The sequence below is a fragment of the Desulfobaculum senezii genome (genome assembly GCF_054657395.1).
Genome location: NZ_BAAHYU010000005.1, coordinates 115,343 through 226,908 on the forward strand (window position 1 = coordinate 115,343; position 111,566 = coordinate 226,908).

General features: G+C 59.6%; 115 protein-coding genes, 1 tRNA gene and 1 pseudogene (1 of these 117 cut by a window edge). 83 read left to right on the forward strand and 34 right to left on the reverse strand.

What is annotated here, in order from left to right; translation table 11 throughout:
- Window positions 1-82 precede the first annotated feature (82 nt).
- Window positions 83-1,225, forward strand: a complete 1,143-nt coding sequence (gene icd, locus ACYQ2T_RS17045; RefSeq protein ID WP_459902055.1) for an NADP-dependent isocitrate dehydrogenase — start codon at window positions 83-85, stop codon at window positions 1,223-1,225.
- Between the two features lie 99 nt (window positions 1,226-1,324).
- On the opposite strand, the gene ACYQ2T_RS17050 is transcribed toward icd, so the two are convergent.
- The 3 genes from ACYQ2T_RS17050 to ACYQ2T_RS17060 form a co-directional block, all read right to left on the reverse strand.
- Entirely contained in the window at window positions 1,325-1,834 is a 510-nt protein-coding gene (locus tag ACYQ2T_RS17050; protein ID WP_459902056.1) for an ankyrin repeat domain-containing protein, read from the reverse strand.
- Window positions 1,835-1,985: 151 nt separating this feature from the next.
- A complete protein-coding gene (locus tag ACYQ2T_RS17055) occupies window positions 1,986-3,572 on the reverse strand; it encodes a hydantoinase B/oxoprolinase family protein (RefSeq protein ID WP_459902170.1) in 1,587 nt (528 codons plus the stop codon).
- A 71-nt stretch (window positions 3,573-3,643) separates the two neighbouring features.
- Entirely contained in the window at window positions 3,644-5,632 is a 1,989-nt protein-coding gene (locus ACYQ2T_RS17060) for a hydantoinase/oxoprolinase family protein (RefSeq protein ID WP_459902057.1), read from the reverse strand.
- Window positions 5,633-6,105: 473 nt separating this feature from the next.
- Between ACYQ2T_RS17060 and ACYQ2T_RS17065 the strand changes: the two genes are divergently transcribed.
- Genes ACYQ2T_RS17065 through ACYQ2T_RS17075 form a run of 3 tightly spaced genes read left to right on the forward strand, consistent with a single transcriptional unit; the run spans window position 6,106 to window position 8,895 of the window.
- Window positions 6,106-7,077 (forward strand): TRAP transporter substrate-binding protein, encoded by a 972-nt coding sequence (locus tag ACYQ2T_RS17065; protein ID WP_459902058.1) that lies wholly within the window; start codon window positions 6,106-6,108, stop codon window positions 7,075-7,077.
- 10 nt (window positions 7,078-7,087) lie between these two features.
- Window positions 7,088-7,567: a TRAP transporter small permease subunit gene (locus ACYQ2T_RS17070; protein ID WP_404845305.1), complete on the forward strand. Its 480-nt coding sequence runs from the start codon at window positions 7,088-7,090 to the stop codon at window positions 7,565-7,567.
- Window positions 7,564-8,895, forward strand: coding sequence for a TRAP transporter large permease (locus ACYQ2T_RS17075; protein ID WP_459902171.1), 1,332 nt, complete (start codon window positions 7,564-7,566; stop codon window positions 8,893-8,895). The genes ACYQ2T_RS17070 and ACYQ2T_RS17075 overlap by 4 nt, the downstream gene beginning before the upstream one ends.
- Before the next feature lie 81 nt (window positions 8,896-8,976).
- Here the strand turns inward: ACYQ2T_RS17075 and ACYQ2T_RS17080 are convergent, their stop codons facing one another.
- Both ACYQ2T_RS17080 and ACYQ2T_RS17085 read right to left on the reverse strand, forming a co-directional pair.
- A complete protein-coding gene (locus tag ACYQ2T_RS17080; RefSeq protein WP_459902059.1) occupies window positions 8,977-10,473 on the reverse strand; it encodes a sensor domain-containing diguanylate cyclase in 1,497 nt (498 codons plus the stop codon).
- Window positions 10,474-10,709: 236 nt separating this feature from the next.
- Window positions 10,710-11,399 (reverse strand): DUF554 domain-containing protein, encoded by a 690-nt coding sequence (locus ACYQ2T_RS17085; protein ID WP_404845306.1) that lies wholly within the window; start codon window positions 11,397-11,399, stop codon window positions 10,710-10,712.
- 340 nt (window positions 11,400-11,739) lie between these two features.
- Here ACYQ2T_RS17085 and ACYQ2T_RS17090 point away from each other — a divergent pair, with 340 nt between their 5' ends.
- A complete protein-coding gene (locus tag ACYQ2T_RS17090; RefSeq protein ID WP_459902060.1) occupies window positions 11,740-12,126 on the forward strand; it encodes a MarR family winged helix-turn-helix transcriptional regulator in 387 nt (128 codons plus the stop codon).
- 100 nt (window positions 12,127-12,226) lie between these two features.
- Window positions 12,227-12,313: transfer RNA gene (locus ACYQ2T_RS17095), tRNA-Leu, on the forward strand.
- 400 nt (window positions 12,314-12,713) lie between these two features.
- Here ACYQ2T_RS17095 and ACYQ2T_RS17100 read toward each other — a convergent pair.
- The 3 genes from ACYQ2T_RS17100 to ACYQ2T_RS17110 form a co-directional block, all read right to left on the reverse strand.
- The gene (locus ACYQ2T_RS17100) at window positions 12,714-13,895 is read right to left on the reverse strand and encodes a tyrosine-type recombinase/integrase (RefSeq protein ID WP_459902061.1); all 1,182 of its coding nucleotides are present in this window, start codon (window positions 13,893-13,895) and stop codon (window positions 12,714-12,716) included.
- Window positions 13,896-14,087: 192 nt separating this feature from the next.
- A complete protein-coding gene (locus tag ACYQ2T_RS17105; RefSeq protein WP_459902062.1) occupies window positions 14,088-14,270 on the reverse strand; it encodes a hypothetical protein in 183 nt (60 codons plus the stop codon).
- Window positions 14,267-14,407, reverse strand: a complete 141-nt coding sequence (locus ACYQ2T_RS17110; RefSeq protein ID WP_459902063.1) for a hypothetical protein — start codon at window positions 14,405-14,407, stop codon at window positions 14,267-14,269. Before ACYQ2T_RS17110 ends, ACYQ2T_RS17105 begins: the two co-directional genes overlap by 4 nt.
- Window positions 14,408-14,649: 242 nt before the next feature.
- Here ACYQ2T_RS17110 and ACYQ2T_RS17115 point away from each other — a divergent pair, with 242 nt between their 5' ends.
- Window positions 14,650-14,853: a hypothetical protein gene (locus tag ACYQ2T_RS17115; RefSeq protein ID WP_459902064.1), complete on the forward strand. Its 204-nt coding sequence runs from the start codon at window positions 14,650-14,652 to the stop codon at window positions 14,851-14,853.
- A 217-nt stretch (window positions 14,854-15,070) separates the two neighbouring features.
- On the opposite strand, the gene ACYQ2T_RS17120 is transcribed toward ACYQ2T_RS17115, so the two are convergent.
- Window positions 15,071-15,355: a hypothetical protein gene (locus ACYQ2T_RS17120; protein WP_459902065.1), complete on the reverse strand. Its 285-nt coding sequence runs from the start codon at window positions 15,353-15,355 to the stop codon at window positions 15,071-15,073.
- Window positions 15,356-15,745: 390 nt separating this feature from the next.
- Between ACYQ2T_RS17120 and ACYQ2T_RS17125 the strand changes: the two genes are divergently transcribed.
- The 33 genes from ACYQ2T_RS17125 (at window position 15,746) to ACYQ2T_RS17285 (ending at window position 50,342) form a co-directional block, all read left to right on the forward strand.
- Complete coding sequence (locus tag ACYQ2T_RS17125; RefSeq protein WP_459902066.1) at window positions 15,746-16,225, forward strand: phage regulatory CII family protein; 480 nt, start codon at window positions 15,746-15,748, stop codon at window positions 16,223-16,225.
- Window positions 16,226-16,274: 49 nt separating this feature from the next.
- Window positions 16,275-16,466, forward strand: a complete 192-nt coding sequence (locus ACYQ2T_RS17130; RefSeq protein WP_459902067.1) for a hypothetical protein — start codon at window positions 16,275-16,277, stop codon at window positions 16,464-16,466.
- Window positions 16,467-16,470: 4 nt separating this feature from the next.
- Window positions 16,471-16,692 (forward strand): DUF4258 domain-containing protein, encoded by a 222-nt coding sequence (locus ACYQ2T_RS17135; RefSeq protein WP_459902068.1) that lies wholly within the window; start codon window positions 16,471-16,473, stop codon window positions 16,690-16,692.
- Complete coding sequence (locus tag ACYQ2T_RS17140) at window positions 16,689-17,267, forward strand: hypothetical protein (protein ID WP_459902069.1); 579 nt, start codon at window positions 16,689-16,691, stop codon at window positions 17,265-17,267. The genes ACYQ2T_RS17135 and ACYQ2T_RS17140 overlap by 4 nt, the downstream gene beginning before the upstream one ends.
- A complete protein-coding gene (locus tag ACYQ2T_RS17145; protein WP_459902070.1) occupies window positions 17,254-17,676 on the forward strand; it encodes a hypothetical protein in 423 nt (140 codons plus the stop codon). Before ACYQ2T_RS17140 ends, ACYQ2T_RS17145 begins: the two co-directional genes overlap by 14 nt.
- A complete protein-coding gene (locus ACYQ2T_RS17150) occupies window positions 17,673-19,013 on the forward strand; it encodes a replicative DNA helicase (protein WP_459902071.1) in 1,341 nt (446 codons plus the stop codon). Before ACYQ2T_RS17145 ends, ACYQ2T_RS17150 begins: the two co-directional genes overlap by 4 nt.
- 41 nt (window positions 19,014-19,054) lie before the next feature.
- Complete coding sequence (locus ACYQ2T_RS17155) at window positions 19,055-19,276, forward strand: hypothetical protein (protein ID WP_459902072.1); 222 nt, start codon at window positions 19,055-19,057, stop codon at window positions 19,274-19,276.
- A gap of 28 nt (window positions 19,277-19,304) precedes the next feature.
- Window positions 19,305-20,441 carry a hypothetical protein gene (locus tag ACYQ2T_RS17160; RefSeq protein ID WP_459902073.1) on the forward strand — a complete coding sequence of 379 codons (1,137 nt, stop codon included), beginning with the start codon at window positions 19,305-19,307 and terminating at the stop codon, window positions 20,439-20,441.
- 8 nt (window positions 20,442-20,449) lie between these two features.
- Entirely contained in the window at window positions 20,450-21,124 is a 675-nt protein-coding gene (locus tag ACYQ2T_RS17165; protein ID WP_459902074.1) for a hypothetical protein, read from the forward strand.
- A 596-nt stretch (window positions 21,125-21,720) separates the two neighbouring features.
- A complete protein-coding gene (locus ACYQ2T_RS17170; RefSeq protein ID WP_459902075.1) occupies window positions 21,721-23,307 on the forward strand; it encodes a phage terminase large subunit family protein in 1,587 nt (528 codons plus the stop codon).
- 33 nt (window positions 23,308-23,340) lie between these two features.
- Window positions 23,341-23,964, forward strand: coding sequence for a hypothetical protein (locus ACYQ2T_RS17175; protein WP_459902076.1), 624 nt, complete (start codon window positions 23,341-23,343; stop codon window positions 23,962-23,964).
- On the forward strand, window positions 23,964-24,179 hold the full coding sequence (locus ACYQ2T_RS17180; protein WP_459902077.1) for a hypothetical protein: 216 nt from the start codon (window positions 23,964-23,966) through the stop codon (window positions 24,177-24,179). The genes ACYQ2T_RS17175 and ACYQ2T_RS17180 overlap by 1 nt, the downstream gene beginning before the upstream one ends.
- A gap of 70 nt (window positions 24,180-24,249) precedes the next feature.
- On the forward strand, window positions 24,250-25,371 hold the full coding sequence (locus ACYQ2T_RS17185; RefSeq protein WP_459902078.1) for a Fic family protein: 1,122 nt from the start codon (window positions 24,250-24,252) through the stop codon (window positions 25,369-25,371).
- A 95-nt stretch (window positions 25,372-25,466) separates the two neighbouring features.
- Window positions 25,467-25,697, forward strand: coding sequence for a type II toxin-antitoxin system Phd/YefM family antitoxin (locus tag ACYQ2T_RS17190; RefSeq protein WP_459902079.1), 231 nt, complete (start codon window positions 25,467-25,469; stop codon window positions 25,695-25,697).
- Between the two features lie 277 nt (window positions 25,698-25,974).
- Window positions 25,975-26,508 (forward strand): hypothetical protein, encoded by a 534-nt coding sequence (locus tag ACYQ2T_RS17195; protein ID WP_459902080.1) that lies wholly within the window; start codon window positions 25,975-25,977, stop codon window positions 26,506-26,508.
- 14 nt (window positions 26,509-26,522) lie between these two features.
- Window positions 26,523-27,143, forward strand: coding sequence for a hypothetical protein (locus ACYQ2T_RS17200; RefSeq protein ID WP_459902081.1), 621 nt, complete (start codon window positions 26,523-26,525; stop codon window positions 27,141-27,143).
- A gap of 3 nt (window positions 27,144-27,146) precedes the next feature.
- Window positions 27,147-27,554: a hypothetical protein gene (locus tag ACYQ2T_RS17205; RefSeq protein ID WP_459902082.1), complete on the forward strand. Its 408-nt coding sequence runs from the start codon at window positions 27,147-27,149 to the stop codon at window positions 27,552-27,554.
- On the forward strand, window positions 27,544-29,586 hold the full coding sequence (locus tag ACYQ2T_RS17210) for a hypothetical protein (protein WP_459902083.1): 2,043 nt from the start codon (window positions 27,544-27,546) through the stop codon (window positions 29,584-29,586). Before ACYQ2T_RS17205 ends, ACYQ2T_RS17210 begins: the two co-directional genes overlap by 11 nt.
- Window positions 29,583-29,813, forward strand: coding sequence for a hypothetical protein (locus tag ACYQ2T_RS17215; RefSeq protein ID WP_459902084.1), 231 nt, complete (start codon window positions 29,583-29,585; stop codon window positions 29,811-29,813). Before ACYQ2T_RS17210 ends, ACYQ2T_RS17215 begins: the two co-directional genes overlap by 4 nt.
- Before the next feature lie 176 nt (window positions 29,814-29,989).
- The gene (locus tag ACYQ2T_RS17220) at window positions 29,990-31,267 is read left to right on the forward strand and encodes an ICP22 family protein (protein WP_459902085.1); all 1,278 of its coding nucleotides are present in this window, start codon (window positions 29,990-29,992) and stop codon (window positions 31,265-31,267) included.
- A gap of 18 nt (window positions 31,268-31,285) precedes the next feature.
- On the forward strand, window positions 31,286-32,320 hold the full coding sequence (locus tag ACYQ2T_RS17225; protein ID WP_459902086.1) for a N4-gp56 family major capsid protein: 1,035 nt from the start codon (window positions 31,286-31,288) through the stop codon (window positions 32,318-32,320).
- Between the two features lie 51 nt (window positions 32,321-32,371).
- Entirely contained in the window at window positions 32,372-32,929 is a 558-nt protein-coding gene (locus tag ACYQ2T_RS17230; protein WP_459902087.1) for a hypothetical protein, read from the forward strand.
- Window positions 32,930-32,931: 2 nt separating this feature from the next.
- Window positions 32,932-33,732: a phage adaptor protein gene (locus tag ACYQ2T_RS17235; RefSeq protein ID WP_459902088.1), complete on the forward strand. Its 801-nt coding sequence runs from the start codon at window positions 32,932-32,934 to the stop codon at window positions 33,730-33,732.
- Window positions 33,733-33,735: 3 nt separating this feature from the next.
- Window positions 33,736-34,314 (forward strand): hypothetical protein, encoded by a 579-nt coding sequence (locus tag ACYQ2T_RS17240; RefSeq protein WP_459902089.1) that lies wholly within the window; start codon window positions 33,736-33,738, stop codon window positions 34,312-34,314.
- An 8-nt stretch (window positions 34,315-34,322) separates the two neighbouring features.
- Window positions 34,323-36,335, forward strand: coding sequence for a hypothetical protein (locus tag ACYQ2T_RS17245; RefSeq protein WP_459902090.1), 2,013 nt, complete (start codon window positions 34,323-34,325; stop codon window positions 36,333-36,335).
- Window positions 36,336-36,344: 9 nt separating this feature from the next.
- Entirely contained in the window at window positions 36,345-36,653 is a 309-nt protein-coding gene (locus ACYQ2T_RS17250; protein WP_459902091.1) for a hypothetical protein, read from the forward strand.
- A complete protein-coding gene (locus tag ACYQ2T_RS17255; RefSeq protein ID WP_459902092.1) occupies window positions 36,653-38,311 on the forward strand; it encodes a hypothetical protein in 1,659 nt (552 codons plus the stop codon). Before ACYQ2T_RS17250 ends, ACYQ2T_RS17255 begins: the two co-directional genes overlap by 1 nt.
- Window positions 38,301-40,445, forward strand: coding sequence for a phage tail protein (locus ACYQ2T_RS17260; protein WP_459902093.1), 2,145 nt, complete (start codon window positions 38,301-38,303; stop codon window positions 40,443-40,445). Before ACYQ2T_RS17255 ends, ACYQ2T_RS17260 begins: the two co-directional genes overlap by 11 nt.
- Window positions 40,446-40,447: 2 nt before the next feature.
- The gene (locus ACYQ2T_RS17265; protein ID WP_459902094.1) at window positions 40,448-40,894 is read left to right on the forward strand and encodes a hypothetical protein; all 447 of its coding nucleotides are present in this window, start codon (window positions 40,448-40,450) and stop codon (window positions 40,892-40,894) included.
- Window positions 40,891-41,751 (forward strand): hypothetical protein, encoded by an 861-nt coding sequence (locus ACYQ2T_RS17270; protein ID WP_459902095.1) that lies wholly within the window; start codon window positions 40,891-40,893, stop codon window positions 41,749-41,751. The genes ACYQ2T_RS17265 and ACYQ2T_RS17270 overlap by 4 nt, the downstream gene beginning before the upstream one ends.
- Before the next feature lie 11 nt (window positions 41,752-41,762).
- Window positions 41,763-43,070, forward strand: a complete 1,308-nt coding sequence (locus ACYQ2T_RS17275; protein ID WP_459902096.1) for a hypothetical protein — start codon at window positions 41,763-41,765, stop codon at window positions 43,068-43,070.
- A complete protein-coding gene (locus tag ACYQ2T_RS17280; protein WP_459902097.1) occupies window positions 43,067-50,176 on the forward strand; it encodes an LPD38 domain-containing protein in 7,110 nt (2,369 codons plus the stop codon). The genes ACYQ2T_RS17275 and ACYQ2T_RS17280 overlap by 4 nt, the downstream gene beginning before the upstream one ends.
- Complete coding sequence (locus ACYQ2T_RS17285; RefSeq protein ID WP_459902098.1) at window positions 50,103-50,342, forward strand: XRE family transcriptional regulator; 240 nt, start codon at window positions 50,103-50,105, stop codon at window positions 50,340-50,342. The genes ACYQ2T_RS17280 and ACYQ2T_RS17285 overlap by 74 nt, the downstream gene beginning before the upstream one ends.
- A 105-nt stretch (window positions 50,343-50,447) precedes the next feature.
- On the opposite strand, the gene ACYQ2T_RS17290 is transcribed toward ACYQ2T_RS17285, so the two are convergent.
- A complete protein-coding gene (locus ACYQ2T_RS17290) occupies window positions 50,448-51,332 on the reverse strand; it encodes an ankyrin repeat domain-containing protein (RefSeq protein WP_459902099.1) in 885 nt (294 codons plus the stop codon).
- A gap of 346 nt (window positions 51,333-51,678) precedes the next feature.
- Between ACYQ2T_RS17290 and ACYQ2T_RS17295 the strand changes: the two genes are divergently transcribed.
- The 7 genes from ACYQ2T_RS17295 (at window position 51,679) to ACYQ2T_RS17325 (ending at window position 62,621) form a co-directional block, all read left to right on the forward strand.
- A complete protein-coding gene (locus ACYQ2T_RS17295) occupies window positions 51,679-53,511 on the forward strand; it encodes a class I SAM-dependent DNA methyltransferase (protein ID WP_459902100.1) in 1,833 nt (610 codons plus the stop codon).
- A 58-nt stretch (window positions 53,512-53,569) separates the two neighbouring features.
- Window positions 53,570-54,799: a restriction endonuclease subunit S gene (locus ACYQ2T_RS17300; protein WP_459902101.1), complete on the forward strand. Its 1,230-nt coding sequence runs from the start codon at window positions 53,570-53,572 to the stop codon at window positions 54,797-54,799.
- A gap of 154 nt (window positions 54,800-54,953) precedes the next feature.
- Entirely contained in the window at window positions 54,954-58,094 is a 3,141-nt protein-coding gene (locus ACYQ2T_RS17305) for a type I restriction endonuclease subunit R (protein ID WP_459902102.1), read from the forward strand.
- 312 nt (window positions 58,095-58,406) lie between these two features.
- Entirely contained in the window at window positions 58,407-59,366 is a 960-nt protein-coding gene (locus ACYQ2T_RS17310) for a helix-turn-helix transcriptional regulator (RefSeq protein WP_459902103.1), read from the forward strand.
- Window positions 59,359-60,897, forward strand: coding sequence for a hypothetical protein (locus ACYQ2T_RS17315; protein ID WP_459902104.1), 1,539 nt, complete (start codon window positions 59,359-59,361; stop codon window positions 60,895-60,897). Before ACYQ2T_RS17310 ends, ACYQ2T_RS17315 begins: the two co-directional genes overlap by 8 nt.
- A gap of 24 nt (window positions 60,898-60,921) precedes the next feature.
- Window positions 60,922-61,614, forward strand: a complete 693-nt coding sequence (locus ACYQ2T_RS17320) for a hypothetical protein (protein ID WP_459902105.1) — start codon at window positions 60,922-60,924, stop codon at window positions 61,612-61,614.
- Between the two features lie 11 nt (window positions 61,615-61,625).
- Window positions 61,626-62,621, forward strand: coding sequence for a hypothetical protein (locus ACYQ2T_RS17325; protein ID WP_459902106.1), 996 nt, complete (start codon window positions 61,626-61,628; stop codon window positions 62,619-62,621).
- A gap of 703 nt (window positions 62,622-63,324) precedes the next feature.
- Here ACYQ2T_RS17325 and ACYQ2T_RS17330 read toward each other — a convergent pair.
- Window positions 63,325-64,305, reverse strand: coding sequence for a calcium/sodium antiporter (locus ACYQ2T_RS17330; protein ID WP_459902107.1), 981 nt, complete (start codon window positions 64,303-64,305; stop codon window positions 63,325-63,327).
- 403 nt (window positions 64,306-64,708) lie between these two features.
- On the opposite strand from ACYQ2T_RS17330, the gene ACYQ2T_RS17335 reads away from it, so the two are divergent.
- A complete protein-coding gene (locus tag ACYQ2T_RS17335; RefSeq protein WP_459902108.1) occupies window positions 64,709-64,975 on the forward strand; it encodes a hypothetical protein in 267 nt (88 codons plus the stop codon).
- A gap of 104 nt (window positions 64,976-65,079) precedes the next feature.
- On the opposite strand, the gene ACYQ2T_RS17340 is transcribed toward ACYQ2T_RS17335, so the two are convergent.
- The 3 genes from ACYQ2T_RS17340 to ACYQ2T_RS17350 form a co-directional block, all read right to left on the reverse strand.
- Entirely contained in the window at window positions 65,080-67,245 is a 2,166-nt protein-coding gene (locus ACYQ2T_RS17340; RefSeq protein ID WP_459902109.1) for a methyl-accepting chemotaxis protein, read from the reverse strand.
- Window positions 67,246-67,597: 352 nt separating this feature from the next.
- A complete protein-coding gene (gene panF / locus ACYQ2T_RS17345; RefSeq protein WP_459902110.1) occupies window positions 67,598-69,085 on the reverse strand; it encodes a sodium/pantothenate symporter in 1,488 nt (495 codons plus the stop codon).
- Window positions 69,082-69,420 carry a YhdT family protein gene (locus ACYQ2T_RS17350; RefSeq protein ID WP_459902111.1) on the reverse strand — a complete coding sequence of 113 codons (339 nt, stop codon included), beginning with the start codon at window positions 69,418-69,420 and terminating at the stop codon, window positions 69,082-69,084. Before ACYQ2T_RS17350 ends, panF begins: the two co-directional genes overlap by 4 nt.
- A 309-nt stretch (window positions 69,421-69,729) precedes the next feature.
- Here ACYQ2T_RS17350 and ACYQ2T_RS17355 point away from each other — a divergent pair, with 309 nt between their 5' ends.
- The 3 genes from ACYQ2T_RS17355 to ACYQ2T_RS17365 all read left to right on the forward strand — a co-directional run bounded on the left by ACYQ2T_RS17355 (window position 69,730) and on the right by ACYQ2T_RS17365 (window position 73,020).
- Window positions 69,730-70,491 (forward strand): urease accessory protein UreH domain-containing protein, encoded by a 762-nt coding sequence (locus ACYQ2T_RS17355; RefSeq protein WP_459902112.1) that lies wholly within the window; start codon window positions 69,730-69,732, stop codon window positions 70,489-70,491.
- 8 nt (window positions 70,492-70,499) lie between these two features.
- Window positions 70,500-70,916, forward strand: coding sequence for a MarR family winged helix-turn-helix transcriptional regulator (locus tag ACYQ2T_RS17360; protein ID WP_459902113.1), 417 nt, complete (start codon window positions 70,500-70,502; stop codon window positions 70,914-70,916).
- Window positions 70,917-71,247: 331 nt separating this feature from the next.
- Window positions 71,248-73,020 (forward strand): methyl-accepting chemotaxis protein, encoded by a 1,773-nt coding sequence (locus tag ACYQ2T_RS17365; RefSeq protein ID WP_459902114.1) that lies wholly within the window; start codon window positions 71,248-71,250, stop codon window positions 73,018-73,020.
- A 118-nt stretch (window positions 73,021-73,138) separates the two neighbouring features.
- Here the strand turns inward: ACYQ2T_RS17365 and ACYQ2T_RS17370 are convergent, their stop codons facing one another.
- On the reverse strand, window positions 73,139-73,948 hold the full coding sequence (locus tag ACYQ2T_RS17370; RefSeq protein ID WP_459902115.1) for a class I SAM-dependent methyltransferase: 810 nt from the start codon (window positions 73,946-73,948) through the stop codon (window positions 73,139-73,141).
- 391 nt (window positions 73,949-74,339) lie between these two features.
- Between ACYQ2T_RS17370 and ACYQ2T_RS17375 the strand changes: the two genes are divergently transcribed.
- Together ACYQ2T_RS17375 and ACYQ2T_RS17380 are read left to right on the forward strand one after the other, a co-directional pair.
- Entirely contained in the window at window positions 74,340-74,780 is a 441-nt protein-coding gene (locus ACYQ2T_RS17375; protein ID WP_459902116.1) for a flavodoxin, read from the forward strand.
- A gap of 235 nt (window positions 74,781-75,015) precedes the next feature.
- Window positions 75,016-76,461, forward strand: a complete 1,446-nt coding sequence (locus ACYQ2T_RS17380; protein ID WP_459902117.1) for a sensor histidine kinase — start codon at window positions 75,016-75,018, stop codon at window positions 76,459-76,461.
- Window positions 76,462-76,626: 165 nt separating this feature from the next.
- On the opposite strand, the gene ACYQ2T_RS17385 is transcribed toward ACYQ2T_RS17380, so the two are convergent.
- On the reverse strand, window positions 76,627-76,893 hold the full coding sequence (locus ACYQ2T_RS17385) for a hypothetical protein (RefSeq protein ID WP_459902118.1): 267 nt from the start codon (window positions 76,891-76,893) through the stop codon (window positions 76,627-76,629).
- 293 nt (window positions 76,894-77,186) lie between these two features.
- Here ACYQ2T_RS17385 and ACYQ2T_RS17390 point away from each other — a divergent pair, with 293 nt between their 5' ends.
- Window positions 77,187-78,536 (forward strand): sigma-54-dependent transcriptional regulator, encoded by a 1,350-nt coding sequence (locus ACYQ2T_RS17390; RefSeq protein WP_459902119.1) that lies wholly within the window; start codon window positions 77,187-77,189, stop codon window positions 78,534-78,536.
- On the opposite strand, the gene ACYQ2T_RS17395 is transcribed toward ACYQ2T_RS17390, so the two are convergent.
- Window positions 78,533-80,557: a S16 family serine protease gene (locus ACYQ2T_RS17395; protein WP_459902120.1), complete on the reverse strand. Its 2,025-nt coding sequence runs from the start codon at window positions 80,555-80,557 to the stop codon at window positions 78,533-78,535. The two genes, ACYQ2T_RS17390 and ACYQ2T_RS17395, sit on opposite strands and share 4 nt — an antisense overlap.
- 410 nt (window positions 80,558-80,967) lie before the next feature.
- Between ACYQ2T_RS17395 and ACYQ2T_RS17400 the strand changes: the two genes are divergently transcribed.
- The 3 genes from ACYQ2T_RS17400 to ACYQ2T_RS17410 are packed head-to-tail and all read left to right on the forward strand — an operon-like array spanning window position 80,968 to window position 83,735.
- Entirely contained in the window at window positions 80,968-81,798 is an 831-nt protein-coding gene (locus ACYQ2T_RS17400; RefSeq protein WP_459902121.1) for a hypothetical protein, read from the forward strand.
- A 25-nt stretch (window positions 81,799-81,823) separates the two neighbouring features.
- Complete coding sequence (locus ACYQ2T_RS17405) at window positions 81,824-82,900, forward strand: sulfite exporter TauE/SafE family protein (RefSeq protein WP_459902122.1); 1,077 nt, start codon at window positions 81,824-81,826, stop codon at window positions 82,898-82,900.
- Entirely contained in the window at window positions 82,893-83,735 is an 843-nt protein-coding gene (locus tag ACYQ2T_RS17410; RefSeq protein WP_459902123.1) for a universal stress protein, read from the forward strand. Before ACYQ2T_RS17405 ends, ACYQ2T_RS17410 begins: the two co-directional genes overlap by 8 nt.
- Here the strand turns inward: ACYQ2T_RS17410 and ACYQ2T_RS17415 are convergent.
- A pseudogene (locus tag ACYQ2T_RS17415) lies at window positions 83,732-83,896 on the reverse strand (helix-turn-helix domain-containing protein); the annotation flags it as partial. The gene ACYQ2T_RS17410 and the pseudogene ACYQ2T_RS17415 overlap by 4 nt on opposite strands.
- Before the next feature lie 546 nt (window positions 83,897-84,442).
- Between ACYQ2T_RS17415 and ACYQ2T_RS17420 the strand changes: the two are divergent.
- Window positions 84,443-87,046 carry a tetratricopeptide repeat protein gene (locus ACYQ2T_RS17420; protein WP_459902124.1) on the forward strand — a complete coding sequence of 868 codons (2,604 nt, stop codon included), beginning with the start codon at window positions 84,443-84,445 and terminating at the stop codon, window positions 87,044-87,046.
- 480 nt (window positions 87,047-87,526) lie between these two features.
- Here ACYQ2T_RS17420 and ACYQ2T_RS17425 read toward each other — a convergent pair whose 3' ends face one another.
- The 8 genes from ACYQ2T_RS17425 to ACYQ2T_RS17460 form a co-directional block, all read right to left on the reverse strand.
- Window positions 87,527-88,546 carry a tyrosine-type recombinase/integrase gene (locus ACYQ2T_RS17425; protein WP_459902125.1) on the reverse strand — a complete coding sequence of 340 codons (1,020 nt, stop codon included), beginning with the start codon at window positions 88,544-88,546 and terminating at the stop codon, window positions 87,527-87,529.
- Window positions 88,546-88,761, reverse strand: a complete 216-nt coding sequence (locus ACYQ2T_RS17430; protein WP_459902126.1) for a helix-turn-helix domain-containing protein — start codon at window positions 88,759-88,761, stop codon at window positions 88,546-88,548. The genes ACYQ2T_RS17425 and ACYQ2T_RS17430 overlap by 1 nt, the downstream gene beginning before the upstream one ends.
- A 279-nt stretch (window positions 88,762-89,040) precedes the next feature.
- Window positions 89,041-89,463, reverse strand: a complete 423-nt coding sequence (locus ACYQ2T_RS17435) for a hypothetical protein (protein ID WP_459902127.1) — start codon at window positions 89,461-89,463, stop codon at window positions 89,041-89,043.
- A 319-nt stretch (window positions 89,464-89,782) separates the two neighbouring features.
- The gene (locus ACYQ2T_RS17440; protein ID WP_459902128.1) at window positions 89,783-90,073 is read right to left on the reverse strand and encodes a hypothetical protein; all 291 of its coding nucleotides are present in this window, start codon (window positions 90,071-90,073) and stop codon (window positions 89,783-89,785) included.
- Window positions 90,074-90,430 carry a hypothetical protein gene (locus tag ACYQ2T_RS17445; RefSeq protein ID WP_459902129.1) on the reverse strand — a complete coding sequence of 119 codons (357 nt, stop codon included), beginning with the start codon at window positions 90,428-90,430 and terminating at the stop codon, window positions 90,074-90,076. It abuts the gene before it with no gap.
- A gap of 3 nt (window positions 90,431-90,433) precedes the next feature.
- Window positions 90,434-90,622: a hypothetical protein gene (locus ACYQ2T_RS17450; protein WP_404845329.1), complete on the reverse strand. Its 189-nt coding sequence runs from the start codon at window positions 90,620-90,622 to the stop codon at window positions 90,434-90,436.
- Between the two features lie 135 nt (window positions 90,623-90,757).
- On the reverse strand, window positions 90,758-91,483 hold the full coding sequence (locus tag ACYQ2T_RS17455) for a hypothetical protein (RefSeq protein WP_459902130.1): 726 nt from the start codon (window positions 91,481-91,483) through the stop codon (window positions 90,758-90,760).
- Window positions 91,483-91,854, reverse strand: a complete 372-nt coding sequence (locus tag ACYQ2T_RS17460; RefSeq protein WP_459902131.1) for a hypothetical protein — start codon at window positions 91,852-91,854, stop codon at window positions 91,483-91,485. Before ACYQ2T_RS17460 ends, ACYQ2T_RS17455 begins: the two co-directional genes overlap by 1 nt.
- Before the next feature lie 110 nt (window positions 91,855-91,964).
- Between ACYQ2T_RS17460 and ACYQ2T_RS17465 the strand changes: the two genes are divergently transcribed.
- The gene (locus ACYQ2T_RS17465; protein WP_459902132.1) at window positions 91,965-92,225 is read left to right on the forward strand and encodes a hypothetical protein; all 261 of its coding nucleotides are present in this window, start codon (window positions 91,965-91,967) and stop codon (window positions 92,223-92,225) included.
- 209 nt (window positions 92,226-92,434) lie between these two features.
- Here the strand turns inward: ACYQ2T_RS17465 and ACYQ2T_RS17470 are convergent, their stop codons facing one another.
- The 7 genes from ACYQ2T_RS17470 to ACYQ2T_RS17500 form a co-directional block, all read right to left on the reverse strand.
- Window positions 92,435-92,566 carry a hypothetical protein gene (locus ACYQ2T_RS17470; RefSeq protein ID WP_459902133.1) on the reverse strand — a complete coding sequence of 44 codons (132 nt, stop codon included), beginning with the start codon at window positions 92,564-92,566 and terminating at the stop codon, window positions 92,435-92,437.
- Between the two features lie 323 nt (window positions 92,567-92,889).
- Window positions 92,890-93,300 (reverse strand): protein-export chaperone SecB, encoded by a 411-nt coding sequence (locus ACYQ2T_RS17475; RefSeq protein ID WP_459902134.1) that lies wholly within the window; start codon window positions 93,298-93,300, stop codon window positions 92,890-92,892.
- 2 nt (window positions 93,301-93,302) lie between these two features.
- On the reverse strand, window positions 93,303-93,863 hold the full coding sequence (locus tag ACYQ2T_RS17480) for a type II toxin-antitoxin system MqsA family antitoxin (protein ID WP_459902135.1): 561 nt from the start codon (window positions 93,861-93,863) through the stop codon (window positions 93,303-93,305).
- Between the two features lie 3 nt (window positions 93,864-93,866).
- Window positions 93,867-94,190 carry a type II toxin-antitoxin system MqsR family toxin gene (locus tag ACYQ2T_RS17485; protein ID WP_487247229.1) on the reverse strand — a complete coding sequence of 108 codons (324 nt, stop codon included), beginning with the start codon at window positions 94,188-94,190 and terminating at the stop codon, window positions 93,867-93,869.
- Between the two features lie 272 nt (window positions 94,191-94,462).
- The gene (locus ACYQ2T_RS17490; protein ID WP_459902137.1) at window positions 94,463-95,089 is read right to left on the reverse strand and encodes a hypothetical protein; all 627 of its coding nucleotides are present in this window, start codon (window positions 95,087-95,089) and stop codon (window positions 94,463-94,465) included.
- Between the two features lie 400 nt (window positions 95,090-95,489).
- Window positions 95,490-95,738 carry a hypothetical protein gene (locus ACYQ2T_RS17495; RefSeq protein ID WP_459902138.1) on the reverse strand — a complete coding sequence of 83 codons (249 nt, stop codon included), beginning with the start codon at window positions 95,736-95,738 and terminating at the stop codon, window positions 95,490-95,492.
- A gap of 169 nt (window positions 95,739-95,907) precedes the next feature.
- The gene (locus ACYQ2T_RS17500; RefSeq protein WP_459902139.1) at window positions 95,908-96,165 is read right to left on the reverse strand and encodes a hypothetical protein; all 258 of its coding nucleotides are present in this window, start codon (window positions 96,163-96,165) and stop codon (window positions 95,908-95,910) included.
- Between the two features lie 90 nt (window positions 96,166-96,255).
- Between ACYQ2T_RS17500 and ACYQ2T_RS17505 the strand changes: the two genes are divergently transcribed.
- Complete coding sequence (locus ACYQ2T_RS17505) at window positions 96,256-96,720, forward strand: hypothetical protein (RefSeq protein ID WP_459902140.1); 465 nt, start codon at window positions 96,256-96,258, stop codon at window positions 96,718-96,720.
- 2 nt (window positions 96,721-96,722) lie between these two features.
- Window positions 96,723-96,887 (forward strand): DNA gyrase inhibitor YacG, encoded by a 165-nt coding sequence (locus tag ACYQ2T_RS17510; RefSeq protein WP_459902141.1) that lies wholly within the window; start codon window positions 96,723-96,725, stop codon window positions 96,885-96,887.
- Between the two features lie 141 nt (window positions 96,888-97,028).
- Here the strand turns inward: ACYQ2T_RS17510 and ACYQ2T_RS17515 are convergent, their stop codons facing one another.
- Complete coding sequence (locus ACYQ2T_RS17515; protein WP_459902142.1) at window positions 97,029-97,250, reverse strand: hypothetical protein; 222 nt, start codon at window positions 97,248-97,250, stop codon at window positions 97,029-97,031.
- A gap of 469 nt (window positions 97,251-97,719) precedes the next feature.
- Between ACYQ2T_RS17515 and ACYQ2T_RS17520 the strand changes: the two genes are divergently transcribed.
- The 22 genes from ACYQ2T_RS17520 to ACYQ2T_RS17625 all read left to right on the forward strand — a co-directional run.
- Window positions 97,720-97,932: a hypothetical protein gene (locus ACYQ2T_RS17520; RefSeq protein ID WP_459902143.1), complete on the forward strand. Its 213-nt coding sequence runs from the start codon at window positions 97,720-97,722 to the stop codon at window positions 97,930-97,932.
- Window positions 97,929-99,041: a hypothetical protein gene (locus ACYQ2T_RS17525; protein ID WP_459902144.1), complete on the forward strand. Its 1,113-nt coding sequence runs from the start codon at window positions 97,929-97,931 to the stop codon at window positions 99,039-99,041. The genes ACYQ2T_RS17520 and ACYQ2T_RS17525 overlap by 4 nt, the downstream gene beginning before the upstream one ends.
- A 4-nt stretch (window positions 99,042-99,045) precedes the next feature.
- Window positions 99,046-99,603, forward strand: a complete 558-nt coding sequence (locus ACYQ2T_RS17530; RefSeq protein WP_459902145.1) for a hypothetical protein — start codon at window positions 99,046-99,048, stop codon at window positions 99,601-99,603.
- Window positions 99,603-99,857, forward strand: coding sequence for a hypothetical protein (locus ACYQ2T_RS17535; protein ID WP_459902146.1), 255 nt, complete (start codon window positions 99,603-99,605; stop codon window positions 99,855-99,857). The genes ACYQ2T_RS17530 and ACYQ2T_RS17535 overlap by 1 nt, the downstream gene beginning before the upstream one ends.
- Before the next feature lie 5 nt (window positions 99,858-99,862).
- Window positions 99,863-100,387 carry a hypothetical protein gene (locus ACYQ2T_RS17540; RefSeq protein ID WP_459902147.1) on the forward strand — a complete coding sequence of 175 codons (525 nt, stop codon included), beginning with the start codon at window positions 99,863-99,865 and terminating at the stop codon, window positions 100,385-100,387.
- The gene (locus ACYQ2T_RS17545; protein WP_459902148.1) at window positions 100,384-101,037 is read left to right on the forward strand and encodes a tyrosine-type recombinase/integrase; all 654 of its coding nucleotides are present in this window, start codon (window positions 100,384-100,386) and stop codon (window positions 101,035-101,037) included. The genes ACYQ2T_RS17540 and ACYQ2T_RS17545 overlap by 4 nt, the downstream gene beginning before the upstream one ends.
- Window positions 100,994-101,191, forward strand: a complete 198-nt coding sequence (locus ACYQ2T_RS17550; RefSeq protein ID WP_459902149.1) for a helix-turn-helix domain-containing protein — start codon at window positions 100,994-100,996, stop codon at window positions 101,189-101,191. The genes ACYQ2T_RS17545 and ACYQ2T_RS17550 overlap by 44 nt, the downstream gene beginning before the upstream one ends.
- On the forward strand, window positions 101,191-101,382 hold the full coding sequence (locus ACYQ2T_RS17555; protein WP_459902150.1) for an NrdR family transcriptional regulator: 192 nt from the start codon (window positions 101,191-101,193) through the stop codon (window positions 101,380-101,382). Before ACYQ2T_RS17550 ends, ACYQ2T_RS17555 begins: the two co-directional genes overlap by 1 nt.
- Window positions 101,383-101,489: 107 nt before the next feature.
- Complete coding sequence (locus ACYQ2T_RS17560; protein WP_459902151.1) at window positions 101,490-102,104, forward strand: hypothetical protein; 615 nt, start codon at window positions 101,490-101,492, stop codon at window positions 102,102-102,104.
- Window positions 102,101-102,307, forward strand: a complete 207-nt coding sequence (locus ACYQ2T_RS17565; RefSeq protein WP_459902152.1) for a hypothetical protein — start codon at window positions 102,101-102,103, stop codon at window positions 102,305-102,307. Before ACYQ2T_RS17560 ends, ACYQ2T_RS17565 begins: the two co-directional genes overlap by 4 nt.
- A gap of 11 nt (window positions 102,308-102,318) precedes the next feature.
- A complete protein-coding gene (locus tag ACYQ2T_RS17570; protein WP_404845347.1) occupies window positions 102,319-102,633 on the forward strand; it encodes a phage holin family protein in 315 nt (104 codons plus the stop codon).
- Window positions 102,634-102,834: 201 nt separating this feature from the next.
- Complete coding sequence (locus ACYQ2T_RS17575) at window positions 102,835-103,008, forward strand: helix-turn-helix domain-containing protein (RefSeq protein ID WP_459902172.1); 174 nt, start codon at window positions 102,835-102,837, stop codon at window positions 103,006-103,008.
- A gap of 225 nt (window positions 103,009-103,233) precedes the next feature.
- A complete protein-coding gene (locus ACYQ2T_RS17580; RefSeq protein WP_459902153.1) occupies window positions 103,234-103,779 on the forward strand; it encodes a DUF1441 family protein in 546 nt (181 codons plus the stop codon).
- Window positions 103,766-105,706 carry a phage terminase large subunit family protein gene (locus tag ACYQ2T_RS17585; RefSeq protein WP_459902154.1) on the forward strand — a complete coding sequence of 647 codons (1,941 nt, stop codon included), beginning with the start codon at window positions 103,766-103,768 and terminating at the stop codon, window positions 105,704-105,706. The genes ACYQ2T_RS17580 and ACYQ2T_RS17585 overlap by 14 nt, the downstream gene beginning before the upstream one ends.
- Window positions 105,703-106,212: a hypothetical protein gene (locus ACYQ2T_RS17590; RefSeq protein WP_459902155.1), complete on the forward strand. Its 510-nt coding sequence runs from the start codon at window positions 105,703-105,705 to the stop codon at window positions 106,210-106,212. The genes ACYQ2T_RS17585 and ACYQ2T_RS17590 overlap by 4 nt, the downstream gene beginning before the upstream one ends.
- Complete coding sequence (locus ACYQ2T_RS17595; RefSeq protein WP_459902156.1) at window positions 106,209-107,759, forward strand: phage portal protein; 1,551 nt, start codon at window positions 106,209-106,211, stop codon at window positions 107,757-107,759. The genes ACYQ2T_RS17590 and ACYQ2T_RS17595 overlap by 4 nt, the downstream gene beginning before the upstream one ends.
- Window positions 107,722-109,587 (forward strand): phage major capsid protein, encoded by a 1,866-nt coding sequence (locus tag ACYQ2T_RS17600; RefSeq protein WP_459902157.1) that lies wholly within the window; start codon window positions 107,722-107,724, stop codon window positions 109,585-109,587. The genes ACYQ2T_RS17595 and ACYQ2T_RS17600 overlap by 38 nt, the downstream gene beginning before the upstream one ends.
- A gap of 10 nt (window positions 109,588-109,597) precedes the next feature.
- Window positions 109,598-109,861, forward strand: a complete 264-nt coding sequence (locus ACYQ2T_RS17605) for a hypothetical protein (protein ID WP_459902158.1) — start codon at window positions 109,598-109,600, stop codon at window positions 109,859-109,861.
- Window positions 109,861-110,184, forward strand: a complete 324-nt coding sequence (locus ACYQ2T_RS17610; RefSeq protein ID WP_459902173.1) for a head-tail joining protein — start codon at window positions 109,861-109,863, stop codon at window positions 110,182-110,184. Before ACYQ2T_RS17605 ends, ACYQ2T_RS17610 begins: the two co-directional genes overlap by 1 nt.
- The gene (locus ACYQ2T_RS17615; RefSeq protein ID WP_459902159.1) at window positions 110,184-110,720 is read left to right on the forward strand and encodes a hypothetical protein; all 537 of its coding nucleotides are present in this window, start codon (window positions 110,184-110,186) and stop codon (window positions 110,718-110,720) included. The genes ACYQ2T_RS17610 and ACYQ2T_RS17615 overlap by 1 nt, the downstream gene beginning before the upstream one ends.
- An 8-nt stretch (window positions 110,721-110,728) precedes the next feature.
- A complete protein-coding gene (locus ACYQ2T_RS17620) occupies window positions 110,729-111,256 on the forward strand; it encodes a hypothetical protein (RefSeq protein ID WP_459902160.1) in 528 nt (175 codons plus the stop codon).
- On the forward strand, window positions 111,237-111,566 hold the beginning of the coding sequence (locus ACYQ2T_RS17625; protein ID WP_459902161.1) for a phage baseplate assembly protein V. It continues 333 nt past the right edge of the window; the window shows 330 of its 663 coding nt (coding positions 1-330); the start codon lies at window positions 111,237-111,239; its stop codon lies off the right edge, out of view. Before ACYQ2T_RS17620 ends, ACYQ2T_RS17625 begins: the two co-directional genes overlap by 20 nt.

Genomic DNA, 111,566 nt, shown 5'->3' on the forward strand with positions numbered 1-111,566 from the left:
GCAATGCTCCGCCGCGTGTGCTGCATGGGGCATGGCGCGTCCGTGGGAAGGGACAACGCAACATTTCATGAGAGAGATTCGCATGCAGAAGACCGTGTACTATATCGAGGGCGACGGCATCGGTCCCGAAGTGTGGGCCGCAGGCCGCCCCGTATTGGACGCCGCAGTGCAGAAGGCCTACGGCGGCGAGCGCCGCATTGAGTGGGTGGAACTGCTGGCGGGTGAAAAGGCCCACCGCGAAACGGGCGAATATTTGCCGGGGGGCACCATGCAGGCGCTTCGCGGCGCGCAGCTTGCCATGAAAGGCCCGCTCACCACGCCGGTGGGGCAGGGCTTTCGCAGCCTGAACGTCACCCTGCGCCAGACGCTGGACCTGTACGCCTGCATCCGCCCCATCCGCCACTTCAAGGGCGTGGAGTCGCCGGTAAAGCACCCGGACGCCGTGGATATGGTCGTCTTCCGTGAGAATACCGAGGACGTGTACGCGGGTATTGAATACGCCGCAGGCTCGTCCGAGGCGCGCCGCCTGCTGGAATTTCTGCGCGATGAGCTTGGCGCCAATGTGGACGCCGCCGCAGGTGTGGGCGTGAAGCCCATTACGGAGCACTGCTCCAAGCGGCTGGTGCGCAAAGCCATTACCCACGCGCTGGATACCGGGCGCTCCAGCGTCACCCTTGTGCACAAGGGCAATATTATGAAGTACACCGAGGGCGCGTTCCGTGGCTGGGGCTACGAGGTCGCGGCCGAGGAATTCGCCGGGCGCGTGGTCACCGAGGAGTCCGGCCAGAGCGCGGATGTGGTCATCAACGACCGCATCGCCGACGCCATGTTCCAGAACGCGCTGATGTACCCGGAGCAGTACGATGTGCTGGCCACCACCAACCTGAACGGCGACTACCTCTCCGACGCCCTTGCGGCGCAGGTTGGCGGGCTGGGGCTTGCCCCGGGCGTGAACATGGGCGATACCCTCGCCTTCTTTGAGCCGACCCACGGCACCGCGCCCACCATCGCGGGCAAGGACAAGGCCAACCCCGGCAGCCTCATTCTCTCCGGCGCCATGATGCTGGAGCACGCAGGAATGCCCGAAGCCGCGGCCCTTATCCATGCTTCCATGGACAAGGTTGTGTCCTCGGGCCGGGTGACGGTGGACCTTGCCTCCCAGATTCCCGGAGCCACCACCATCGGGTGCGCGGCCTTTGGGCATCTGCTGGGTGAGCATCTGTAGAGTTTATCGCCTCCCCGTTTTTTGGGGAGAAGGACAACGCGTAAAAAAACGGCGCGGCCAATGTGGCCGCGCCGTTTTGTCGTTGTTGTGGCGCCTGCGTCAGCTGGGGCTGACCGCGTGGCGGTTTCGGTGGGGGAACAGGCCAATAAGCCGCGCGCCAATGCGCCGGGACCGGCCCGGACGGGGCGGCGTATCGTCCGGTGTGGACGTGGCGGCCAGCGCTTCCTGCTCGCGCAGGTAGTCGCAAATGTCCATGTGGCCGTAGAATTCGGCAATCTGGATGGCCGTATGCCCGTCAAAATCCGTCTGGCCGATGTCCGCGCCGTGCTCCACAAGCTGGCGGACCACGGCAAGGTGGCCTTCCATGCTGGCGGTAACGAGGACCGGCTCGTCAAACTCGTTGCGGATGGACGGGTCCGCGCCATGCTCCAGCAGAACCCGGACGACTTCGTCATTGCCTTCATAGGCGGCAATGCACAGGGGCTGTTCGCCGTCCTCGTCCGGGGCGTTGACGTTGGCCCCCGCGGCAATGGCGTCTTCCGCCGCGTCCGGGGCGTTGTCCAGTATGGCCTGCATGAGCCGTCTGGCGTCTGCGTATTCGTCGTGCATGGACCCTCCTCTGGGATGTCCCCGCCGTTTCTGGAAATCAAAACAGGGGGAATCCTCCATGCTCCGGTTATACACCGAAGGGTGCGCGCTTACAACCGCGAGTATGCCACAAATCTGTGACAATACTGTCAAAGTCAGGCGCTTCGGGAGGTTATGGCATGCCGAAACCACCGCCGCCCGGGGTCTCTATGCGAACGCGCTGGCCTGCCTTGAGGGCGGCGTGGAATTTACCGGGGCAGTCGCGCGTGGTGCCGTCCGGGTCGATGATGCTGTTGCGGCCCGGTGTGCCGGGCGCGCCGCCGTCCAGCCCATAGGGCGCCGTGGCGCGGCGTTCGGACAGGACGGTAATCTCGCAGTCCGACAGCAGTTCAATATCGCGGATAAGGCCGCTGCCGCCGGTGGTTTTTCCTGCGCCGCCCGTGCCTCGGCGTACGGCGTATTCGCGCACGCGGAAGGGGTAGGCGTATTCAAGGGCTTCCACCGGGGTGTTGAGGGTGTTGGTCATATGCGAGTGCACGGCGCTTTCGCCGTCGCGCAGGCGGGTGGCGCCGGTGCCGCCCGCAAGGGTTTCGTAGTAGGCGAAGGGCGTGCCCGTTCGCGCGTCAATGCCGCCGATGGCGGTGTTGTTCATGGTGCCCTGACTGGCGGCGGGAATGTCCGGCGCGCCCTCGCCGCGCGCCTGCGCCAACGCACCAAGAATAACGTCCACCACGCGCTGCGAGGTTTCAACATTGCCGCCGGCCACGGCGGCAGGGGGCAGGGCGTCGAGGATGGAGCCGGGGCGCGTGACCACGCTGATGGGCCGCATGCAGCCCGCGTTGGTGGGGATATCGCGCCGCACCAGACAGCGGAACACGTACAGCACGCCGGAAACCGTAATGGCGCGCACGGCGTTGACGCTGCCCGCCACTTGGTCGGCGCTGCCGGTAAAGTCCAGCCGCGCGGTGTCGCCCTCGATGGTGACGGCGACGCTGATGCGCATGGCGTGGGCGTCCACGCCGTCGTCGTCCATCACATCCTCAAAGGCGTATTCGCCGTCGGGGATGCTGGCGATGGTGGCGCGCATAACGCGCTCCGAGTAGTCGTTGAGGGCTTCGGCGTAGAAGCGGACTTTCTCAAGGCCGTACTTGTCCATCAGCTCGCCAAGGCGGCGGGTGCCGGTGATGTTGGCCATAATCTGCGCGGAGAAATCACCCTCGCGCTCGGCGGGGGTGCGCACGTTGTTGAGGATGAGGCGCATCAGGCTGGTGTCTATCTCACCGCCGCGCACAATGCGTACGGGCGGGATGATGATGCCTTCCTGATGGATGGAGGTGGACAGGGGCATGGAGCCGGAGGCCATGCCGCCAACGTCGGCGTGGTGGGCGCGGTTGGCCACATAGAAGACGGGCGCATCCTGTCCCGGGGCGAACACCGGGGCCACGATGGTGATGTCCGGCAGGTGGGTGCCGCCCTTGAAGGGATCATTCACCATCACCATGTCGCCGGGGGCAAGGTCGCCGTGCTCAATGGCGGCCTTGACGGACATGGGCATGGACCCAAGGTGCACGGGAATATGCGCGGCCTGCGCAATCATGTCGCCCGCGGCATCGAACACGGCGCAGGAGAGGTCGCGCCGCTCCTTGATGTTAGGCGAAAAGGCCGTGCGGGTGAGGGTGACGCCCATTTCTTCTGCGATGGACGAGAACCGGTTCTTGAACACTTCCAGCAGGATGGGATTCACGGTGGGCTGGTTCATGGGGGCCTCATGTTCGGGGCGGACGCTGTGTGGTCCGGTGGTGTGCGTCTGGCGCGTGGTGGTGGTCTGCATCAGCGTGCCTCAATGTCCATGATGATGTTGCCAAAGGCGTCAACCCGCGCCGTGGCGAAGGGGGGCACCGTCACGGTGGAGCTGTATTCGATCAGAATGGCCGGGCCGGGCACGACGTTGCCGGGCAGCAGCTCCCCGCGCGAAATGATGCGGGTCTCGTGGATTTTGCCGTCAAAGACCACGGGCTGCACGCCTTTGATGGCGGCCTCTGGCACTTGCTCCGTCAGCGTCTGCGCCGGGGTGAGCTCCGGCTTGGCGGCGCGGCCTCTGGCGCGCAGGCGGATGTTGACGATTTCCACAGGGCGGCCGGGGTTCCGGTAGCCGTAGCTGCGCTCGTGCAGTGCCTCAAAGGCGTCTACGACGTCGCCCTCCATGGGCACCATGATTTCAAAGGACTGTCCGGCGTAGCGCATATCAAGGAAACGCTCGAACACGATGGCCTCGTCGGCGAAGCCCTCACCGCGCAGTTCCGTCAGGCCTTGGTCCTCCAGCGGGGCAAAGCTGCGGCGCAGGTCGTCTGTGGTGACGTCCTGCGCGGTCTGCATGATGGTTTGGCTGTAGTCCTTGATGACGTCGGCCATGAGCATGCCCACGGCGGAGAGGATGCCCGCATTCACGGGGACGAAGACGCGGGGCATATTCAGCAGGCGCGCAAGGAAGGCGCAGTGCATACCGCCCGCGCCGCCAAAGGAGAACAGCGTAAACTCGCGCGGGTCAAAGCCGCGTTCCACGGAGATGACGCGGATGGCGCGCTCCATGTTGGCATTGGCGACATCAAGGATGCCCTCGGCAAGTTCCTGCGGGCTGAGGCCCGCCGCCTGCGCCATGGTCTCCATGGCGGAATTCAGGCGCTCCGTTTCAAGGCGCATTTCGCCGCCGAGAAAGTGGTCCGGAACAAGGCGGCCAAGGTAGAGGTTGGCGTCAGTCACCGTTATGCGCGTCCCCTTGCCGTAGCAGATGGGACCGGGGTCCGCGCCAGCGCTTTCGGGACCGACAGCAAGGCTGCCGCCTTCGTCCAGCGAGGCAATGGAGCCGCCGCCCGCGCCCACGGTGTGGATGTCGATCATGGGCACCTTCACCGGGTAGCCGGAGATGGCGGACTCCATGGTCAGGGGCAGGTCGGCGTCCAGCAGGGCCACGTCCGACGAGGTGCCGCCCATGTCAAATGTAATAAGCTGGTCGTAGCCTGCGGCCTTGCCAATGCTCATGGCGCCCACTGCGCCGCCCGCAGGGCCGGAAAGGATGGTGCGGACGGATTCGCTCATGGCCGTATCCACGGAGATGGACCCGCCGTTGGACTGCATGACGCGCAGGGGATTGTCGCCCACGGCGGTTTTCAGGTCCGTGAGGTAGGCGCTCATCTTGGGTGAGACGTAGGCGTTGACCACCGTGGTGGAGGTTCGCTCGAACTCGCGGAATTCCGAAAGGATTTCGTGCGAGGCCGACACCGGGATGTTCAGTTCGGCCAGCATGTCGCGCATGGCGCGCTCGTGCGAGGGCTCCAGAAAGGAAAACAGAAAGCATAGGGCCACGCTTTCGGCCCCTGTTTTGCGGATGGCCTCAACAGCGGCGCGGGCCGAAGCTTCGTCAAAGGGGGCGACTTCCTCGCCGTCTTGCCCAATGCGGCCGCCTACGCCAAAGCGCAGGTCCGCCGGGACGATATGCGGCTGGCGCCTGTAGCCAAGGTCGTAGAGGTCCGCGCGGTTTTGGCGGCCAATTTCCACAACGTCCGTGAAGCCTTCGGTACTGATGAGGGCGGTCTTGACGCCCTTGCGCTCAAGGATGGCGTTGGTGGCCACAGTTGAGCCGTGAACAATGTTCATGGAGGCGGGGGGGATATCGCCGCCGCATATATGCCGGATACCTTCAATGACGGCCTTGGACGGGTTGTCCGGTGTGGACAGGCGCTTGTGGACGCCCCAATTGTCCCCGTCCCTGTAGATAAAATCCGTGAAGGTGCCGCCAGTATCGACGCCGAGAATGAGCATGAGTCCTCCAATTTTCCAACTTTGGCAAAGTGGCGACCAAAACGCCGCGGTATGCCGTCCTGCCCAGTGAGCAAAATGTATTCCATGCGGGCATCAGCGGAAAAATGCCGTCTTTTGGGTGGAATATAGGGCCTTCGCGCAGAATTTGTAAAATTGCGAATGCCTGTTGACTATTGGATGAAAAACACAATAATGTCAAAGCGAAAGCTGCAATTGGCAATATTGTGAAAATTTGGCTGATCGGTGGCGGCAGGTGGAACGTGTGGAAAACCGCATGGTTTCTTGCCCCGGGGCAAAGTGGAGTGGGCTGGTGCAACATGGCATGCACATTGCTCAGTCAGGAGTGTGGCCGAGGTCTCTCGGTCGACGTATCGCAACACTCCCTTTGACCGGGTTTCAGGGGGCCAACGCGTCTCCCCACGCTTCGCGCCCCCTGTCCGGTCCCCCCTCACAGTCACCTCAAGGAGGCCCACATGCTCAAGCGAATTCTGCTTGTCCTTTGTCTGCTGCTCATCGCGGCCCCCGCCAGCGCCGCCACGGTGCGCATGAACTGCAACGCTATCTATGGTCCCAATAATTTCCATACGAAGGGTGCGGTCAGCTTTGCCGAAAAGGCCAAGACGTACACGGACGGAACGGTCGTTATCGAGGTGCACCCCGGCGGAAGCCTTGGCTTCAAGGGGCCGGAACTGCTCAAGGCCGTCAAGGACGGCACCCTGCCCATGTCCGACATCCTCATGGGTGTTGTGGCCGGCAGCGACGAGGTCTTTGGTCTGTCCACCATCCCGCTGATTGTGGATTCCTACGACGAAGCCATGCGTTACTACGAGGCCTGCCGCCCCCAGTATGAAAAGGCCTGCCGCAAATGGAACCAGAAGCTCCTCTACGCCGCCCCGTGGCCCCGCAGTGGCCTGTACACCAAAGGCCCCTTTGAAAAGCTGGCCGACATCGAAGGCCTGAAAATCCGCACCTATGACAAAAACGGCGCGGACTTCCTCAAGCGTGCCGGCGCCAGCCCGCAGTCCTTGCCGTGGGGCGAGGTGTATTCCGCGCTGTCCACCGGCCTTATCGACTCCGTCCTGACGTCGTCCGTGTCCGGCGTGGACGGCAAGTTCTGGGAAGTGCTGAACCACTTCACCAAGGTGAACTACGCCTATCCGCTGAACATGTTGACCATTAATATGGATTACTGGAACGCCCTTGATGCAGGCCAGCAGAAGGCCCTGATGCGCGCCGCGAAGGAAGTGCAGAAGGAGCAGTGGGCGGCCTCGCGCAAGGCTGTTGAGGACTCGCTGAAGATTCTGGCCGAGAACGGCATCGTCATCACCGAGATGACGCCCGAAGTGGCCGCAGGTCTCAAGGCCGTTGCCGCCGACATGCTCAAGGAATTCAAAAAAGACGCCCGCAGCGGTTCGCTGAAGGCGTTGTCCGCCTACGGCAAGTAAGAAGGACGCTATGTCTCGATTGATTGCCGCGCTGGAGCGTCTCTCCGTGGGAGGGGCGCTTCTGTCCGCAGTATTTATGGGCCTGACGGTCCTGCTTATTGTGGTGGAGATTCTGCTCCGCGCCACCAGCGGAGCGTCCACCTTCGTCGCCAGCGAGTACAGTGGGTACTTTCTGGTGGCCATTGTGGTCTTTGGGCTGGGCTTCACCCTGAAGGAGGAAGCCCATATCCGCATTACTCTGCTGCATTCCCGCCTTTCCGCGCGCTGGCGCAAGGTGGTGGATGTGGTGGTGGCCCTGACCTCCATGGCCCTGACCATGTATATCCTCGTCTACTCCGTTCAGCTCGTCTACGAGACGTATTCCCTTGAAATGACGGCAGACACCATTTCCGAGACGCCGCTGTGGATTCCGCAGTGCGCCATTCCCTTGGGGTTGGCGGTCTTTTTGCTGCAATTTGTGGCGTTCATCGCCGGGAGGGTGCGAAAATAATTTCCGATCCGCTTCTTCTGGCCGTGGCCGTTATGGCCGTGATGATGATTCTGCTCCTGTCCAGCAAATGGATTGGGTTTTCGCTGTTCGCCTCGGGTGTTGCGGGGATGCTGCTCTTTGAGGTGCATCTGCCGCCCACCATTTCCATATGGGACAAAATAGGCGACCTGCTCGCCAACTCCGTGTGGAATTCCCTGAACTCGTGGGCGCTGACGGCGCTTCCCCTGTTTATCCTGATGGGCGAGATTCTCTACAGAACGGCCATCTCCACGCGCCTGCTCAATGGTCTTGTCCCGTGGTTGTCCGGGGTGCCCGGACGTCTGTATCACATCAACGTGGTGGCGTGCTCGCTGTTTGCGGCTGTCTCTGGCTCCAGCGCGGCAACTACCGCCACCGTCGGCAAAATTACCCTCAGCGAACTCACGCGCCGGGGCTACCGCAAAAGCCTCGCCATCGGCTCCCTGGCCGGGGCCGGGACGCTGGGCTTCCTCATTCCGCCAAGCCTCATCATGATCATCTACGGTGTGCTGTCGGATACATCCATCGGCAAGCTGTTCATTGCCGGGGTTATTCCCGGGCTGGTGCTGGCGACTATGTATTCCGTCTACATTGTGGCGCGCGCCAAGATGGACCCGGACGCCATCCCCGGTGAGGATGAAACCTACACATGGGCGGACCGCTTTGCGGCTTTGCGTGACCTTATCCCCGTGTTTGGGCTTATTGTACTGGTCCTTGGGGGCATCTATGTCGGGCTGACCACGCCCACCGAGGCTGCGGCCATCGGCGTGGTGGGCGCGCTGGGACTTGCGCTGTATTTCCGCAACCTGACGTGGACGAACCTGCAGCAGGCTCTGCTGTCCGCCGTGAAGACCAGCGGTATGATTTGCTTCATCATTGCTGGCGCGGCGTTTTTGTCGCAGGTGGTGGGCTTTGTGGGCATTGCCCGCGCCATCAGCACCAGCATTGCGGAACTGAATCTGTCCCCGTATACGCTGATATTGGTGCTGGGGCTGATGTATCTGTTCCTCGGGATGATTTTGGACGGCATTTCCATCGTTGTCATGACGCTGCCCATCGTGCTGCCCATTGTGCAGAGCGCTGGGTTCGAGGCGCTGTGGTTCGGCATCTTCGTGGTGTTTATGGTGGAATTGTCGCAGATTACCCCGCCAGTAGGCTTTTCCATCTTCGTCATTCAACACATCGCCAAGGAGGACGTGAGAACCATCCTCAAGGCGACCTTCCCGTTCTTCTGCATCATGGTCATTATGGTGATGCTGGTGACGGTGTTTCCGGATATTGTCTTCTTCCTGCCGCGGCAGATGATGTAGCCGTCTGGCCGGAATGTGCCCAAAACAAAGCCCCCGCGTCCGTTTGTGATGCGGGGGCTTTTTGGTGGGAGTGTGGCGGGGCTAGTCTGCTGTGGCGATGGTGTTCCCGCCGCGCTTTTTGGCGCTGAGCATGGCCGCGTGGGCGCGGTCCAGAAGGGCCTGCGCTGTAGAGTCTTCATCGGCAAGCTCGGCCACGCCTATGCTTATGGTGGCGTCAATCTCCACCCCCGCGCACTTGAACGGCGTGGCCTCCGTGCGCTCGCGGTGTTGCTCCGCCGAGGCGTACGCGCCATCAAGGGGTGTGCCGGGGAGCAGGATGCCGAACTCGTTGCCGCTGAGGCGGGCTACGGTGTCGGTCTTGCGGCTGTTGCGGGCGATGGACGAGGCCAGTTGCTTGAGTAGCGCGTCCCCCGTGCCATGCCCGTGCTTGGTATTGACCTTCGAGAAGGCGTCAATGTCAAAAATGATGCACGACAGCGGCGTCCCGTAGCGCACGGCGCGGTTGTATTCGCGCTGGGAAAAGTCCATGAATGTTGGCCGGTTGTAGACGAAGGTGAGTTGATCCTTGGTGCTCATGTCCGACAGCGATCCGGCGCAGCGGGCAAAAACCGTGGCGCTGCGTACGTGCCAGACGCACGAGGTCAGCACAAGGAGCGCCGCGCAGATGCCAAGGATGATGTAGGGCCTGAGCGATATAAACCACGGGGCGTCCACGCTGGATGTTGGCTGAACGGCAAAGGCAACCAGCGGCGCGTCGCGCAGTTCGGTGACGGCTACGAACCGGTCGTTGCCGTCCAGCGGCGATTCCACAACAAAGGGCGATTCCGGGATTCTGTGGTGGACGGTGATGTTTTGGTGCTCCAGCAGCATGCTGGTGCTGGCCTGGGTCTCGGGCAGAGTGAAGACGGTTTTGCCGTCCTGCCCCAGTATGCCGATGCTTTGTCCATCCGGAATGGCCATGTCGGCAAAGGTGTCCTCCAGCGCCTTGATGGAGACGATGGCGACAATGATATTTTCAATATTGCCGCCCGGGGCGCGCACGGCGATGCTGGTTCCGATGAAGCGGCGGCCGCTGACGCGGGATTTAAGCGGGGTGCCGACAAAAAGCCCCTTGTGCCCATGGGTCAGGTGCGCGGAGGCATAGTCGCGGTCCTGCACGTAGGGCGGGGAGCCGGTCTGCGTCCAGTGGGTGATGTGTCCGCGTTTGTCGAGGACCATCATGTCCAGCAGATAGGGCAGGTTCTCCTTGCGCCGTTTCAGGAGCGAGATGATTTCCTGCCGGGTGGCGTTTCCGTCGTTTTCCAGCGCGCTGATGGTGTCGCGCACGCCAATAAGGACCTGCCGCGTACTGAGAAAGGCTCGGTTTGTTTCAATGGCGACAACGTGCGAGCGGTGGGCAAGGCGGGAAAGGGTGGAGTCGACAATGTGCTGCTTTTCAGCGTTGGCCGCGTAGGCAAGGATGAGGGCCAAAAGCAGAAAAATGGCGGCGGAGAGGAGAAGCGCACACACAATGGAGCGCTGCGACGTTGCAGACGCATGCGGCTGTGCGGCAGGAGCATCGTGTGGGGCTTGTTCCATCACGTCTTCGTCCACCGTGCAAGGAGTTGACCGATATGTCAGAGACCCTCAGTTGTCCTTATATTGTATGGATGGACAGGGAAACTGTAAACCTTAGTCCACGCGGGACCGCACGCAGGTGCTAACCTGCTCCATTTCTTCAGGAAAGGGTGCGTTGGCGGCGCTTCCAAGCGCGCCGGTGGAAGCCGCGGCGTCCTCTCTGGGCGTTTTGGGGGGGCGTGGGGAACGGGCGGGCGCTATCCACCGAAGAGGACGGTCAGTATCACCACAAGCACCAGCGACGGCAGAAGGTTTGAGAGGCGGATGCGCTTGATGTCCAGCACGGTGAGGCCGATGCCAAGGATGAGAATGCCGCCGGTGGCCGTCAATTGCGTGATGATGGGGTCCGAGAACCAGCCCTGGAGCGCGCTGGCGAGCAGGGTCAGCCCGTACTGAAAGATGAACAGTGGAATCACCGAGAACAAGACGCCAACGCCAAAGGTGGCGGCAAGGACGATGGCGGCGAAGCCGTCGAGCATGGATTTGGTCAGCAGCAGGGTGGGGTCGCCGCGCAGTCCTTCGTCAAATGCGCCGATGATGGTCATGGACCCGACGCAAAACAGCAGAAACGCGGTGATGAGGCCGTCAATGAACAGGTCGTTCTTGGAGCCGACGCGTTTTTTAATTGCGCCGCCGAAGTTTTCAAAGAGGGTTTCCAACTTGCACAGCTCGCCAATGATGCCGCCAATGACAAGGCTGAAGATAATGGGGAGCGGATTGGTCATCTTGAGCGCCATACTCATGCCAAGGACCAACGTGAAGAGTCCAAGACCCTGAAAGACGATGCTCCGGATATTCTCCGGCATGCGGGTGCTGATGATGAGGCCGGCGGTGCCGCCTGCAAGAACGGCTGCAACGTTGATGAGAGTGCCTGTTGGAATGATCATAGGGCACTGTTGTAGTGGAAAAGCAGAGTGGATACAAGAAGGAAATCGGCGCGCCGCAGTGTTTGGTGCCGAAGACTGCGGCCCGTTGCCTCTGCGCCGTGCAGGTGGCCTGTTCTGGCGCGGAGAGGCAGGAAAGCGCTGCTTTTGGCGGGGCGGGGCGCGGTAGGAGGGCGGTATGCCTCGGGAGGAAACGCGGCAAGAGGCGCGCGGCGTGGCGCGCATGACGAATTGGCTTGACGAAAAAGCAAGGGCTTCATAGTGAATCCCGGGGGGTGCAAGCCCTTGCGTAGGACCACGTTCCCGAAATGGCGGTATAATCCTTTGCGCCGGAAGGCCTCTGATGAATGCAAACAACCTGATAAACTTGCAAAAAATACTCGCCGCGGTGGAGGAACTCCGCCGTGAGGCCGGTGAAACCATGCCCTCGCACCAGATGGCCGCGTTTTTATACATTGCGGCGTCGGGCGGGTGCTCCATGGCCGCGCTTGCGGAATTTCTTGGCATGGCGCAGTCCACGGCCTCGCGCACGGTAACCACCCTCGGCCCGCGCCACGCCACCATTAAGGAGCGTCCGGGCTACGACCTTATCACCGCAGAAGAGGACCCCCGCGAACGCCGCCGCAAAAACCTGCGTCTGACTACAAAGGGCAAGGCGCTGGCAAAGCGCTTGTCAAAAATCATAGGTGATGACAAAAAGATACAGGGTGATGGCGCGATTAACGCTTGACCACGCGCCGCGCATCATATAAATGCCAGTCCCAGCCGCCGAGGACACTCTCCCAGACGGCACTTTTCCCCATACCTTGGCCCACGCCAAGGACCAATATGGCCGGGTGGTGAAATTGGTAGACACGCCGGACTCAAAATCCGGTTCCAGCGATGGAGTAAGGGTTCGACTCCCTTCCCGGCTACCACAAAGTCTTATAATTCAAGCTCTTAGTAGCCTTGAAGTTTCTTCCGAAGCGGTGACATTCTGGTGACATGTCACCGCTTCTTTTTTGTCTGTCAGCACTCATTCTTGTGCCTTCCGTCGAACTCTTGCTCCATCTCCAGAGCCTCTGTCTTTGAGGTTTGGCTCCTTGCCCAAACTGATTGGTGGTTTTTGTATGGAGCGAGGGGCTTACGTCTTTTTTCTCCGCCTGTTTTCCGGAACGTCCGGATTGCATTTTTTTGTATTCTGCGGAGTCAGAATCGTTTGCCCAGGGTGTTTTGTGCCCTTTTCCTGTGCTCCCTTCCCGCCTATCGGGTGGTGTTGTATTTTGATGCATTAGGGTCATGAGAAGAGCCCTGTGATGGTGATTTCTTGGTGACTCATCACTTTTTCGCCTGCTTCATAGTCAACACCTTGCCCTGCATCTGCCGGACCCTTTGGGCCATTTCTAGAGCCCTGGCGTTTTCCGTCTGGCAATACCTCCAAAAGGCTTTGTTGGTTTCGTGCCCTGTGAGGGCCTTTGCGTTTTCCTCCCCTGCTTCAAGGGCAAAAGCCGTCGCCGTGCTGTGTCTGGTTCCCCCGTATAAATCGACGGTGACGCCGACGGCTTTGCTCGCCCTTTTCCAGCATTCATAGAGATAATTGCGTCCAAACGCTGTGTTGGCTTGGATTCCGTGGCGGCGAGTCTTGTGGTGCCGGAAGAATGGCATGTGAGGCATGGCCGGGAATGAGGCCTTCATGAGCGCAACCATTTCTATGTGTTCTTCGACAAGGTGGACGATTTTTCGTTTGAAGCGGCCTCGCGACTTGGTTGGTTTCCATACGACGATGACACCGGGATCGGTTTTGACGTCATCCTCTGTGAGCTTCACAAGATCGCCAGGCCTCAGCGCCAAGTACGTTCGCAGCAAATCGACACCAAGCCACACCTTCGGATTGTCCTCCCAAGTCTGCTTCTTCAGTTCGTCCATGATCAGCGTCTGCGTCTTGAGGTCGATGATTTTGCGGTAGCCGAGCTCGTAGTGAACTTTGGGAATGATGGGCACTTGATGAGGCGTGATGATTTCTTCTTCCACAAGAAAGGTCTTGAAGAAGGTGTTCAGCGTGGTTCTGTAGTTGAATCGCGTCTTGTCTGAAACCTTTAACGACCACAGGAACTGCTGGATGTCCCTCTTTTTGATGTCTTTGACATTGGCGTTGCCGAAGAACGCTTTTGCCTTTGCCATGTGGTTCTTGACGGCGACAAAGGATTTCATGCCGCTGGCTTTCTTTTCATCAAGGTAGAGGTCGGCCAGTTTGTCGAATGCGTATGGAGAGTCTGCGCGGTAGTCGAGTGGATCGAAGGTGCCTTCGTTCTTTTTGAAGCGAAGGCCATTGAGGAAGTATTCAGCTTTTTCGTACGTGGAGAATTGTTTGTTAATCGAACTGCCAAACCTGACAAAGAATTTTTTTGTCGCCATTTGGTCCGGATGTTCGGGGCAGAACAGGCCATTTCTGTTTGAGACATGAACAAGCCTTCCGCCGCACACCGGGCACTTTTGCCGTGTGTAGATGTTACCAAGCATGCATAGTTCACCTCCTTGTTTGTGGGGGAAGCAAACTTTACCACGTGAAGTATTTCCGTTCCACCTGGTGTTGAACATGTTGCTTTGATTGGGTTTTGTGTTGTGGTGAAGGTTTCTACACAACAAGGCCAATGAAGCGAGAGTCAGAGGGCGTTGTTACCGTCCCTGCTGCAAAATGGAACATCTTGGCGCTTAGAACAGAGAATGTTCCAGCACGTGACCAATCTTCCAGATTAGGCCGAGGGCGAGGATGAGGAGTGTGGCCCAGAGCCATGGTTCGAGGGTGTCGACGAGGGTGGTCAGGGGAGAGTGGGTGGTGGCGTTGTGGGGATGTTGCTCGGATGTGTCGGGGGATTTGGTCGAGACAGGCATCATGAGCCTCCGGCGATGAGGTGGCCGAGGGCGCGGACGCCTTGGAAGAGTGCGGCGCAGGCGGCCACGGCAAGGCATGCGAGGCAGAGCTCAAGAACGATTCGTGCGGAAACGCGCAGCATGGAGCGGGTGGTGGTCATAGTGTGACCTCCCCGGTTTGCGTCGGGACTTGAGGGAGTGCTGGGTACGCATGCCCGTGCGCACCCAGCAAGAGCTCCCGCCGCAGCGGCACACGACCTCACGGGTGAAGGAATCCCCTTGGCTAAGTCGTGCCCACTTTCCTTCGCGGAAGCCTCTTCCGCAAGTCCCGACAATGATACCAATTCCTACGAAATCTCCACGACAAGTTCGCGAGCCCCTGCTTTTGCGGCCGTAGCGCGCGTTGCTTCAGGATGATGCGCGGGGTTGTCGTGTAGATTTACAGTTAGAAGAAATAATTCTATTGGTCAACATAAAAATAGAAGAAATTCTTCTTTCAGCTGGACTGGATGTTTTGGCGGCGATGTTTACTCATGAGTCGGGAAGAATTTTTGCGAAAAAAGGGGGCGGGGAAGTGTGGGTGGTGCAAAGAAGTGCAGGGAAGTAAAGGGCTGCAGAATAAAACAACCGACAAAAGAGGTGTGAACCCTGCCGTGCTCTGCTGTCAAAGCGACGGGGGCGGACAAGAAAAGCCGCATGCATCAGGTGCTGGCGGAGTTAGTCTTTTGGGGGACGCTTTTTGTGGGAAATAACAAGGCGAAGTTGTGCTTTCCCGGGCGGTTGTCTTTTGGTAGGTGGTGGATGAAGATGGGAAGTTATGATCTTCAGCCTGCTGCATCCCTCTTTCTTTCATTGGGAGGCTGCTCTGCTTCCTGCCCCTTGCTGAGGAGTTTAACTTTTTCTTCTACTTCAAAATGAAGCGACGCAGTGCTCATGCCGAGGGCTTGGGCGATTTTCGCTGAGTCGGACACAGTCAGAGACTGGGGCGCGGATTCGTTTCTGATTTTGCGCCACTTGACCACAACTGCAGGATCATCCCCCCAGATCAGCCGAGCTGTCTGCGAGTGGTTCAGGCCCTTCTCACGGGCCTTCTCCACGACCATTTGCACGAATACCCTTTCGTAAAACTCTGATGAATACATACCGTTAATGTAGAATATTTTATTCTACTCCCACATTGCTAAATTCTTCTTGACCGAGTAGAAGAATTTGTTCTAATTTCACGTCATGAATACACCGGAACTCTTTCGAAGGCTCAGGCGGCAGTTTGGGACCCATTCGGAGGTGGCACGTCAAGCGGGCGTGACGCCAGAGCACTATCGCTTTGTTCGGAGAACAGGACGATTGCCAAGGCGTTTGAAAACGTTGCTTGAGCTCTTGCTTCTGCAAAGGGAGGAGGCGGAGAAACGCCGCCAAGATGAAGAGGAGAGATGCTCCGGTGTATAAATCCTACCCCAAAGACTCCTTCAAGCAAGGATAACTATGGCGGGCGTTTCATCATGCGGTCACAAGCTCCTACACCTGTTCTGCGGGCTCTTCATAAAGTAGCCCATGACCAAGGTGCCATATCGATAAGGCAGCTTGCCGATGCCGTTGGAATCGCCGCCAGTTCCCTTTACGCAAAGCTGAATCCTTACGATGAACGGCAACTCAACGTTGTTCAATTGCTTCGCCTTTTGGATCGTCTTGAACCTCTGCCGTTCCTCGACGCCCTGTGCCATCGGTATGGTTTTCGGGCTTTCCCCGAATCCTGCCCCGTCCCCAATGGCCACTCCATCCATGAAGAGATGGTCCACGATCATGTGGCCCATGCTGAATTCTGCCGCGCCATCGAAGAGGGCGCTTCCATAGACGAGATAGCTTCTTTGGCCCGTCGGGCCATTCGCGAGATTGAAGAGACGCTCGCGCTGTATCACCGCGTCCGGCATCTGGCCCAAGGCCCGGCCGGGGGCGGCGCCGTGCCGAAAACGGGCGGGTAGTGGCCTGCCTGAGCTTCTTTGCGTGGTTCATCCAACAGGGGGAACAGTCATGAACAGCAAAGATGACCGCATTGCGGAACTTGAGGACGTCATCCTGCGGCTGAATGCCCGCATCACGCGGGTGAATTCGCGGAACCTGTGCCTGTCTCAGCGCCTCGACAAGCTGGTGGTGGAGAACTCGCTCCTTGCCGAACGGCTCGACGAACTGGAGGACTCCGCCGCCGAGAGGTCCGAGGAGTGACGCCATGCTGGAAGCCAGCGCGCATGCGCAGATCAGGATGGCGCAACGCGGCATCTCCTACCGGCAGGTGAGGGAAACGGTGCTCTACGGCAAGCGCCGCTCGCAGTTTGGCGGGCGCGTCGCCCATCGGCTCCGCCGTATTGTCGTCATCACCGACGGCGTGGACACCGTCATCACCGCGTGGCGTATGCCGCGAGGCCACAAGGTGGACCGGAGGCGGCTATGACGGAGCGCCAAAAACGCGAATGGCTCGACCGCCACACCTTCTACTGCGAGGCGCTGCACCTGCGCCTGACTCCAGACGAATGCCGCGCAATGCGAAACCGGCCTGTGGTGGCGTTTACCTTTGACGTTCCGCTTCGGCCGCTCCCATGTGGACGTTGCCTTGACTGGCAACGGGCCGAGCCGGGTGGGGTGGTTCTTTCCTCTTCGCGGGCGTTTGAGGGGCCACGCCGGACAGGGCGACGGCTGAAACGCCTTGAATCGCCGCCGACATCACCAGAAGTGCTCCTTGCCCGCGCCCTCAGCATCGCCGAGTGGGACGAGCGCCGGCGGACACCGCTGGATGAGCTTGTCCGCGTCTACAACCTCTGGGCGGAAGTCTGCGAGGAGCCGCGCTATCCCGAAGATTCCATTGTGCAGATGATCCGCGACCGGGGCGGCAGCGTGCCGCTGCGGCGGTTTGTTTGCAAAGGTGAGCGCGGGCGCTGCGTCTGCGCCAGTGACCGGCTGGACCGCTGGGTGGCCTATGTCCAGCTTCGATGCACAACACAGGAGGACACACGGCATGAAGAAGTTTGACGACGGCGTCAATGGCCCCGGCGGCGTGCGCGTCGATTCCGACGGGCAGATTTCCTTGGTCGCACACCTGCAGGCCTTGGCGTCATACCGCCAGCGTTTGGCCCGCGCGGAAACCAAGGCCAAGCTGGCTTTGCAAATGGAGCTCGACGCCTGCCAACGCCGGCTTCACACCTTTGCCGGGCTTATCCGTTACCGCCGGGAGCTGGTGCGGGCGCGAAGCGTGTGCTTTGGGCTGGCTATGCGCTGTGACGCAAGCGGGCGCCCGGAGGAGGCCTCGTGGTGGGATGCCGCCATGACGCGCCTGCACGCTGAAATGCGCGAGACGGATGTCCAGATTCAGGAATGGCTGCTGGCCGAGGCCGGATGGGGCGATATCCCCGGCGCCGGGTATGCCGGGATGCCGCAATGATGAAAAACGTGCCGCCCCACAGTATCGAGGCCGAGGAATTTGTGATCGGCTCCTGCCTTATGCGCCCCGGCATCATCGAGGAAGTGGCGGGGCTGATTAGCGCTGACGACTTCTACGACCAGCGCCTTGGAAAAATCTTTGCCGCCATTATGGCCCTGTCGCGTCAGAGCGCGCCGGTGGACCTTGTGTCCGTGTCCGAGACGCTGGGCGCTCTTGGCGACCTCGACGCCGTGGGCGGACCGGCGCGCCTTGGTTCCCTTGCCGAGGCGGTGGCGCTGCCTGTCCATGGCCCCAATGCGGCCCGCGCCGTGCGGGATAGGGCTCAGCGCCGCGCCATTATCCGCCTTGCCGAATCCCTTGTGCAGGGGGCGCAGGATCAGGGGGCGGAGCTTGGCGCGCTCGCCCTGGGCGCCCAACGCAAACTGGACCTCGCCCTTGAGGACCGGAGCCTGTCGACCTCGCGCAGCGCCGGCGATTTAGCCATGGATTGGGTGGCCTCGCTGGAGCGCCTGCAGGAGGACGGCGGCGCGGGGATCCGCACGCCGTTTCATAAGCTGAACGGCCTTGTGACTGGCCTCGTCCCCGGGGAGGTCTTTGTGGTGGCCGGGCGTCCGGGAGGCGGCAAGACCGCGCTTGCCTTGAACCTTGCGCTCCACGCAGCGGAGCAGGGCTACGGCGTAGGCGTCTTTTCCATGGAGATGCAATCCGTCCTGCTCATGAACCGGCTGTGCGCGGCTGGCGGCGAACACGCGGTGTGTGGTGGCGGCCTTGTGGATGCCCAGCGCTTTCGCGACGGCAAATTCTCCCGCGCGGATTGGCAGGCCATTTATGAGTTTGCCGAGCGCGCCCGTGAGCTGCCGCTGTACTTCTCCGACAAGCCGTCCATCCGGCCAAGCGAAATGCGCGCGCAGGTGCGGCGGTGGAGCCGTATGGGCGTGCGCGTGGTGGCGGTGGATTACCTGCAGCTCATCACGCCCGAGAACCGGGGCGGTAGCCGCGAGCGTGAGCTCGCCGAGGCCAGCCGCCTGCTGAAAAATACGGCCGTGGAGTGCGGCGTCAGCCTCATTTTGCTTTCCCAGCTCAACCGCGAATCCGAGAAGGCCAAGCGTCCGCTGCTCTCGCACCTGCGCGAGTCCGGCGCCATTGAGCAGGACGCCGACATTATCCTCTTCATCGTGCCGTGGAAGACCAAGGGCATGGACGCCCAGGGTGACAACGTGGAGGTGGAGCTGGACGTGGCCAAGGGCCGGAATAACACGGTGGGATCGTTCAGGCTGGTGTACCGCAAAAAGTACCTGCGGTTCGAGAACGTGCCCTACGAGAAAAAGGGCGGTTAGGGCGCAGCCGCCGAGAGATTGTGCGCCGCGCGGAGGACGCCATGGGAGGTTTTCCACGGCTGACACGGGATCAGGCCAAGGCGTGGGGCTATTGCGCGCACTGCTGCGCGTATTCCCCGCAGACGGACAGGCGCTTTTGCATGCTGTTTCGCGATGAGGCGCCGGGGCCGTTTTGCGACCTGTCGCCCGAGTATCTGGAATTCGTGCGGCGGATGTTCAAGCTGGACGGGCCGCGCTGGAGTGAAAGGCCCATGCAGTCCTAGGCCCGCGCCGAGGACGGGAGGTTTGAGAATGTCCATGAACAAGGATTTCCGGCTGCGTGTCGGAATGCTCGACCATCCAAAGACCATCCGGCTCTACGCGAGGTATGGCGGGGATGGCGTGTTGGCGCTTTTGAAACTGTGGGAGCACGCCGCCGTGTACAAATGCGACGGCATTTTCCGCAACAGCATCAAGGAGGATCTGCTCATAGCTGCGCGGCTCCGGCCCGGAGATCCGGCCGTGGACCTGTATGTGGAAACGCTTGTGTGGTTGAGGTTCGTGGATCTCTTGGACGAGGACGTCTCACTGGAGGAGTACGACTCAGACGAGGCCCGCGCTGAAGCGCTGGAGCGCGCCAGAGTGGATATCTGGTTCGACAGCCCGGAGGAGGTGGCCGAGTTCCTCGACGCCGCCGCTGCGGAAAATTTTCAGCCCGTCTTTGCACTGCATAATTGGGTGCGCCACAACGCCTACGCGGCCAGAGCCTACGAACGAACCAAGCGCGCCAGCCGCAACGCGGCGCGGCGGTGGAGCGACAAAAAGGGCAAACGGAATGCTGCGCGCAATGCTGTTAGCAATGCCACCAGCAATGCCAATAGCAATGCTACCAGCAATGCCAGTAGCACTGCCAGTAGCATAGCGCCCAGCATTGCCAGTAGCACTGCGGCTAGCAATGCCAACAGCAATGCTAATAGCAATGCTAGTGGCAATGCTCCTTCTCCTTCTCCTTCTCCTACTCCATCGTATAGTGTCCGGAGCGATTCAGATCGCTCCAAACCGTCCATGCCTGGTGAGGATCTCGTGTTTTGTTCCTTCCCCACGAATCGGAAAAACCAAACGTTTGAAGTGCTTATGAGCAAGATTGACGAATGGAAGGAAAGTTATCCCGCCGTGGATGTGGAGCAGGAGGTCCGAAAATGCAGGCAATGGAACGTGGACAACCCGTCACGCCGCAAAACAGCGCGCGGCGTGCTCAAGCATGTGAGTGCGTGGCTTGCCCGGTGTCAGGATCGGGGCGGAAGCTTTGGCCGTGGGGTGGATGCGTTCGATGGGCCGAAGGATGTGCGCTCATTCAGCGATGAGGAGCTGGAGCGCATGAAGACGCAGGGGGAGCCGGGCAGGACCTCTTTTGGTGAAGAAACGGTGAAATCCCACGGCGACACGTGACGGCGGCGGTGAACGAGAGTGAAAAGGGCGAGGAGCAGGTGACAAACGAGGGTGAAGCACACATGGACGAGCGTGAACGCTACATGACCCTGCTGGAGCGGTGCAAGGCAGCGCGGGAACGGGGGGAACGCCCAACGGTCAGCGACGATGAATTCCACCTGCTGCTGGCGTATTCGGACTCCCAAAAGGCCGTGGCCGCCTGCCTTGGCGTGGTGGAATCCGCCATCTCGAACCGCAAAAAGCGCCTGGAGGCGGCGGTTTCGCGCAGCGTCAGCCTGTTTTCAGCCAACAGGATTCTGGAGCGCCAGCTCTCCACGGCGGAGCAGCTGGACTCCATTGGCCGCCAAGCGCGGTTGCTTCTGGAGCTGGTGCACACCGTGCTGGAGGGCGAAACGCAGGAGGCCTACAGCGCGCGGGCTAAGCTGCTGCGCCTTGCTGGCGGGCGTTCGGACCTGCTGACGGCGTGCGTGAAGCTGCAGGGCGAGCTGCGTAAGCAGTTGGAGCTGGACTTCTCCATGAAGGCGAAAATTTACGACCTCAAGCAGGTGCAGGAGTTTCAGGCGGTGGTGCTGGAGGAGATCGGCAAGGCCGCGCCCGAGGTGCAAAAGCGCATTACGGAGCGGCTGGTGGAGGTGAATGCGGCGCGAAGCGCCTTGGATTTCGGAACGGGCGCGCAGGAGTAATCGTATCGCGCTGACGGGTACGGGGGTGAGGATTGGTGGCACAGCGTATGCGTTTGCAGGCCGAAAAACACGGAGAATCCGGAAGGGCCAAAGCCGGCGGCTGTAAGGCGCGAGAATCGAAGCCATATTGAGGAAGCTCAAAGTTTACACAATGCCTATTATGAGACAATAGGCAGCTAACGATATTACGCGCAGGGCGGGGATTTTGGGCGGATGTCGCCTAGGACGGACGGTGAGGATGTGGCGGGAGCCGGACGGAGCGCGCCGACACAAGGCGGCTCGGACCGGCGCTGGAGGCCACGAGGGGCGCGAATGCGGCCAGGACGGCGCGCGGAGACGGAAATGGGCGCAGCGGCAGGGGGGTACGGGGGCGCAGCCGGAGGTACCCGCGCCATCATCCCCCTGGGGGTATTTCGCTCTGGCGGGCGTGTGTCGCTTGCAAAATTTTCTGGGATTTTTGGCTGGCTGAAAATCGCCGGGGTACGGCGGCAGACGCCAAACAGCAGGGCAAACGAGAGCGCAAAATCGGCGCGCGGCGGCGCAGGCTATCGAGAGCCACAAAGCGGCGGCGGGCGGCCACAGCGGGGAATGACGGCATGATGAAGCAAGGCTTTTACGGCGGCGGGCTCCTGAGCGAGTTCACCTACAAGCTGCAGGAGGCCACGGGGCACCACGACACCGGGCCGCGTCCTGAAAACGTGGGGCAGTGGGCGGAGCAGAAGCAGCTGCGGCTGGACCGGGGGTGGTTCACGTTCGATCGGCACGAGTACCTCGAAGAACCCTACCGTGACGACCATCCCCGGCAGGTGGAGGAGAAGTGCGCGCAGATGGGCAACAGCGTGAAGGCCATGCTCACCACGTTCTACTCCGCGCGGTTCATGCCGTTTGTGGGCATCCTGTACCTGTTCCCGTCCAAGTCCGGCGTCGGCGACTTTGTGCGCTCGCGCGTGAACCCGCTGGTGGAGGACAACCCCGAGGAAATCGGCGCGTTCATGCGCGATACGGACAGCGTGGGCCTCAAGCGCATGTGCGGCACCAACCTCATCTTCCGGGGCACAAAATCAGCGGAGGGCCTGCGCTCCGACCCATGCGACATGGTGCTGTACGACGAGTACGACCTCATGCCCGCAGGCGTTGAAGAGGCGGCAAAAGGGCGGCTTGGCCACTCGGACTACAAGTGGGAGCGCTATCTCTCCAATCCGACCATCCCGGACTTCGGCATCGACCGCCAATTCCAGCTTTCGGACCAGCGCTACTGGCACGTGCGGTGCCCGAGGTGTGGGCAGTACACGTGCATGGAGGAGCATCCGCTGGAGGAGGTGCTGTGGGAGAAGGCTGACGGGGAGGTGATCCGGCTATGCCAGCAGTGCCGCAACGGCGAACTGGACGTCACGCAGGGGCGGTGGGTGGCGAAATATCCAAGCGTGACCGAGGTGCGCGGCTACCACTATTCCCAGCTCTTCTCATCCTTTGTCAGCCCGGCGGAGATTCTGCACGGCTACCGCACGACCAAGAAGCTGGGGGACTTCCACAACTACGTGCTGGGCATGCCCTACATCGAGGCGGAAAACCGCCTCTCACGGGAGCAGATTTTGGCGCTCTGCGGCACGCACGGTGTGGCGTCGAGCGATAAGGGGCCGTGCGTCATGGGCGTGGATCAGGGCGGCAAGCTGCACGTGGTGGTGGGGCGGCGGCATCCGGACACTGTGGCGCATCTGGGAGAGTACGGCGACTGGGAGGAACTGGATCGCCTGATGGATGAGTTCAACGTGGCGTGCTGCGTGGTGGATGCCCAGCCGGAAATGCGCCCTGCGCGGGCCTTTGCCCAGCGGCACCCCGGCAAGGTGTTTTGCTGCTTCTACTCGGAGCAGCAGCGCGGCGGGTATGCGTGGAACGAGGCCAAGCAGGTTGTTACGGTGAACCGCACCGAAAGTCTCGACGATTCCCAGCATGTGCTCCTCAAAGGGCAGGTGGTCTTGCCCAAATACTGCGGGGTGGTGGAGACGTTCGCTGCGCACTGCAACAACCTCGCAAAGAAGCTGGAGGAGCGCGACGACGGCAGCAAAAAGTACGTGTACGTGAAGCTCTCGCAGGAGGATCACTTCCGCCACGCCATGAATTACATGACCGTGGCCATGCGGCGCTGCGAGGGCAGTTACTACGGCGACTGCGACATGGGGTAAGCGATGCGGCAGCTCACAAAGCGGGAAACGGCAATGGCTGGGGCCTTTTTGGAGGCCGGGGACGGGCGGCAGTTCAGCCGCGTGGCGGGCGGCCTTGCGTGGCCGGCGCGCGGGAAGCCGGGGTTCCTTGTGGTGCTCGGGGAGGACCTCACGAAGGATCCAGATTTTGGCGTGCGGCATGTGCGGCGCCTGACTGAGGCGACGCAGTGGCAGGGCGAGTCCTTCATGCATCCGGAGCCGCTTTTGCGGTGCGCGCTGGAGCTGGCGCGGCTGTGGCTGGTGCCCATGTGGTACGCGCCGCAGTCAGTCTTTGAGCACACCGCCCTGCGGGAACTCAACCGCGAGCTGGAGCGCGAGCGCGGCGCCAGAGTCCGCGTGACCGCGCCCCCGCATTACTACGACGGCAACGCCCTAACGCTCTACAACGCCATGGTCCGCAAACGCGTCGCCACCCAGAAAACGCTCCACTTCGGCGAAAGCCTCATCCCCGGCGACCTCGCCACCTTCCCGCCGGACCTTACTGGCGTCGCCTTCGACGACCACCCGCCAGCGGCCGCCTTCTTCTGCGCCCTGGCCGCCCTCGAATTCTCCACCCCAAACCCAACCCGCCGGCGCCGCGTGGCCGCAGGCCCGGCGGATAGTGTCGGAGGGTACTGATGCAGCAGTCCAGAATGCTCAGCGGCAAGCGTGAACTCATGCAGTTCTTCGGCATCGGCGAAAAGAAACTCATGAAATGGATCAAAGAGCTGGATTGTCCGGCCTATCCCGACACGCAGGGCGTGTATCGCGCGTGGTCCGGTGATTTGACGGAGTGGTACGCCGAAGCCTTTGGCCCGAGCCCAAAATGTGATGATTCATGCCGCTTGTCGTGAGCGCGGGCTTGCGCATGAAGCGTTTCTGCGTAATAATCGCTTCAAATGGTGAAGCGATTAGGAGCCGTAAATGCCTCAATATATCTGGGAACAGGCGAACTGGCCTGATTTAACATGGGATTCGTCGAAGCTACTTGAACCTCTTGCCGAGTGCCGGCGGGAGCAAGGCCGACTGCAGGCGCAGCTGGAGAGCTCCGGCTTTGAGGACGACCTTGCGGCGCAGGCTGAAACACTGGAAGAGGACGCAATCCAAACCGCAGCGATTGAGGGCGAAAAGCTCGACCGCGAGATGGTGCGTTCGTCTGTGGCAACGCATCTGGGCCTTGAGCAGGGCGGTTTACGCCCGGCCAGCCGCGCCACGGATGGCTTGGTGGAAGTGCTCCTTGACGCCACACGAAACTATGAACAGCCGCTCACGCTGGAGCGCATCTGCTCCTGGCACGCCGCATTATTCCCGACCGGGCAATCCGGCCTGAAGCGCATCGTGGTTGGGGCGTGGCGCGACGAGCATATGGAGGTGGTGTCTGGGCCAATCAACCGGCCCAAGGTCCACTATGTGGCCCCGCGTCCTGATGCATTGGAGCACGAGATGGCGTCCTTTGTGTCTTGGTGGGAGCAGAGCCGCCAGGGGCTGGACGGAGTGCTTCGGGCCGGGCTGGCGCACCTGCGTTTTGTGACCATCCACCCCTTTGACGATGGCAACGGCCGCATCGCCCGAACGCTCATGGATTTGGCCTTGGCGCAGGATGAAAGGCGTTCGGTGCGCTATTACAGCCTGTCCGCCCAGATCATGAGCCGCCGCAACGAGTATTACGACGTTCTGGAGCAGACCCAAAAGGGCGACGGCGACGTGACCGAGTGGCTGCTGTGGTTCCTTGAGCAGGTCCGCCTTTCAGTCACAACCGCAGGCCAAACCATGGCCCGCGTGCTTCTCAAGGCAGAGTTTTGGCGCAAGCACGCCGCAACCCCGCTGACGGACCGCCAACGCAAAGTCGTCAACAGACTCCTCGACGCAGGGCCGGAGCACCTCGGGGGCGGCTTTGAAGGGGGCCTGACAAACCGCAAATACAGCGGCATGACCAAAGCCTCCCGCGCCACAGCCTACCGCGAAATCACGGATTTGGTGGAAAAGGGCATCCTCTCACAGCGCGCCAAAAAGGGGCGGAGCGTGGCGTATGATTTGGTGTGGTGAGGTGGCAAGTCGGTGAATGGGGCGCGGTTATGAGAGTCCGGTTTGCTCTTTCGTCGTTTTTTATTTTGAGCAGTATGAATGCAAAGGAGGGCAAAGTGCCCAAAGTAGTCACATACTCTGAAGCGAAAAAGAATTTGTCATCGACGATGGATTTGGTGTGCGACACGCATGAGCCGGTAATCATTACGCGGCAAAACGGGCGATCTGTAGTTTTGATGTCTCAGGAAGACTATAACAGCATTATCGAAACTGCCTGTCTTCTCGATAGCCCAGAGAATGCAGGACGGTTGCGCAAAAGTATTCTTTCTGCTGAGCGCGATAAATAGGAAGGTATGGATTTCAAGAACGTGCTGCGTTGACAGAAGAAGACACTTTGCAGTGAAAAGCCGCATAGACCAATCCCGCGAGACGCCTTTTGAAGCCGTTTCAAGGCGCCGTGCTCCACCCTGTCAACCCCCTCCCTGGCACCGCCCTGGTGCATCCCTGGTACCTCCCTGGCACGTCCCTTCCCAAAACCCCGTGTTATAGCCGAGCTGAAAAATCAGCCCGGCTTTTTTGTTGGCGTTTGGCTGGCAAGGCGGGCTGCGGGAGCGGGGTTTTGGGATGGTGCATGGTGATGCGGTGGACTGGAGTTTGGCTCCGCATTTTGTGCCCGGAGAGTGGGGGCCTCGGGTTGAGGTGGTGGCTCCGGCCTTGATCTATGAGGCCAACGCTATCCGCGAGGCTTCCGGCGCGCCGTTTATCGTCATGTGCTCCTACGCCACTGAGGGGCATTCCCCAAAATCCTACCATTACGTTTTCCCAGACATACCGGGCCGCGAGAGGGCGCTTGCTGTGGACTTCCGCTTTGGGGATGCACCGGGCGGTCGCCCCCTGAGTTTTGAGCGGCAGTTTGCGCATATCGCCGCGCGAGAGGGCGTTGGGGCCATTGGGTTTTATCCCATTGGCTTCTGCACCCGGCGCGGGCGCAAGCGCATGCGGCCGTTTTGGCATATCGATCTTCGTCCCCGCGACAACGGGCGCCGGCTCTATTGGGTGCGCGATGCGTGGGGGCAGTACCTGTGCAGCTTCGATAGGTACGAGCATGTGGCGCCGTGGCTTGGCATTGCCGAGATGCTGCGGAGCCTGAATATGTAGCCCCGGAGGATCGTATGGGGACGCTTACCGTGATTCTTGGGTTTTTGAAGGCTAATTGGGAGATTATCGCGCTAGGGACGCTGGTGGTGGACAAGGTGGTGGCCGCCACGCCCTGCAAGTGGGACGACCTGCTGGTGACGGGCGCCAAGGCCGCACTGGGCGCCGCCACGGGCCGCAAGCTCAAGGTGCTACTTCTTCCGCTGCCGCTGTGCGCCATGTTCCTTGCGGCCTGCGCCACGCAGACTGCTCCCGCCTACACGCCGCCTGCGCCGTGCGAGGGCCAGCCTTCGCTGATTTTGGAGAAGATGCCGGATCCGCGCGCCGCGTCGGGCCTGCTTATTGTGGCGAACGCCGCCGCAGTGAAGGCGGAGCTCTACACCGCGCAAGAGGCACTGGCCGTCATCGACACCATCGAGGCTTTTCTGGCGCAGGCCGGGAGCTACAGCGAGCTGGTCAGCTTTGTGATGGAACGTGTTGCTGACGCGAATGCCCGCGCCGGGACACAGGTTTTCCTTGTGGCAGATCTCCTGCCCCAGCTGGAATCCCCGCTCCCAATCAGCGCCTGTGACCGCGCCCTTGTGCGCATCCATCTGGCGAAGCAACGCCTCGCGATCGCGGCGGTTGGAGCGGAGTAGGGCATGGTGGACGGAACCTGCGCAGCGCACGACGCCACGGTCAAAGCCCTCGAACGCGGACAGGACGAACTGAAAGACCTTGTCCGCGCGGGCTTTGCCGAGATTAAGGACGCCCTCGCCGAAGCTGACCGCAGCGCCAGCGCCAATGTCCGGCGTCTGCACGAGCGCATCGAAGAGGAGCGCAACCGCACGGACGCGCGGTTTCACGCTGAGCGCCAGCATGTGGACGAGTGCCTGCTGCAGCTCAATCGGCATATGTCCCGAATGTCGAATCAGGTGAATTTGTGGCTTGGCGGGGCCATTGTCGCGCTGTTTCTGCTGCAGGTGGCGGTGGGCGCCTATGTACATACGCAGGTGCAGGACGCTTTTGCCCAGCCCGCAGCGGTTTCGGAGGTGCACCGTGACCAGTAGCACGCCGCTCAGCCGCCTTGCGGGTACGCTGTGGACGGAGTTTGCCGACGTCCGCGACCGCCGCCAGCAGCACATGGAATCCGTGTGGCTGGAGGACGCGCGCCAGTACAAGGGCCGCTATGACCCGGATATTGAGGCGCGCCTTGGCGCCAAGCGCTCCCGCGCCTTCATGCGCCTGACCAAAATCAAGTGCGACGTCATCCTTGCCCGCCTGCTGGACCTGCTGTTCCCGAGCACGGGCGAGGCAAACTGGGCCATTGCGCCAACGCCAAAGCCCCACCCCGCGTGGGTGCGGCGCTACCTCGCCGAGGTCGCCCATCAGGATGTCCCCGCCGACGCGGACCTTGAAGCCATCGCGCCCAAAATCGCCGAACAGGCCGCCGCAGCCATGACGCTTAAGATGAAGGACCAACTGGCGGAGGGACCAAGCCGCCGTGGCTACCGCAGCGTCAACCGCAGCGTCCTCAAGAGCGGGCTTATCTATGGCCTCGGCATCCTCAAGGGCCCGCTTGTGGAGCGCCGCAGCGAGATGCGCTGGGTGTTTCTGGATGGCGCGGGCGAGGGCGGCGCGCTGGATATCCTGCAGTCGTGGGATCTGAGCGAGGTCGAGACCGGCGAGCTGTTGCCGTATTTCACGGACGTTTTGATCTGGAACTTCTACCCGGACATGGACTGCGTGAACATCAAGGACGCCCGGTTCGTCTGGGAAACGAGCCTGCTCCTCAAGGCGGACATGGAGGCCCTTGCCCAGCGTACCTCGTTCAACGGCGCGGTCATCCGCGACTATTTGTGCCAGTTCCCCGAGGGCGACGCCACGCTGGAGCCCTTCGAGCGTGACCTGCGCGGGCTGGACCAACACGCCGAAGTGCCGCGCGACCTGACGCACCGCTACCGCGTGCGCGAGCGCTGGGGCTTCCTCTCCGGGGCGGACCTGCTGGACGCGGGCGTGCCTGTGGACAGACTTCTGCCCGAGTCGGAGCGGCAGGGCGTTGTGCTCCGGTTGGCGGCGCAAAAGACGGCATTCACCGCGCAGGAGGAGGCCGACGCGCTGCGCCAGCACGTGCGGGGGCGGGAGTACATGTCCAACGTCTGGATGCTTGGCGAATCCACCATCATCAAGGCCGTGGTCAGCCCGCTGCGCGGCGTCCGCCTGCCATACTACCTTTGGTACTACGAGAAGGACGAAAGCAGCATCTTTGGCGAGGGCGTGCCGCGCGTTATGCGCGACCCGCAGGCCGCCCTGAACGCCGCCGTGCGCAAGATGCTGGACCAAGCCGCCATCAGCGGCGTGATGTTCGGCATCAACGAGCAGGCCTGCCGCGACGACGACCCGCAGGACATCCACAACGGCCGGGTGTTCTTGTTCGAGAACGTCGAGGACGTGGAAAAGGCCATCAAAATGTGGCTTATCCCCGCCAATACCGAGCATTACCTGCACATTGTCAAGCTCATGCAACTTTTTGCGGACGAGGTCACCACGCCTTCGTTCGCGCAGGGCAGCGGCCGCCGCGTCAAGGGCGCTGGCGAAACCGCCTCTGGCCTGTCCATGCTGATGGGCGCGCTCCAGATCAACCTCAAGGAACTGGTCCGCACCTACGACGACTGCATCACCTCTCCCTTCGTCAAGGCCCTCTATCACTGGAATATGCAGTTCTCCCACAAGCCCGAAATCATGTGCGACGCCGACGTTGTCGCCAAAGGTTCGAGCGCGCTCATCGCCAAGGAAATCCACGGGGAAAAGCTCATCAAGGCCGCAGAACTCAGCGAGCGCCCGCGCTTTGCGGGCATGACCAAGGAGCGCGACCTCCTCGCGGAAATCTTTCGCAAGCTGGACGTCTCCGCCGACCTGCTGCGCACGGACGAGGAATTCGCCGAGTGGCAGGTGGAGCAGGCGCGTCATGCGGCGCGGGCGCAGGTGGAGGCCGTGCTTGAAGCAGTGGAAGAGAAATTCGGCCCGGAAAAGGCCGAGGAAGCCCTGGCTCTGCTGCTTCGGACCACGGCCGCGCAAACGCACAATGTGGAGGCGGCATGATGCCCTTCAAAGACGCCGTAGACGCCGCGCGAGAGCATGCGGACACCCCGGCGGGGCGGGCGATTTTGGCAGCCTTCCGGGCGAAGGCTGCCGCGCTGTCGCGGGAGCTGGAGTCCGCGCCCCTTGCCCGCGTGCGGGAGATTCAGGGCGGCATAAAGGCCCTGCGCGAGGTGGCGGCGCGGCTGGAACAGGAGCGAAAACCCAAAAGGGACGGCGCATACAGCTAACAGGCACCCGGTGAAACGCCCGCAGCGGGCGGCGCATGCGCGGATTGATGGCTCCGTGGCTACAGGCCAAGGCCACGCCCACTAGCCGCGTAGCGCGCCGCCACAAGCGGCCCCGTTTCACCACGCCACGAGAGGACCGGCCCCCGCGTAGAGCGGCCCGGTCACAGGAGGACGGCATGGGCGAAAAGTCAGAACTCGACGTGTTTGCAGAGGCGTTTGGGCAGGGCGGTCAGGCTTTCGGCGCTCCCGAAGTCCCCGACGGCGGCGGTTTTCCCGCGCAGGGGAGCGCACCACAGGACGGGCCATCCTCCTCAGTGGATGATCCCGGTGCAGAGGCGCAGGGTACCCCGGCGGAGGACGCCCCCGGCACTGACCAGAAGCAGGGCGGGCAGGACAACCCCGCAGGCGGCGGCGATTCCGCCTCGAAGGCCCCAGATGAAGCGAGCGCCGTAGCGCCGGACCAGTCTCAAGCCAAAGGCGCCGACGCCCCCGGCACAAAGGACGACGCCCCCGGCGCGCAAGCCGAGAGGCAGGGCGCGCCGGAATCAGGCACGGATTCTGGCGGCGACACTGGCTCGGAAGCTCCCGCAGAAGACTCCGCAAATGACGCCACCGCCCCGGAACCGGACTGGAAGCAGAAATACTCCTCGTACCGCAGCTCCATGGAACGCCGCTTGGAACTTGCCCGCTCCGAAAGCGAGCGGCTCCGTCAGGAGCTGGAGGCGCTGAAAAAGGGCGGCGGTAGCGCGAGGCAGGGCGAATCGTCTGCTGATGTGACGCCGCTCGCCCTCACTGACGACGAGAAAAAGGACGTGGAGGACTTCTGCGCTTGGGCGCGGCGCACCGGACGCGAGGGCTGGGCGGATCTCATCATGGAAAACTCCCCGGACGGCGCGTTCCTGCGCGACTTGGCGCGGGACTATGATCCGCCGGTGGTGGGCTCCAGCGCGGCAAGCATCCTGCTGCAGCGCACGGTGCAGACCAGCGAGGCCACGGCCCAAAAGCGCCGGGAAGAGGAGCGCCATCTGCACCACGCCCAGCGCATTGTGGACCGGGCCGGACTGACCTTTGCCGAGGTGAAGACCGACCCTGTGCGCGGGGTGACCCTGATGCCTATTGCCGGGCACGAGGACGAGTTCGACGGGTTCTTTGGCGGGGTGCAGACGTGGCTGGACGGCCTGCCCTACCGGGAGGCCGGAGCGCGGATGACCGCCCTTGAACGCGGCAGCGCCGAAGAGGTGTGCGCCGTCCTGAACGAATACAGGCAGACGGTGGCTCAAGCGGAATCCCCGCCTACGCCGCCGCATCACAGACACAAGGATCCAGCGGCCGACGAGGCGGCAGAGGTAGCCACGCCCGCGCCACGGCGTAGTGGCGGAGGCGGCCTTTCCCCCGGCTCCCGGCCGCAGGCCCGAAAGGACTCCGTGGCAACGTTCAAGGAGGCCTTTGGGTAAGGCTCACGCGGAGGAACTATGGCGACCGGACTCACTGCACTTGGCGACATTGGCTACAACACCGGCATTCATGTGTCGGCGAATATGATCAAGAACGGCCTTCCCTATGTGTGCTTCGAGCCCTTCGGGCAGGCCGAGAAAATGCCCAAAAACAAGGGCGCAACCATCCGCTGGATCGGCTGGGACCCGCTGGACCCAACGCCCACGCCGCTGGCGGAGGGCGTGACCCCTCTGGCGCAGAAAATGAGCAAGCGCAGCGTCAGCGCGGACCTTGTCCAGCTTGGCTCGGTGGTGGAAATCACCGACGTCATCGAGGACACCCACGAGGATCCTGTGCTCAAAATCGCCTGCCGCGAGCTTGGCGTGCAGTACGTGGAAATGGTGGAGCGCTTCCGCTTTGGCGAGCTGAAGGCCGGCACCAACGTCCACCGCGCCGGCGATGTGGCCTCGCGTGATCTCATTACGGAGAAGGTGAGCGTGGACCTGATGCGCCGCGTGCGCCGGACCATGCGGCGCAACCGCGCCAAGCCCGTGACCGAAATCGTGGACTCCACCCCGAACTTCAACACCGTGAACATCCACCGCTGCTACCCGGTGCTGGCGCATCCCGATCTGGAAACGGACATCGAGGCGCTGCCGGGCTTCAAGCACGTGGAGGACTACGGGCAGGCCTCGCCGTGGCCCAACGAGATTGGCGCGTGGAGCATCTTCCGCTTCCTGCTCACGGACATTTTGGAGCCGTGGACGGATGCGGGCGGCGCTGTGGATGGCTCGCAAATGTCCACCACGGGCACCCATTGCGACGTCTACCCCATGTTCATCTGCGCGGAGAACGCCTACGGCATCGTGTCCCTTGCCGGGCATCTGACCAAGAACTCCAACGGCAAGATGGAGCCGGTGCTGCCGGCCATCCCCTTCGTGCACAACCCGTCCAAGTCCACCAAAAGCGACATGCTGGGCCAAAAGGGCGGAGCTGGCTTCAAGACCTGGGCGGCCGCCAAGATTCTGCAGGACCTGTGGTTCGTGCGGGCGGAAGTGGCTGTCTCCAAGTAAGCATGCTGGCGGCCCGGACGTCCGGGCCGCCAAGACCCAAGCGAGGTACCTATGGGCAAGAAGCGATCTGGCGGTGAGGCCCCGCAGGATGCGGCAGTGGAAGAGCAGGCCGTGGCGGCGTTGGCAGAGGAAGAGAACGTTCCCGCACAGGACGCTCAACCGGGCGACGCCGACGCCACGCTGGAAAGCGCCGAAGCACTTTTGGCCGAGTCCGAGGCGCAGGCCCAGAAAATCATCGCCGCAGCGCAGGCACAGGCACACGCGATCATCGAGGATGCCAAAGGGAGCGCGGCGGAGATTGAGGCCGAAGCCGAGGAGCGCGCCCTCGCGCCCCTTTCCGCGCCCCGGCCCTCTGCGCCAGCCGCCCCGGAGCGGACCATCCCCATCATCATTGCCGAGGACGCGGGCGAGGACGGCAAGCGCGATGTGACCGTCACCGTCAACGGTAAAAACTGGGTCATCCGGCGTAAGCATCAGGTCAGCGTGCCGGAGCCCGTCTTCAATGTGCTGCGCGATGCGGTGCGCACCGTGTGGTGGACCGACGAGCACAACGTCACCCATTCGGCCGAAGAGCCGCGCTTCATCGTGAACCGCATGGACGGGGCCTGATCATGCTGGTGGCGGAGCGTATCCACCTTGCGCAGCAGCAGTACAACGACCTTGGCGGGACGGGCGTTCCTGTTCCGCTGTGGGGCCAGTACCTGAATGCGGCGCAGCGGCAGGTGGCCCTGCAGCGCCCGGATGCCAGCTCCGCCATCACCGTGGTGCGGCTGGCGCCGGGCGTTTTGCAGGAGATTCCAGACGACGGCGTGCGCCTGCTCGACGTGCTGCGCAACATGGGCGCGGACGGCGCCACGCCGGGGACCAGCATCCAACTGGTGGACAAGGCCGCGCTGGACGCCGCCAACCTCGCTTGGCCCGCAGGACCGGGCGCCACCGCCATCGACAACTGGGCCTTTAGCGACCTGTACCCGCGCAGCTTTTGGGTGTCCCCGCCCGTGTCCGCCGTGACGGATGTGTACGTGGAAATCGGCTACGCGGTGTCGCCTGCTGACGTCCCCCGGATTCTGGGCTGGGCCGAGGGCGTGACCTACGCCGCCGGCGAGCTGGCCTTTTACCGTGAGTGGGCTGGCGCTGAAGGCGTTATCTTCCGCAGTTTGGCGGTGGACAATGTGGGTAACGCGCCCGCGCAGTCCCCGGCGTGGTGGGTTGAGGAGCCGTTGGCCCTGAGCCTGCCGGACATCTACGCCGGGCCGGTGGTGGAATGGATGCTGCGTATGGCCTTCCTGCGCGAGGACGAAGGCGCATCCACGGTGCGCGCGGCCGCGTTTGAAAAGAGTTTTTACCAGAGCCTTGGCATCAAGACGCAAACGGACATCATCATCTCCCCCAACAACCCCGGCAAGGAGTAAGGCATGGCGCGCGTTTCGTGGGATGAGTTCTTTAACCGCCTGTATCCGGTGTGCCCCAAGCTCCCGGCCCAGCAGGCCCGAAACGCCCTGCGCGATGCGGCCGCGACCTTCTGCGAGGAAACATGGATATGGCAGGCCGATGCCGACCGCGTGCGCGTGCTTCCGGGGTTGATGGAATACGATATTGCCGCGCCAGAGGGCGGCAGCCTTGTGGCGGGCATTGTGAGCGTGGCCGTGGGGGAGACGCGCCTTGAAGCGGGGCAGGGCTTTACCTTTGCCCCGCCGGTGCTGTCGCTGTTGTGGCCGCCGGAGTGCCGCGCGTGGCTGACCTGCCGGGTGGCGCTTAAGCCGTCGGAGACGTCCAGCGGCATCCCGCGCGCCGTGCATGAGGCGTGGGCCGGGGGCATTGCCGCTGGCGCGCTGGCCTCGCTGCTGGTGATGCCGGGGCAGGCGTGGACCAATCCGGGCCTTGCGCAGTTCTACGGCGCGCAATTTCGCGAGAGCATGGGCCGCGCCAAGCGCCGCCTGCGCAAGTCCTTCACCCGCAAGCCGCTGATGGTGCACCCCCAGCGTTTTGAATAGGAGGAGCCATGCCCGTACCCACCGTTGCCGTGACCGTAACCGTCAGCGACGCCGTGGGCGCCCCTGTTGTGGGGGCGCTGGTGACGGCGCGCCTTACCGCCGCCGAGGTGTATCAGGGCGTGGTGGTCCCGGCGGATGTGGAGGTTTTCACGGACGCCCTCGGCGTCGCCGTGGTGCGCGTCTTCCCCAACGAGCTGGGGCGGCGGGGCACGGAATGGGCGTTTGTGGTGCACCAAACCGGCGACATGGTCCGCCCGGTGAAGGTGACCTGCGGCGTGCCGAACCGTGATTGCCGCCTTGAGGATATCGCGGATATTGGCCCCTATGAGGCCATTGGCGCGGGGCAGGTGGTGACGGACGCCGTCCTTGCCGCGCGCGATGAAACCAGCGCCGCCCGCGACGCCGCATGCAGCGCGCAAAGCGCCGCCGAAACCGCGCGGACCGGGGCGGAATCCGCCAGAGACGCGGCGCAGGTCGCCGAGGACGGAGCCGCCCTGTCCGCCGGGGAAGCCCTTGGGGCGCGGGATACCGCTGTGGCCGCGAGCGACGTGGCTGTTACGGCGCGAAACGAGGCGCAGGCGGCGCGGGACGCATCGGTTGATGCCCAAAGCCTTGCCGAAGCCGCCAGAGACGGGGCGCAAAGCGCGCAGGGCGCGGCGGAAACGGCGCGGGATGTGGCTGTCACGGCCAAGGATGAAGCCCTTGCCGCGCGTGATGCGGCGCAGTCCTCAGCGAACGCCGCGTCAACGTCTGCATCAAGCGCCCAAACCTCTGCGCAGAGCGCAGGCCTGTCCGAAAGTAACGCGGCTGTCTCCGCCGTCGACGCCGCCCAAAGCGCCACGGACGCCGCCACCGCCCGCACTGGAGCCGAAGCCGCGCGCGACGAGGCGCAGGCCGCGGCCTTGAGCACCACGGCGCGCCCACGGAACCTGCTGCCCAACTCGGGCTTTGGCGTGTGGAGCAACGCCACGGCCAAGACCTTTGGCGGGGCGCTCAGCATGGCCGACGGCATATCGGGCGGCGTGTGCACCACGGCCAACACCCGCGACATCACCGTGGGCGACCTTGTCCACTTCGTCACCGGGGACTACGCGGGCCGCGCCTTTGAGGTGGTGGCCGTGACGCCGAATGTGAGCTTCACGCTGGATAGGCCCATCACCTGCGACTTTTGCACCGCCTACGAAATGGTCCCCCACTGCGCGGAGACGAACTCCAAGGGCCCGGACGGCTGGGCCAAGAGTAATTCCCTTGCGGTGGAGCGCACGCGCAAGGATGTCACCGGCAACGCCATGTACGGCGTCATCATGCACTCCTCGCAGACCGGGGACGTCCTGAACGCCGACGTCCCGCCCCAGCACTGCCGGGGCCGCACCGTTACCCTTGGTGCGTGGGTGAAGACCAGCGCCGCCGGGCACGCCTGTCTGCGGATTTTAGACTCTAGCGGCAGCACCATGAGCGCCCAGCATTCCGGCTCGGGAAGCTGGGAGTGGCTGGAGGTGACGCGCCCCATCCCGCAAGGCGCCACGCGGGTGTGCGTGGGCTTTGTGTTGGCGCAGGCGTCCGGGGACGTAAGCGCGTGCTGTCCCATGCTGGGCCTTGCCGATTCCCTTGGCGCTGGCGCGTATGAGCCCGTCCCCGGCGAGGTGCTGTGGCTGGAAACGCCCGTGCCTTTTGCCTCGCTCTACGGCGGCACCTTCAGCTCCGATGGCTGGAATCACACCAGCGTGCAGGCCGAGGCAGGTGGTCGGCTCCCGGCCAGCGCCAAGGCTGTGTTCATGTACGTGAACTGCCGGGACTCGGGCAGTGCCGGCACCGGCAACTTTTCCTTTCTGCTGCGCGGGGCCAACACCTGCGCGGATTTCGCCTGCATGGTGGCCGGACGCACCAACGACGCGCCCCAGCTCCTGTCCGGCTGGGCATCCTGCGACCTTTCCGGGGGCATCCAGTACGACATCAACGCGTCCGGCTCCAATACCTTCGACGTCAGCGCCCTGAACTTTTTGGGCGTGCAGTTGCGATAGGAGGCCGAAATGATTGAAGTGCTCAGCATCAGAGAGCGCCCGGACGGAGACCGGCTCCATGTGGAGTTTGCGCTGGACGGGCGCGCATGGCGGTGCGGCGATGTGCCGGCGGCGCTTGCGGGCGACACGGCGGGCATTATGGCGCATCTGGAGGCGCGCACCGAGGCGTTCACCGTGGACCGGCACCGGAGCGAGTATCCGCGCGCCGAGGTCATAGCCGCCGCCGGGGAGAGCGAGGTGGAGGCGTGGGCGCGCGTTATCGCCAGCGGACAGGACGACGCCGGAACGCCCCTCACTCAGTGCGTGGGAGTGCTGTAATGCTGTTTCGCACGCGCCTCTTCCGGGGCGAAATCCCCAGCGCCGCGCCGGAGCTGCTGCCGCCGGAGCACGCCGCACTAGCTCAAAACTGCGACCTTGCGCGCGGCACTCTTGCGCCACTGGCGGGCCTTGGGGCGGCAACGCCTTTGCCCCATACCGGCGACGTGCGGCGTATCTTCCTGCTGGAGGGCGACTGGTTGGCGTGGACGGCGCCTGTCTCGGTGGTGCGCGCCTTTGCCGAGGATACCGCCGGGCGCATCTTCATCTTTGGAGACGGGCCGCCCCAGCTTACCGACCATAGCCTTGCCACCTCTGGAGCTGGGGCCGCGCCCCCGCACGAGACCTTACGCCTAGGCATTCCCGCCCCGCAGACCGCGCCGGTTCTGGAGCTGGTGGGCGAGGCCGGGGATGAGGTGGCGCGTTCGTCGTCCTATGTCTACACCCTGTGCGCGCCGTGGGCCGAGGGCGGAGCAGCGCTTCGCGAGTCCGCGCCCTCGCCGCCAACGCCGGTGGTGGACGTCTCTGACGGGCAGAGCGTGCGCGTCAGTGGCTTTGCGCTGCCGGTCCTCGCGGGCCTGACGGTGTCGCACATTCGCGTCTACCGCACCGTGGCCGGGACGAGCGGGGCGGCGTATCTGTTTGTGGCCGAAATCCCCGCCACGCAGGGCGCGTATGTAGACGCGCAGGCCGAGGCCGACCTGCCCGGGGACGCGCTGGAAACCGAAGGTTGGGACGCGCCGCCAGATGCGCTGACAGGGTGCATCGCCACGGATAATGGCGTGCTGGTGGGGCACGCCGGGAATACGCTGTATGTCTCGCCAGCGCGCGTGCCGTATGCCTTTCCGCGCGGCGAAAACGACGGAAGCGTGGACTACCGGCGGTTTTGCGAGTCCGAGGTGATGGGCCTTGGGCATATGGGCGGCATTGTGGTGGCGGCCACGCGCACGCGCCCCTATCTGCTGGAGGGCGCGGACCCGGCCAGCATGACCCTGCGCCCGCTGCCGTTTATGCAGGGCTGCGTAAGCGGGGCGAGCCTTGTGAATATTCCGGGCGGCGTGGCCTACGCTAGCGCAGAAGGCCTGTTCGTGCTGCGCGGCGTCAGCGGGGAGTGCGTGACGCGCGGGCTGTTCACGCGGGAGCAGTGGCAGGAGCTTGCGCCGCAGGACTGGTGCGCGGTGCTCTATGGCGGCGCGTACCTCGCCTTTGTGCGCGGCACGGGCGCGGGGTACCGCATCGCCTTTGACGGCAGCGAATGCCAGCGCTTTGCCCTGCCGGGCGCGGTGTGGGCAGCGCATGTGGATCCGCAGACCGACACGCTCCATTTGCTCACCGAGTCCGCCGGTGCCTCTGCCGCGCAGACCTTCAAGCAGGGCGCGCCGCTCACCTACGCATGGCAGAGCCGGGACATTGTGACGGGCATTGCCGTCACCCCGCGCGCGGCGCAGGTACGCGGCGAGTTTGCCGCCGGGCGGAGCGTGACCTTCATCCTCGTCCAAGACGGGACGGACATCTTCGCGCATGAGGTCACGGATGACGCGGTGTTCCGCCTGCCGGGCGGCGCGCGGGCGCGGCGCTACGCCATTCGTCTGGAAGGGACGGCCCTAGTGCGCGAGCTGCGCCTTGGTCTGAGCGTGTCGGAGGTGTGCCGTGGCGGGTAAACCGAGGACGCTACTCCCCCAGCTTCCGGCTGTTCCGGTGGGGCTTGCCCCGGAGCAGGCCGCGTTTTTCACCCGCGTTCGCGAGGTGCTGGAGGTGCTCCTTGGGCGGCGCTCTGGCGCTGCCTTTGACCGCGCGCTTCTCGTGCGCGACCTTGACACCATCGGCGTGCCGCCGGCGCGTTTTGCCCGCTCCACCCGCGCCATGTTCAACTTTTCCACCCTGCAAACCGACGAGCGCGCGCCCAATCCGCCAACGAACCTTGTTGTGCAGCGTCAGATGGCGTCGGCGCATCTGTCGTGGACCCTGCCGGACGACGAGCGCCTGTGGCATGTGGAGGTCTGGCGCTCGCTGACGCCGGACCGCCGGGACGCCCAGCGTGTGGGCGTGGTCACCAAGCCGGTGGACACGTTTCGCGATACCGCCGTCTCCACTATGGCCGACGCCTACTACTGGGTGCGCTCCAAGTCCTATATGGAGCGCTATTCCGTGTGGACGCCGCCGGACGTGCAGGGCGGGGCCGTGGCGCCGGCGGTGTTCCCGGCCACCATCAACGAGGCCCTGACCAAACTCTTTGACGACACCCGCTACGGCGCGGTGCACACCATTATCGCGGACAGCTTCAAGGTGGCGCTGCCGCAGGAGGGGCTTGCGCCAAAGCCGGTCTTTGCCGTGGGCAGCATTGCCGGGCAGCCCGCTGTGGGTCTGGCGGCGAACATGGTCTGCGACGGTACCATCATTGCCCAAATGGTGGAGGCCGGCACCCTCACGGGCCGCGAAATCAGTGCGCGGGCGGCGCTGCGGCTTGCCGAAGGCGGCGTGCTCTACGCCGGAGCCGGAAACGTGCTGCTGGATACCGGCAACGTTGGCGCCAACCACGCGCGCCTGCTCATTGGCCCGGATGGCGCGGTGAATGAGGACGGCAGCGTGAATCAGGGCTTTGACTTTGCCCAGCTGGAGGACGGGGACCTGCGCTTCTACCGCTGGCTGGACGGCGCCCACCGCCTCGCCAAGAACGTGAAGAACTGGAACCACCTTGTGGCCGTGCCCAACAACCAGTGGGCGGACCTTGGCTACTTCCGCACGCAGCCAAGCGTGCTCGTCTCCCCCGCTAATTTGCAGTGCTATAGCGGCGAGCACAGCGGGCAGAATCAATTCTTCCACCTTGGGGCGCAGGTGCGCAAAAAGTTCGGCCTCACCGACTTTTGGGAGGTGCTGCCCGTGGCCCAACTGACGTTGGACCCGGCGGGCGGCAGTCAGGTGGTGGGGCTGGCCGGCTCGTCATCCTCGGACAACACGACCTTCGCCACGGGCACCGTGCATACTCCCGCCAACTGTGACGGCGTCACCGTCCGCGTGCGCCTCAAGTCCGTCACCCCAACGGGCACCAGCAACACGTTCTACGCCAAGCGTATAAAGTGGCGCGTGGTGGTGGACGGCGCGGCGCAACCGTGGCGCAGCGTCACCATTGGCCCCACGCTGGACTCTGTGGCCGACGCGTTTTCCCTCTCGCTCAGCGCTGGCACGCATGCGCTGGCGGTGCAGGCCATGGGCGAGCTGGCGGGCGGCACCTTCACCGTGTCCGCGCCGGAAAAGGAGTGGACCACGCGCACGGCGCAGGTCAGCCCCGGTACGGCGCTCAGCCTGAACGGTTCATCCTCAAGCGGCCCCGTGTCCACCAGCGCGGGCGTGGCGATGCCTGCGGTGAGTACGTCCGGCTGGAACGTCCATTCCGTGGACTACACGTGGAATTTTTCCGGGCAGGTGGATGTGACGCAGGCCATGGTGGACGGCGACGGCGCCAGCGTCATCGCGGAGGTGCGCCTTTCCGGCGTGGGGCAGTGGTACACCACGTTTGGTGGCGGCTCCACGTCCGTCAGCCGCAGTGAAAACGACGGTGCAGGCTCGGTGCTGTCGTCCTCGTCCTTTGAGCTGGCTTTCACCTCGCTCACCAATTGCGCGGCGTCGGCGTCGCTGACGCTGACCAGCGTCACCGTTTCCGCCACGCTGTGGCGCTACGCCACAAATCCGTCCGGGATCACCAACGAAATCCAGTTCGACGCGTTTGACTTTCACCTTGCCAGCGCCACGGTCCTCGCCAGTGGGGACGTGAACATCATCGCCATAGGGGAATAGCCATGCCAACGCAGGAATATGCCCGCTGGGCGGACGTTTTGCAGAATGAGCCGGAGGCCGTGCGCCTTGTGGAGGACATGGGGCTGCTCAGCCAAATCTGGGACGACCTTGTGGACGGCGACCGCGTAGTGCCGCCGCAGGCCGTGAGCAAGGCCTTTTGGCTGGCGCTGGTGGGCATCCCGGAGAACCACTTTTTCCGGCGTCACCGGGCTATGCTCCAGCCGCTCATGCGCTGCTACATCACCTGCTGGCTGGATGCCAACGAGCTGGAACGCGGCACGGACCACGACCGCACCGTGGCCTTTGTCCTGCGCGATGTGCTGGGGGACGTCATTATCCAGTGCGCGGGGCTTATCGGCGGGTATGACTACATGCGCAGCGTTGGCCCGCAGGTGCGGCGCATGGTGCACGATGAAACCCTTGGCGAATATTTGGAGGGCCTGACATGAGCGTTGGCAATAGCGGATACGAGAGCACAACCACCATCAACGCGGTGGATCCCGAGGCCGCGCGCAAGCTGGCGACCCTGAGCGAGGAGCAACTTGCGCTCTACAAGGAGCACTTTTTGCCCTACGAGCGTGAGCTCGCCAAGGCGAATCTGGCCGTGCTGCCAGAGCGGCAGGGCCTGACCACGGAGGAGCTGGCGACCCAGCGCGAGCTGCTGCCTCTGCGTCGCCGCGTGGCGCAGGCGGGCCTTGAGGAAACGCTTTTTGATCTGGAGCTCGGCCGCCCGGTGAAGGAGGCGCTGGTTTCGGAGCAGTTGGCGGAGATGGAGCGGGCGCGCTCCGTCGCGGACGCCTTCTACGCGCAGGCCGCCAAAGGGCCGGATACCCTTGGCGCCATGGGCCGGGCCAGCGCGGACGTTGCCGCAGCGTACAAGGGCGCGGAAGGCGCGGCGCGCCGGGCCGCAGGGCGCAGCGGGGCCAGCTCTGGCTCCATTATGTCCACCATTGCGCGGGACCGGGCGCGGACAACTGCCGGGGCGCGCACCGCCGCGCGCGTTGGTGAGGACGACAAAGCGTGGTCCAAACTGGCCACCGCCATGAGCATGCGTGGTCGCGCGTCCGGCCTGCCGGGCGTTGCCAGCACCAGCACCGGCGCGGGCGGGGCCATGCCGTATCAGACCGGCGGCCTGCCGGGCCTGCCCGTGGGCAACCCAGCAGACCGGGCCCTTGCTGCGCTGAACGCTGGCACCCGCACGCAGTCGCAGTCGTCCTCGCAAAGCGGCGGCGCCGGGATTGGCGGGTTCCTTGGCAATGTGGGCGGGCAGGCCGCTGGCATCGGGTTGATGAGTCTTTTGCTGTAAGGGGGTGAGCCATGGGATTTTGGGACAGCGCAAGCGAGGGGCTGGAACGGGGCGTGAATCTTGGCGCACGCTTGCCGCAGCTGCGCGCGGACAACGCGGCGCGGGAGTTTCAGATGGAGGAACTCCTCTCCCAGCGCGAACTGCGCGAGGAAGCACAGCGGCAGGGCGAATTTGCCAAGGCGCTCATCCTTTCCGGCGGCGACCCGGCCGTGGTGGCGAAGCTGGGGACCGACCTCTTCCCCAACGACCTCGGCTACGACTACACCGAGGATCCGCAGACCGGCGCCATTACCTTTAAAGGCTACCGCATGGTGGATCAGGGCCGCACCAAGGAATACGACCCGGCGTCGGAGTTTAGCTTTTCCGGCCGGGAGGACCTGATGCAGCGCGTGGTGCCGGCGGCCACGGATCCCAAAACGTGGCTGACCACGGTGCTTGCAGGGAAGATGAAAAAGAGCGCCCCGCAGGTGGTCAACGTCCCCGGACGGGGGCAGGGCGTTGTGGTGCCTGACGAGGGCGCACCCGGAGGCCTGCGCGTGCAGATTCTGGCCGGGAGCGAGCCGCGCGAGGAGATTGGCCGCGACGCGCGGGGGCTACCGGTCTATAGCGATAGTTTGGACGGCTACTCCGGCCCGGTCTATGACTCGGCGCTGACCCGTCAGCAGCCCAAAGCGCCCAAAGTGCTCCGCGCCAGCGACGGCAGCCTTGGCACGGTTGAAGGCGGCGTGTTCTCCCTCATCAAGGGCCAGCCCGCGCCCAAGCAGGACGACGCGCCAAAGATTTTGAAGGCTGGTGACGGCACCCTTGGCGTGGCCGATGGCGGGCGCTTTCAGCCGCTCTCGGGCCAGCCGCAGGCCGCGCCCAAAGTGAGCGATTTGCGCGGGGCCATGGCCATGCACCTTGAGGGCTACGGCGAGCGCGGGCAGCCGCTGATGGTGCCCGACGGGCAGGGCGGCTACACCTTCAATACGCAGGGCGTGGAGGATGCGCTGGCGGATATGGCGGCGAGGGCCAAGGGCGGCAGCGCCGGTGCCATGCGCGACCTTATCGCCGTGAACCAGCTGCAGGCCAAGGCGCGGCAAGCCACGGGCGTGCAGGTGGGCGACGACATGCGCCGCCGCGTGCTGGACGGCGTGCGCGCCGAAGTGGAGCGCGTGCGGCAGGCCACCGGCCCCAACTGGGGCGCGGCCCGTCGCGAGCTGGAAATAGACCTGCTGGCCGAGGGCGTCCTGTCCTACGATGAAATCAAGCGCATCCTGTACCCCGGTGAAGGCGGCTTGCCGGGCGGGCTTGTGGCGGCGCAGGAGGGCGGGCGATGAGGGGAAAAGCGTATCGAGACCAGCCGCAGAAGCCCGCTGACGCCAGATTCTCCCCGGTGGTGGATGCCATTACGCCGCAGTTCCAGCGCTACATCGACAAATACGCGCCCAAAGAGCCGCCACCGCCGGAGCCGGGCGACACCTTCCTTGGCACGCTTGGGGAGCTGCTTGGCGTGGGCAGAGGGCCCAGCATCACGGGCGACGCTGTGCGCGGCATGACGCCGGAGGATCCGCGCATCGTGGCCCAGCGCAATGCCCCGGACTTTTCCGGGCGCGCCGTGGGTGTTCCCGGCAATCCGCCAACACCCCCGGTGGACGACCTGCCCGGCTCCGTCATGTCCGGCATGAGCGGCACGAAGCCCACAGGGCCGGGACTGACGGACGAGGAAGCCCGGCGTGTGGATGAGATGCTGGTGCCCATCCCGGACGCCATCCTTACCCGCCCACAGCCCGGCGAGCGGCGGCAAAGGGAACCGGAGACGGATTTTCTGGGTGGGCTGTCGGTGTTTGGCCGCTCCTTTGCGCGCGTGCCGGAGGAGACGGCAGCCGCCATGGCTAGCGCGTGGCGCGGCGGGGATATTGACCACGAGGAGGGCGCGGTGGACGCCTTTATCCGCCGCGTGCGCCAGCGGGGCGACGACTACGCGCAGCGCTACGGCTCCGGCGCGGAGTTCCTGCCCGGCATCACCGTGCGCGATGTGGCGCAGTTCCCGCGAAACCTCGGCTTTTCCCTGACCAGCATGGGCGCGGGCCTTGGCGCTGGGGTGCCAGTTGCTTTGGCCCCGGTCCCCGGAGCGCGCCCCGGCGCGTGGCTGGCCGGGACGTCGGCGTCCGGCGCCGCAGCCTTTCGCATGGCCAAGGACGATATCGTCTCCCGCTACCGCGACGCCCTGCAGGAGCAGAAGGCCAGAAAGGCCAAGGCGGCCGGGAAAAAAGCGCAGCCGCTAACCCAAGAGGAATGGAACGCCGCCCGTGAGGAATTCGACGCCAAAGCCGTGGAATACGGCCTGTGGGAGGCGCTTCCCGAGGCCATTGGCAACGCTGTAGGGCTGAAGCTGCTCATCACGCCGCTGAAGCGAATGATTGGCAAAAGCCTTGCCGCGCGGGTGCTCGGTAAGGTCGGCGGTGTGTACGGCGAGGAGCTCCTTTCCGAAACCATCACCCAGAAGGGGCAAAACCCTATCGAGCAGGCCGTGGACCCGCGCGTGCCGGATATCTCGTGGCTGGAGGCGCTGCGCGAGGTAGCGCCCCAGACCGTTTTGTTGACCACGGTCCTTGGCGGTGGCACCTGGGCGGGCAAGGCCGTCTTTGACGCGACAGAGCGCAAACTTACCGGGCGCAAGGCTTCGCGCCTCGTGGAGGACGCCGCGCGCGAAGGGCGCCTTGGTGAGCTGCCGGATGAGGTCTTCGAGGCCATCCATAACAACATCCGCGAACTGGCGCGGCAGGATCCCAAGGACGCCCGGCTGGCTGACGCCGCGCGGGTTCTGGAACGTGAGGCCGCGCTGCGCACCCAGCGCGTTCGCTTGCGCCCGGAGCTTGACGATGCTGAGTATCCTCAGGGTTCTGGAGTGGATACGTCAGAAAAGGCTGGACAAAACACTGCGCACGCAATTATAGAAGAAGCCTCGGACGCGGCACCAGACGGCGCGCTCTCTCCTCCCCAGCTGGAGCCGCCGTCGTCCCACCATCCCAGCCCGTCCAATGAGGCACCTTCCTCATCCACGTCGGCCCCCGTCCCTCCACATGCGGGGGCTGACTTGGTGCCTTCTGCAACTCCCTACGAATCCATGAAATACAGCGCGCTCCAGAAGCTGGTGCGCGAACGCGCCCTCACGCCCACTACGCGCAAGAAGGCGGACCTCGTGAGCGCTTTGGTGGCCGATGACGCCAAGAACGCGGCGCCGAATACGCCGGGGAAAGCGGAGCTGGGCGGCGAGGTTTTGGCGCCGGAAGGGGCGGCGGAAGAGTCGTTGCAGCCTGACGCCGCGCCACCTGCGGAGTCGCTGTCTGCTGAGCCTGAACCTTCCCCCGCGCCTGTCTCCCAAGCCTCTCCTGCCGAAGACGAGAGCGCCGACGCCGATCTTGTTGGCCGCCGCGTGAGCATGGCCGAAGGGCACACCGGCACCGTTATCAGCGTGTCCGGGGACATTGCGCGCATCAAGTGGGACAAGGGCGTCGCCACCTACACCAACCCCGAAAGTTGGGGCGTGGAAGATGTGCGCGCTGCGCTGGAGAACGAGCCGTCAGAGTCTCCGATCCCGGAAGAGGTGGTGGAAGAACCGCCAGAACAGGACCCGCGTACCCTGCGCAGCCGCGAGCTGCAGGACATGTCCAAGGACGCGCGGGCCGAGGTGCTCCGCGCCCATGGCCTGAATCCCGGCGAATACGGCTTCTACGACGGCATCACGGCAATCCTCGAAAAGGAGTTTGGCTATGACGAACGCATCCAAGGATCTCAGCACACTGGACTGGACCACAATGACCGGGAAGGAGCTGGGCAAACTGCTGTTTCAGGAGAAGTCGCGGCAGGTCGACGCGGAGCAGGCGTCACCGTCCGCCACCCAGGCGGACAAGAGCGCGCCGTCTACGCCCTCGTCGAGCTCGAAGACGTAACCGCCTCGCATCTGCCGCAGAGTGGCTTTCAGCGCAACCCCGCCTATCCCTACGAAAACGAGCGCCCCTATCACCGCGACACAGGCGAGCAGGAGAAGGTGTTGGAGCGCGCCCAGCCGGACGTCTTTGACCCGGCCTTTGTGGTGAGCGAGGCCGTGGACGCCGTGCATGGCCCGCCGGTGGTGGACGCGCGCGGTGTTGTGCTGGGCGGTAATTCGCGGGCCATGATTCTGGAGCGCGTCTACGGCGACCATCCCGAAGCCGCCACCGCCTACCGTGACGCCCTCTCCGCGCGGGCCGATTTGGTGGGCCTGTCGGCTGAGGACGTCGCGGCCATGAAGCAGCCGGTGTTGGTGCGGATGCTCACGGACGACGTGGGCCCGCGCAAGGCGCCGCGCCTTATCAGCGCCTTTAACCGGGACTTCAAGCAGGCCGTGGACTCCCGCGCCGAGGGCGTCTCCGCCGCGCGGTTTATCTCCCCGCGCACGTGGCAGCACATCGGCAGCGCCATGCACGATGTCGACACCCTGCGCCAGTATTTCGATTCTCCGCATTCGCGGATTCTGGTGGACCAACTCATCGAGGACGGCGCGCTGGAAAAGACGCAGGCCGGGCGATTGCGCGCTCCGGACGGGCGGCTGAACGAAGAGGGCAAGGCCCACGTGGAGCGCGTTTTGCGCGGCGTGGTGGTGGATGATTACGAGTTGGTCCAGCGCCTGCCCGCCAGTATCGTGAAATATGTGGACCGCATTATCCCGTCTGCCGCGCGCATCATGGCCCTTGGCAGCGACTGGAACATCATCCCCCAGTTCCGGCAGGCCTTGGAGCTGTTCGTGGATTTCCGCGCCAGCACACACGATTCCCTGTCCGCCTTCCTAAACACCGGTAGCCTCATGGGCGAAGACAACCCCGCCAAGCAGGACCGCGTGGTACAGTCGCTGCTTTACGCCCTGCGCTACATGAAGCCCCGCGAGTTCGAGGCCGCGTGGAAGGGCTACGCGCACCATGCGGGCATGGCCCTTGGCGAGGTGCAGGCCTTGCCGGGGCTGGCGACGTCGCAGAGCGAGGCCTTTCGCGCCTTCGCAACGCCGAAGACCCCGAAAGACGTGATGCCGCCCGCCGCACCGGAGAAGGGGAAGGGCGCACCGCCAGAGCAGCGCGCCGCCCTGGGCCGGACCACCGCCCCACGCAGGCCCATTCCGTCAGGCATCGCGACGACTCCCGCGCTGGAGGATCCCGTGCGGCGGTCATCTATCATCACGGCCATGGCCAAAGGGCTTGGCATCCCCATTCGCGTCGGCGGGGTGCGCTGGCCGCGTGCGGGCGTCTACAAGATTCGCCCGCAGGTCGTGCGGCTCCTGCAGGCCAATGACGTGGAAGTGGCCGCTCATGAAATCGCGCACCACATTCAGGAATGGCAGCTCATGGAACTGCCCGCCGTGATGCCGACGGAAGTGCAGCTGCTTGCCTACGACGGCGCAACAGACCTCGACTGTGAGGGCTTTGCGGAGTTTGTGCGGCTGTGGATTACCAACGAGGCCGTGGCGCGCGAGGAAGCGCCGGGGTTCTGCGCGCTTTTCGAGACCAACCTCGCCAAGCAGCCGGACCTGCAAAACCTGCTCGCTCACGTGCGCCAGCAGTGGGAGGCATGGATGGCCCAGCCGGACGTCGCCAAGGTACTGTCCGTCATCGACCATCGCGGCGACCGGAAACGCCGGTGGTTCCCGACGTTCAATGACCTCTACACGCAGGTGGTGGACGAGTTGCACCCCTTCAAGGTGCTTTCGGACATGGCCGCCAAGCGGCGCGGCGCCAAGCTGGACCCGCGCAAGGATCCGTACCTGTTGGCGTGGGCGCTGCGGGGCTGGGTGGGCAAGGCTGAGCACTTTCTCAAATGGGGCACGTTCCGCATGGACGCGGACGGCTACACGGTCACAGGCCCGTCCCTGCGCGAAATTCTGCTCCCCATTGAACAAAGAGGCCTGCGGCGGTTTTTGGACGCCTACCTTGTCGCGCGCCGGGCCCGGGCGGATGCCCGCGTGCATTCGGGCTTTAAGAACATCATCCCGCAACCCGTCTGGGGCAGCGCAGAGGCGGAAATCCGCGAGGCGCACCCGGAAGTCGTCCAAGCGGCGGAGGAGCTGGAAGCGTACTGCAGTTCGCTTTTGGACCTGCTTGTGGACAGCGGGCGTATGTCTGCGGAGTCGGCGGCGTTTATCCGCAAGAAGAATCTGTTCTACACGCCCCTGCACCGCGTCATGGAGCGCGAAACGCCAGCATCGGCCGGGACGTCGCGCCGCCGCTTTGGCGGGCTGTTCTCGCCGGTGAAGCGGCTGAAGGGTAGCTCGCGCGATATCATCCCGCCCACGGAATCCATCCTCAAAAACACCTTCGCGTTTATGAACGTGGCCGAGCGCAACCGCGTAGGCCGGGCGCTTTTGGAGCTGACGCTGATTGAGGGCCTTGGGGCGAAGATTGAGGCAAAGCCCCTTCACACCTCGGTCAACCGCGTGGAAACGCGCGAGGCGCTGCGCCAGCTGCTGGATATGCTCAGCATGATGCGCGGCAAGCTGGGGGACTATTTTGACGTGGTGGGCGAGCTGGTGGAGGACGTGGACGCCATAGATGAGGTCATCAAAATCGTCACCGCGCAGGACTTCCTCGAAGAGTTTGGCATCGAGGGCGTCCAGAAGGTGCTGAAGAAGCGCGGCCTCACCTTTGATGATTTGGAGCCGCTGCAGAAGTTCTTCCAGACCTTCCGGCCGGACTTCCACCGCACCGGGCCGGGCGAGGTCATCTTCTACAGCAAGGGCAGGCCCTACCTCGTGGAGCTGGACGAGGATATGTACAAAGCCGTGCAGGGCCTCAATCCCGAGGCGCCGAGCATGCTGCTTCGGATTCTGGCGCTGCCGGCGTCCATCCTGCGCGCTGGGGCCACGCTGGCGCCGGAGTTTGCGCTGCGCAATCCGGGGCGCGATACCTTCGAGGCCTTCCTCAATTCCGAGGAACTCCACGTCCCGTACTATTCCATGATGAAGGGGCTGTTCCACGTGATGGGGCGAGATGATGCTTATAAGCGTTTTTACGCCAGTGGCGGTGCGCACGGGGCGTTGGTGTCGTTGGACAGGGACTATCTCTCCAAGAACCTTGATCACCTGCTGGCGGACAGAAAGAAGCAGGTCAAACACCTCATCACGCACCCCATCGAGCTGCTCAGGGCGTTCTCTGAAGCCACGGAAGAGGCCACGCGCGTGGCGGATTTTGACGCGCGCACCAAGCGGGACGCCAGCGGGCGAGGGCACCTTGAGGCCGGGATTGCCGCGCGGGATCTTACGATCGACTTCTCACGCGGTGGCGCCAAGACGCTGGCCATGAATATGCTGGTGGCGTTCTGGCGGGCCACGGTGGGCGGCACGGACCGCATGGTGCGGGCAATGCGGAAGAACCCGAAACGCTACGCATCGCGGGCGTTCATGGGCATTACGCTGCCGAGCATTCTGCTGTGGCTCACGCAAAAGGACGATCCCATTTATCAGGAGCTGAAGGCGTGGCGGCGGATCCTGTTCTGGAACGTTGTGGTCCGCCCAAACGGCGCTAAACCCTATGTTGTAAGCCTGCCCAAGCCCCACGCGCCGGGGATTTTGTTCGGAAGCTTTCCGGAAATGGTTCTGGACTGGATGGACAAGGAAGACCCGGAAGGCCTGACAGAGGCGGGTGGGGCGCTGATGGAGAGCCTGTGGCCGGGCATCATGCCAACGGGCCTGGCGCCTTTTGTGGAATGGTGGGCCGGGCGAAACTGGTTCTTTGACCGCCCGACCGTGCCGCGCGGGAAGGAGGCGTTGGAGCCGGTGCTGCAATACAGCACGCACACGCCCGAGACGCTCAAGCTGCTGGCGAGGGCCATGCACCGCATTCCGTGGCTGCAGGAAGCCGCGAATCCTGCCAAGATGGATAACCTGGTGCGTTCGCTCACGGGCGGGCTGGGGCGGCTTTCGCTCGAAGGGCTGGACGCGCTGCTGGAGACGGCAGGAGTGGTTGAAGCACCGCCAGCCCCCAAACACGGCTGGCAGGATCTCCCCGGCATCAGGGGAATGGCACGGCGCTTCCCCACGACCAGCACGCGCTCCATCGAAGTCTTCTACAAGCGCTACAACCAGCGAAAGCGCACGATCAACAGCATCAAACAACGCGCAGGGCTGCGGGGAACGGGTACACGCGTGGAACTTCCGCCGGACCTGCAGGCCATGGACAGAGCGGCCAGAGCCCTTGCGCTGCTCAGACGCATGGCTAGAGACATCCACGCCGACGAAAACGCCACCGCAGAAGGCAAGCGCGAGGCGCTGGACGCCGTTTATATCCAAATGATCAACGTGGCCCGCCAAGGCATCGGCAAGCCCCTAATCCAGGAGAGCAGCCATGGGACGCAGAATCAAACGCCCAACCCTCCCCCTCAACCTCGGCCCCGGAGTCCCCAAAGCAAAACGCCTTGAACTCTGGATGCGCGACCAAGGCCTCACCTTCAAAGACATCGCCGCCCAACTCGGCGTCCACCACACCTGGCCCGGAAAAGTCCTCGTAGCCAAAACAGAAAAGCTGACGCCGGAACGACGGCGTCAGCTTATTGATGTGGTGGGGGTGCCGGAGGAGTTGGTGTGAAGTGAGAAGTGGTCCCGTTTGTTCGTTGTTCTTTCATGAATCTGTTGTATGAGAGGGTCCAGTGTGAAGCCTTGATCAGGTGGAAAGAAGAACGCGCCAGCGTGGCTATTCGGCGCAAGAAAAGTTGAGCAAGAGAGAGCCAATTGACGGCCCATCTTCTGTCTTCAATGATAAATCAGGATTGAATTGAGACAATATCTTAAGAGCTTGGCGGTCCTCTTGATGTATTGCATACTCGACTGGGTAATATGAATAACTGTCAATCTCGCCAAGCTGATCATTTGGCGAAATACCTTCTTCTAGAAGTATTTCTAAAGCTTTGTAATCCTTTAACAGTAGTGCGTATCCTAAAGGGGTAAGGTCATCTGGGTGCGATTCAAATTCATAGTGTAAAGAAGAGCCTCTTCGATTATTTAGAAGGCGCCTGAGAATATAATATTGCTTGTCTTTTATTGCGGTGTGAATTGCAGGGGTGCTTTCTGTGCCTTGATAGCTGTCGAATGTGTCCCATAGTGCTTTGGAATGCATGCAGATTTCTTTGATGGATTTTTCCAAAAGAAAATCCGCAACTGAATAGTGTCCATTACTAATCGCTACAGCCAGTGGGCATGACTGAAGGACCATATTGCCCATGTTATCGAACTTTTCGTAGAGTATATTGGCATCGGCACCAAAGTCGATGAGTGTTGCCACAATGTGGACGTGTCCTTTTTCTGCAGCTAAATAAATCGGAGGGGGGATTGATTCTTCGGTCCAATTCAATTCGGCGCCGAATTCACTGAGCCAATTGACAATGGAAAGGTATCCAAGTGAGCATGCGTAGTGGAGTGGCGGAATTCCACAAGGTAAGCATTCATTTATGTCTATATTTTCGGTGTTGCAAATGTATTCCAGTCCTTTTTCATCTCCTTCACTTATTATCATTTCAAGAGTTTGGAGTAAGTCGTGCTCACTGGATAAATCGAGTATTTCTTGAGACTTACAAAGCATTAAGGACTCCAAATCGTGTTTGAAATTTTAAGGATATGTTCGGAGACGCGGAGAGACTTACCTCTACGCAATAGCGTTCTGAAACGTTAGAGTAAAGTTATGCGATAAGCAATATTCAGAAGGCATTGAGTCCGGCTCGGCTTGAGTAAGAGAGAGCAGGTCTCGTTTGTGTGCGTTATGTATTCGCGCCATATGCCGCTAGCTATGTGATGGTCGCGTAACTTCGTTAATTCACGGGTAACGTCGCCAGCTCACTCTCTCTGGATTTTGTATTGGGCATGCGTTATGAGCGAGCAGATTCGCTGGCGCATTTTTTTGTTTTTAACCCATTTCGCGGGATGAGATAGTGACGAAGGACGTACGACACGAAGAGTTCTTGGCCGCCTTGGATGCCCTTGGGGGCAAGGCTGGGAATATTAAGCTGCGGAGAGAATTGGGATGGCCTGAGGGTGAGTACGACGCCGTCCGAGATGCGTTGTTAGCTGAGGATGCCATCAAGAAAGGCGGCGGGCGAGGTGGTTCTGTCACGATTGCCGATCAAGGTAAAGCGGTTAGCGAAAAGCAAGTATCTCTTCTTCCTGATGCGCCACAAGCCGCTTCCCCGAAAAAACGCAAATCACGCACCATCAAGAAGAACGGCGAGGCAGCCCTCGGGTATGAAGCCGAACTGTTCAACGCGGCGGACAAACTCCGGCAAAACATGGAACCCTCGGACTACAAGCACGTGGTCCTCGGGCTCATCTTCCTCAAGCACATTTCCGACGGCTTTGAGGCCAAATACGCCGAACTCATGGCCGAGGATCCTACCTGCGCTGAGGATATGGACGAATACCTGGCCGAGAACATCTTCTGGGTCCCCAGAGAGGCGCGCTGGTCGCAACTCAAGGCCTGCGCCAAACAACCGAACATCGGCTCGCTAATAGACAATGCCATGCTCGCCATTGAGGCCAACAATGACAGTCTCAAAGGCGTCCTCCCCAAGGAATATGCCCGCCCGGCCTTGAACAAAATTATGCTGGGAGAATTGATCGACCTTATTTCCGGCATTGGCCTTGGCACCGAGGAAGGACAGGCTAAGGACGTGCTAGGCCGTGTCTATGAATACTTCCTGAGCGAATTTGCTGGTTCCGAAGGCAAACGCGGCGGCGAGTTTTACACGCCTCGTTCAATTGTTCGAGTGCTTGTCGAAATGCTGGAACCCTACGAGGGGCGCGTTTATGACCCCTGCTGCGGCTCTGGCGGTATGTTCGTACAATCCGAAAAATTCGTAGCCGAACATGGTGGCCGTATCGGCAACATCGCGGTCTACGGGCAGGAGTCCAACTACACCACATGGCGACTATGCAAGATGAACCTTGCAGTGCGTGGCATCGACGCGGAAATCCACTGGAACAACGAAGGCAGTTTCCATAAGGACGAACTCAGGGATCTTAGGGCTGACTTCATCCTCGCCAACCCGCCCTTCAACATTTCGGACTGGGGCGGTGACAGGCTACAGGAAGACGTACGCTGGCGCTATGGCATTCCCCCGGTCGGTAATGCCAACTTCGCTTGGTTGCAGCACATCGTTCACCATCTTTCGCCAAAAGGCACCGCTGGCGTTGTCTTGGCCAACGGTTCCATGTCCTCTACGCAATCCGGCGAAGGGGACATCCGCAAGGCCATGCTGGAGGCCGACGTGGTGGACTGCATGGTCGCCCTTCCGGGACAGCTTTTCTATTCCACGCAAATTCCCGCCTGCCTGTGGTTCCTTGCCCGCCATAAGGGCAACGGCAAATTCAGAGACCGCAAGGGCGAAGTCCTCTTCATCGACGCTCGCAACCTTGGCCACTTGGTAGACCGTACCCGTCGAGAATTCAGCGCCGAGGATATAGAGCAAATATCCGGAACCTACCATGCATGGCGTGATGCCTCCGACGGTGCCAAGTACAAAGACGTGCCCGGCTTCTGCAAGTCCGTCACGCTTGAGGAAATCAAAGAGCACGGCTACGTGCTTACTCCGGGACGTTACGTTGGCGCGGCGGTTGAGGAAGACGACGACACGCCCTTCCCGGAGCGATTCGCGGCATTGCGTAAAAAGCTGGAGGGGCAGTTTGATGATGCGGAAGAACTAACAGCCCTGATTAAGAAAAAACTTAAAAAAATCAATAATTTAGGCCAATGCACACCCGCTATATAATTTACAAATCTTCGCCTATTATCAAGACAGTACAATCAAAAAGCTAAAAGAGAACTCAATGGTTAGCGGATGGAAAAAGACTTTGCTTGGCGATGTTCTGACCCTACAGCGTGGTTTTGACTTGCCCACGAAAGACAGAATAGCAGGTGATTATTGTGTCGTCTCATCCTCAGGTATCAGTGGAAGCCATAACCAGTTTAAGGTCCCCCCACCTGTTGTTGTTACCGGGCGATACGGAACGATAGGCAAAGTTTTCTTTATTCGTTCTGCCTGCTGGCCACTAAATACTACTTTGTGGGTCAAAGACTTTAAAGGGAATGACCCACAATTCATATATTATCTACTCCAAACAATTAACTATTTTGACTATTCTGATAAGGCGGCTGTGCCTGGGGTCAATAGAAATCATGTTCACACTGCGGAAGTAAAAATCCCCTTATCCTTATCAGAACAACAAGCCATCGCCTCCGTTCTCGGTGCCCTTGACGACAAAATCGACTGCAACAGCCGGATGAACGAGACTCTGGAGGCCATGGCGCGGGCAATGTTCAAGGACTGGTTCGTGGATTTCGGCCCGACAAAGGCCAAGATGGAAGGCCGCGCCCCCTACCTCGCCCCGGAGATATGGGACCTGTTCCCTGACCGCCTCGACGATGAGGGGAACCCGAAGGGATGGGAATATTCAGAAATAGGGAGAGAAACTAAAGTGCTCGGTGGCGCCACCCCTAGCACGAAAGAACCTACTTATTGGGAGGGGGGAACTCATCACTGGGCGACCCCTAAGGATCTATCAGGCCTTGCGTCCCCCGTCCTTCTAGATACGGCGAGAAAAATCACGGACCAGGGTGTTGCAAAAATCAGTTCAGGATCGCTCCCGATAGGGACTGTATTGTTATCGTCAAGAGCTCCTGTTGGCTATCTCGCGATTGCAGAAGTTGAGACGGCAATTAACCAAGGTTTCATTGCCATGATCTGCAAAAAACGATTGAGCAACCTTTTCGTCCTTCTTTGGTGTGCCGAAAACATGGAGTATATCAAAAGCATTTCTGGAGGGTCCACATTTGCGGAGATAAGCAAAAAGGCCTTTAGACCTATTCCAGTAACAATCCCCGGCAATGCTATTCTACACCGCTTTGAAGAATTAGCGACCCCACTCTACCACAGAATTGTCGCCAATTCTAAAGAGCAACATGCCCTCGCCCAAACCCGCGACCTCCTCCTTCCCAAGCTAATGTCAGGAGAAATCCGAATCAAGGACGCCGAGCGAGCTGTGGAGGACGTGCTGTGACAGTCGCCACATAGGCAAGTGTTCGAGCCGTGCACCTTAAACCCCGAAGGCACATACACCAACGGTCCCCGAAGCTTAAAACGGAAATCTCAAAATACGACCGACGTTGACCTCATGCGACCTCACGCCGTCTTGAAGATAAGGAGATAAACTCATGGCCTACATGTCCGAAGCCGAGTTGGAGCAGGTGCTCATGGACCAGTTCGCAAGCTTGGGCTATGCCCTCGAATCCGACTCGGGAATCGGGCCGGACGGTTCGCACCCAGAACGCGCGTCCTATTCGGATATATTCCTTCTTCCCCGAGTGGAGAAGGCTATGGCCCGGCTCAATCCCGCCATTCCTCAAGAAGCCCGTGACGACGCTCTACGCTCGCTTATGGGCACAGAATTTCCGACCTTAGAAGAAGAAAATCGCCGCCTACACTCCATGCTTGTAAACGGCGTTGATGTTGAATTCTATGCCGAGGACGGCACCATTCGCGGCGACAAACTTCGACTCATCGACTTCGACACCCCGGAGAACAACGACTGGTTGGCGGTGAACCAACTCACCGTTATCGAAAATAAAACCAACCGGCGCCCGGATGTGGTGATTTTTGTCAACGGCCTTCCCCTCGCCGTTATTGAGCTCAAAAACCCAGGAGCAGAAAACGCCACACTTGAGGGAGCATACAACCAGCTCCAGACCTACAAGCAGCAAATCCCTTCGCTATTCCGGACCAACGCCGTACTCATAACTTCGGATGGTATTGAAGCCCGAATCGGCTCCCTAACGGCAAACTTCGAACGCTTTATGCCCTGGCGAACTGTAGACGGCGAAGATATCGCGACGAAGGGGGCACCCGAGTTGAACGTACTCATTCCCGGGATATTCGAAAAGTGCCGTTTCTTAGACCTACTCCACGATTTTACGGTGTTCGGTGAAAACGGGGAAGGACTCGTCAAAATTGTTGCGGGCTATCACCAATTCCACGCCGTAAAGAAAGCCGTACAACACACAGTAAACGCCTCGGCACCAGAGGGCGACCGCAAGGTTGGGGTTATCTGGCACACTCAAGGCTCAGGGAAAAGCCTACTCATGGCATTCTACGCAGGACAACTCGTGCGCCGCTCTGAACTCCAAAACCCGACTATCGTTGTCGTCACCGACCGAAACGACTTGGACGACCAACTCTTCGGCACATTCTCCATGTGCCGAGACCTTATCCGCCAGACACCACAACAGGCAGACAGCCGTGAGGATCTACAAAAAGCCCTTAACCGCGCTTCCGGCGGCGTAATCTTCACCACCATACAAAAATTTTTCCCCGAGCAAGGCGAAGCAGACTACCCAAAGCTCACTGACCGACGCAACGTGGTGGTCATCGCTGATGAAGCACACCGGAGCCAATACGGCTTCAAGGCCCGTGTAAACATGAAGACCGGCGAAATTGCGCACGGTTTCGCCAAATATCTGCGGGATGCCCTGCCCAACGCCTCATTCATCGGGTTCACCGGAACGCCTATTGAAAAGGATGACGTAAACACACCGGCAGTCTTCGGCCACTACATCGACATTTACGACATTACCCGGGCCGTAGAAGACAAAGCTACGGTGCCGCTCTTCTACGAAAGCAGACTCGCACGTATTGAGTTGGCAGACGAAGAAAAGCCCAAAATAGACGAAGAAATCAATGAAATCACCGAAGATGAGGTCCAAAGCAAACAAGAACAGATCAAGCGCAAATGGTCGACTGTCGAAGCTCTGGTAGGCTCCCGAAGACGCGTACAAATGATTGCCGAAGACCTCGTCCAACATTTCGAAGACCGTGTAGCCGCCATGGACGGCAAGGCTATGGTCGTGTGTATGAGCCGCCGCATATGCGTTGCCATGTATAATGCGATCGTAGCGCTACGCCCCAACTGGCACAGCGAAGACGACGACAAGGGCCGCATCAAAATTGTCATGTCTGGCTCGGCCTCCGACCCGCAGGAATGGCAACCGCATGTTGGCAATAAAGCGCGCCGTGACTTGCTCGCCAAAAGGGCAAAAGATCCTTCCGATCCTCTCCAAATCGTCATCGTTCGAGATATGTGGCTTACAGGCTTTGACGCGCCGTCTATGCATACCATGTACGTCGACAAGCCCATGAAGGGGCACGGACTCATGCAGGCCATCGCTAGGGTTAATCGTGTATTCCGCGACAAGCCTGCTGGCCTGATAGTCGACTACATCGGTATAGGTCAAAATCTGAAAAATGCCCTCGGCCAGTACTCCGACTCCGACCGCAGGCAAGCAGGCATCGATGAAAGCGAGGCCGTCGCCGTCATGCAGGAAAAGTACGAAGTGGTGAAGGCGATGTTTCATGGCTTTGACTACGAGCGTGGACTGCGAGGTACTCCAAAGGAGCGCTTGGTTGTCATGGCCGAGGCAATGGAGTGGATTCTTGAGCACCAGCGGCGAGCGGCAGAGAAGGAAAAGTCTGAGGACGCAAAAAAACGGGCGCACAGACGATATCAAGATGCTGTGTTAGCGATGTCCAAGGCCTTCGCACTTGCCGCAGCGAGCGACGAAGCGCGAGCTATCCGTGACGAGGTGGGCTTTTTCCAGACAATTCGCGCAGCACTAACCAAGTCCGTAAAAAGTTCGGGCGCCTCGTCCGCCGATAAGGAATTCGCCGTACAACAGCTTCTAGACCGAGCAGTTGTCTCAACGGAGATTGTCGACATCCTTGCCGCTGCTGGAATCACCTCTCCGGATATTTCCATCCTTTCGGATGAATTTCTGGCCGAAGTTCAACAAATGGAAAAGAAGAACCTCGCCTTCGAGGCACTACGCAAACTCCTTAACGGCGAAATTCGCTCCCGCAGCAAGTCCAACGTCGTGCAGACAAAAAAGTTTACGGAACGTTTAGAGCAGGCCATTGCCCGCTATCACACCAACGCGGTCAGCACGGTTGAGATTCTGCAAGAGCTCATTGAACTCGCAAAAGAAATTCGAGAAGCCCACGATCGAGGCAAAGAGGAAGGGCTGAGCCAGGAAGAAATCGCCTTCTATGATGCCCTCGCGGAAAATGAGAGTGCCGTAGAGGTTATGGGAGACAAATCGCTGCGCGTCATTGCACACGAGCTTTTGGATAAGCTCAAGACGAATGTGACGGTGGACTGGTCTAGGCGTCAAAGTGCACGGGCCCGCATGCGGGTGTTGGTGAAAAAGATATTACGAAAGTATGGCTACCCACCGGATATGCAAGACCTCGCAGTCCAGACCGTCCTTCGCCAAGCTGAAGAGCTTTCGGCGCAATGGACTGCCTAAGTTTATCTCATCTTTATCCGGATTATGAACGGGTGGACTTTCTCTGTCCGCTGTGTACGAAAAGCGTTTCGCACGAAGGCAGTGTGTAAGGGCTTCATCCATTTTGACAGGATCAGAACATCGTTATGAAGTCAATTTTCTAGTTTGTCTTTTCCATATCTTGGAAAGCTATTGGCATAAAGATAGCCAATCAGTGTAACACGATAGGGTCACTGAAATGAAGCCTTAATGCTTGCTGATTAGGAAACTTATATTTATGTGTTTGTTCTGTGGTCAACATTATGCTGTAGATTTGAGGTAAAGGATTTTTGAATGCCACGTCCAAAAAATCAAGATTCTTCTCACGGTACAAAGTTGCTTAGGTTGTTTGCAAAGCTCATGGTTGATGGCAAACAACATTATCAGTCGGATCTTGCACAATACCTAGACTGTTCGGCCCAAACTGTAGGTCGACTTGTCGGTGAAATTGAATCTTTTGTAGGCGTGAACCTTGAAATTGGCACTGATAACAGACGTCGATATTACCGGCTGAAATCGTATTCAGGCAGGCGGACACTCGGGTTGGATTTCGAAGAACTCAGATATTTGAGCATTTGTCATGACTTGGCTGCTCCTCATCTTCCTAAGCAAATTTCAGAGCGCGTTGAAAATACAATTTTTGAGCTTTCGGCGCTTATGGCGGACCCTGATTTTGCCCGTCGAGGTGAAGCCCAAAAAAAGCATATAGGCTTCAAGCCTAAAGGATACATAGACTATACAACGCACTTTGGGCGCATCGAAAGACTTATTTCGGCATCAGCCGAAAAAAAGGTTTGCCTAATTAAATATAAGGCCAAGGCTCGTAAGGAGCCCCAAATATATTTCTATGCTCCAGGAAAAATTATAATGATGAATGGGGCGCTTTATGTTCAGGGGCATCGAGTCTCAAAAGATGGGGGTGAGAAAGAGCGTCCAACCGTCTTTGCCATTCATAGAATTTATGAAGTTACTCAGACAGAAAAGTCTTTCGATTTTGATGCCACAATTGATGACGAAGGCGCATTCGGTATGAAATGGCATGAACCAAGAAAGTATATTATTCGTTTTGAGCCTGAGGCTGCGGATTATGTCCGAGAGCGCATTTGGAGTGAGGATCAAAAGCTTGAGGAACTCAGTGGGGGAGCGCTTTTGCTAGAGTTGAGTTCTGTCAGTGAGAAAGAGCTTATGGCTTGGATTAGAAGCTTTGGGAAATCAGCAAAGTTAATTGAGCCAGAAGGAGTAACTCATGGGTAAAAAGAAGAAAAAGAGCAATGCCGCATCAAATGTAGCAGTCGGGGCTTCTGCGTCAGAAATAGTTGATCGTTTCGGTAGCGCTAGTGCTGAGTCAATTATCGGCTATCGCGGAGTAGATAATGAGACTGGATTAAAACTTAATCGCGGGCTCAAACAAATTTCTGAATCAAAAGTACATCCAGATTTTAAAGAAACTAATATTAGGCAACAGGCTGGGTATTCTGGTGAGGTTGCTAAGGTTAGCCGAGATAACGCTGAAAATATAATTGCGGGGAATAAAACTCGTACAATTCGTACAGATGATCATCCTGATTTTAAGGTCAATGATCAGGTTTATGATTTTGTTAAGGTTGTTGAAGGGGAATTAATAGAAGGTAGCGGTTCTCAAATGAAAGTTGTGGCTTCCCCAGAAAAACTTCTTGATAAGATTGCTAAGGGGGAAGGAGGGGGCAAGAACGATTATTCTCGCTATCAAGGAGTGACACTCGAGATACCATCAGATCAGGTGGAAGCTGCTAAAGAGTATTGCCTTGAGCAGGCTGAAAAACTTAATCAGCAAGCGGATCAACTTGAGAGGGCCGGGAAGAGTGATCTCGCTGCGAGAAAAAGAATTCAGGCAGAAAATTTTTCTACCACTCATGATAATATACAAGACTGTGGCATAACTAGTTCTGATATTCGTTTTTATCGTGAGCACCCCAGCCTTGCCACAGCGCGGGATATTTGCAAAATTAGCAATAGAGCAGGGATCGAAGGAGCAAAGTACGGTGCAGTTGTTGGAGGAACTATTCTCTTTGCTCAGAATTTAGTCGCTGTAATGCAGGATGATAAGGACTTGCAGGAGGCGATTATAGATGCTGCATCTGGTACTGCAAAGGCGGCAGGGATTGGTTATGGGACAGGTGCTGCAGGATCCCTAATTAAAAGCTTTTGTCAGCAATCAAAGAAGTCGTCCATTCGGGCACTCTCCAAAACTGCACTCCCAGCCTTGGTCGTCACTACTTGCGTTGAGGTTGGGACAACCTTCTCGAAGTATATCAAAGGCGATATTCATGGGGTCCAGCTTTTCGAGGAGCTTGGTAGCAAAGGGACAGGAATGCTTTCTGGTGGTATGGGGGCAACCTTAGGACAAATTGCTATTCCGATTCCTGTGGCAGGTGCGGTGATTGGTGGCATGGTGGGGTATTCACTAAGTTCTTTTTTTTATAATGAGGCCCTTTTCGCTTTTAAAAATGCACAAATGGCTGAAGACAATTACCTCCGTATAAAAAGAGAATGTGAAGCAGCCCGCGGGCTAATGATTCAGTATCGACATGAGATGGAGGCAATATTTGAAAAAAATTTTGGGGAATTCAAAACTCAAGTTGAGGAAGTGTTTTCTGAGATTGAAGTGGCTATAAATGCAAATGAGATTGATGATTTTTGTTTACATGCGAATAAGCTCGCTTCATTGGTAGGTGTTACTTTACAGTTTGAGTCACTAGAAGAGTTTGATAAATTTATGCAAACAGACGAACCTTTAAATTTGTAGTAGGAGGAAATTGTGTATCTCAGGATGATCGAAGATGATGACAAAAAAGAACTGATGTATGCTTTCGCAAAAATTGTTGCGGCATCAACTCAAGAGCACGAGTCTTCAGAAGATGAAAAACTTTTGGACGTAGGCACAAAAGTTGCCTTCGAACGAGATCTTTACATTGATGAAGATGACGATGAGTTTCAATTGGTTAAATCTTGTTTAAATTCAGGCGATTGGTTTGTTTCAAAAAAGGAGCAAAGTCTTCTTGATGAATTCAGCGTAGAGCTTGGACTTAACAAGAATACAGACTCATATTCCTCTATAGGGTATGGTTACTTACATGAAGACTTATATCGATCGAAGCCAATTTTTACAGGGGATAATCTTTTGGAGTGTGGCAGGTTGATATCGCAGATACCTCACATTTCACTAGAGAAACGACGTGAAATACTCATTGAGTCTGCAATAAGACAACATATTGTAGACTTCGAGGAAAGAGTTTCTGATTATGACACAGATCCTCTGTCTGATGAAGAAAAAAAGGTAATGTTGTTTGAGCTTATTTCCCTGGCTTACGCAGACTTGGATTACGCCAAACTGGAAAAATTTGCGATTGAAGCTATTGCAAAAGAGCTTGGATTAGATTCTGAAACAATTGGCGAGATGGAAGAAGTCGTTCGTTCGTTTAAGAAGATCTATGAAGATGGTCTTGAGCTAATCACTGAATAGGAGGAAAAGTTATGCCACTGCCACTTTTGGTGCCAATCGTTATGGGCGGCGCAGCTCTTTTGGGTGTAGGCAAAGGCGTCAAGGCTGCTGTAGACAGTAGCGATGCAGATGATGTTAACGACGAGGCTGAGAGCATCGTATATTCCTCAAATCGAAATTTGGAAAAGAGCAAGTTAGCCTGTAACAATTCTTTGGAAAAATTCGGTCTTAAAAAGCTACAGGCATACGAAAAAAATCTCCAGAGGTTTGTTTGCAATTATAGCAAACTGAAAAATGTTAATTTGTCTGAAAGCAAGGGCTTGTCTGAACTGCGGAATCCAGATTTTTCGCAGGAAGCTGTCAAGGAGATGGAAAAATCCTGTAACCTTGCAATGGAAGCTTTATCTGGTGGGGCCACTGCACTTGGCGGTGGAGCTCTCGTCGCTTTTGGAGCATATAACGGCACAATGCTTTTGGCTTCCGCAGGGACTGGGACAGCTATTTCGACGCTAAGCGGGGCTGCAGCGACTAATGCTACGCTTGCGTGGATTGGTGGTGGTACATTAAGTGCTGGCGGATTGGGGGTAGCTGGTGGAACGATGGTTCTTGGTGCGATGGTTGCCGGTCCCGCTCTTTTGATTTTTGGTAGTATCTTAGGTGCTAAGGCGGAAAAAAAACTAAGCGAGGCCAGGGCAAATCGTCAAAAAGCAAAGCTTTATCGTGATGAGGTTGATTTGGTCGTCAGCAAATTGGATCAAATTACACGCGTTACACAATTTGCATCCTCGTCGTTGTCTCGACTTAGAACTTGTTCTAGGCGGGCTAACAATAAGATGGAGGAAGTCATCGCTGAGAACGGTGTAAATTGGAGTAGCTATTCGAAAGAGGCTAAAGAAATTGTCTTGCAAGCCGTCAAGTGCGCGCAGTTGATCAAGGTCTTTGTTGATACTCCACTACTAGACGAAGATGGGATCCTAGACGCTAGAGCGGAAGGTGAGTTTGCAGGTTTGGCAAAACAGATTGATTAAAATTGGTAAACACTCGAGATTGGCGTGCCCTACTAGCGTTCTTCTCTGACAGTTTTGAGGTGCTCGTTAATGGTATCTATGGGACGTCGCCCCATGTTTTTATAACCTTGGTGTGAGTGTTCAGTCTAGGAGGCCAGGCCGCCTTGGAAGGCCTTTAAGGTTTCTTAAGGCGCTGAAAAGTGGTCCCGTTTGTTCGGACCATTTGGCGGACATGGTACTCCAAAGGCGAGGCCAGCTTTCACTGGCCTCGCCTCCTGATTAAAATTTAATGACGACAAATTTGTGGTTGTATGTCGCCAAGGTAGGCAATTTTCTGGTGGTGATGCTTTGGTGACCACCTTGAAAAATTGACTTTTTCTCCTTTGATTTCACAAAGTTCAATTAATTCAAGTGGTTCGACTCCCTTCCCGGCTACCACAAGTATATCAAGGGTTTACGACGATTTGAGCAATCGACGTGAACCCTTTTCTTTTGCCCAAATTCATTCCAGTCCCACATTTGTCCCCCAATTGTCCCCCTTTTTTGAGGCAGGGGGGCGCGGTCTTCCATTGTCTTTGGTCCATCGCCCGCCAGTTTGTATTCTCGAAGAGAGCAGCTGTGAGATGGGAGATTCTTTTGTAATAAATGGAGTGGGGGGATTGTGATGCGGCCCTGTGGCGAGCTTTGTGCTCCACAGGGCCGTTTTGTTGTGCGTCTAGGGCCCCTAGGTGGTTGTGGCGACCACGGAGCGGATGAGCCATGTGGTGTAGGCCGCGTAGACGAGGACGAGGGCTGTTCCTTCAACGCGGTTGATTCTGCCGGGGCGGTTCCAGAAGCCGTAGCCGAGAATGAACAGGGACGCGGTGAGGCCGCCCATGAGGAGCATGTCTCGGCTGAGCGTTTCTGGTGCTACGGCAAAGGGCGTGATGGTTCCGGCAATGCCGACCACGGCTAGCGTGTTGAAGAGGTTGGAGCCGATGACGTTGCCGAGGGCGATGTCGTGTTCGCCTTTTCGCGCCGCGATAACGGATGACGCCAACTCGGGCAGTGAGGTGCCGATAGCGACAATGGTCAGGCCGATGATCATGTCGCTGACGCCGAAGACGCGCGCGATTTCAACGGCGCCCCAGACGAGCAGGCGCGAGCTGGCGATGAGCAGCACAAGGCCGCAGACAAGCCAGAAAACTGCGCGCGCGAGGGGCATACTTTTTTCAGTGGCCTGCGCGGCGATTTCCTCGCCGAGGGCGTCTGGCTTCCGTTTCATCCCTTGGACAATGGTCCATGTCATCAGCAGGGCGAAGACGGCAAGCAAAACCGCGGCGTCCAGCCGCGCGATGGAAAGGTCCAGAATAAGCGCCGCGCTGAGCAAGGTAGTGATCAAAAGAAGAGGCAGTTCCAAGCGGAGCACTGTGGACTTCACCCGGATGGGATGAATGAGCGCCGTAACGCCGAGAATCAGCGCGATGTTGGCGATATTTGAGCCATAGGCGTTGCCGAGGGCAATGCCCGGACTGCCTTGAACCGCCGCGAGGGCGGAAACCACCATCTCTGGCGCTGACGTACCAAATCCGACGATAACCATACCAATGAGCAGCGGAGGCATGCCGAAATGGCGTGCAGTTGCAGCTGCACCTTCCACAAAGCGGTCCGCACTCCAAACAAGCAGTGCAAGGCCGCAGACCAAAGCGAAAAGTGCCAGTTCCATTCGATGTTCCTTATCGACGTGTTGAATGTGAGGCGTGTGTGACTGATGGCCTTGTGGCGGCGGTGGCCGTTACGGGCGTGCGTCGTCAGCCTTGGGTGAGGCCGTTTTGTGCGTGGCAGCGCTTGCGCCCGGTGGGCGCGCCACCGTTGCCGTGAGCCGTCAGGTGGGGAGTTCATCCCTTAGGATGGAGCTATAGCGAAATGCGTGTTGGGGCTCAAGCGTGGTGTTGGGTGAGATAAAAAGGAAATGAGCTCATGAAATAGAAGTGTTGCCCCCTTTTGAGTCTTAAGCCTGAGAAAAGGGCCTCTTGCGCATGAGATGTCGCCTTTGTATGTTATAATTTGAGTTGCGTGTGTTGTGTGAAGAGTTGATGGATAAAACTCAATGAATTGAGGGGGTAGTTATGGAAATTCGTTGTCAAAAGTGTGGGCATACGGAAGAAACTACGCTTGATTTGTTAGTGAGTATCATCGGTGGAGCAATGCCATTAGGCGGCTTTTGGGCTTGGACTACGTATTTGTTTGCAGGGACAGGTCTTGCCATGCCGATAGTTATCAGCATCATTACAGGAGGTGTCGGGCTGCTTGCGTTCAAGAAGCAGGTTGTAAAGTGGGTAATGAACAAGCGGTATGTATGTTCGGATTGTGGCGCGATTGATTGGGCAGCCTAACCACCCCACATCCATCCGCCACCTTGAGGGCGCAAAAAAGCCCCCGGCTTGTGCCGGGGGCTTTGGTTGTGGTTGGGGCGATGGCGGGGCGCCGGGCGGCGGGGTTAGGCGTCGCGCAGGCGGTCGATGACGGTGGAGAGCCTACCTGCGAGGGTGGTCAGCTCCGTGACGGCGCGGGTGGATTCGTCCATGGCCTGCGCGTTTTCCTGCGCGATGGTGTTCACCTCTTCCGTGCTGTGGCTGATTTGTTCGCTGGCGGCGGATTGTTCTTCCGAGGCTGTGGCGATGTTGCGGACCTGATCAGCGGTGGAGTCGACGATGGAGACGATGCGTTCCAGCGCTTCCCCGGCTTGCTGCGCCAGTTCCGTACTCTTGGTGACCTCGGCCGTGGCCTGCGCCATGTTTGAGATGTTGGTGTGCGTGCCGTTCTGAATGGATTTGACGGACTCGCCAACCTGTTTGGTTGCGGCCATGGTCTTTTCCGCCAGCTTGCGCACTTCGTCGGCAACAACGGCGAACCCGCGCCCGGCGTCGCCAGCACGTGCGGCCTCAATGGCGGCGTTGAGCGCCAGCAGGTTGGTTTGGTCCGCAATGTCCGTGATCACATTCATGATTTGACCAATGCCCTCCGCCTGCTCGCCCAGTTCGCCAAGGCTGCGCTCCAGGCTGGTGGACATTTCGTGCACGCGGGTGATGTTGGTGACCACGTTGCCCACCACATCGCCGCCGGATTCGGCTTCCTTGCGGGCCTGATCTGCGGATTCCGCGGCCTGTCCGGCGTTCTGCGCCACTTCCAGCACGCTGGCGTTCATCTGCTCCATGGCGGTTGCGGCTTCACTGGTGCGCTCGCGCTGGACATCGGAGCCGCGGTTGGATTCTTGAATCTGCGCGGCAAGTTCTTCGGTGGCGCTGGAAACCTGCGACACAATGCCCGCCAGTTCGTCGGCGGCCTCAAGCATGCCCTCGCGCTTGGCGTTTTCTGCCTCTTCGCGCGCCTTTTCGGCGTCCCGCAGGGCGACTTGCGCCTTGGCGGTTTGGTCCTTGGCTTCTTTGGTCATCTCCTCGGCTTTGGAGATGTTTTTCACCAGCCCGGCAACCATGGTCTCCATGGCGGAATGCAGGGTAAGAATCTCGCCCCCAAATCCTGAGGCATCGACCTTGGCGTCAAAGTTGCCCTGCGCCACGTCCTGCGCCATGGATGCCATCATGCCCATAGGCTTTGAGATGCTGCGCGCCACAAAGTACAGGGCGACGAGGAGGAGAAGCACGGTGATGACAGCGGCAATGATAATGGCCTGCGACAGCGCCGTGGCCTCGGCGGTGATTTTCGCGATAGGCGCGTTGATGCCAAGGTACCAGTACTGCCCGGTTTGCCCGAGGGGGATGGGAATGTACTGCACAAGGGAGCGCTCGCCCGTCACCTGCGAGATGTGTTCGCTGGAGAAGGGCTTGCCCTGCGCCATGGCGGAGCGCAGGTCGCGTTCGTGTTCCAGGTTCACCACGTCAAAAATATTTTTGAGGACGTAGTCCTTGTTCGGGTGCGCCACCACGCTCCCCCCGCTGGTCATGAGAAAAGCGAAGCCTGTGTCGTAGGGGGTGATGGCGTCCACCATGTCGTTCAGGCTTTGAATGGACAGGTCAAGGGTGACGACGCCCTTGAACGAGCCGTGGACCATGATGGGGGCCGAAGTGGTGGCCAGCAGCAGTTCATTGCCGTTGATGGTGTAGTGGTAGGGCGGCGTGACAAAGGGTTTTCGGGTGCGCTTGGGCACCAGATAATAGTCGCCATCGCCGGGGACGTCGTATTCCGGCAGGGCCGTGACTTTGTACGTGCCGCCCTCGGGATAGACGTAGGGCACAAAGCGTCCGGTTTTGTCGTGGTAGGGGGCGTTTTGGAACTGCGCGTCCATGCCGTCAAAGGCGTCCGGTTCCCAGCCCGTGCTGCCGCCCTGATAGAGCGTGCTCTTTGCGATAACGCTTTGGACCAGCTGTACGGCGAGGTCACGGTCCATCACGTCGCCGTTTTCGCGCATGCCGGCAAAGGCGCGTGCTAAGGCCTCGGCCTGATTCAGCCCTACCTCAATGCGCGCCTTGACGGCGTTGCCGTACTCTCCGCCAAGGGCCTCCATCTCGCGCTGCGCCACGTGACGCAGCGCGTCCGTGCTTTGTTGCGAAATGGTGTACCCGATTGCGCCAAACGCGACGATGAGGAGCAACGTCGTCGGCAGCATGATCTTGTACATGGTTTTGAGATTTCGAAACACCTTCACGATCGCCTCCTGATGGCCGTGGGAGCACGGCGCTGTATAAAACGGTTCCTTGAGAGCAGGATTGTGTGAGAAATACGTAAGTCTTTTGACAAATTATCGACAGGATTGTTGAGAAACTTAGGGATGTATTGAGAAAAATGCAGGAATGACGGGTGGCAAGAGGCGAAAGACAGCCTCCTGCTGTTGACTGTGCGCACAGTTTGGGCGGGCCGTGTCGCCTTGCGGACAGGGGCGGGTCAGCTTTGTTGAACGGTGAAAATCAGCCTGCCCCAGCCAATTTTGGGGAATTGGGCTGAGGCGGGAGTGGGCGAAAGCGGAAAAACGCGGCGGGAGAAAGGAAAAAGGGGGGAGCCTAGCGGCTCTCCCCCCAGAAAAGGTCGATGACGCGGGGATGGGTGGGCGGCCCGGCATAGGAGCCAAGAACAAATGCCACAAGGGACGCCAGCGTCGTTGGGACAATGGCGTGCACGCCGCCCATGTCCGGCTTGGCGATGGTCAGGATGAAAAAGGTGCCGACGCCCACAAGGATGGACGCCACAGCGCCGGTGCTGTTGGCCTGTTTCCAGTACAGCCCGAGGATGATGGGCCACAGGAACACGGCTTCCAGCCCGCCAAAGGCAAAGAGGTTGATCCACACCAGCAGGTCCGGCGGCTGAATGGCGGCCAAAAAGACCAGCAGGCCAATGACGGCGGTGGAGATGAGGCTCTTTTTTTTGAGGCTGGCGGAGGTCATGCGCGAGGCGTCGCCTCCAAGGCGGTAGTGGATATACAGGTCCTTGATGATGGCGGCGGAGGCCAGCAGGAGCATGGAGTCCACGGTGGACATGATGGCCGCCAGTGGCCCGGCGATGAAGACGCCCGCCCAAAACGGCGACAGCAATTCCATGATAAGGCTTGGCATGGCAAGGTCGCCCGCGGGCAGGTCCGGAAGCACGGCGCGGCCCAGCGTGCCGGATAGGTGCGCGCACAGAATCATAAAGCCAATGATAATGGTACCGATGATCATGGCGTTGTGCATGGCGCGGGAGTCGCGGTAGGCCATGCACCGCTGCGTGGTCTGGGGCAGGCCAAGGATGCCAAGGCCAACCAGTATCCAAAAGGAGAGGATAAAGGGCTGTGGCACGGCGTCCTTGGGCCCTGTGGGGGTGATCAGGCCGGGGTCGATGCTTTTCAGCGTGGCGATGCATTGGCTCATGCCGCCGCCTGCCGTCACCACGGCGTTGAGCACCACAACAGCCGCCACCACCATAACAATACCCTGAATGGCGTCCGTCAGCACCACGGCGCGAAAGCCGCCAATGGCGGTGTAAAACACCACGGAGATGCCAAACAGCGTCAGCCCGACAATGTAGGGATAGCCCGTCACGGCCTGAAACAGCCGCGCGCCGCCGATAAACTGGGCCAGCATGGCCGCCATGAAAAAGACCAACAGCGCCACACTGCACAGGATGACCACGGCGTCGCTTTTGTACCGGGCGCGCAGAAAGTCCGTCAGCGTTACGGAGTTGGTCTTGCGCGCCATGATGGCGAAGCGCTTGCCCAGAACGCCCAGCGTCAGGAACGTGGCCGGAACCTGAATCATGGCCAGCAGCACCCAGCTCAGGCCAAGGGCGTAGGCCACGCCCGGTCCGCCCACAAAGCTGCTGGCGCTGGTGTAGCTGGCGATAATGGTCATGGCGAGGACAAAGCCGCCCATGGACCGCCCGCCAATGAAATAATCCTCAAGAAAGCCCTGCGAGGAGCTTTGCGCATTGGCCTTGCCCCGCGCCCACAGCGCAATGGCAAAGGAGAAGGCAAGGTAGAGGATGACGGGGATTATGGCCTGAACGTGCACGCTCATGAGGCTTCGCTCCCAGCCGTTGTGGTGGCGGGGCGCTTTCGGGGCGGCTCGTCCGTGCCGCTTTGCTCGGCGGCTTCGTCGTCCAGCGGGATGTCCTTAAAGAAGACCCGCACCATAACCCATAACAGGCCCACCACCAGCGGGTAGCCAACGATGCAGCTGTAGAAGAACCATGCGGGAAGGCCCAGCACGTATGTGTATGTGTCCGGGTCGCCGTCGCCCAGTCCGTAGGCGCAGACATACCACCAGATGAAATACAGCCCGTATGCGCCAAGGGCGAGGAGCGCCTCGCGGTTGGCTTGCGCAAAGCGGCTGTCGGTTTTGTGGGTGCTCATACTTGAATCCTTGATGGATGAACAATGCGCCATCCACGCGGGGCAGCGTTCCCCATGTGGAGCGGGCGCGGTAACGAGGCAATGCAAAAACACGGTTGCCGCTATGTGTCTACTCGAATTTTGCGGGTATTTGCAAATGATTATGTGTTTTTTTGTGGCGCTCGAATTTGTTCCCGTATGGCGGGTGCTTGCCAAAAACGGGCAAAGCGCCCACGCCATAAAGCGCAAAAGGATGGGCGATTTTAGTTTGACATTCAAACTATCCGAGGATTAGAAAGTTTGAAAATCAAACTTTCTGGAGCTGTTGGTATGGATGCTGGAACCTATTTTCTTGTGGCAGTGCAGAGTGGGCTTGTGCTTGGGCTGATTCATGGTGTGAATCCCTGCGGGCATTCGTGGGTTGTGCTGGCGCCTTTTGTGGCGGGGGAGAAAAGCGGATGGCGCGTATCGCTTTTGACGGCGGCGTTCATCACCGGGACGGCGGCGGGGTGCATTGCCATTGCCGTGGCGCTTGGCGCGCTTTCAACGGGTTTGCCGGAGTCCGCGCGCTATGTGGTGGACTGCGTGACGGCGGGGCTGATTATTATCTTGGGGGCTATTATGCTGGTGAAGCCCCACGTGCTCCACAGCCACGACCATGACCATCATCATGACCATGAGGACGGCGGGCACACTCATCATGGGGCAACGTGTTCGCATGACCATGCGCACGACCACCACGGCGCATGCCACCATCACGGGCACCACAGCCACAACGGGGACCTCCGCCGCAAAACGGCCCTTGGGCTGGCCACCATCGGTTTTGTGAACGTTATCGTTCCGTGCCCAACACTTGCCATGATGTATTCCTACGCGATAGATGCCGCCAGCATCCCCCGCGCGGTCGGCGTGTTTGGCGCGTATGCCGTGAGCACCGGCGTTGCCCTTGCGGGCGTGATTTTCGTCATATTCAAGGTAACGAGTATGATCCGCCGGTTGCAGCAGCCGTGGATTGAGCCGCTGGTCATGCGCACTGTGGGGATGATGACGATGGTTTTCGGCGCGTGGTCGCTCTATATTGACTTGGCCTAGGAGGCAGAGTGGACGATATATCGAATCTGACAAATCAGATTGTGGAATTTTATGAAAAGCTGTCCTCGTGGGAGCTGAGTGTGGTGCGCGAGCAGGGCATGACGCTGCCGCAGATGCATACGCTGGAAATCCTCGGCACGCACGAGCCGCTGCGCATGAAGGAACTCGCCCAGCGCATGGGCGTGACCACTGGTACGCTGACCATTCAAATCGACAAGCTGGAGCGGCTGGAAATGGTCCGCCGTCGCCCACATGAAGAGGACCGCCGGTCCATCCTTGTGGAACTGACCCCCAAGGGCAAAGCCCTTGCCGAAGAGCACCACACCCTGCACGAGCAACTGACACGCGACATTACCGCGCAGCTTGGCAGCGAGGAGCGCCGCGCCCTTGAAGAGGCCTTCCGGCGCATGAACTGCGAATTCTAGAACGCGTCACATCACACGCACCATAGCGCCCCGGTGGGAAGGACACAGGTCCTCCTGCCGGGGCGCTGTGCGTTGGAAGTTTTTCCTTGTATGACGGGGTGATGTGCCAACTTGAGAAGGCAGACTGTTGCCCGCGGTTGGCATGTGCGGGCCGGGGGGATGGCGGCTTTTCAGAACGGGCGGGGCAGGAAATCTCAATAAATCAGAGTGTTATGCTTCCATAACGTGTGTTGGGCAAAGGTGGAACCCTTTTTGCTCAGAATGTGGTTTGTTTCACAAGGCCCGCTATTCGGGGAAAATCACGTGACGAGGAAAGGAAGGGGGAAGTCTCTTGCTGAAGAGTGCTCAGACGCTGAAAGTGAAGCTGGCCGGAGTGGTCGGCTTTTGTATTGTGTCCATTGCGGGCATTTTGCTGCTGTCCTTCATGGAACTATTGCAGGTGGAACGCGACTTCAAAATCATGAAGCAGGAAGCCTTGGATGGACAGATGGCTTCCCTCGCCATCACGCGCGATGTGAACTATATCAGCCGCCTGACGCGTAACATTATGCTGGGCAGTGACATTGAAAAGGACCTCGGCAAGCTTAATGCGCGCATAGCCGCCATAAAATCCAATTTTGACGTGTTGGAGGCCTCCGCCACTTCGCAGAAGGAGCGCCAGCTTATGCGGCAGGCCCGGTCCGCCGCCCTTGGCTTTGTGGAGGACGGCAGGCGCTTTGCCCGCGAATTGCGCGACCTGCCAAAGGCGGAGCGTTACACAAAATATCCGGACTACGGGCGTTCCGCCACGCCGCTGGCCCAGAAGTCCCGCAGGCATTTTGGGACCTTGGTCAAGCAGAAGGATGAACTCTACAAGGCTTCCGTTGCGGCCTATGACTCTCAGCTTCGCGAGGCGCGGCGGACGGTGGTCCTTGTGGGCTCCGTGGTCACGGGCTTTATTGTTGTGCTGAGCGTTTTGCTTCTGCGCGCGGTGCTGGGGCCGCTCCGGCAGGCCACCGCGTACACAGAGCGCATCGCTGCGGGCGACTATGACGCCGCCGTTGATGCCTCGGCCCTGCAGGGCGAAGTGGGCGACATGGTTAAGGCCCTGCAACATATGGCGGAAAATCTGAAGGTGAGCATGGCCGAAGCGCGTGAGCAGGCCGACAAGGCGCGCGAACAGGCCGAGAGCGCCCGCCGCGCGCAGGAGGAGGCCGACGCCGGACGCCAGCGCGTGACGGCGCTCCTTGGCGAAGTGACCACTGCGGCGCAGCATGCCACGGGCATCAGCGCGCAGATTGGGCGCGAATCCAGCGAGCTGTCCGAGCAGATGCAGGGCATCAACAGTGGCGCCAGTCTGCAGCGCGACCGCGTGCAGGAGACCGCCACCGCCATGGAGGAAATGAACGCCACCGTGGCGGAGGTGGCCAGCAACGCCGCCCGCGCTGTGGAGGAGGCCGACATTGCCCGCAGCAAGGCGCGCGAGGGCGCGGATATTGTCCACGAGGTGGTGGAAGCTACGGCCGAGGTCAACTCGCAAGTGGATTCCATGCAGATTGCCTTTGAGGATTTGGGGCGCCGCGTGGAGGAAATCGGCCAGATTATGAACGTTATTACCGACATTGCGGACCAGACGAACCTGCTGGCGCTTAACGCCGCCATCGAGGCGGCGCGCGCGGGCGACGCCGGGCGCGGCTTTGCCGTTGTGGCCGATGAGGTCCGCAAGCTGGCGGAAAAGACCATGCAGGCCACCAAGGAAGTTGGTGGCTCTGTCACCGGCATTCAGGCCGGGGCCAATTCGAATATGGCGGCCATGGAAAAGGTGGCCGAGGCTGTCTCGCGCAGCAGCGATTTGACGCATAATGCAGGCCAGGCACTGGGCCAGATTGTGGACATCGTCAGCGAGACTGCCGACCATATCCAGTCCATCGCGACGGCGGCGGACCAGCAGGCATCCGCCAGTGAATCCATCACCCGCAGCACCACGGAAGTGAACCGCGTGGCGAATGAAACCTCGGAAAACGTGAACCAGTCCGTGGAATCCATCGCCAACGTGGCGCAGCTGGCAGAGGATTTGAACACGCTGATGGCGCAGCTTGAACAGCGCCGCGAGGCTGGAGCCTAAACGCTTCGCCTCTGCCGCACAGGCAACAAGCGGGCGCCCCCGGGACGGCATGTTCCGGGGGCGCTGTTGTGTGCGCTGCGTGCTGCGGCTGCCGCGGGGGCATGGCCGGGGCGGGGCGTCAGGCCGCAAAGCCGAAGTGGACGATTCTGTTGGAGAGATAGGGACGCAGTCCGGGGCACCGGCCTATGTAGCCCCACCACCTCCAGCGGTCCTTGAAATAGTCGTAATAGTCCCACTCCTCTATGAAGGTGAGTTCCGGACTCCAGTTTTCGATGTCGCGACTTCTCTTGAGCCCCCACTTGAAATCGCTGAACGACCCTAACTTATTGACGGCGTCGTGGTGTTTGCCCTTGCCCACAAGGAAGGGGGGCAGCATGTCAAAGAGCATTTCGCTGCCGGGAAAATGCTGGGCAAGGCGGCGGAACAGCGGGCGCAGGTGGCGCTCGTCAATGTACATGAACAGCCCCTCGCAGATGAACAGGACGGGTTTGTCATGGGCGTCTATCTGGTCCATCCAGTCATGGTCAAAGGCCGATGCGGCAAGGAAGCCGTTGCGTTTGCCCTCCGTAAAGAATTGCCGCCGCATCCCGATGGATTCCTGCACGTCGAGGTCGTACCAGAAGGTGATGTTTTCGTTTTTCATCCGCTCCACGCGCGTATCCAGCCCGGCCCCGATGTTGACGATAACCGCGCCGGGGTGGCGGGCGATAAAGTCGCGCGTTGCGTTGTCGAGTAGCATGGTCCGGACGGACACGCCAACCTGCGACATCCACGATTTTTCAAAGACCGAAAAGTCATAGGCAATGCGGGAGACCATCTCCACAGCTTTTTCGTCGCGGATGATGGGGTGTGGTTTGTTGGTTTCCACGGCCCGCGCCCAAAGGGGAATGAGCATGGTTTCCGGAATGCCCGTCAATGAGTCCTGCATGGTGTTCTCCAAGAACCGCCCGAAAAATCGGGTGATGTGAATGAATGAGGAAATTCACACCTAGCGCTGATTGATGTTGAAAGTCAATATCAAGAGTGGTAGGGGTGGAGCACACATGGGGAACGGGGTGAAGGGCGCGTAGCCCGAGCCCGCCGCGCGGCCCTTCTCCCGCCCCGTGGCGGCGACATGATGCGCACTGGTGCCAAGGCGCGGGTGCACGATGCACAAGGATACACAAGGCCACACACAGGACGACGAACAATGACGCACACGGACCACACAGCAATGCTGCCGCAGAGAACGCCTCACTGTATGGAACTGCTTTCCCCGTGCGGGAAAGCCCGGTGCTCTGCGTGAGCACGATATCAATTCGATATGCAGAGAGGTTTGTATGAGTAAAGTACTGGTCGTCTATGGTTCCACCACGGGCAACACGGAAAGCGTGAGCGACGTTATCGCCAAGGCACTGACCAACGGCGGGCATACTGTCGAGGTGCAGAGCGCAGGCGATGTCAGCGCTGAGAACCTTGCGGAAGGCTACGACGCCGTCTTCTTTGGCTGCTCCACGTGGGGCGACGACGAGATTGAACTCCAAGACGACTTTATCCCCCTGTATGACGATCTGGACAAGGCCGGGCTGAGCGGCAAAAAGGTCGCCGTCTTCGGATGCGGCGACACCTCCTACGAGCACTTTTGCGGCGCGGTTGACGTCATTGAAGAAAAGTCCGAATCCCTCGGTGCCATCCTCCTTGGCGACACCCTCAAAATTGACGGCGACCCCGAAGCGGACGACGTCGCCACCTGGCTCGCCCCCATCAGCGCCAAATTGTAATCCGCTTCGCCACGCCACCGCATGAGTATGAAAGGGAACAGCCCATGGGCTGTTCCCTCTTTTTGTGTGGGCGGGGGAGAATGATTTTTGCATCAATGCAGGGGAGCGCGCCGCCACAGGCGCTTGCGCCGAAGCCGGGGGCGCAGTAGTGCTGTGTGGATCGCGCTTTCTGTGAGGCGTTGAGGCAAGAACGCGTTGTTGCAGAATACAGCACCCCGTGACGCAGGAGAATCATATGTCCTTTCCCAAGTTGAATATCCGTCAAAAGGTCGCACTGGGACTTGGTGGAGCCTTGTTGGCCTTGTGCATCTTTGGCGGGTTCGCGGCCTACAACCTGAAACTCATGGAGCGTAAGGTCCGGCTTGTTGAGGTGTGCGACGATTTCAAAAGCGGCATCCTTGAGGCGCGCCGCTACGAAAAGAACTATTTGCTCTATGGGCATAAGGACGATTTGCGTCAGGGCGCGGAGTATTTGGAAAAGACGACCTCTGCGCTGGATCAGGCCGAGGCGCTGGCCAGCTGGAAGCGCAGCCGGACCCTGCTCAAGACGCTGCGCGCGGAGGTGAAGGAGTATGCCGAGCTCCTCAAGGTTGCCCCGGCCAGCGTCGAAGCCGAAACCGCTGCGGGCAAGGCGGCCATCAATGAGCTACGCGCCCTTGGCAAACGCTTGGTGGACGATTCGCACCGTTTGGCGGCCATGGAGCGCCAGCGCATTATTCAAATCATCAATCAGCTGAACGTGAACCTTGTGGCGTCGCTGACGGCGCTGGTGGCGCTGGCGGCGGTGATGCTCCTTGGAACCCGCCGTTTTGTCGTCCGCCCGCTCAGAATTGTTGAGGAGACCACAGGCCGCATCGCCAAGGGGGAATTCCGCTTCGTGGATACGCCAAACACCGGGGACGAAGTGGAAAGCGTTATGCGCGCGTTCAATCATATGGTGGCGGAGTTGAAACAGCGCCAGCGTCACCTTGTGCATGCGCAAAAAATGGCCTCCATCGGCACCCTGACGTCGGGCATTGCGCACCAGCTGAACAATCCGCTCAACAACATCGCCACCTCATGCCACCTGTTGGAAGATGAACTTGGCGGAAAAGCCGGGGAACTTGGCGATAAGATGCTGGCCAATATCCGTCAGGAGGTGCTGCGCGCACGGGACATCGTGAAGGGACTGTTGGAATTCTCGCGCCACAAGGACTTTCATCTGGCCCCGCACAGCGTACGGGAGATGGTTGACCGATCGGTCACCCTTGTCTCCAGCCAGATACCCGCGAATATTGACGTCACAGTGGATGTGCCGGAACCGCTGATGGCCTGCATGGACCCGCAGAAGATGCAGGAAGCGTTCATCAATATGCTCATCAACTCTGCTCAGGCCATGGAGGATCAAGGCGGCTCCATCCGCATCTCCGCCGCTCCCGGCGTAGAGGGCAAAACCGTCTCGCTCACGGTTCATGACACGGGGCGCGGCATTCCCGAGGCGCAGTTGAAACGCGTGTTTGATCCCTTCTTCAGCACCAAGGATGTGGGGCAGGGCACGGGGCTTGGTCTGTACGTTGTCTACGGCATTGTGCAGCGGCACGAAGGCTCCATCCACGTGCACAGTGAGGAGGGCCGGGGGACCAACATTCGCGTCGATCTCCCAGCCGCAGAGGGGGATTGTGATGGGAAAACTGTTGGGTAGCAGGCTGTCGTGAGGCGGCTTTGTGCGCCGCGCGTCCTTACCTGCAACACGCCCTTGGCTCACTTTGGGGCGCGTTGCCCGCGGCGCACTTCTGCGCCGTGCTCCAAGCTTGCTGCAGGCCGTCGCTGTTGCGGGGCGAACCGTGCGCGCCGGGCCGCTTCGTCGTTACCGGCAGGACATGCGCGCGCGGGGGCGCGAGGCCGCCTTGCCTTGCCGCGCCGCGCTTTGGGCCTGCATCGCCTTGCGCAGCGCCGGGGAGCGGTGGAAGTTGCGTGGGTTGAAAAAACAGTACCAGTGGTCGAAGCGGGCTGACGTGTCCGAATGTTGGGATCCATTGCCCATCCGCCTGCGCAGGATACGCCTTGCGCGGAACGCCAGTGTGACCACACACACCACAGCACAGAATTCAATAAACAGGAATTCCGAGTCCATTCCCCACTCCTTGTTGTAATCATATCGGGTGCGGGGCACCCGCCCCTTCCAGTATATTGAATTGAGCAAGGACGGTGCCAAAAGGTGCGTTTTCAACCTTTCCTCGATAACGCCTTGCTTTTAGGGCGGTTCATGCGCATTGGCCGTGGTGGGGCGTGTAACGTTTTGCAACAGCGTTGGTGCCTTTTGTTGCAGAATGCAATAGACTTCTCGTGCATTGCAATGTGCAACCCTTCCGCGTATGGTCCCCTGATTACAGGACATCCAGAAACGCCTTTGCGTGGGAAGACTGAGTGAAGACACCGCATATCCTTGTCGTGGATGACGATTCCATCGCCCGCGACAATCTGGCCAATATCCTCGGGCGGGAGGGCTTCCAAGCCGCCGCTGCGGAGGATGGCGTTGCCGCCGTTCGCCTGCTCGAAGACCACGATTTCGATCTGGTCATTACCGATTTGCGCATGAAGAACATGGACGGCCTGGGGCTGCTGGCAGCCGCTAAACGCTTGCGCCCGGACTGTGAAGTCATCCTCATGACAGGCTACGCCAGTGTGGATACCGCTGTGGAAGCCATGCGCGCGGGGGCGTACGACTATATCTCCAAGCCCTTCGACATCGCCGAAATGCGGGCGCTGGTGGAAAAGGCCCTCGAAAAGCGCAGCATGCGCAGCGAAATTGCCGAGCTGCGGCGGCGCATTGAGTCGGACAAGGGCATCACCCGCTTTATCGGGCAGGACCCTGCCATCGTCGCCCTCAAGGAAAACATCGCGCAGGTTTCCCAGCTGGATTGCAGCGTGCTCATCAATGGCGAAACCGGCACCGGCAAAGAGCTGGTGGCGCGCATTATCCACGAGCTGTCGCCCCGCGCGGGCAAGCGCTTTATGGCCGTCAACTGCGGCGCGTTTTCGGCGGAACTCATCGATAACGAGCTTTTCGGCCACGCCAAGGAGGCCTTTACCGGCGCGGAAAAGGGCAAGCAGGGGCTTTTGGAGGCGGCCAAGGGCGGGGTGATGTTCTTTGATGAAATCGGGGAACTACCGCTCTCCATGCAGGTGAAGCTGCTGCGCGTGCTGCAGGAGCGAAAGATTATCCGCGTGGGCGATACCAAGGAAATCGCGCTGGATATGCGCGTCATCGCGGCCACAAATAAAGATTTGAAGAAGGAGGTCGAACGCGGCGAATTCCGCATGGACCTCTACTACAGGCTCAACGTCATCACGCTTCAACTCCCCTCATTGGCGGAGCGGCGCGGTGATATCCCGCTCCTCATCCGGCATTTCCTTGCCAAGCATTCACCGTCCGGCAGGCCCCTTTTGAAAATCTCCGACGAGGTCATGGAAACGCTGATGGGCTACAGTTTTCCCGGCAATGTCCGCGAACTGGAAAACATCGTTGAGCGCGCTGTGGCTTTGTGCGAGGGGAGCGTTTTTGAAATGCGCCACCTGCCGCCGGATATCGTTGGCGGCGGGCTCCTCCAACGGGCCGAACCGCAGGCGTGGATGACCCTTGAGGAAAACGAAAAGCGGTATATTTACTCCGTGCTGGAGGAAGTGGGCGGCAACAAGACCCGCGCCGCAGAAATCCTCGGCATTGACCGCGTCTCCCTGTGGCGCAAGCTCAAGCGCTACGAAGGCGAAGACTAGCCTTCCGCCGGGAGCAGCACCCGGTCCACCACCTCCGGCAGCACCTCTGCCAGCACCAGTTCCACCCGGTCCCGAATCTCTGGCTCCAGCGCCTCAACATCACCTGCATTGCGTGCAGGGAGGATGACCGTGCGGACTCCGGCGCGTTCTGCCGCCACGAGCTTTTCACGGATTCCAGCCACAGGAAGAAGCCGCCCCACAAGGCTTAACTCGCCAGAAAGGGCCACATCGCCGCGCGCGGGCCGTCCCGTAAACAGGGAAATAAGCGCCATGACAATGGGCACCCCCGCCGACGGACCGTCCTTGGACACGGACCCCGCCGGGATATGCACGTGCACGTCCATTCCCTGAAACGCTTCCGGCGCGATGCCGAGGCGCTCGTGATTGCTCTGCACGTAGGACAGGGCCAGCCGCGCGGATTCGCGCAGGACTTCGCCCAGTGATCCCGTGAGGATAAGTTGTCCCGCGCCCTGCATCCGCGCCGTTTCCACGGAAATAATCTCCCCGCCAAACTCCGTACACACCATACCTATGGCTACGCCAACGCGTGGCGTTCCGTCCGTGACCTCGCGCATGCGGCGCGCCGGACCGAGGATGCCGCGTACCAGAGCTTCGTCCACCGTGAACGGGCCGAGCTGGTCCTCTTCAACGCTGCGGCGGGCCAGCCTGCGGCAGACGCTTGCCAACTCGCGGCGCAGACTGCGCAGGCCTGCTTCCTGCGTGTATTCGCGTAGGACAAGGTCCACGGCGGCGTCGGTGAAGTGCGCGGCGTCCGGCGCAAGGCCGCTTTCGCGCAGGAGGTTGGGGAGCATATGCCGCTTGGCAATAACGGCCTTTTCGCCCTCGGTGTAGCTGGGGAAGTGGATAATCTCCAGCCGGTCCAGCAAGGGACGGGGTAGGTGCTCCACCATGTTTGCCGTGGCAATGAACATGGCCTGCGACAGGTCAAAGGGGATATCAAGGTAATGGTCCATGAACTGGGCATTTTGCTCCGGGTCCAGCACCTCCAAAAGCACCGACGAGGCGTCGCCTTTGAAGTGCTCGTCATTCCCCAGCTTGTCGATTTCATCCAGCATAAAGACGGGATTGTTGACGCCGCAGCGCTCAATTTCCTTGAGGATGCGCCCGGGCATGGCGCCCACATACGTGCGCCGGTGCCCGCGGAATTCGGCCTCGTCGCGTACGCCGCCGAGTGAGAAGCGTACGAAGGTCCGCCCAAGCGCCTGGGCCACGGCGCGTCCGATGGAGGTCTTGCCTGTTCCGGGAGGTCCGGCAAAGCACAGCACCGGGCCGCGCGCCGTGCGCAGGCGTGTGCGGTGGTGCATGGCGTGGGCGACGGTTGTGTCCAGTTCCGCCATATCCAGCGGCTTGCTGAGGTAGTGCTCTGCGCCCCGGCGCAAGGCGTCCACGGCATTGTCCACGGTGGCGTAGCCCGTCACGATGATGATTTGCGTTTCAGGGCGCTTGCGGCGCACCACGTCAAGCAGCGTCATGCCGTCCATCGGCCCCATTTTGAGGTCGGTAATCACGATGTCGAACTCGCGGTCCTCAATCATGGCGGCGGCTTCTTCACCGCTGCTGGCAAGCGTGGTCTCATAGCCTTTGCGCTGGAGGAACAGCCCAACGTTTTCGCGGGCAATGGGTTCGTCGTCCACCACCAGCACGCTACCGCGCATTTTGTCGCGCAGGCTCTTTACGGCCAGATATTCCGCCACGCGTTCCTTAACCCGGGTCAGCCCGTAGTGCCGCGACTCCAGCAAGCCAGCAACGCGGGCTGGATCCAGATTGTCGCTGGTTGTCGTATTCCACGGCAGGGACAGCACAAATTCAATATAGTTCACCCCCACCGGATATTCCGCAACGGACGGATCGGTTGTTTCAAGGCGCTTCAGTTCGGCGAGGGCGGCCTCGCGCGCCGCCGGCGGCAGGTCCGCGCCGTCGATGCGCGTTCTGAGTTCGCTTTGCGGGGCGCGTTCCCCGCGCCCTTCCTCTTCGTCTTCAGTCCGTCGTCCGAACAGCATGCGTCTCTCCTTGGGGCGTCGTGTCATGTCCACCGAGGGCGGGCATGGCCTTACGGCTACAAGTTCCATACCAATCAAGCGGTTTTGAGGGAAGCCCAATGCCTGTGGGGTAGCATGCGGCGCTCTGCGCCGGGAGTGCGGGGGCTGACCTTGTCCTCGCGCTTGCATGGCTCTGCACGGCGCTGTTGCGTACTGCAATACTGCTGCACAGCGTTGTTGCAGCGGTTGCAAGATGCAACACTTTTGCTGGTATTTCGCCGGCGATCGTTCAAAATTATCCTTGTATTTCAAGTGTATAGGTTTACTTGTAGGCGCTTGGCATTGAGCTTGCTCTTTTCATCACAAGCGCTTGGTTTTTGTTCGGTTCTGCAACAAAACAGCCGTCAGGATCAAATGGAGTTAAGGAAACCATGGATCGCAAGCCCATCCCCAAAGCCCAGAAGAGCCCAACCCTGCCTCGGCCGGAAATCATCGTGGCCAGCAAGGACAGCGGCTTTGCTGCGGGAACGCTCGAATACGCCCTAGGCGTAGCCGAGCGCCTCAGCGCAGACATTCTGGCGCTTTCCGTGAACACGCTGCCCGATATGAACGATGAGCAGGAGCCTCAGCGCTCCTTGCGTTTTGCGTCAGACTCGGCGGCAAGTACGGACGGCCAGCGCCGCAGGGCGCGGAAAAGGGGCGTGGCGTTTCGCCACCTATGCCGCAACGGCAAGGTGCGGCGGGTTTTGTCGGACATCCTTCACGAGCACAGGCACGTGTCCTTTGTGCTGGTGGAGCCAAGCATTCCTCTTGCCGAAGTTGCGCAGCGTCTGCCTGTCCCGGTGTTTTCCGTGACTGGTGCGGGGGCTGCGCATTCTGCTGTCGGCAAGGGGAAGACAGCATCTCATGCCAGAACCTTCGGGACAATATCGAGGGAAATCGAGAAACAAGGAGCTCACGCTATGGCAGAAACCAGTAAGAAGCAGGCTCGGTCCAAGGCCCTCCTCTTTGGAGTGCTGAGCGCGGCCATTTATGGCGCGGTGTTCGGCAATTCCGAATTGGTCATGGAGTATTTCACCAAAGGCGGATTCTACAATATTTTGCCGGTGGTGACGGTGATAACCGTGTCGTACGTGCACGGCTCATTCGCCAGTAATGTGTGGACCGCTCTTGGCGTGAATGCATCGCGCAAGTCCGTTTCCTCCAAGAAGGAAGCCCCGGCCCGTCAGACCCCGCGCCCGCGCGCCACGATGCAGGCCTAACCCTCGACAACAGGAGAAAACGACAATGGATCACAGCGTAGCGGCAGACGCCCTCAATTTTATCGATCTGAACGCCATGTCCATCTGCTTCCTGCTCTTTATGGGGTTTGTGGGCGGTATGGTGAGTGGCTTCATCGGTTCCGGCGGAGCCTTCGTTCTGACTCCCGGCATGATGAGCCTTGGCGTGCCCGGCACCGTGGCCGTGGCCAGCAACATGTGTCACAAATTCCCTAAGGCTTTGGTGGGCTCCATCAAGCGCCACCGGTACGGTCAGGTGGATATCAAGCTCGGCCTCATCGTCGGTGTGTCGGCTGAGTGTGGCGTGCAGCTTGGCATACGCATTCAACGTTTCGTCCTCGAAACGTGGGGGCAGGCGGGGTCTAACCTGTACGTCAGCCTCGCTTTTGTCATCGTGCTGGTGACGGTTGGTTCCTTTGTGCTGCGCGACGCACTACGGCTCAAGAGTGCCGGGGTCGATGGCGGCGCAGCAACCCTCGCTGAGCGCCTGCAGAAGATTGAACTTTGGCCCATGATTACCCTGAAGCACAGCGGCAAGCGCATTTCGCTGTGGTTTACGGTTCCGGTTGGCTTTGGCGCGGGCATTCTGGCGGCAACCATCGCCGTTGGCGGCTTTGTGGGCGTTCCCGGCCTGATTTATGTGGTTGGTTTGTCCGGCCTTGTGGCCTCTGCCACAGAGCTTGTGGTCGCCTTTGTTATGGGCCTTGGCGGCACGCTCATCTGGGCATGGTTCGGCATGGTGGACGTCCGCCTGACCATGATTATCCTCGCGGGGTCGCTCTTTGGTGTGCAGCTTGGCGCCATCGGCACCACGTACGTGAAGGACTATGTCATCAAGTTGGTCATGTCGACGATCATGCTTATCGTTGCCGTTAGTCGTGGGCTGGCTATGCCCAAGTACCTCGTGGCGCTGGACCTGCTCCATTGGACGGATCAGACCACCGGCATCATGTCCAAGAGCAGCTTCGTGCTTATGGTTTTTGCACTGTTTGTTGGCTCGTGGATTATTCTGCGTGCCATGTACAGGGGCAGAAAGGCGGAAATGGCGGAAGAAGCTGCCGTAACCGCGGCGCGGCATGCGTAAACTCAATCTTGTCGTCGGTGTCGACGGATCAGACGCCGGGCGGTGCGCACTGCGGGAAGCGGTGCGCATCGCTACGTCCCTTGGGTGGCGGCTGACCATCGTTGCGGTGGTGCCGCCCTATGAGGGGAATATGTATGTGTTCACGATGGGGCGCGTCAGGGATGACTTGGGCGCCCCGTTTCGTGAGATTCTGGACGCCGCCGTGGAAGAAGCCCGCCGCATGGGTGCCGACGCGGAAGGCGTTTTGGAGCATGGCCGCCCTTGGGAGCGGCTGGTGGATGTAGCCAGTACCAAAAACGCCCAGCTTACCGTGCTTGGCGGCGGCCATAATTTGATGGACCGCCTTGTGGCCGGAAATACCGTGCGCCGCGTGATTGGATACGGTTACGGCGACATGCTTGTGGTTCCTGCGGAAATGCACTTTGACTGCTCAGTGATAGTGACGCCGGTGGACGGTTCGGTCGCCGGTTTTGATGCCGCCGACAAGGCGCTGGACCTCGGGCGGCTGTTTGGCGGCGAAGTGCTGGCCCTCTACGTCGAGAATAATGACCACGCCTGCTCCGGAGTGGAGGAGGGTGGAGGCAGCATGGAGAAGGGTTACGCCTGCCTTCATGAGGTTGAAGCCCGGGCTGGCGCACTGGGCGTGGCCGTGGAATCCCTCTACGCCAAAGGCGCGCCCGCTGAAGCCATCCGCCGCATCGCCTCGGAGCGCAGCGCCAACCTCATCGTTATGAGTCCCCATGGCCATCGCGGCCTGCGCCGCCTGCTGATGGGCGGCATCATCTCCAAAGTCGTCAAACAGGCCCCGTGCCCCGTGTACATCACACGGCATTAAGGAGCCTCTTCCAACCTTTTCGCGTATGCCTTGCGCCACGTGGTGGGACTGACACCGGCAATCCGCCGAAAGCTGTCCCGCAACGCCGCCGTGGTCCCAAATCCGGTGGCGGTGGCAATCTCTTCCATACTCATAGCGTTGGTCTCAAGCAGAGACTGCGCCCTGCGAACGCGTGCCTAGGATAGCCACGCCATTGGCGCGTCTCCCGTGCGTGTCCTGATGATCAAACAGGATGCATTGGTGAGCGGGGGCACAGGACGTACGCATCCACCGCCCCGACGGCAGCGTCGGTTTTTTGGGGGGCGGCTCATAGGTTGACCGATACAATAAAGCGCCACATCGCCCCGCACTGCGCTATATTCTGCGCGAACAACAAGAACGCTACGCAATCTCTTTTAATTCTTCACAAATCATCGTACCTTGCGCCGCGAACGCCGCGCGCCAGGCGCGCCCGAGAGAAACACTTCAACCCAACACGCCGCCTATGCACACACGCCACAGCACACTACTCTGCCGCGCCGCCGCATCGAGGCAGGGGAGAGCGTCACCCCAGCATCCCCGCCGCCGTCCAATGTCCCGGACGAATCCTTTTCCCCAAAGCCCGCGCTATAGCCGGAGGCTTTGGAGAGGAAACGTTGTCTTGCCGCACGCGCCTCGTGCGCAAAACAGATTTATAATGCCATTAAGAGATATGAGAGAGAGGGAACATGTCTGATGCATCCAGACAGAACAGGTCCGGTCAAAAAGAAGTGAACAGCTCGCGATCCCATGCGTTCCTGTGGGCTGTGGTCTTTATAGCCGTGGTCAGCGGCACCATTGTTTACGCAGCCGAGCAAGCACAAAGAACGGTGCCGCCCCGTATTGTGCCGGATAAGGTCTCGCAGCAGTTTTCGCAGTTAAGCGGGGATATCGAGGCGCTTCAAATGTCCGTGCGCGAACTGTGGCAAGCGCGAAACGTGCAGGAGCTGCAGGACAATCAAGGGCGCATGGGCAACTCCGTCGCGGGGTTGCAGGCCAACGTCGATGAGCTGCAGGGGCGCTTGAACAACCTTCACAACTATTCTGGATCGGAAGTCGTACGCTGGGCAGAGTCTGCCGTCCAAAGTTCCGATTCGCTCATCGCGAATGTGACACTCATTGTGACGATCGGTGGAGCATTGGCGGCATTCCTTCTTGCGGGTTTTTTCTTCACCATCAGGGAGCGGGCAAAAAATGAGTTGGAATCCGCCAAAACCGAATGGGAGCGCGCGACATCGCAGCAAAATGAAAAATTCAACGACATGCACATCAAGTTTGAGGAGCTGCGCCGCACTATAGAACAGGATGCCGCCAAACTAAGCGAGAAGTGCAATAAGGATGTGGCGCGCATCAAGGAGTTGTTGGAGAAGGCGGAATCCAAGGCCGATATCATCGACAAACTTGCCCGCGATAGAACATCTGATGGAATCGTCTGGAATGACGTGCGGCGAGAAGAGGTGGACACTGTGGCCGCCGACGAGTCCGCTTCTTTCCTGAAACGCCTCACCGCTAAGGCTCTTCAGGCCGAATCGAAGAAAGACTGGCAACGAGCCGTCACCCACTGGCAAACACTCGTCGCCGAAACCCCGAAAGACCCAGAGGCCCATTTCCGCTTAGGGTATTGCGCCCAAATGATGGCAGAGGCGGAGCCTGCACGAAAAGTTTTTTGGTTTCAGAAGGCTGCGGAGCACTATGAACGCGTCATAGCGATCGAGCCGCGTCATGCAGCCGCGTACAACAACTGGGGCAACGTACTTGGTGATTGGGCGAAGATTTCCAGCGGCGACGAGCTGGACGAACGCTTTGACGAGGCGTTCCGTATGTACGAGAAGGCCACCACGCTGAATCCAGAATACGCCGATGCGTATAACAACTGGGGCACTGCGCTTGGCGAGTTGGCGAAGATTTCCAGCGGCGAAGAGCAGGCTGAACGTTTAGCCGAGGCGTGCCGCAAATACGAGAAGGCCACCACGTTGAATCCGGAACACGCCCTTTCGTATAACAACTGGGGCACTGCGCTTGGCGAGTTGGCGAAGATTTCCAGCAGTGACCAGCAGGCCAAGCACTTTGCCGATGCGTTCCGTATGTACGAGAAGGCCACCACGTTGAATCCGGAAGACGCCGATGCGTACAACAACTGGGGCATTGCGCTTGGTGATTGGGCGAAGATTTCCAGCGGCGACGAGCAGGACGAACGCTTTGACGAGGCGTTCCGTATGTACGAGAAGGCCACCACGCTGAATCCGGAAGACGCCGATGCGTATAACAACTGGGGCACTGCGCTTGGCGAGTTGGCGAAGATTTCCAGCAGTGACCAGCAGGCCAAGCACTTTGACGAGGCGTGCCGCAAGTACGAGAAGGCCACCACGCTGAATCCAGAATACGCCGATGCGTACAACAACTGGGGCAATGCGCTTGGCAATTGGGCCAGGATTTCCAGCGGCGAAGAGCAGACCAAGCACTTTGCCGATGCGTGCCGCAAATACGAGAAGGCCACCACGTTGAATCCGGAACACGCCCTTGCGTATATCAACTGGGGCACTGCGCTTGGCGAGTTGGCGAAGATTTCCAGCAGTGATCAGCAGGCCAAGCACTTTGCCGATGCGTTCCGTATGTACGAGAAGGCCACCACGCTGAATCCGGAAGACGCCGATGCGTACAGCAACTGGGGCATTGCGCTTGGCAATTGGGCCAGGATTTCCAGCGGCGAAGAGCAGACCAAGCACTTTGCCGATGCGTGCCGCAAATACGAGAAGGCCACCACGTTGAATCCGGAACACGCCGATGCGTATAACAACTGGGGCATTGAGCTTAGTGATTGGGCAAAGATTTCCAGCGGCGAAGAGCAGGTCAAGCACTTTGCCGATGCGTGCCGCAAGTACGAGAAGGCCACCACGTTGAATCCGGAACACGCCCTTGCGTACAGCAACTGGGGCACTACGCTTGGTGATTGGGCACAACTTTCTAGCGGTAACGAGCAGGTCTTACTCTTGGATCAGGCCGAAGAGACGCTATGCAAAGCCGAAGAACTCTGCCCCGGCTCTGGCGCCTACGACTTGGCCTGCGTCGCCGCCCTCCGCGGCCAGCCCGACACATGTCGCCATTGGCTCGCTACCAATTTTCAGCACAACGGCGACCCCACCGCCGACCACCTCACATCCGACCTCGACCTTGCCGCTGTCCGCGACCAACAATGGTTCAAAGACCTGGTGGCGGAACGCCGCCGCAGAGAGGCCGGGGAGTGCGCCGGGCCCTCTAATGCCGATTTTCCAGACAGCGCTGACGCCAACTAACCCCGCCACGCCAAAAGCTCCATCGTTCACCCGGTGGGGCTTTTTTCATGCCCCAACACAAAAAAATCCCGCGCTCACCTGCGACCCGTATTGGGCGCATTTGAGGAAAGGACCCATTACACGCCATAGGCTCGTGCTGGCGCTTTGAGTTTTGGGCTGTTTCTTTACAAGGGGGAAGGGGGAGAAAAGAGGAAATCCGCGCACCCCTTTTGCGGTCGCGGCCGCAGGAGCGACCGCGTCAAAATCGCAGGCCGACCAAAAAGAAGAAGCTAGGGGGCGTGGGACAGATGTGGGACAAACTGGCTTTTGCGTGGGACAAACGTGGAAAAAAGAAAAGGGTCTACGGCTGTGAAAGCCGTAAACCCTTGTATTCTCTGGAGCCAGCGATGTGAATTGAACACACGACCTGCTGATTACGAAGAATATGAGAAATGACGGTATTGCTTGGTTTGCGGGGACACTTTACGCAAATTTTACGCGTTACTTGATTCGGACAAGGGGGAAGTTTACGCGCTGGATTTCGTCTTGCAGGTGGTCGTCAGACAGGTGGGCGTAGATTTCTGTCGTGGCATATCGGGTGTGGCCGAGGAGGTCTTGCAAGGTTCGGAGGTCGCCGCCGCCTTCGAGGAAGAGCACCGCGAAAGAGTGGCGCAGATCGTGGAGGCGCATATTGCCGAATCCCGCTTTGACGAGTGCAGCCTTCACGTTGTGGCTGATAGTGTCCGGGTGTTCCCAGCGCGAGAAAATGCGCCCCTTGCCTTTTGGGATGCTGTCCAAGATAGTCTTGAAGGTTTGCGACATTGGATACCAGCGGCAAAGATGGGTTTTGCTCTTGCGGATAAAGTAGCGGTTGCGCTTCCAGTCTATGTCTGTCCATTCGAGGTTGAGCAGTTCCGCACGGCGGCGTCCTGTAGCAAGGTAGGCCATAACGAGGGCGCGCAGATCGGCGTCTTCGATGGTCGAAAGAATGCGGGCAACGTCCTTCTTATCAAGGAAGGCGGGGGCCTTTTTTTCTACGCGCAGTTCTTTGACGCCCTTGAACGGATTGCTTTTGAGGTATTTCCATTCGACGGCTTTGTTGAAGACTGAGCGCAAGTGGCGGATGTAGTTGTTTATGGATGTTGGTTTCAGCCCACGTTTACGGCCAGCTGTGATGAGCTTGTCGGCTTCTTTGGTGCCGAGTCTGTCTAGGCGCGTGGTGCTTCCCGTGACCTGCCTGAGATTCTTGACGGCCAGCATGTCTGCCCGAGCGGTTGCGGGGCTTCGGTTTACGTCGGCCCATTCTTCATACTCTGCGGCGAACTCCGCAAGCGTGATGCCGCATTCTCCTGTGAGGGATTGCAATTTGCCCGCAAGATACTGGCGCTTGATTTCATTGAACAAGCGCAGAGCCTCCGCTTTATGAGGCGTTCCGAGGGAACGCCTCTTGCGGTTCAGCTCGTAATAGTAGTTGGGCGAGCCGGGTATTTTGAATGGTTTTCGAAGCCCCATGCCTTTCATTACCGCAGGCCCCTCACATGCTCAAGCACTCTTGCTTTAAGTTCACTGCCCTGCAAGAGAGCATGGCAGCTATCTTCGGATATTCTCCAGTCCTTCCGGTTTCCGGCCGGGATTTGCTCCGCCTCGACGATGCCTTCAACACAGTAGCGCCGCATGGTTTTGCGGCAGACGTTGAGCAGTTCGCAGGCTTGCCCCATTTTGAGGAATCTGGACATTACGCTTCCCCTTGAAAAATTACGATTTCAATACAGGCGACTTTGGCAAGGTCGTCATCTGGTAGAGCCGCTGTGGGGCGGACGGTGAATGCTTTGATCGTTCCGCGAAGGCGATGCGCCTTGCCGTATCCAAGCGAGAGGGTAACGGGGCGGCCTATGGGGCAGGTGTGTTCGTTCCATGGGCCGCCGGGCTTGCGATATTCGGTCGTCTTGTCCCCACGCGCGAACGCTTCGAAGTGTTCGCGGCGGAGGGGGATGAAGAGGGGGCAGTGCATTGTCCTACGCCCCCTCCGGCTTGCCAGCGAGGCCGCAATATCCGCAGGGAGCCTTTTTTTCGTACCGTCCGTGACCCAACCCTTCGCACTCGTTGCACCAATCATCGACTGACATGGTTTTCGAATCAAAGCGTTCCCCGTCGCAGTATTCGCAAACCCAATCGACAAACTCGCCAGTTCCCTTTTCAATTGGAACTATTTTAGTCCCAAGATGGGGCCGGTCTATATCCTTTTCAACTTCCTCAAAACCCCAGCGCCACATCATGCAGTCAGAGCCAACGCACCGGGATTGATCGGTGACATGGGGGGCAGAAGACCCGCAGTGATAACGATTAAAAGGCCCTTCCAGAGAGTCTTCCGCTTCGTTGATCTCGACGCAGCGGACATGTGGGCACCATCTTAGACGAGCTTGCTTTTCCGTGATCATCGTTTAGGCTCCCTAAATTGTATCGTGCCATTGATTTTGGGTGAAGTTTTCCTCATTCGTTTGTACCCGAGGGCTTCGTCTTCCAGAGAGAGGCCCCGATACTCACAACGTGCGGGGTAGGCACTGCCGTCGGAAGGGTCAATTGCGATTACCCAGCCGAAGACGTGGAGAATGCGGTTGATGAACCACAAGAGGCCGAGCTTTCGAAATTCTTCCCATGTTCTGCGTTCCATAATGCGATTCTCCTTTCCATTTTGTCAGTTCGTTTACGCATGGCTTTCATGCTGATGGTTCACCGCTGCGCTGAGTTCGCTAACGCTCATTTTGCCACCTCTTCCTTTGTTTCAGGGACAATGACCGTGTACGAGAATGCACCGAGTTTGAGGGTCATCTTTACGTTATTCGAGCCGTCATTGACTTGATAGACAGGGGTGTGCTCAAGGTTCTTGAACGCCGTGATTATGCCGCCTGCAAACCAGAACATGCACATCAGCATGATTCCGAAAGTCAGGACGAGGGTTCCTATCTTGTGCAGATTCAGTTCTTTGCTCAGGAACGCGCCAGCGAACATGCAGGGTATTGAGAGTAGGAACAGGTTGAAGCCGGGCATTTACGCAGCCCTCCTTTCCATTTCGTCAGCTCGTTCCCGCATGGCTTTCATAATGTCTTTTACGGAGTCCCATGGGATGAAAAGCTTTTCTATGGTGGCTTCGTCCTCATCGCCCACGATTTCGCGGGTAAACGAGAACTCGCCTGAAAACGCGACCTTGGTTGCCTTGGTGGGCTTGAGCACTTGCTCAAGGGCTTCGCAGCGGGTTTGCGCCTCGCCGAGCTGGCGCGTCAGTTCGGCGTTTATGGTGTCGAGCTGGTGCAGTCGGCGTGCGATCTGTCTTAGGAATCTTTGAGACAGGGGGACGCTTGTTTGCGCGATGGTCCGTATGAGTTCGTCCGTTGTCGGTTCCTTCATCGTCTAAACCTCGCCGTTACACAGCGCTTCAAACAGCGCGTTGAAGGGTGTGTATCCTTCGTTCCAGAAGGCCCACCACTGGCCGCCCCAGCCTTCCCTTGAATCAAAGGTGGCGATTGCTTCGGGGGCGAAGCCGAAGTCTTTGGCCGCTGTGTGGGCCAGCTCCTGCATCCAATCCGTGAAGAGTGCCATAGTCGTATCTCCAATGCGTTCAGAGTGTCGGCTGATGCATCAGGCCATGAACAGGGGCCGCGCCCATGCGCGGGCCTTGGTGATGGCGTGATGGCAAGGGGGCCGGGGAGGGGAGGCCCGGCCCCCTTGGGTGAGCTATGCGATCACGCTCACGCCTTCGGGCAGGTTCGTCTGGAGGTATTTTTGAATGGCGATGGCTACGCCCTGTTTCCAAGCGCCGCCATCGGCGTCGATGAGGCGGCATACTACGCCGCCGCGTTCGTCCTGCGACATGCGGAACACGAACTGGCGTTCGGGCTGTTCGATTTCATGGAACGTGCTGTACGGGTACAGCTTGCAGGGGTTGGGCAGCTCTACCTGCTGAACGCGGGCGACTCCGGCGCGGGCGTTGACGTGCTGGGTGACGCCGTCGTCGATGATATCGGTGGAGGATTCCACGCGGACTCCTGCAACAATTTTCAGCATGGCTTCTCGGTCGCCGCCTTTGCCGAACTGCGCCTGCAAGTTCGTGATGAACTCATCCGTAGAAGTCCACTGGTCGAAGACATACGAAGGAAGCAGGGGGGCGGCGGTCACGTAGTTCGGGCGCTGGAGGAAGTCGCCCGTCAGCCTGTCGCGCACTGCCACTTTGGTCGGGCCATCGACGTGGACGACAAGGTTTTCCAGTTCCAAGTTGTCGCGGTTGTCGATGAGGTAGTTGACCAGCGCGGTCAGCGTAGAGACGCGCAAGGTTTCCGGCATGGGGGCAAAGACTTCGTGCGCCGATTTGGTCAGGTACTTGCGTCCCTCAATTTCAATGACTTCGGGGCGTTCATTTTCTGCCCCTACTTTGAGAACGCTTTCAAAAAGGGATTTGAGCATTAGTTAGCGCCTCCTGCTTTGCGGAAGGGGGTGACGTTATCGGGTTCGACTTCGGGCAACAGGTGCTGGCCGGGGTTGTACGGGCCAAGCTCGGCGGCTACGGCTGTTCCGGTCTGGTCCTTATCCACGTAGAGGGTGGAGTCCATGGGGGCCTGTGGGGCAAGGGCCGTCTTGGTGCCGATCTGGCACGTGACGTTCTGGCGGTCTGCGCTCGGTGTGAGGGTGATTTCCAGCGTGACCTTGCGTTTTTTCTTGGGGTCCGTGTTGGGGTCCAGAATGTTGTCCCACGCCTCGCTCAAGCAGTAGTCGAATGCCTCGATAGCGGCACCGCCTTTGAGGTTGGCAAGAGAGACGTATCCATCTTCAGGCATAAGAAGAACCTCCGGTTGCGGGTTTGGTAGATTTTGCATCTGTCATTACTATGCGTTATTGGTCAGGCTGTATTTTGCTTCACCTATTAACCAGTAAAGGAGTATGAAAGATGCAGTTCGAAGGTGCCCTGATAAAAGAACAGGGCGTGACATTTGCAATTGTCGTCGTAAAACAGCATGTGCTGAATAATTCCACTCAGCGGGAAGATGTTCAGCGACAATTCACGCATTTTTTCCAAAACCCTGTGGTGCTGATGGCTCAAAATAGCCGCGGGCGTCATGATTTTTGGGGACGTCAGGATTTAGTGGACTTCCTTGTGAATGTCCCCGTCTCAAGTATTCCGTGGAAGAAATACACCATCAGTAACTGATAGTTGCCTAAGGTACTCCAGCGCTTTCGTGAGGGCCTCGGAACTTTCGCGAAGGCGCTGGGGTGAGGTGGACAGCAAGACGTTGTTGTCGGCGTAGAAGCCAAAGATCACTTCATTGCCGTCTAAGACTTCAATGTTGACTCCATTTGGTCTCCATTCGGCTTGCCTGTTGTTCTCGTCAGGCATTTTCCCTCCTTTTACGTTGCGGGTTAGATGGTGCCGGTTATCCACTGCCCTACGGCCACGAGGGCCATGTATGCGGCGAGGAAACAAACGGCTCCTACGGTGCGCCACGCAAGAAGGGCGACGGTATGCAGGGTTCTACGGAACTGTGCAGGCATGGTGTTGCCCTCCTTGTGTGGCGGATTTTGGGTGCTACGGCCAGTCATCAAGGAACAATCTGTGCAGCTTCCGGCGTGCTCCAGTCCGCCGCATGTTCGTCTAGCTCCGGGGAGCGCCTAGCGAACGGCTCAGAGTGGGTGGAAGCGTTGCGTTGGAGAAATGTTTACACTTGCTAACGATTAAGTCAAGAGTATGTTGTCGAAAGGTAACACGCTGGGCAAGTGGAGTCGTCCCACACTAGAGGATGCATCAGCATGGTGTTTTTAACGAAGGAGGGAGAAGGGCAAAAAGAAACCCCGCCGGGGCGGGGTTGGTGGGGGTGCTATTCGGTGATCTGTTGTGTTTCTTGTGAGGTGGTTTTGTCTTTCGCCGCTTGCGCGAAGTTTATTGCTTGGATGTGGAGCGGGGGGAAGCCCGCTCTTCGTGTAAGGTCCGCGATAAACTCACGGACATACGGGAAGACAATTGCTGGGAGGTTAACATTGCACAATTGGTCTATGTGCTTTTGATCCTCTTCGGAGAAGTTGACCGCAGCTTCAAAGGTCACCGAAAAAGAAAAGGGGTATTGGGGACCATGCGTGGTTGCAGTAAGCGAAAGTTCCCCTTGTTGGGTGTCCTTATGGTAGCACGATTCAACGGCGATTTGAGTGTCGATGCTTAACTCATCACCATTTTCAAAATCTTTATTGACTTTGAAGTGAGATTCGGTCGCAGAGATGTGTTCGATGTTCATCGCTAAAATCCATTGGCACAACAAAGGTTATTTGCAGGGCCACATGTTGTCGATGACTTGAGGAGACCTCGAAAGCGAAATTCGCTGGGCTTGGCCTTGGAGGTTTGAACAAATTTGACGATTTTGGCGTTGCCTTCGACGCATTCTCTACTCGACGGTGTTATGGTGTCCATGGCCTGTGGATACTCTTTTATAACGCGTAAAAGGTTGTCCATCGCCTTGCTTTGAGTCACCGTCCCTGTTTCATAACGAGCAAAGGATTTTTCACCAATTCCGAGCTTTTCCGCGAATGCTCGCTGTGTAAGGCCCAAGGAGTCACGAAGATTGAAAATTTCCTTGGGTGACAGCAGACCGTCTACTTCGCGCCTGAAAGCCAGCAATTCTTGCTCAATCGCGTGGTTTTCTTTGGGGTTTGTCAGCTCTTCATGACAATTAGGGCAGGCATAAGAAATGTATCCGGGGACACTCTTGGTGCGTCCCTTATAAGTGATGGATTCTTCTGAAACGACGCGTTCCAAAGTACCAGCAGAGCACATAGGGCAGGGCAGTCCTTCATGCAGCATATTTTAATCCTCCAGATAAAGGTGGAGCGAGGTGACTAGGATGATGTTGTCGTTGCTCGTTGTGAGCTTGAATTTGACATAGAGATCACTCCCTTCAAAGAGTAAGTGATAGGCATCTTGCCATTCCCCCTGACGATAATAGTCTGACTCCGACTTTATGAAGTTCCGTCTGGATAATTGTGCAATTACCTGAGGAAGAGCTTCATCTGGATCGATGCCTACTTCTTCACGACACCTGCGCTTTGCGCTTCGGGTCAGGGTGTATTCGTCTCGTTCGACCAGGTCCTTGACTTGGTTGAGGTCGTGATGGGGAGTGTACTTCGTCACCTTTAACCGCCTTGATATCATTATGGCACTTTTGTGGACTTCGTCAACATGATGTGAGCAAAAAAAAGTTAGTAGGCAAGTAGGGGGGCAAGTGTGGGGGTGTCTTGTTGCCCGGAACTGCGCCCCCCAACTCCATTTTGGCTCTATGTGTTTGCCAGCCTGTAACTATTGTCAGGTTTATTTATCGGATAGACGTACTAAGCGGATATAAAAATGTTCGTCAGGATCATACCTCACCGTAGGCCGCGGTCGGCCTCCTCCCTCAACCACCCTTAGGCTGTGCGCCTAGTGGTGTGGTCTTCTCCTGATTCTTCTTCGAAAAGTTCGGTGGCTCGTTCGAGCACGTTGGCGGGAGCGATGCCTATGGCTTTGCAGATGCTGATGAATTGGCCAACGGTCATTGCCCGTTTTCCTTCGAGCATCTCGCTGACGGCTACTGAATCGGAATCTTCTCCGAACGCTTTTCGTGTGATTGTATCGATTCTTTTCCCGAGTAATTGCGCGCCATCACGGAGGATAGTCGCGACATATTCTTCATAATGAGTAGGCATGGTGGCGGGTGGGTCAGTGGGCACGTCAATGCTGACCCCATAGATTTCTTCTAAGGGAATTCGAAGCTTATCGAGATACTGCACCATGTTGCGGAAGGATATCCGGTCTCCTCCACGGCTATAATCAAGCCACTGCTTAATCGTTGCCCTGTTGACCTTTAAAAGTCGGCCAATAGCCGCCATGGAGTGCCCTTCGTTTCGCAACTCATGCAAGCGTTGGATAACAGCTGTCCATGCCCGTTCATTAACACGATAACTATCCATACCCATTTCATTATCTTGGCGCACGTTAGCAACGCTCCCTTGTGGGTTGATTAAGTTGTTAATCTTCGCTAACATTCCGGCCATGCAAAACGTACTCGAACAATTCCGGGCATCTAAGAAGTTAACCTTTGCTGAAATTGGTAGGCGTGCTGGGCTTAGCCGGGCCACTGTCCTCATGCACTGTAAGGGTGAGCGGCCAATAGGCGGGGAAGCGGCCATCCGCTATTCCGTCCATTTGGGTATCCCGCTCCGGCATCTTCGCCCGGATTTGTTCAAGCAGTTTCCATGTGCCGACAACGGCGAACCAAAGAAGGTCGCCTAAGTTTGGCACAGTATAACCCAAACCCCGCGCGGCAGCTAAGCGAACGCGCGAGCGATTGTCTCGGCGGAGGGAATGAGGATGAAAGCTGTTGGCCCTGAATGTTCGGATAGGTTTTACAGAGCAACCAGAAAACTTTGCACATGGTGCATGGAAAATGACGTCTCAGTGGAAGACCTCAAGCGCTTTCGCGTGTTGCCTAGTTTTCCCAAGCTTGAAGGCTCGCTTGATGAACGTATCAAGGCGCTTCGCCTGCTCTTGAAGTTGCGCATCGTTTTTGCTGCGAATGGAGAAGAAACCGTCAATGCCGAGATACATGGCACAGCCCGTAGGGGGTACGAGTACGCCTTGCGCAAGGTGGATGAGGCGTTGCAGGTCGAACATGAGCCGTCGCGCAGGGCGCATGTCCGGCATCAGGCGGACCTCCAGCGTGATTTGGAGAATGAATATTCAGAGAGTCCTACGCTTCGCCTTCATACTTGCTTCCATCGGGGTGGCCTCATGTGCCCGACGCAAGAAATGGACGACCTCGCTGCTGCATTTATGAAGGCCGCCCATAAGGAAGGGGTTAGCGCTGGACTCTTTATTTACGACGAGGGGTCTTGTTCTGCTTCAATTGACGACTGGCGTCCAACTTACGGCGCTCTTCTTCTGTTTCGCGCCATTCAAAGGTCCATGAAGTCGAGAGCTTTCCATTGTGCGAGATGCTTTGTTCCTGACGAACTTTATACTGACCTTCTTGCAACTCAGCGTCAGGGTTGACACGCGTAAATCCACGTCCTTCGAACCATTTCTTTTTAGCGAGATAGTCTTTGTGACGTGGTGAACCATGAACTGGCATTTGGTGCTCCTTTATAGGTGTTTGTGAATCTGTGGTGGTTTCCCGATACACTATAGAGGAGCACCTTTCAAACAATAGTGGAAAATGACAATGGAAGATAACCTCGAAGGGTTGCAACCATGGGAAATGATGCGCGCTGCAAAAGACGCGCTCGGCATGTCTGCCCTTAATCGAATTTTCATGACCGGGGATAAGACGCTCTACAAGCAAATGCGCAACCCGGATTTCGGTGGCGAAAGTCATAGGCCCGTTATCCAGCGCGTGAGGATGGTCTTGCACGACCTCGACAACGCCGGGGCAAGTGAGCTTGCGCGGGCCATGTTGAACTACATCGCGGTTCCCCTAGGTGTCCATGTAGTGCCCAATGCCTCGGCAACGCCGGACAAGGATAACATGCAGGATGAATGCTTGGACGACTACCCGTGCCTTGTTGCCCTGCATGATGCCATCCGCTCGGGTCAGGGGGTGCGGGCGATTGAGAGCTTGGCCGAGGAGGTGAAGCGCGAAGTGGACGAAACCGTGGTGGCATACCGCAACGAACAAGAAGGGAGGTAGCAATGGAGCAGCACCGCTGCCCGATCTGCGGCGCGCCGACTGCGCGCCCGTACTGTAGCGCCGGGTGCTTCAATGGGCGCAACGGCCTGCGCAGGTATCCTGATGTTGGGAAGGTGAAGACGGTTGGCGAGGTGAAGGCCGTGAAGATTAAGAACGTAAGGAGGTAAGGACGATGGCGGAAGCTGAAAAGGTACAGATTAAGACGAATGTCGAGAGTGAGCTTGGCTGTGAGCTGGTGGATATCGTGAATGTCCTTGGAGACTTGGGCGTCCCCAAGGACGAGATTTTAAACGTGCTTGGCTATCGGGTTAATCCTTCATTTTATGAGAGGGATGACTTTTGTCAGCCTCGTCAAGCATGGTGAGAATGTCGTTAAACAAGGCCGTGGGCTGCTCAGGCTCGCCAGCATTTTTCAGGGTGCTATAGGTCATGAGGTAGGCAAGCTTGTAGTTTTGGGGTTTTCCTTCGAGGACACCTCTAAGCAATGCCCATTCGGTCGTACCCTTAGGCTGTTTTAGTTTTTCTGACATGATTTCTCCTTTCTGGTTAGGTGGTTAATGAAGTTGACAAGAAAGGCGATACCAGAAAGGTGAAGACAAAAAAAGCCCCCCGGCGGCTACCGGGGGGCAGGGTTCTAGCGGGTGCTAGATACCTTAAAGACGAAACCAAAGTATGCCACGGAGCATGCGAAAACGCAAGGAAATGGGTCGCATGAAAACATACGTTCCCTTGACAATACTTCGGCCCTTGGGCAATGGTTGCGCTGTTCGTACTACCACAGCGCTCTCATGCCTTGCAGGGGGTGCACACAATCGCATTAGCGAAAGTCTCGTAGCTGACGGGTGTAGCTTTACCAACTCACCTGATAGCGAGGGCACCAAGAATCCCCATATCGTGAGGTATGGGGGGCGCTGTGGTAGGCGCGAACAATTCTTGGTGCCTCTTTTTTTGCGTTGCGCAGAGGTGCTGAACTGTTCATCTACCACAGGAGGTGCCGTTATGGCCCCGACCCCCACCCCTTCCCCTGAAGAGGCTGTTTGCCGTCTCTTCACCATCAGTGACGCCCTGTCTGAGATTTCCGATCTGGTTGAAGATGAGCGCCCCGGTGTGGCCGCCCTTGTGCGCGTGCTAAGCGAGCAACTTGGCGACTGCGCGGAGGTCATCGACGTTGCCCACCCTCGACCGATCTACGACGAGAAGGGGGCGGCATGAACAAGGACTTCCGAGTTTCCACAGGCTTCTTCCGCCACCACAAAACCATCAAGCTCAAGCGCCGACTTGGCTTAGCAGGGCCGTATGCCGTGTTGACCTTGTGGGCCTATGCCGCAGAGTTCAAGCCGGAAGGCTCCCTCATGGGCATGGATGCTGAGGACATAGCCATTTCCGCAGAATGGGAAGACGACCCGCAGGCCTTGGTGGAGACCCTCTGCGATGTTGGCTTCTTGGAGCAGTGCGAAGAGGGGATCTATCACCTCCACGACTGGCAAGAGCACAACCCGTGGGCGTCCGAGGCAAAGGAGCGTAGCGACAAGGCGCGGCTCTCAAAGTTGAAGCAGTTCAACAAGGCGGCGTTCCTAGAGTGCGAGGCCCGGGGAATCGACCGCCTGACCCCCAGCGAATACGCAGGGTGGAAGGACTATCGCCCAGCGACCGCTCGGGAAACCCCGAGCGATTCGCCAGCCACCCCCGACACCCCCCCGGGGTGCCCACAGGGTACCCCCGGGGTACCCCAAGACACCCCCGGGGGGTACCCTAAGGTTTCGCTAGCTCCTTCTCCTTCTCCTTCTCCTTCTCCTTCTCCTGCTACGCAGGAAGAAGAGAAGAGAGCTTCTTGCGAAGCTTCGTCACCGTCTGCCGACGGCGACACGTCGCGCCCTGCTCCTGAACAGCCTGAAACGACCTGCGAAGTGGAAGACACCGAGCCTACACCAGAAGCGCCAAAGAAAGCCGCTTGCCCGTATAAGCGCATCGTGGAGGCCTACAACGTACGGCTTGGGCAGTATCTCCCCACCGTTCGTGAGTTGACTGACAAGCGCAAGAAGCACGTGCGCGCACGGTGGCAAAGCAACCCGGAGCGGCAGAGCGTCGAGTGGTGGGACAGCTATTTCGAGTACGTCTCTCGCTCGCCGTTCCTGTGCGGCCAGAAGAATGGCTTCCGCGCCAACTTTGATTGGCTGGTAAACCCGAGCAACCTGACCAAGGTTGTCGAAGGCACGTACCACGATCAGGCCGAGGCAAGCGCCAAGGGGGCGCCGAAGGGCAAGCAAAGTGTGAGCGAGAAGAATCGCAGCGTGTTCGAGCGACTGGCGGCGGAGGGGTAGCGACATGGAATGGAGCAACAAGAACGAACGGATGCAGTTTTTGGCGAGCTTTGCGGCCTTGTGCGAGACGTTTGGCAAGGAGTGCACAGAGCAGTTGCCCAAGATTTACCACCGCGCCTTGCAGGACTTCACGGTGGAGCAGGTGAAAACGGCCATTGGCAAGGCTATCATGCACGGGCGTTTCTTTCCGCGCCCGGTTGAGCTACGCGAGCTGGTGCAAGGGCGAGTTGAAACCCGCGCTGAGCTGGAGGCAGACAAGGTGCTCAAGGCCATTGCCGAGTATGGCGCATACAACGCCGTAGCCTTTGACGACCACGTAACCGCCGCCGTGGTGTGGCGGGGGTTCGGAGGCTGGGGGCTGCTGTGTGACAGCGTGCGCGAAGGCGAAGAAAAGTGGTTCCGCAAGGACTTCGTGCGGCGGTATGTGGCGTTTGCCGAGGAAGGCATCACGCACGCCAAGGCGTTGCCCGGACGCAGGGGGACAGAAAGTGTTGTCCTTGTCGGTGATCGGAAAAAGGCGCTCGCCGTTTTGGAGAGGGCCGAACCGAAGAGGTTGCAGTGATGGGGTGTTGGATAGAAATCCCGGCGATGGTTGCCGGACGCCTCCCGGTGGAGTTCCTGCCGCCGCGTGGCGAGGTGGTGGAGTTTGAAGTTGATTGCCACGAGCATTTGGGCGGGCGGCGCGTGGACGTGATCTTGATGCGGGGTGCCTTCGATGGCGAGCGGTTTGACGCCTTCGAGAGGACCATCAACACCGTGTACCCAATCATGCGCGCGGCACGCTGGCGGCAGATCTGCGCCACCGAGGCCGCATAGGAGCGATGATGTTTTATACCTGCAAGTGGTTTCGCATTGAAGAACTGGTGCCGCCGCCGGAGTTGTTGCCGGAGAATATGCAGCGTGCGTATCGGCATTATCCGGCTATGCTGTTCCGGTGCTTTGATCGTCGGCTGTTGGTGACGCTGGACCTGTTCCGCAAGCGGTACGGTGTCTTCACCGTGAACGACTGGCCATGGCGCGGGGATGATCCGAACGCCTTGCGGTATAGCGGGTGGCGTCCCTTTGGGTGCGGCGTTGGCGCGGACCTGTCCGAGCACTACTGGTTTCGCGCCTTCGATGGGCACTTCCGCTACGTGACGCCGCAGGAGATTTGGGACGACATGCTCAAGAACCCCACGGACCCGACCTTCGCGCATGTAGAGCGCATTGAAGCCGGGGCCGGGATGTCGTGGGCGCACATCGATGTAGGCCAGCACAAGCGCTATGGCCAAGCCATTCGCGTCATCCCCGGACCTCACGGGGACCGGGCTGGCTTGCCGGGGTATATTGAGAAGGTGGCGGCGTGAAAGGGTGCCGCCCGCTAACTGAGGACGAAATCCGCCGAGCGTTTTCGTCGTTTTCTGGAAGGCTCGCCGTGCGCAATAGGTGCTTGTTTGTACTTGGCGTTACGGCGGGCTTTCGTGTCTCCGAAATGCTGAGCCTGCATGTGCGGGACGTGGTGGCGCAGAAGCGCGTGCGGCGTTCCGTGCGGGTGGCGCGGCGTCATATGAAAGGGCGGCACGAAAGCCGGACGGTCTACCTCGCGCGCGAGGCTCGCGTGGCGATCTTGGAGCAGATCAGGGCGCTGGGGTGGCCGTCGCCTGATACGCCGCTGTTCCTGTCGCAGTCGGGCCGGGGGGCTATCTCGCGGTCGCAGGCGTACCGGGTGCTGATCCATGCATTCGAAGCCAGTGGCATCAGCGAGAACCTCGGCACGCACACCTTGCGCAAGACGTTTGCGAATCGGCTCTATGATTACATGTTGGAACAGGTGGCGGCGGGCAAGGCCGTGGACCCCTTCACGGAGGTGAGCCTTGCCCTCGGCCACAAAGACCCGGCCAGCACGCGCCACTATTTGAGTTTCCGCGACGAGCGCCGTAGGGCCGCGATCCAATTTATGGGAGGCATTTTTGATGGGGAAGACGCTGACGGTGCGGCAGGTCGCCGAGCGGCTTGAATGCCGCCCGGAATACGTCCGGGGGTTGATCCGGCGCGGGGAACTGCGGGCCAGCAACCTCGGAACGCCTGAACGCCCACGCTACCGCATCCGCGCGATCAGCCTTGAGGCGTTTTTGGATGAACGTGAAGTGGTGGGGATAGAGGAAGACTAATGCTCAGTTGTCCACGGTGCGGAGCGGATACGATGGTGGTGCGGTCGCTGGATGATTACAGGACTGTTGTCCGTCTGCGGGAGTGCAAACGCTGTAGCCATAGGTTCACCACAACGGAACTGATGAATACAGAAATGAATGGATTTATCGAGGCGTTGTCCCGCACGCACATGCAAGAAGAACAAACATAGAAGAAAAGATACCGCATATCCATGTATATAGGCGTCGCCATTATGGCGGCGCTTTTTTATTTTGTATGGCGATTGTGTTTTATCGTCTCAAAATTGTGGAGGTTAGCATGGACGATGTGAAACCTATCTATCAGTCTCGCACCTTTTGGGGTGTGGTTGTGTCCTTCATCAGCACCATTGCGGCCCTGTGGGGCCATGGTGTGGGCGCAGAGGCGCAAGCGGGCTTGGTTGATTGCGGGGTGGCTATCGGCGCGGCTGTGGGCGCTGTGGCGACCGTGTATGGCCGCATGAAGGCGTCCAAGAAAGTGAGCGTGAAGAAGGGAGCAAAAGGGGCCGCAAAGCCCCTCTTGGTGCTGGCACTGTGCGTGCCGCTGTCCTTGCAGGCGTGCGCATTGGCCGACCTGTCGCCGCAGGATCGCGCCCTCGCCGTCGGGGAGGAGCTGAGGATCAACTATGTCGGCCTGTATGCCGAGTATGGCGAATTGCATGAGGCGTTGCCGCCCGAAGGTGTGGCGTTTCTGCACGCCAAGGTGGCCCCGGCCATGGATACCGCCAAGCGTGCCATCGTGGCCTATCGCGACGCCGCGCAGGTCTACGCTCGGACCGACACGGAGCCGGAAGGATATGACGCCTTGCTGCGCGATGCGCGGCGGGCGTTTTCGTCGTGCGCGGCTTTGATCATGAACGCGAAACAGTATCTCGACGGAGGGGATAAGTCATGAAGGATGGAACCATTGCCCTGATTGAATCCGGACTGCGCCTTGGTGTGCAGGCCTACGAAACCGCCATGCGCTTGAAGGCGGAAGGCTATGACGTCCCGGCTTTGGATGAGTTCCAGCGCCGGACCGATGAGCTGCGCGACCTGCCTGATCTGGCCCACGGGCTGCGCGTGGTCCCCTCGCCGGACGGTGACGGGGCCGCGTAATGCCGGAGCGCATGAGCATTGAATCCTTGATGCAGTTGATGGGGGGCGTTCTGCCCCCTGTCCTGCTGGCGCTGTTTGGCGGCACTGTGCGCGTCCTGCGCGGGCCGGGAGCGTGCTCCGCCCGGTACGTGTTCGCCACCATCGTTACTGCGGCGTTTACGGGATACATGGTTCACCTGCTGCTGGAGCCTGTCGCCTTCGTCCCCGAAGGGATGCGGCAAGCCTGCGTCGGCGTTGCCGGGTACGCGGGCGGGCAGCTCCTCGACATTATCGCAGACCGTGTATGCGCCGCCGCCAAGACCTTCAACCCAACAAACAAGAGGTAAGACACCATGCAAGCGTTGCCTCCTTTGCCGCCGACGGCGCAGGTCGTGGCGGAAGTCATCGGCAGAGCGCGGACGTTGGCCCTTGCCAAGGCGTGCCGCTTTCGTTCGTTGTACGTGCCCCAGCGTTTGCCCGCCTGCCATTGGTTGCGGGATGTGGTGGGTGATCAGGCAGCGCAAGCGCTGGTGGATGAGTTTAGGGGGATGCAGTTGCCGTTAGCCCGCTGCGCACGGGTGGAAAAGGCCGAGCGCGACGCACGCATCATTCATATGCGGGCCGAGGGCTTGAGCGCAGGGGAGATAGGGCGGCGGCTTGGAGTGCCCGCAAGCACAGTGAGGACGGTGGTTCACAGGCACAGGCTTGCCGCCGCAGCATGATTCTAGGCAGCGAAATGCAACATTCCCCATAAAGTTTACGGATTGAGAGCTAGACGCCGCTAGACGCTTGCAAACGAAGCCAGGAACACAACGGGTCCTTCCCGAAGGGGGGAAAAGAGTGGGTCGAGCTGAGGCACGAAGTTTTCTTTCTGCGTGGCTTCGGGAAATGACTTTCTGTTTCGACGATCAAAACCCTGTGAACAACATTGATAACTGGTTGAAATAATGAGCGAAGTGAAAAAGAAAAAACAGAAAACGGAGAAGCAGACCGCACAAGCCGTGGTGGACATGCAGGGACTGGCCCTTGCGCTGGGCCTGTCCTTGCCCACGGTTCGGGCGCGGGTACGCGAGGGGATGCCCTGCGTGCAGGAGGGGGGCAGGGGTAAGGCGTGGAAGTTTGACCTTGCGGAGTGTGTCGCATGGCACACCGAGCGGGCTGTGTCCAAGGCGGTTGGGGATGTCGAGGACGGCATCAGCAAGGGGGAGCTGGAACGCTTGCTCCTTGTGGAGGAGCTGAAGATCAAGCGTGTGTCGGCGGCGCGGGAGTTGGGTGAAGTCGCGCCCATTGAAGAGATGGAGCGCGTCATAGCTTCCGCCTTTGTGGAGGTGCGGCAGGCGATGCTTGCCTTGCCTGATAGGCTGGCGCTGCGCGTTATGGCCGCCACTGATGAAACGGCGGTGAAGGAGATACTTCGGGAGGAAATAGACTTGGCGCTTTCCTCGCTCGCGGAAACTGATTTGCTGGAGAAGATTGAAGATGCCGCAGACTGATATAGACCTGAGCAATGAGGAAGGCATTCGGCGGGCTATCCGAGGACTCATGGGAATGTTCCGGCCGCCAGAGCGTCTGACGGTTTCCGAGTGGGCGGACAAGTACCGCCGCGTCAGCGTCGCCAACGCGATGCCCGGCCCATGGCGCACGGACAATGCGCCGTATCAGCGTGGGCCTATGGACTGCATGAGTGATGCGCGAACCTATAGGGTGTCGCTCATGTGGTCGGCGCAGGTCGGCAAGACTGAGTGCGAGAACAACGCGATAGGGTACTACATCGACTTGAACCCCAAGAGCTGCATCATGATGCAGCCCACGCAGTCCGACGGCAAGGTGTGGCTGGAAACCAAGCTGACGCCGCTTATCAATGAGACGCCGCAGGTTGGGGAGAAGGTCGCCAAGCCACGAGGGCGCGACGGCGTGAACAACGCCACCATGAAGTCATACCCCGGCGGCATCTTGCTGCTCGCCTACAGCGGCAGCACGCGGACCATGCGCGGCAGATCAGCGCCCATAATCATATGTGACGAGGTGGACGGCTACAGCATGACTGAGGAAGGCGACCCTATCGAATTGCTGTGGCAACGCGCCTCGACCTTTGGCGATCAGAAGAAGCTGATCGAATCCAGTACGCCCACCATCAAGGGATTCTCCCGCATCGAAAAGGCGTTCGAGGCTGGCGACAAGCGGCGCTATTACGTGCCGTGTCCGCATTGCGGAGCCTTCCAGACGCTACAATGGGGAAATGTGAAATGGGATCATGATGAACAGGGCGGGCACCTCCCGGAAACAGCGTATTACGTGTGCGAGTCCTGCGGGTGTGTGATCGAGGACAAGGACAAGCCCGCGATGTTGGCGGCTGGTGAGTGGCGCGCGGAGAAGCCATTTCGAGGGCATGCGTCGTTCCACTTGAATGAACTGTATTCCCCTTGGCGTCGCTGGCGCGATATCGCCCAAAGCTTTTTGGACAAGAAGCACAGGGGCGACCTGCAAAGCTTCGTCAATGTGTCGCTTGCCGAGACATGGGAAGAGGAAGGCGAGCAGGTTGACGAGACGGGGCTTCGGAACCGTTGCGAGCAGTACGCCGCGCCTGTGCCCATGGCGGGCCTGTTGCTGACCGCTGGCGTTGATACGCAGCCGGACCGATTGGAAATTGAAGTGGTTGCGTGGGGGCATGAGGAAGAATCGTGGAGCATTGATTATCACGTGATTTACGGCGATCCGGATCAGTCCTCCGTGTGGGAAGCCCTTGACGATTACCTTGAACGTCGGTGGCTCCATGAGTCCGGGGTGGAGCTGTCGATCCATGCGGCGTGCATCGACTCCGGCGGCAGCAATACGCAAGCCGTGTACAACTACTGCCGATCCCGTTGGGCCGCGCGCCGTTGGGCGATCAAGGGCAAGGGCGGGGAGGGCGTGCCGATTGTCGGTGCTCCCCGCAAGCTCAAGACCGGAAAAGGAAAAAAGGGGCGGCCTGTCCGCTTGTTCTCCATTGGCGTCGATCAGGCAAAGACGTTGCTCTACAAGCGTTTGCCGTTGGACGGATCAGGGCCGGGGCGTCTGCACTTCCCGGCGACGTATGCGGAGTTCGACGAATACTTCCAGCAGATCACTGCCGAGAAGTGCATAACCCGTTACGTGAAAGGCTTCCCTAAACGTGAGTGGGTGAAGACCCGGCCACGTAACGAGGCGCTGGATTGCCGGGTCTATGCCTATGCGGCCCTCCTGATTGCCCGCCCGAATTTCCAGAAACTTGAATCCCGTCTGCAATCCCAAAGCGAAGTCGTGGCTCTCTCTGAACCTGCCGAAGCGTCCCAAAACGCAGTGGTTTCAAAAGCCGAGGTGCAGGAAAATCCTCCGAAAGAACGGAAGAAGAGAAAAGTCAAAAAGCGTCGGAAGCGGCGTTCTAACTTCGTGATGGGATGATGATCAACGAGCTACCACGCCAGATTGCCATAAGCGAAAGCACCTCCTGTAGAATCCTCCTTGGGCTTCCTGCATCCGAGGGGTGGGCGGCAACGCTCGCCCTTCGGGGGCAGGGTTCCACTGATGTTGAAGGCGTTGCCGATGGTGATGCCTTTGTCTTTTCGTTTGTTTGCACACTGCCTGCGGGGCGGCATTGGTGGCAGCTCATTGCCACGCGTAGTGATGAGCTGCGTGTTGTGCAGTCCGGAAAGCTGGAGGTGGTCCCTAATTTCCTTGGCGTCGATGGACCCTATGACGGACGGACGGAAGCCGAGAAGGCTCTAGAGGCCGTGGACGCGGCGCTGTCCGGTTGTGCGGGGGATGCTGTGTGGTCATACCAGATCGCAGGGAGGCAGCTCCAGCGCTACAGCATTGACCAGCTGCGGAAGCTGCGCGGTCAGCTGGTTGTCCGCGTTCGTTCTGAGCGTGGGCAAAACGGATTCAAAACCATAGGGGTGCGCCTGTGAGTCTGTTGGATATTTTCCGGGGACGCGCGGTTGAGGCAGACCCGGCCCCACGTCGCAGGACGCTGCCGCCCCGGTTTGGGCGGCGGAACTATGGGGCCGAGTCCGGCTCGTTTGACGCCGCGTCAGCGAATCGGACAACCGCAGGATGGACCAGCGAGCCGATGAGCGCGTCCGTATTGGTTGAACGCTCGTGGCGTGTTTTGTGCGCACGCGGGCGCGAGGCCGCCAACAATATCGACCACGGCAAGCGTTTCCTGCGCTTGGTGCGGACAAACGTTGTTGGGCCTCGCGGTGTCGCTGTGGTGCCGACCGTACAGCTTGCGGATGGAAGCCCCGATGCGTTGGCCCGGCAGGCGTTGTCTGATGCGTGGAAGCATTGGGGCCAGAACCCTGAGGTGACAGGCACACTGACATGGCGCGAACTGCAAGGTCTGTCCGTTCAGACCGTCGCTCGGGATGGCGAGGTCTTTGTCCGCAGGCTGCGCGGTCGGCGTTTTGGGGCCTATCACTACCAGCTCCAGTTGATTGATCCCGTGCGTGTCCCGGTGCAAATGCGCGAGAAGTTGACGAACGGGAATCGCATTCGGGCTGGGATTGAGTTCACGCCGGAAGGGCGTCCTGTTGCGTACTACCTGCGTGGCGATCAGGACGACTATATCAGTGGTGTCGATTACGGAGGCGCGAGGTACGAGCGTATCCCTGCCGAAGAAATATACCACCTATTTGTCCCGGAGATGATCAACCAGCCGCGTGGGGTGTCGTGGATGGGCACGGCGCTGACACGTATGCACCATTTGTCGAGGTACGAGACCGCCGCAGTCATCAACGCCCGTATCGGCGCGTCTAAGATGGGATTCTTTGAGTCCGATCCCGAAATGGAAGTTCCGGAGTTTGATGACGACGAAGACGAAGAGGTTTTTCCCATGGACGCCGAGCCGGGAACCATGGAGCGCTTGCCCTATGGGTACAAGTTTCGCGCATGGGATCCGCAGTACCCACAAGGCGAGTTCGGTGTCTTTGTGCGGTCATGTTTGCAATCCATTTCCGCAGGTCTTGGCGTGTCCTACGCCTCGTTGTCTGGCGACCTGTCAGGCGTGAATTATTCCAGCATCAGGGCCGGAGTGCTCGACGAGCGGGACCAGTGGATGGACCTGCAACAGTGGTTCATCGACAAGCTGGTGCAACCCGTCTTTGAAGACTGGATTGCGACGGCAGTGTTGGCCGGGGCCATCAAGATCGGCCTGACTCCCTTACGCGCTGAACGCGTCGAGCAGTATAAGCGCGCGCGATATCAGGCGCGGCGCTGGCAGTGGGTTGACCCGCAAAAGGATGTGAAGGCCGCCCGTGAAGCACAGAACGGTTTGATGCGTTCTGTGTCCGACACGATCAGGGAACAGGGGCGTGATCCTGAAGAGGTCTTTGAAGAGATCAAGGAAGATCGGGATCGGTGGGAGGAATTGGGACTGGCCCCGGCCCCGGTGAAACAAACCGCTCCGAAGGGGCAGGAGCATGGAGGCGATGATGCCGAAGACGAAGCCGACGCTTGAGCAGATTCAGAGCCAGAATTGCCGAGCGTATTTCCCGGTTGAGATGGTCCGTTCCGTCGATGAGGAAAAGCGCACGGTGGAAATCGCGTTTTCCTCGGATCGGGAGATTGAACAGTTTTGGCTCACGATCCTTGTGTTGGAGCATAGCGCATCCGCATGTGACCTGAACCGCCTGAACAACGGCGGGGCTGTGCTGTTCAACCACAACCGCTCGGCTCATATCGGCGTTGTGGAGTCGGCCCGAATTGATGGGGACGGCAAGGGGCGCGCGGTTGTGCGCTTTAGCCGATCACCACTCGGGGAAGAGAAGTTCCGGGACGTGGTTGATGGCGTTCTGCGGCATGTTTCCGTCGGGTTTGAGGTGGATGAAGTCAAGCTGGTGGAAAGCCGCAAGGATGATGTGGATGTGTACAGGGCGACGAAATGGACGCCCTACGAAATTTCGTTCGTGACCATCCCCGCGGATGATTCTGTGGGTGTGGGGCGTGACCACGGTGGCGCGCCGAAACCTGAAACGATGGAGGGAAGAGGAATGCCCCAGAAAGGCGCAACTCCTAAAGGTGAAGACGGCGCGGGCGTGCCCCCTGTTGACGTGACCGCCGAGCGCGACGCTGCTGTTCTGGCCGAACGGCAGCGCATGGACGATCTGCTGAATATGGGCCGGGAGTATAACGCCCCGGAAGAGGCCGAGCGCTTTGTCCGTGAAGGCAAGTCGCCGGATCAGTTCCGGCAGCTCCTGCTGGAGCGGATGAACCAGAAGGCTGACAAACCCAGCCCCGACGAGATGAACGCTGATGTGGGCCTGAGCGAACGTGAAATCAAGCGCTATTCCTTCGTGAAGGTGCTGCGAGCGCTGGACCCGAACAACCTGCGCGCACGCGAAGCCGCAGCTTTCGAACTGGAAGTTTCCAATGCCGCCGCCCAGCACCTTGCGCGTGAAGTGCAGGGCATCGTTGTCCCCCCTGAGGTGCTGCAAACGCCGCTCGCCCGCACCTACACCACCGACAGCGGGGCCGCTCCGCACGGTGGTGCATTGGTCGGCACCGATTTGCTGGAAGGCAGCTTCATCGAGCTGCTGAGGAAACGTTGTCTGTTGATGCAGCTTGGTTCCAAGCTCGGCGGCCTTGTCGGCAACGTTGATATCCCGAAGCAGATCAGCGGGGCCACTGGGTATGTTGTTGGTGAGGATCAGGACGTGCCGGAGTCCGATGGTGACTTTGGGACTTTGAGTCTGTCGCCTTACACCATTGGTGGAATGTGCGAGGTCTCGCGTCGCCTGCTGATGCAGGCCAGTCTGGACGTTGAGGCGACGATCCGTTCCGACCTGTCGAAGGCCGTGGCGCTGAAGCTGGATAGCCTTGGTTTTTACGGCACCGGCACTGACGAGCCTTTGGGCCTCAAGTTTACCGCCGGGGTTAACGCCATCACCTTTGGAACGGCCAGCCAGCCCACGCATAAGGAAATGGTCCAGATGGAAAGCGAAATCAGCGCCGACGACGCTGACGTTGAAAGCATGGCCTATTTGCTTAACGCGCGGATGCGGGGACACTGCAAGACCACACCGCGTATGCCGAGTGGCGAGAAGGCAATTATGACCGATGGGGGGCAGATCAATGGCTACCCCGTCGGCGTTACGAATCAGGTGCAGGGTTCGGATGTCTTTTTCGGCAACTGGGCTGACTTGATGATCGCCATGTGGGGTGGACTGGAATTGACGCTGGACCCGTACACTCACAGTCAGAAGGGACGCCTGCGCATCATTGCCATGCAGGATGCGGACATCGGTGTCCGTAATGCAGAATCCTTCTGCGTGGGCACGAGCGCCTAAAGGGGGAGTCATGAGAAAGCAGAATAAAAAGGAAATGACCGTCGTTGTGGTGGCACCGGAGGGTGCCGCCAATGTGGGTATTCTGATTGATGGGGAGATGTGCCGCGAGGGTGATGAAGTGACGGTGCCTCTTTCTGTGGGAAAGAACCTCATCTACCGCGAACGTGCTGTTCCGGCTGGCAGTGCTGCCGCCAAGGCTATTGTAGCCTCCGCCGAGGAATCCCGAAAGGCTTCCGCAAAGGGTGGGGGCAAGGGCGGCGGGAAGGGTAAGTGATGATCACTGACCTCGACGGTTTCTTCACCGGGCTGGACGCAAAGGACGTGACGGTGGTCTTGGCAGACGGAACCCGGCGCACGTTCAAAGCCTACTTTGATGCGCCTTATCTGGAGCCGCGCTTAGAAGACTTCGCGGTGGAAACTGCCGCGTACAAGTTGACGTGTCAGGCTCGGGACGTTGCAGGTGTCACAAGGAAGAGCACAGCGGTATGGGTTGATGGTGCTGAATACGCCGTAAGTGCCGTGCGTCCTGATGGTACGGGAATCGTCGAGGTCCTGCTGGACGCCACATGTGATGTAACCGTGCAGGTGGACTGGTAATGTCCACCTGCGGTGTGGCGGAAATCCCCTTGGATGCGGCAAGTGCAGACCGGATCGCTCGGCTGTTTGCTGCGGATCAAAAGCAGATTGAAGCGGCCATGCGGCGTGCCGTCAATAAGCTGGGGCGCTGGGTGCGCTCCACAGCGCTGACCGAAGGGGCGCGCGATTCGGGCGTACAGCGAAAGGTTTTAGCCGACCGCGTACGCCTGACTCTTGGGAAGAACAAACGAGGTGTTCAAGTTTGGTTTGGCCTGTGGCCCGTACCCTTGAGGTTGCTGAAACCGAAGCAGACCGCAACAGGTGTATCCGCAGGTCCAGTAGATCGACGGCATGCGTTTATCGTTACAGGCCGTGACGGTAAGCGGGACGTTTTCCGTCGCTCGGGTGATTCGGCATATCCAATCTTTAAGCAGTACCACAGCGTGGATGATGAAATTCGCAGAGTTTTAGAGGTTGATGTGTTCCCCCGTTTGGATGCGCAGTTCTCAAAGTTTTTTGAGCAAGAACTCCGCTGGGAAGTGAGTAAGGCGCGGTGAGGTTGGCAGTGATTGACGAGGTTCATGATGGGATATGTGCGTCGCTGAGGCAGGGGCTGCCGGGGCTGCGGGATGTGGTGGACTATGGCGTTGAGAGGAAGCTCAACGCGCCGCTTGCTGTGGTGCATTTGGCCGGGATGGAGCGGGCCGGGGAGGCTGACGACGGCACCGAGCGCCTGTGGGTGCAGTGCCGTTGGGAGGTGTTCCTTGTGGTGGCCGCGCGCGTCTGCGGCGTGGAGCAGGAGCTTCGGCGTATGGCGGCGGCTGCGGCCACGCTGGTGCAGGGCAATCGGTTTGGGGCGCAGGTCGCACCCGCGCGGTTTCTGACGGCAGAGCCGAATGAATTTGAACCGAGCTTTTCCGGCGCGTTGTCGTGGCGGGTGGAGTTTGAAATTGATGTGCCGCTGGGCGAGAGCGTGTGGGATGGCGAGGGCGTGCCTGTGAAGCAGGTTCTGGCGTCGTATGCGCCGTTGGTCGGCGAGGACCACAAGGATAAGTACACCGAGGTAACGGCTGATGAACTTCCGAGTCTCTGACATGGAGCGGCGGCTTGCGTCGGTAATCCGCGTGGGCACCGTGGCCGAGGCTGACTATTCTGCCGCGCGGGTGCGCGTGGCCTTTGGCGAGGCCGTTTCGGACTGGTTGCCGTGGCTGACGCTTCGCGCCGGGAATGACCGCACATGGTGGTCGCCGGAGGTGGGGGAGCAGGTTGTGGTGCTGTCGCCATCGGGCGACACCGGGCAGGGCGTGGTGCTTGGCAGCATCTATCAGTCCGCGCACCCTGCGCCCGCGTCCTCGCCGGATGTAGACCGCCGCGTCTACGCGGACGGTGCCGTCATAGACTAT

Coding starts and splice junctions, on each gene's coding strand:
- ACYQ2T_RS17110 (WP_459902063.1), bottom strand. CDS start 14,407: ATGACCACCACCCGCTCCATGCTGCGCGTTTCCGCACGAATCGTTCTT.
- ACYQ2T_RS17515 (WP_459902142.1), bottom strand. CDS start 97,250: ATGTCAGAAAAACTAAAACAGCCTAAGGGTACGACCGAATGGGCATTG.
- ACYQ2T_RS17575 (WP_459902172.1), top strand. CDS start 102,835: ATGCAGTTGCCGTTAGCCCGCTGCGCACGGGTGGAAAAGGCCGAGCGC.
- ACYQ2T_RS17230 (WP_459902087.1), top strand. CDS start 32,372: ATGGGCAAGAAGCGATCTGGCGGTGAGGCCCCGCAGGATGCGGCAGTG.
- ACYQ2T_RS17060 (WP_459902057.1), bottom strand. CDS start 5,632: ATGCTCATTCTCGGCGTCGATACTGGCGGCACCTTCACGGATTTTATC.
- ACYQ2T_RS17380 (WP_459902117.1), top strand. CDS start 75,016: ATGTCCTTTCCCAAGTTGAATATCCGTCAAAAGGTCGCACTGGGACTT.
- ACYQ2T_RS17140 (WP_459902069.1), top strand. CDS start 16,689: ATGACGGAGCGCCAAAAACGCGAATGGCTCGACCGCCACACCTTCTAC.
- ACYQ2T_RS17215 (WP_459902084.1), top strand. CDS start 29,583: ATGATGCCCTTCAAAGACGCCGTAGACGCCGCGCGAGAGCATGCGGAC.
- ACYQ2T_RS17570 (WP_404845347.1), top strand. CDS start 102,319: ATGAGCATTGAATCCTTGATGCAGTTGATGGGGGGCGTTCTGCCCCCT.
- ACYQ2T_RS17450 (WP_404845329.1), bottom strand. CDS start 90,622: ATGGCACTCTTCACGGATTGGATGCAGGAGCTGGCCCACACAGCGGCC.
- ACYQ2T_RS17235 (WP_459902088.1), top strand. CDS start 32,932: ATGCTGGTGGCGGAGCGTATCCACCTTGCGCAGCAGCAGTACAACGAC.
- ACYQ2T_RS17285 (WP_459902098.1), top strand. CDS start 50,103: ATGGGACGCAGAATCAAACGCCCAACCCTCCCCCTCAACCTCGGCCCC.
- ACYQ2T_RS17175 (WP_459902076.1), top strand. CDS start 23,341: ATGGCTGGGGCCTTTTTGGAGGCCGGGGACGGGCGGCAGTTCAGCCGC.
- ACYQ2T_RS17050 (WP_459902056.1), bottom strand. CDS start 1,834: ATGCACGACGAATACGCAGACGCCAGACGGCTCATGCAGGCCATACTG.
- ACYQ2T_RS17125 (WP_459902066.1), top strand. CDS start 15,746: ATGCGGTCACAAGCTCCTACACCTGTTCTGCGGGCTCTTCATAAAGTA.
- ACYQ2T_RS17530 (WP_459902145.1), top strand. CDS start 99,046: ATGGAATGGAGCAACAAGAACGAACGGATGCAGTTTTTGGCGAGCTTT.
- ACYQ2T_RS17130 (WP_459902067.1), top strand. CDS start 16,275: ATGAACAGCAAAGATGACCGCATTGCGGAACTTGAGGACGTCATCCTG.
- ACYQ2T_RS17315 (WP_459902104.1), top strand. CDS start 59,359: ATGGGTAAAAAGAAGAAAAAGAGCAATGCCGCATCAAATGTAGCAGTC.
- ACYQ2T_RS17405 (WP_459902122.1), top strand. CDS start 81,824: ATGGATCACAGCGTAGCGGCAGACGCCCTCAATTTTATCGATCTGAAC.
- ACYQ2T_RS17600 (WP_459902157.1), top strand. CDS start 107,722: ATGGAGGCGATGATGCCGAAGACGAAGCCGACGCTTGAGCAGATTCAG.
- ACYQ2T_RS17495 (WP_459902138.1), bottom strand. CDS start 95,738: ATGCCGGACATGCGCCCTGCGCGACGGCTCATGTTCGACCTGCAACGC.
- ACYQ2T_RS17480 (WP_459902135.1), bottom strand. CDS start 93,863: ATGCTGCATGAAGGACTGCCCTGCCCTATGTGCTCTGCTGGTACTTTG.
- ACYQ2T_RS17200 (WP_459902081.1), top strand. CDS start 26,523: ATGGGGACGCTTACCGTGATTCTTGGGTTTTTGAAGGCTAATTGGGAG.
- ACYQ2T_RS17510 (WP_459902141.1), top strand. CDS start 96,723: ATGGAGCAGCACCGCTGCCCGATCTGCGGCGCGCCGACTGCGCGCCCG.
- ACYQ2T_RS17145 (WP_459902070.1), top strand. CDS start 17,254: ATGAAGAAGTTTGACGACGGCGTCAATGGCCCCGGCGGCGTGCGCGTC.
- ACYQ2T_RS17385 (WP_459902118.1), bottom strand. CDS start 76,893: ATGGACTCGGAATTCCTGTTTATTGAATTCTGTGCTGTGGTGTGTGTG.
- ACYQ2T_RS17400 (WP_459902121.1), top strand. CDS start 80,968: ATGGATCGCAAGCCCATCCCCAAAGCCCAGAAGAGCCCAACCCTGCCT.
- ACYQ2T_RS17395 (WP_459902120.1), bottom strand. CDS start 80,557: ATGCTGTTCGGACGACGGACTGAAGACGAAGAGGAAGGGCGCGGGGAA.
- ACYQ2T_RS17205 (WP_459902082.1), top strand. CDS start 27,147: ATGGTGGACGGAACCTGCGCAGCGCACGACGCCACGGTCAAAGCCCTC.
- ACYQ2T_RS17435 (WP_459902127.1), bottom strand. CDS start 89,463: ATGATCACGGAAAAGCAAGCTCGTCTAAGATGGTGCCCACATGTCCGC.
- ACYQ2T_RS17580 (WP_459902153.1), top strand. CDS start 103,234: ATGAGCGAAGTGAAAAAGAAAAAACAGAAAACGGAGAAGCAGACCGCA.
- ACYQ2T_RS17320 (WP_459902105.1), top strand. CDS start 60,922: ATGATCGAAGATGATGACAAAAAAGAACTGATGTATGCTTTCGCAAAA.
- ACYQ2T_RS17355 (WP_459902112.1), top strand. CDS start 69,730: ATGGATGCTGGAACCTATTTTCTTGTGGCAGTGCAGAGTGGGCTTGTG.
- ACYQ2T_RS17500 (WP_459902139.1), bottom strand. CDS start 96,165: ATGCCAGTTCATGGTTCACCACGTCACAAAGACTATCTCGCTAAAAAG.
- ACYQ2T_RS17085 (WP_404845306.1), bottom strand. CDS start 11,399: ATGATCATTCCAACAGGCACTCTCATCAACGTTGCAGCCGTTCTTGCA.
- ACYQ2T_RS17255 (WP_459902092.1), top strand. CDS start 36,653: ATGCTGTTTCGCACGCGCCTCTTCCGGGGCGAAATCCCCAGCGCCGCG.
- ACYQ2T_RS17445 (WP_459902129.1), bottom strand. CDS start 90,430: ATGAAGGAACCGACAACGGACGAACTCATACGGACCATCGCGCAAACA.
- ACYQ2T_RS17525 (WP_459902144.1), top strand. CDS start 97,929: ATGAACAAGGACTTCCGAGTTTCCACAGGCTTCTTCCGCCACCACAAA.
- ACYQ2T_RS17375 (WP_459902116.1), top strand. CDS start 74,340: ATGAGTAAAGTACTGGTCGTCTATGGTTCCACCACGGGCAACACGGAA.
- ACYQ2T_RS17185 (WP_459902078.1), top strand. CDS start 24,250: ATGCCTCAATATATCTGGGAACAGGCGAACTGGCCTGATTTAACATGG.
- ACYQ2T_RS17475 (WP_459902134.1), bottom strand. CDS start 93,300: ATGAACATCGAACACATCTCTGCGACCGAATCTCACTTCAAAGTCAAT.
- ACYQ2T_RS17105 (WP_459902062.1), bottom strand. CDS start 14,270: ATGATGCCTGTCTCGACCAAATCCCCCGACACATCCGAGCAACATCCC.
- ACYQ2T_RS17300 (WP_459902101.1), top strand. CDS start 53,570: ATGGTTAGCGGATGGAAAAAGACTTTGCTTGGCGATGTTCTGACCCTA.
- ACYQ2T_RS17560 (WP_459902151.1), top strand. CDS start 101,490: ATGGACGATGTGAAACCTATCTATCAGTCTCGCACCTTTTGGGGTGTG.
- ACYQ2T_RS17195 (WP_459902080.1), top strand. CDS start 25,975: ATGGTGCATGGTGATGCGGTGGACTGGAGTTTGGCTCCGCATTTTGTG.
- ACYQ2T_RS17610 (WP_459902173.1), top strand. CDS start 109,861: ATGATCACTGACCTCGACGGTTTCTTCACCGGGCTGGACGCAAAGGAC.
- ACYQ2T_RS17425 (WP_459902125.1), bottom strand. CDS start 88,546: ATGAAAGGCATGGGGCTTCGAAAACCATTCAAAATACCCGGCTCGCCC.
- panF (WP_459902110.1), bottom strand. CDS start 69,085: ATGAGCGTGCACGTTCAGGCCATAATCCCCGTCATCCTCTACCTTGCC.
- ACYQ2T_RS17465 (WP_459902132.1), top strand. CDS start 91,965: ATGCAGTTCGAAGGTGCCCTGATAAAAGAACAGGGCGTGACATTTGCA.
- ACYQ2T_RS17420 (WP_459902124.1), top strand. CDS start 84,443: ATGTCTGATGCATCCAGACAGAACAGGTCCGGTCAAAAAGAAGTGAAC.
- ACYQ2T_RS17245 (WP_459902090.1), top strand. CDS start 34,323: ATGCCCGTACCCACCGTTGCCGTGACCGTAACCGTCAGCGACGCCGTG.
- ACYQ2T_RS17135 (WP_459902068.1), top strand. CDS start 16,471: ATGCTGGAAGCCAGCGCGCATGCGCAGATCAGGATGGCGCAACGCGGC.
- ACYQ2T_RS17240 (WP_459902089.1), top strand. CDS start 33,736: ATGGCGCGCGTTTCGTGGGATGAGTTCTTTAACCGCCTGTATCCGGTG.
- ACYQ2T_RS17080 (WP_459902059.1), bottom strand. CDS start 10,473: ATGGAACAAGCCCCACACGATGCTCCTGCCGCACAGCCGCATGCGTCT.
- ACYQ2T_RS17440 (WP_459902128.1), bottom strand. CDS start 90,073: ATGCCCGGCTTCAACCTGTTCCTACTCTCAATACCCTGCATGTTCGCT.
- ACYQ2T_RS17325 (WP_459902106.1), top strand. CDS start 61,626: ATGCCACTGCCACTTTTGGTGCCAATCGTTATGGGCGGCGCAGCTCTT.
- ACYQ2T_RS17305 (WP_459902102.1), top strand. CDS start 54,954: ATGGCCTACATGTCCGAAGCCGAGTTGGAGCAGGTGCTCATGGACCAG.
- icd (WP_459902055.1), top strand. CDS start 83: ATGCAGAAGACCGTGTACTATATCGAGGGCGACGGCATCGGTCCCGAA.
- ACYQ2T_RS17605 (WP_459902158.1), top strand. CDS start 109,598: ATGAGAAAGCAGAATAAAAAGGAAATGACCGTCGTTGTGGTGGCACCG.
- ACYQ2T_RS17430 (WP_459902126.1), bottom strand. CDS start 88,761: ATGTCCAGATTCCTCAAAATGGGGCAAGCCTGCGAACTGCTCAACGTC.
- ACYQ2T_RS17460 (WP_459902131.1), bottom strand. CDS start 91,854: ATGCCTGAAGATGGATACGTCTCTCTTGCCAACCTCAAAGGCGGTGCC.
- ACYQ2T_RS17265 (WP_459902094.1), top strand. CDS start 40,448: ATGCCAACGCAGGAATATGCCCGCTGGGCGGACGTTTTGCAGAATGAG.
- ACYQ2T_RS17155 (WP_459902072.1), top strand. CDS start 19,055: ATGGGAGGTTTTCCACGGCTGACACGGGATCAGGCCAAGGCGTGGGGC.
- ACYQ2T_RS17100 (WP_459902061.1), bottom strand. CDS start 13,895: ATGCTTGGTAACATCTACACACGGCAAAAGTGCCCGGTGTGCGGCGGA.
- ACYQ2T_RS17270 (WP_459902095.1), top strand. CDS start 40,891: ATGAGCGTTGGCAATAGCGGATACGAGAGCACAACCACCATCAACGCG.
- ACYQ2T_RS17180 (WP_459902077.1), top strand. CDS start 23,964: ATGCAGCAGTCCAGAATGCTCAGCGGCAAGCGTGAACTCATGCAGTTC.
- ACYQ2T_RS17350 (WP_459902111.1), bottom strand. CDS start 69,420: ATGAGCACCCACAAAACCGACAGCCGCTTTGCGCAAGCCAACCGCGAG.
- ACYQ2T_RS17065 (WP_459902058.1), top strand. CDS start 6,106: ATGCTCAAGCGAATTCTGCTTGTCCTTTGTCTGCTGCTCATCGCGGCC.
- ACYQ2T_RS17220 (WP_459902085.1), top strand. CDS start 29,990: ATGGGCGAAAAGTCAGAACTCGACGTGTTTGCAGAGGCGTTTGGGCAG.
- ACYQ2T_RS17520 (WP_459902143.1), top strand. CDS start 97,720: ATGGCCCCGACCCCCACCCCTTCCCCTGAAGAGGCTGTTTGCCGTCTC.
- ACYQ2T_RS17090 (WP_459902060.1), top strand. CDS start 11,740: ATGAATGCAAACAACCTGATAAACTTGCAAAAAATACTCGCCGCGGTG.
- ACYQ2T_RS17565 (WP_459902152.1), top strand. CDS start 102,101: ATGAAGGATGGAACCATTGCCCTGATTGAATCCGGACTGCGCCTTGGT.
- ACYQ2T_RS17535 (WP_459902146.1), top strand. CDS start 99,603: ATGGGGTGTTGGATAGAAATCCCGGCGATGGTTGCCGGACGCCTCCCG.
- ACYQ2T_RS17055 (WP_459902170.1), bottom strand. CDS start 3,572: ATGAACCAGCCCACCGTGAATCCCATCCTGCTGGAAGTGTTCAAGAAC.
- ACYQ2T_RS17335 (WP_459902108.1), top strand. CDS start 64,709: ATGGAAATTCGTTGTCAAAAGTGTGGGCATACGGAAGAAACTACGCTT.
- ACYQ2T_RS17410 (WP_459902123.1), top strand. CDS start 82,893: ATGCGTAAACTCAATCTTGTCGTCGGTGTCGACGGATCAGACGCCGGG.
- ACYQ2T_RS17170 (WP_459902075.1), top strand. CDS start 21,721: ATGATGAAGCAAGGCTTTTACGGCGGCGGGCTCCTGAGCGAGTTCACC.
- ACYQ2T_RS17455 (WP_459902130.1), bottom strand. CDS start 91,483: ATGCTCAAATCCCTTTTTGAAAGCGTTCTCAAAGTAGGGGCAGAAAAT.
- ACYQ2T_RS17615 (WP_459902159.1), top strand. CDS start 110,184: ATGTCCACCTGCGGTGTGGCGGAAATCCCCTTGGATGCGGCAAGTGCA.
- ACYQ2T_RS17160 (WP_459902073.1), top strand. CDS start 19,305: ATGTCCATGAACAAGGATTTCCGGCTGCGTGTCGGAATGCTCGACCAT.
- ACYQ2T_RS17540 (WP_459902147.1), top strand. CDS start 99,863: ATGATGTTTTATACCTGCAAGTGGTTTCGCATTGAAGAACTGGTGCCG.
- ACYQ2T_RS17275 (WP_459902096.1), top strand. CDS start 41,763: ATGGGATTTTGGGACAGCGCAAGCGAGGGGCTGGAACGGGGCGTGAAT.
- ACYQ2T_RS17370 (WP_459902115.1), bottom strand. CDS start 73,948: ATGCAGGACTCATTGACGGGCATTCCGGAAACCATGCTCATTCCCCTT.
- ACYQ2T_RS17330 (WP_459902107.1), bottom strand. CDS start 64,305: ATGGAACTGGCACTTTTCGCTTTGGTCTGCGGCCTTGCACTGCTTGTT.
- ACYQ2T_RS17280 (WP_459902097.1), top strand. CDS start 43,067: ATGAGGGGAAAAGCGTATCGAGACCAGCCGCAGAAGCCCGCTGACGCC.
- ACYQ2T_RS17070 (WP_404845305.1), top strand. CDS start 7,088: ATGTCTCGATTGATTGCCGCGCTGGAGCGTCTCTCCGTGGGAGGGGCG.
- ACYQ2T_RS17505 (WP_459902140.1), top strand. CDS start 96,256: ATGGAAGATAACCTCGAAGGGTTGCAACCATGGGAAATGATGCGCGCT.
- ACYQ2T_RS17310 (WP_459902103.1), top strand. CDS start 58,407: ATGCCACGTCCAAAAAATCAAGATTCTTCTCACGGTACAAAGTTGCTT.
- ACYQ2T_RS17470 (WP_459902133.1), bottom strand. CDS start 92,566: ATGCCTGCACAGTTCCGTAGAACCCTGCATACCGTCGCCCTTCTTGCG.
- ACYQ2T_RS17590 (WP_459902155.1), top strand. CDS start 105,703: ATGATGATCAACGAGCTACCACGCCAGATTGCCATAAGCGAAAGCACC.
- ACYQ2T_RS17585 (WP_459902154.1), top strand. CDS start 103,766: ATGCCGCAGACTGATATAGACCTGAGCAATGAGGAAGGCATTCGGCGG.
- ACYQ2T_RS17550 (WP_459902149.1), top strand. CDS start 100,994: ATGGGGAAGACGCTGACGGTGCGGCAGGTCGCCGAGCGGCTTGAATGC.
- ACYQ2T_RS17555 (WP_459902150.1), top strand. CDS start 101,191: ATGCTCAGTTGTCCACGGTGCGGAGCGGATACGATGGTGGTGCGGTCG.
- ACYQ2T_RS17290 (WP_459902099.1), bottom strand. CDS start 51,332: ATGCTTTGTAAGTCTCAAGAAATACTCGATTTATCCAGTGAGCACGAC.
- ACYQ2T_RS17150 (WP_459902071.1), top strand. CDS start 17,673: ATGATGAAAAACGTGCCGCCCCACAGTATCGAGGCCGAGGAATTTGTG.
- ACYQ2T_RS17250 (WP_459902091.1), top strand. CDS start 36,345: ATGATTGAAGTGCTCAGCATCAGAGAGCGCCCGGACGGAGACCGGCTC.
- ACYQ2T_RS17225 (WP_459902086.1), top strand. CDS start 31,286: ATGGCGACCGGACTCACTGCACTTGGCGACATTGGCTACAACACCGGC.
- ACYQ2T_RS17490 (WP_459902137.1), bottom strand. CDS start 95,089: ATGGCCGGAATGTTAGCGAAGATTAACAACTTAATCAACCCACAAGGG.